The organism is Halomicrobium katesii DSM 19301 (assembly GCF_000379085.1).
GTDB lineage: Archaea > Halobacteriota > Halobacteria > Halobacteriales > Haloarculaceae > Halomicrobium > Halomicrobium katesii.
In genome coordinates, this window is record NZ_KB905378.1 from 57672 (window position 1) to 173014 (window position 115343).

Here is a 115343-nt window from a genome sequence, read left to right on the forward strand (position 1 = left end):
GTTCCCGCGTGGCGGCCCACGCGCCCAGCGCCGCCGGGAACGCGAAGCCGATCGATCCCAGATAGCCCGACATCAGCACGCGCTGGTCCGCCGACTCGAAGTAGCGACCGAACGCGTAGGTGTTGTTGCCCACGTCGACCGGGACGATGGCGTCGTCGGGGACGATCCGGGTCATTGCCTCGAACGCGGTGGCGTAGTTGACGCCCCGCTCCGGCGACGAAGCTCGACGGGTCGCCTTCTCATCGCGCCACATTTCCCAGCGCTCGGCCAGTTCCTCGCGCTGGCTCCGGGCCGTCAGTCCCTCGGCGTCGGGGAGTCGATCGAGCATCTCGGCGACGGTGACGCCGACTTCGCCCCACACTGGTACGTCGACACTGTGGAACTTCCCGAGCGCCATCTGGTCGAAGTCGACCTGCACGATGTCCTTGTAGGATGCGATGCCGGTGTGGTTCGAGAAGCTGGCACCGAACACCGCCAGCAGGTCCGACTCGTTCATGAAGTGACTCGCGATGGGGGTCCCGCTCCGGCCGAGGACGCCGCCGGCCAGGGGATGCGAGTCCGGTATCTGGCCCTTGGCTTTGAACGTCGTGAGGACAGGACAGTCCAGGCGCTCGGCCAGTTCGACGATCCGATCCATCTCGAAGCGCGCGCCGTGGCCGACGACGATGACCGGGCGCTCGGCCGACTCGATCAGGTCGACGGCCTCTCGAAGTTTCTCCTCGGGCGGCGAGATGTCCCGCGGCGTGCGCCGCCCCTCGGGCGTACCGGGGTCGACTCCCTCGGCGTCCATCGTCTGGATCTCGTCGGGGAAGATCAGGTGGGAGACGCCCCGTTCCAGCACGGCGGTCTTGGCCGCTCGCGTCGCGAGTTCGGCGTGCTGGCTGTCGGGCAGGACCGTCGCCTCGAACTCGGCGACGTCGCCGTAGGCGGCTTCGAGATCGACTTCCTGGAAGTTCCCTGTCCCAAGCACCTGTGATTCGACCTGGCCCGTCAGCGCGATCGTCGGCGAGCGATCGACGTTGGCGTCCCACAGTCCAGTGAGCATGTTCGTCGCGCCCGGCCCGGCGATCGAGAAACACGCCGCCGGCCGGCCCGTGAGCTTTCCGTAGGCAGACGCCGCGAACGCCCCCGCACCCTCGTGACGGACGCCGTAGTACGAGAGACTGCCGACTTCTGCCTCGGTCCGGAGCGCCTCCGCGAGACCGAGGTTCGAGTGGCCGACGATCCCCCAGACCTGTCGGACGCCCCAGTTGACCAGCGTCTCGACGATCACGTCCGAGACGGTGCGATCACGCTCTTGTTCGACCGGGAAGCCGACGTAGATCCCCTCCTCGCGCTCTTCGACGGGATACGTCGTCACGCAGTCGTCGAACTCGCCGGGGGTCTCTCCCGAGTCGGGATAGAAGTCCCACCCGTGCCAGGGACACCGGAGGAGACCGTCCTCGATCGACCCCTCTCCGAGCGGGCCGGCCTGGTGGGGACACTCGTTGTCCATCGCGTGGTAACTCTGCTCGTGATGAGTTATCGCCACTGTCGTCCCGTCGCACGTGACTGGTTTGACTCTGCCTTCTGGGAGTTCGTCGTGGTCGAGCGCCCTGTGCCAGTGGATTTCCGCTCCGTCGACATCGGAATCGGATGACATAGCCGTGTCCAGCCACTCATAGAAAGTAAGAGTACAGTAACACTGGCGTTACTGTGGCCCCGGAGCGATCCGGTAAGGATCTGCAATAATCTGTCTCAGCCACGATACTCACAGTGAAATCCCGCGACCTGCTGGTAGAACGTCGGTACGACCTCCGTCCGCAGATCGGCGTCCGGCCGGTCCGCGAACTCGTCGGCGGTGACCGCTCGCGCGTCGTCGATCGCGGCCTCGACGTGGTCAGGGACGCCCGCCTCGTCGACGCTCCCGAGATAGGCCCAGAGGAACGCGGACTCCAGCGAGTCGTAGAAGGCAGCTGTCGGTTCGAACGTCTCTCGACCGCCACTGATCAGTCGGTAGTACGTGCTGTGGATCAGTGCTGCGCCGTCGTCGATTCCGTGGTTCCCGAACGATCCCGTCGTCGTACACTCTGTAGCATCTCCATGCGTGTCAGTATCTCTCATATTCGTAGTTAGTTAGATTACGTTTAGTAACTAGCCCCGCTGTGTGGCTCGTCCACACAGCCGTGTCGGGTCACGAGAACACCTATATGCACTGGCGTGTCAACCGACGTGACGTGCCAGCGATCACCCTCGACAATCGGACGGGCGGTCTCGCCCTCGTCGTCGGCTACGTCATACTTATCGCCGCCCTGTTCAGAGACCCCACGAACGGCCTGGCGACGGCCACTGCGACCGTTCAGGGGATCGTCTTCTTCGTTGCGCTCCCGGTCCTCGGAGTGGCCAGCGGCGTGTACGCCTACGTCGACGGGCCCCTCCAGACCCTCGTCACGCTCCTCACGGGAACGTACCTGGCGACGGTCGGCATCGCCCTGACGCTGTTCCTGTCGGGGGGGCCACTCCTTACTGTGGTCGGTCTGGTCCTGTTCGGGCTCGCCGCCGTAGCTATTCTCGGCGCTCTGATGAGCGCCCTGTCGTCGCTGGGATTGAACGAATCGCTGTTGTAATATACTCGTATCAGCACACGCGCTGTCGACTGCTGAATATCGCGCCGATACTACGTCTCATACGGAACGTTGTCGTTGCTTACCGGTGAGCGTCGCCACTGGGTAGACGCTCGCCGGTAAATTGCTACAGCCGCCCGTATCAGTTACAATCGAGTTCACAGTCGTAACTACGGCTGTACACCCAGTGTCCGTCCTCGCCGTCGAAGGCAAACTCCGCGTACTCCAGTGAGAGCTGCGGATCGCCGTCGCGGTCGAGAGACTCGACAAACTGCCAGTCACCGTCGGGATTCGCAACTGTGGGTTGGTACTGCCAGACGTGGATCTGTTCGTCGGCTACCGCGACCGCGTAGCTCTCTGGGACGGCATCTGTACGAGGTGGCTCCACAGCGGGGCTGTCGTTGCTGGCCATGGAAACGAACACGGTTCTACAGTATTTAATCGAGATTGAACTGCGTGTGACCAGGTAACCCGACGGTGACCTATGGTCACTCTCTCGTGGTCCCGCAGACGACCAAGCTCGCACGTATCGGGTGGCAAACCGCCGGATCAGTCACAGGTCTCTGCTCGACGGAATCGCAGAACGAGCGCCTGAATTATTCAGGACTGGGTCCGTTCCATCTCGTAGCTAAGCCGGTGGGGCATCAGCGCCAGCGCCCGGACGATGGCCGCGAGCGCGATGAAGATGCCCAGCAGGATGTGCGCGACGCCACCGAGTTTCAGCCACAAAAGCGTCGAAGGCCACTTGTGGAGGGCAGCGAGGTCGGAGTTGAGCGCCGCCCCGCGCGTTCCGCCGCTCCCGCCGGCGATGCTCGTATCGGGGTACGTCGAGACGAAGCTCTCCAGCATGGGATGGAACTCCGTCAACTCGAAGAACAGCGCGCTCCCGGCGAGGAGATAGCCGAGGACGGCGAACACCGCGCCGACCTTGAGCATTTTCTTGATACTGGCGACGGTCGCTTCCATTTCTTCGGCCGAGCGTCGTTCGAGTTCGGCCGCGGAATCCGATTCTGACATTGCTACACTATCCAGTCAATAGTGATCCATAAATACGCGATTGAGGGATGTGTGACAGCGTAACTCGAAGGTAACTTGCGAAATTCGACATATCCACTCGTTGTGAGTTACTGGCATCGGTCGGCGGGGCGCTGTGCCGGCGGGTCTCATCGGACGGAGTCTCGTCGCGATCCACCGGCGGTTGTCCCGAGACAGGCCGTATCATACGGTTTATTGTAGTTGCGTACCGGTGATCGTCGCCACGGGGTAGACGATCACCGATAAATCGCTACGATAATCCGTATCAGCGTTCTTCGATCGGAGTGAACGACTGCGATTCGGGACCGGTATACCGACTCCGTGGTCGGATGAGCCGGTTGTCTTCGAGGTACTCGTCGACGTGGACCACCCAGCCGGCGACTCGGCTCATCGCGAAAATAGGTGTATAGAGATCAACGGGGATGCCGAGCTGATAGTAGACACTGCCCGAGTAGAAGTCTACGTTCGGGGCGATCCCATTCTGGACGAGTCCTTCCTCCTCGGTGAGGTCCGTCTCGATGGCGCGCGTGTACTCGCACCACTTCGACTCGCCGGTCGACTGTGCGAGTGCGTCACTGCGGGCTTCGAGGATCGCTGCGCGCGGATCTTTGACGCTGTACACACGATGTCCCCAGCCAGGAATTTTACGCCCCTCCTCCAGTACCGACTCCGTCCACTCGACCGGGTCGTCCCCGCTTTCGTCGAGTTCGAGCAGTGTCTCTATCACATCTTGATTCGCGCCACCGTGGAGTGGTCCCGAGAGTGCCCCGACACCGGCCGTGACTGCGCTATAGAGATCCGCGTGTGTGCTTGCGACCGTCATCGCGGTGAACGTCGAGGCGTTGAGACCGTGATCCGCATGGCCGAGGTCGTCGTCGGGTTCGATCGGTTCTTCGCCCTGTCGCAACCGCTCGTACGCGGCGATCACCGTGGGGATCTTGGCCGTGAGTCGACGACCGGTCCGTCGAATTATCTCTGAATCGGTCGGGACCAGCCCTCGTTCGGGATCGGCGGCCAAAAGCACCGAGATGCCGGTTCGGAGTGCAGCCATCGGCTGTTCGTCTTGCTGGGCGAGACGCTCCAGTGTCGTGAGGACTGCCTCGTCGATGCTTCGGTGCTCGCGTAGCTGTCCGGTGAACGTATCTAGCTCGGACTGGGTCGGAAGCGCCCCGTTCCAGAGGAGAGACAACGCTTCCTCAAACGTGGCCCGGCCAGCGAGGTCCTCGATCGGATACCCTCGATACGAGAGGTTTCCCGTGTCGCCGTTGATGACTGAGAGTTCTGATTCGGCCACGATCACTCCTTCGAGACCACGTTTGATCTGGTCCGACGTACTAACCCTCTGTCGGCACGCCGCAATAAGTCACGAGTGAGAGCAGCGTAAGACGGCTTCCTGTAGGTTACCCGTACGGATGATTAACCGGCAGTGCAGGCTGCTGGGTGGAGGTCACCGCGCTTTTGATAGAGTAACAGTCGAACAGTCGGCCTTGTTTAGACGCAGTACAAATCGGCTCTTGCAGCGTATGCTCCGCGAACAGATCGACACGATGAGGCACTCAGGACAGGTTTTAGATCAACCGCAACGGCCCGTGACTCGCCGGTTGAGGAGCGTCTAAACACGGCCGAACAGTCAGAACGTGATGATCTCGTAGTTGTCGGCGACGAGCGACCGGATGCTCGGGTGGCCGTCGTGATCGTCGAGTGTGACGATACCGGCGTCGGCGACTGCGTCTTCGACGCCGAAGGCGCCGGCACAGAAGTCACGGACGGACGTACTGGCACGGACTGCCTGATACAGCTCGTGGTAGTCGCTATTTTCGTCTTCGAGCCTCGGAATCCACTGTGTCCCGGCCCCATCGAAAATGACTCTCACTTCGTCGCCTTCGGTCTCGACGAACCCCTGTTCGTCCGTTTCGACGGCCGTCGCAGCAAGGTTCGGCGTATCCGCCTTCGAAACGCGGCCTGCGGCGACGAGGAGTTCGTCGCCGGTCACTGTCACAGGGTCCGCACCGTCCACGAGTCCGGGGTCGTCGCCATACTCGTACGGGATCGCTTCGACCGTGATCTCGCCGTCCTGCTGGCTGACCGCTGTGGCGGCGTGGCCGGTGTGGACCGTGAAACGGTCGGCATATCGGTCGATAAATGCCTGTCCGACTTCGTCGTCGGCCTCGGGCGGGAGCGTCGGTCGTCGTCCGATGATCGACACGTCGCTCCCGAACGTCCCGAAGAAGTGCGCGAGCTCGGCTGCGATGTACCCGCTGCCGACGATCACGAGATGATCCGGTGGCGTCTCCAGCTGGAGTGCCTCGGTGCTGGTCAGATACGACACGTTGTCGAGACCGTCGATCGTACACCACGGCGCTCCAGCAGATCGGGCATCACGTCACGACGATCGGCCGGCCGTCCACAATATCGTTGACTATCTCGTGATAGCTGAGGATACGGACCGGGTACGCGCGAGTGATCCCAGCGCGCTCGACGACTATAGTAACAATTGAAACGATTTACACACCGATCACACTGCAGTCGTGCGATCGGGTGTGCATTGATTTTCAATGGCTACTATATCACGTCGTCGTCCGGGTCACCAAAATACGACGGGCCGAACACCGGGTCGTCGATGCTCGGGATCGCATCCCGCGGGAGGACGTTCTGGACGTGCATATCGTGTGTTGGGTCGCTAGCTACATCCCGTTTGTTTCGTCCATCGACTCGCCGCGTGTCATGATGAGGCCGCTAACGTGCATGAGCAGGGCCAGCGCGACCATGCCGGCGTCCCATCCCATACCAGCCGTTATCACGCTTCCACCCATGCCGTCGCTCATTCCCATACCGTCCCCCACCCTCTTCGAACCGCCGTTCAGCATTCCCGTCCCGAGGAGCGCCTGGTTGAGGACATGAGCAGAGCGTACACGAGCATCAGAACACGACTGCTGACGGGGCTGATACAACCCCCATCGATGTCTGACAGCGGTGTGTGTCGCGCTCGCACAGCCACGTAACCGTTAGTGCGCCAGCCAGCATTTCTCCGAGTGATGGCGTCACTCTCACGCCGGCAGTTCCTCGTTGCCACGGCACTGTCGTCACTCAGTGGCTGTGTCAGCCTCAGTTCGGGTGGCGATTCTCCCGAGGAGTCCGGCACAAACCTATCGACGGAGGGACCACCGAGTACCCACATCGTTCCGACGGCCGACGAGCGTCTCCCGTTGCCGATGGCGCCGAACGAACTCCGCCAGCACGCTCGTTCGGGCGGGCCACCGAAGGACGGCATTCCGTCGATCGACAATCCTGCGTTCGTTGCTGCCGACGACGTGGATTACCTTGCCCTTGGCGATCCGGTATTTGGTGTTGCTCGCGACGAAACGGTGAAGGCGTATCCCCAAAAGATCCTCGCACACCACGAGATCGTCAACGACGAACTGTCCGGGGCGAACGTCGCGGTCACGTACTGTCCGCTGACAGGGACTGTTCAAGGTTTCGAGCGTGGGGAAACGACTTTAGGCGTCTCGGGGCGGCTGATCAACGCTAATCTCGTGATGTACGACCGGGCGACCGAAGCGTGGTGGCCCCAGATCCTCGCGACCGCGATTCCCGGATCATGGAACGAGAACCCAGCAGTTCGAACGCTGCGTGAGTTCCGCCTCGTCTGGACGACGTGGGAGCGATGGAGTTCCCAGTATCCAGACACGCGAGTACTATCGACCGAGACCGGCTTTGCGCGAAACTATCAGAACGATCCCTACGGAGCGTACAATCCGGTCGGCGGATACTACGACGGCGACTCGCTCCTGTTCCCGGCGTTGAACGAGAGCGACCGATTCCAGAAGAAGACCGTCGTGATGGGCGCCCGAACGCCGAATGGTGCCGTTGCGTTCCGCAAAGAGAGCCTCCGATCACAGCGAGTGATGACTGGCACTATTGGAGACAGTCCGGTCCTCGCTGTTTACGATCCTAACCTCGACACGGGCTACGTGTACCGGAACCCGAATCAGGAAACCTACGAGTCGAATCGGCACGATATTGTCGGACCAAACGGGGACATCCACGCGCCAGATGCGCTCCCGTTGGCGCGGATCCACACGTTCGACGCGATGTGGTTCGCGTGGGCAGGGTACTACCCTCACACGAACGTCTATGCCTGAACAGCCATTCACCCACCGATCGGCGACTCTGCTCGCAAAAACGAGAACAGCCACGGCACTGACGATCCGGCGGCGCGACTCTCGACTGGTCGCTGGGACGGTGACCGTCGTGTACCTGTTAGTCTACCTGTGGGCGCTCGGTCACCTCGCTCCGGGGCTGGGTGGTTACAGCGTCTCGGTCGTTGACGCGCCGCTGGCGAACCTGCTCCGTTCCGCCCTCGGGCCGTTCTCGTTTACGCCCATCGCGACCGTCCAAATCGGGCCCGCAACGTACCTGTTCTCACTCAATTCGATTCTCGGGCTGGGACTGGCCGCGCTCGTTGGACTGAACCTCGGCCTGACCTACCTCGCGTGGATCCAGCCGAAGGCATGTGGCCTCGGACGTTCGTCAACCGGCGTGGTCGCGAGCATCCCCGCGGTCCTCTCTGGAACTGCCTGCTGTGGTCCGGTCGTCCTGATCGTGTTCGGGGTTCAGGCAACTGGGACCCTTTTGACGACGTTCCAGTTCCTGCTGCCGCTTTCTGCTCTTCTGCTTGTCGGGAGTCTCGTATTGGTCAGCCGGCAGCTCGATCCTCTCCAGATTGACGGTGTTCGCTAAGCTCGTCGTGCAGTCATACTGTCGGCTGTAAATCTGTGAACGATTTTGTAACCCCTGAGTTGCGAAGCTCTTCACGAAGTTACAGCCGACAGTATCAGTACCGTTCACGGGAGCGGATAGGAACCGATTGATCAGCAGTTTCGGGGACACAACAGCGTGAGAGCTGGGTAACCCGTGTTCCGGCGCACGTAGCTATTTACCCATTCAAACAGTCGGTCGCTGACATGAGTCAGGAGACAGAGATACAGGAGTACGAAGTCGTGGTCGTTGGCGGTGGCCCCGCCGGTATGACCGCAACCCTGTACAGTACGCGGCTCGGTCACCAGACAGCAGTCGTCAACCGCGGCGGCGGGCGCGCGGCGATGATGCAGGAGGCCCACAATCTGCTGGGGATCACAAAAGACACGAGCGGACCCGAGTTCCTCGGCGTCGGACAGGAGCAACTCTCGGAATACGGCTGTGACATCCATCGAGACATGGTCACGCCGTGTTCGCGATCGATGCCGGTGCGTTCTGCCTGTCCGGCAACAACGGCGAGTACGAGGCCGAGATGGTGGTCCTCGCGACCGGGTTCAACGACGTTCGACCGGAGCCACCGCTCCCGAGAACCGGTCGCGGACTCCACTACTGTCTGCAGCACATATTCGTCGACGAATCCGTCTACGTGATGGGCCATTCGGAGAGTGCGGCTCACGTCGCGGGGATCATCTCAATTTCACGGACGAGGTCGATCTGTTGACTCGGGGGACAACCCCGAGTGGAGCGACGAGACCGCCGGCATGCTCGACCGCCATCCGATCTCTGTCGTCGAAGCGGACGTGACCGGCGTCCAGAACGGCGAGGACGGCTAGTTGAAGGCCCTGGAGTTCGAGGACAGCGAGGGACAAAGTCCCTCGGGCAGCCGGACGGAGTCCGGCGACTGCACCCCAGGCCACAACCAGATTCCGGTCGCGCTCGGGCAGGGAGCCAAAGCAGGGATCGACGTTCACTTCCAGTTGCGTGACTTCCCGCGAGAATCGGAACGACTCGACGAACTCGGACCAGTTCGTTCCGAGGAGGTCCCAGGGATTCCCGACGAACTACTCGAACAGGCCGTCGACTTCCACACCTACGAGTGGTCAAAGTACACAGCGCCGGCGGACGCCCTTTCACGGCGGGTGCAGTTGGTAGTGTTCAGATAAGCCGCTGCATTTTCTGAGTTGGAGACACCGAAAGCCCTCGTACAGTTGCGGTCCCGCGACTCGCTGTGCGCGCTTCGCGTGCTTGCATCGTCGGGGTTCCCGCAACTGTACTCGCCCTTTCATCCGCCAGGGTTCAGACTGTGAGGCAGCCGAATCCTGGCGGATGAAAGGGCGAGGCGCGGTCCGGGGTTCTGCGGCGGCACTATCCGAACGGAGTGAGGATATCCGCCACAGAACCCCGGAGCGGGCCGAGGGCTTTCGGTGCTTCAGACTGCCTGCACTGATCTCTCATCTGAACACGACCGTGCAGTTCCCCCAAACACTCACAATGCTCACGGACCTCCATCCAGTCATGGCGACGACCATCGAAACGCCCGCGAACGACACTGTCTGTGCGTACTGTGAATCGCCGATCTTCGCTCACGACCCGATCTGTGTTCGGGACTGCACCGACGACTGTGGCGCTCCGGCGTACTTCTGTAACTACGCTTGCCTTTCGTCGTACATCGACGATGAGGATCTGACGGAAGGCGACGCCTGCGAGTGGTCGCCTGAGTGACCCATCGGACGATGGACACGGACACGTTTCAGACACCGGACGGACGACCGGTGACGGCCGTGACGGCCGCCGAGATGGCACGAGTCGACGAGGTCGCAATCGACGAGTTCGGCATCTCGCTGCTCCAGATGATGGAGCACGCCGGCCGGAACCTCGCCGCGAACGTCAGGGCGTACGATCCCGAATCCGTCCTGATTCTCGCCGGGAACGGCGGCAACGGCGGCGGTGGACTCTGCGGGGCCCGGCATCTCGCGAACCGCGACGTGCCGGTGACTGTCGTGCTCGATCGGCCGCCGGGACGGCTCGAGGGCGCTGCGCGAACGCAGTACGAGGCCCTCGCAGCGACGGGCGTCACAGTCGAGAGCGGCGTCGGAGCGATGGATCAGCAGGCCCCGACACTCGTGGTCGACGCGCTCGTGGGATACGGGCTCGACGGCCCACTTCGGGGGACTGCCGCCGAACTGGTCGAACGTGTGGCCGACACCGACGCGAGGACTGTCTCACTCGACGTTCCAACCGGAATGAACGCGACGACAGGGGACTGCGCCGGCCCGGCGGTCGATCCGGACAGGGTGGTGACGCTGGCTCTCCCCAAGACGGGGCTCTCGGCGCTCGAAACGACGCCCGTCCTCGCCGACATCGCAATCCCTGCGGGCGTCTACGAGGCGCTCGACCTCCCGTATGCCAATCCGTTCGACGACGAGTACTGGGTCGAACTTCGGTAGTAGCGATCGAGAGCCGGTTTCGTCGCCGTAACACGCGCTTTTTGTTCCGCGATCACGCTGTTGCACTGACTAAATGGTCGCTCGAAGATACCGCGTTCTCCTGATCGTCGGCGTCGCCGAGTTACTGGCGATGTCGCTGTGGTTCAGTGCGACAGCTGTCGGTCCTGAACTGGCTACACAGTGGGGACTGACTGACGCCGAGACGGCCTGGCTGACCACGGCGGTGCAACTGGGATTCGTTGTCGGGGCACTCGCGTCCTCGGTGTTCACCCTCTCTGACACTGTCCCGCCCCGATACCTGTTCGCTGGCTCGGCGGTTGCCGGCGCAGGGATCACGGCGATCATCGCGGGCGCTGTGACGAGCGGACTGTCGGCGATCGGGCTTCGGTTTCTGACGGGGATTGCACTCGCCGGCGTGTATCCGCCAGGGATGAAGATCCTCGCGGGCTGGTTCGAACGAGGGCGTGGCTTCGCCATCGGTGTCCTCGTCGGCGCGCTCACCGTCGGGTCGGCGCTCCCGCATCTGCTCCGTGTCGTCGGCGGCGTCGGACAGCCACGGCTCGTCCTGTTCGGCGCGGCGGCGTTCGCGGCCGTCGGTGGGCTCCTCGTCCTCCTGGTCAAGCCCGGTCCGTATCAGGCTCCGACTGCACCGTTCGATCCGCGCGTGATCGCGCGCATCCTGCGTGACCGGCCGACAATGCTCGCCAACGGCGGCTACTTCGGTCATATGTGGGAGCTGTACGCGGTCTGGACGTGGATCCCGGCGTATCTCGTGGCGAGCATGGCCGTGAACGGTACTCCCGACGCGGTTGAACTGGCAGCGCTGCTCGCGTTCGCGACGATCGCCGTCGGCGGTCTCGGGGCGATCGCCGCCGGTTCGGCGGCCGATCGGTTCGGCCGGACGACGGTCACGAGTGCGAGCATGGTCGTCAGCGGGATCGCGTGCCTCGGTGCCGGGTTCGTCTTCGGGCGTTCGCTGGTAGTCGTCGTCCCGTTTCTCCTGGTCTGGGGAGTGGCAATCGTCGCCGACTCCGCACAGTTCTCGGCGGCCGTCTCGGAGGTCGCGTCGGAGTCCTACGTCGGGACGGCCCTCACACTCCAGACGGCGATCGGCTTTCTCCTGACGACGGTCTCGATCCAGTTGGTTCCGATACTCGTCGATCTCGTCGGGTGGCAGTGGGCGTTCGCACCGCTGGCGCTCGGTCCCGCTGTCGGCACGATTTCGATGGTCAGGCTCGGACAGTCTCCGGCGGCGGCTCGGCTCGCCGGTGGTACCGGGTGATCGCGCTGGCTACCCGATCGGCAGAATCTCGTATCTGTCGTCGGCGAGCTGGGCGACGGCCGGCGCGTGATCGGTCCCGTCACTGATACGGAAAGTTGTAGGTCTTTACCAGATCGACCGCACGCCGTCGTGCGGTCGACTGGGTAAACGCATACAACCGTCCGTATGAGCAGGTCGACGGCCGGTCGATCCGGTCCCGCGTTCAACAGCAGTGCGTACTGTCCGTGTTGGGCGTTGTCTGCCGTCGAATCGCTCCCACCACCGAGGATCGTCTGAAATAGTCCCATACCATTTTCGCAACTCGACCGACGATATTCAATTTATGTCGACTGTGTATACTGGTCGGATTATCGAAGAGAACGCACAACCGACGAGACACGGCTGCAGGTTACCGATTCGTAACGCGATGAGCCGTGGATTCCCCACTTACTCTTATTTTACAGGGTATTGATACGTACTCCGCCGTTCGCTTCCGATATGTCCTCCGTGTACAGTCTCGACGACGGGGTAGTGGCACCGGACTTCGAACTGCCGAACGTGGGCGTTGGGCCGGACCCACTCTCGCTCGATCGCGTCATCGAGCGGGTCGATTTCGCCGTCCTACTGTTGCTCCGAGACTACCACTGCCCGAAGTGCAAGCAGCAAGTCCAGCAGATCGCCGAAGCGGCCAAGCAGTTCGCAGAACTGAACGCAGTCGTGCTCCCGATCCTGCCCGAACCTGTCGAGCGTGCGAGGAAGTGGCAGTCCCAGTTCGACCTCCCTTTCCCATTGCTTGCAGACCCGGACAAACAGATCGGTGAAGCGTACGACCAGCCCACCCGGTTCGGAAAGCTCGGAAGGGTCCACGACATGATCGGGCGGATGCCCGAGAGCGTGATTCTGGATACTCGCGGCGACGAGGCGGAGATCGTCTACACGTACGCGGGCGGGTCGCCGGGCGACCGCCCCGAGATCGAAACTCTCGTCGACGAGATCGACCAGCTACAGGAGACGTTCGTCTTCGACTGTTCGCTCGTCGATTGTTGAACGCTGCACGGACTCTCGTTCGATAGCTTCGGTCTCTGGTCCTCTCATAGTGAGTACTGTCGATCAGTTCCGGATCGCGCCGACGCCGGGATCGGCGTGTACCGATACATTGCCACAGTACACAGTATAGTAGCCATTGAAATGATTTACATACTGATCGCACTGCCGTCGTGCGATTGGATGTGCATTGATTTTCAATGGCTACTATATCAGGCGATTCCCAGCACCAGTTCGTCGAAGCGATCGACCACCTCAACCACAGTGATCTGATCGTCGTCGGTGGCGACTGGGGCGACAATCACGAGTTCTGTGGCCTCGAAAAACGCCAGACACACTCGGGGAACCGTGATGCCGGTTACCATCTCGCCAGTCAACGACGAGTCGACACACTGCTCGGTGAACCCGACGAGCTGAAGATCGTTCTCCGTCGCCCACTGCTCGAACTGTTCGACCCGACCCAGAAGGAACTGTCCAGTGTCGGTCTCCGCTGCGACCGTCGATGGACAGAGGCAGTCACCGGCGACGTACACATCCAGTGCCTCCAGCGTGCCCTCCGTCTCCAGATCTCGCAGACGCTCGATCACCGCTTCCTGCTGGGATCTAGCTATCTCCGGAGCGAGTGATCTGACGAACAGTTCGGCACGCAGATCGGCATCTGGACGTGCAGTCGGTGTCGTCACTGCCATCGGGCAGAGTCACCCATCCAGACCGTCGCCTGTCGCGTGTCCATACGCTGTCGGACCTGCCCACTATTAATAAAGAACGGGTAAAACTCGCGTAACAGGGTGACTGCACGGTGAGCAACCTCTTTATGTCAGTTTGTCCTGCGGAGTAGTACCAGGATCGAAACTCGGGACCCATGCCACAGACGCCACACGAGGTCCTCGTCGCGACAATCGAGGCCTACGAAGCCGAGCACGAACCGGTCTGTGAGCGGACGGTAGCGCGATCACTCGAAGCGACACCTGCCGAGGTCCAAAGAACACTGGAACGTCTCGATCGCGTGGAGTTTCTCGCCGCAACGGGCAACGGATATCGGCCCACCGTGACAGCCTGTGAGTTCCTCGAGTTAGATATCACACTCGACGACGTTGCGGCCGTCGATCTCGTCGACGGATAGTCGGAAATGACAATATAATCATACAGTACAGCTTTACGTTTCTCGGAGCGAGACTTCTGTACGAATGAGCAACGAGGATTCCGACACCGACCGAACTCGGCTGTCGGGGCCGAGCGACGAGCGCCAGCAGGTCGATCTCCGGGACTGCGAGTACGCGATCTATCGGTGCGTCGATTGCAACAACGTCGTTCTCACGATGCGGGACTGTGATGGTGGGATAACGTGCCACGGAGAAACGATGGAGCGCGTCACCGAATCGACGCTGGGTGTTCGCACACCGGACATCCGACAGGTGTTGCTCGACGCGTTCGGGCTTCCGAAAGCGGGACTGGACATCTGTCTCTGTGTCATCGGTGACGGCCCGCTCTCTCCGGGAGAGCTGGCCGAGCGCCTCGACTACGAGGAAGGAACGATCAGGAAGTATCTCAACGAGCTCGTCGAGTTCGGTCTCCTCCAGAAATCACAACTGAATCGTGAATCCGGTGGCTTCGTCAACGTGTATCACTCGATCGATCTCGAGGAGATGCGAGAGGAGACGCTCGTTGGATTTTACGTCTGGGCCGGGGAAGCGGCATCGCTCATTGAGGAGGCGAACTTGACGAAAGAGGACTACCGAGAGACCGATGCAAAAGACGGTCTAAACGAGGTGTTCTGGGAACAGTTCGCCGATGAGCGGCCGAACGATTGAATTAGATACATAAACCTGTCGGTGAACTGATTCTCACTCGCGCATCCGGGATGGATTAAGTACTGTTCCCCGTCTCGATTCCTCTATGAGTTCGGATGCACGAACCCTGTCCTGGAACGAGTCCGGCGCTGTCGATCAGCCGTACTTCGTTGATATCGACGACGTGTTCGAGAACGTCACTGATATCCTCGGACGTAAGTGGCATCTCCGGATCGTCTACTACCTGCTGGACGACGGGCCGATGGGGTTTAGCGCCCTGAAAGACCGCCTCGACGGCGTCTCGTCCAAGATGCTCTCCGAGAGTCTCTCGTCGCTCGAAGAGTACGACATCGTCGTCCGTGAGATCGTCAGTGATCAGCCTGTCCGGGTCGAGTACTCGCTGACCGAGAGGGGAGGGGCGCTCGCACCGCTCCTTGACGACATCGTCCAGTGGAACTCGAACTACGACCTGGAGTCGACGGAGGAGCGATGACGACCCACTACGCCGTACTCGTGATCGGCGGTGGCACCGGCAACAACGTCGCTGCAGCGGCGGCCGATGCCGGCCTGGAAACAGCACTCGTCGAACCGGGTCCGCTCGGTGGGACCTGCCTCAACCGGGGTTGCAACCCATCGAAGATGCTGATTCAGGCGGCGACCGCCGCCAACCACGTCCGCGACGCCGAGAAATTCTTCCTCGATGCGTCGCTTGCGGGCATCGATTTCGCTGCGATCGTCGACGACGTGGACGAGACGCTGTCACCGCTGGCCGAGGGGATGGAAGACAGTTACCGAGACAAAGAACAGCTGACGCTGTACAAACACGAGGCAACCTTCGTCGACGAGCGGACGGTGGAAGTCGATGACGAACGTGTGAGCGCGGATAAAGTGGTCGTCGCCGCTGGGAGTCGACCCCTGGTCCCACCGATCGACGGCCTCGATGAGGTGGACTACATGACGAGTCAGGACGCGCTCTACCGGCGCGAACAGCCCGATTCGCTGGTAGTCCTCGGTGGCGGCTACATCGCCGTCGAACTGGGCTACTTCTTCGAATCGCTCGGTACGGACGTGGCGATCGTCGAGATGATGGACTCGCTCGTTCCCCGCGAGGACCCCGATGTCGCCGAGACGTTCACAGAGATCGCCAGTCGTCGCCACGACGTGTACACCGGCCACCGTGCGACCGCTGTCGAGCAGGACGGCAGCGACGTGACTGTTCACGCCGAGACCGAGGACGGCGACGAGATCGCTGTCACCGCTGACGATATCCTCGTCGCGCTGGGTCGCCGCCCGAACACCGATACGTTGGACGTGAACGCAGCGGGGATCGAGACTGACGACAACGGCTTCGTGGTCACGAACGATCGCCTCGAAACGTCTGCTGAAGAGGTCTGGGCGCAGGGTGACATCGCCGACAACGCGATGTTCAAACACTCCGGTGACTACGAGACCGAGGTCACGATCGAGAACGTCGTCCGCGACGGCGGCCGCGAGGCCGATTTCACGGCTATGCCTCACGCCATCTTCACGGAGCCACAGATGGCGGGTGTCGGCAAGACCGAAGCGAAACTGCAGGACGAGGATCGTGAGTACGTTGTCGGACGCGAGGAACTGCCCAACACCCCGATGGGGCGCGCGAAGAAACTCGACGACGGCTTCGTGAAGGTACTGGCTGCGCCCGACGGTGAGATACTGGGCTGTCACGCGCTGGGTTACGAGGCCTCGACGATGATCCACGAGGTCGTCGTCGCGATGCGGGCTGGATCCGGGATGGTCTCGGACATCACCGACACCATCCACGCTCACCCGACGCTGAACAAGGTCGTCGAGTACGCGTTCGACGACGTGGTTCTTGACTAAACGACTGTCCTGAGACCGGACTGAACCGCCGGCCTACTGCTCTTGTGCGAGAAATTCTCTCGCCCGCTGCTCGCCCAGTTCTCGTAGTTCGTCGAGGAAGTCCAGATCCCGATCCACTTTCGTAGAGCAGTGGAACCGCTTGCCCATCTCGATGCGGCGGATCTCGGTGTGCTGGAACTCGTCAGCCGGGAGCTTACCAGTCTCGATCCAATCGTTGACCCGTTCGATGAACCCGAGTTCCTGATTCAGCGAGATGTTGCCCGACAGTTCGTTGCGCCGGTCGGCGATCACCTCACTGGTAGTCGGTTCGCCTTCGAACCGCTGTGGATTCACCTGAATCACCCACAGTTCCTCGGGCTTGCGCTCGGGTGGGAGATCCATCAGATCACCGACGGGGGGATTCTGTGAGAACAGTCCGTCCCAGTAGTAGTGACTGTTGATTTTCACGGCCTCGAAGAGGTTCGGCACCGCAGCGGAGGCCAGGACCGCTTCGACAGTCACCTCTTCGTTTCTGAACGTCTCGAAGATTCCTTCGTTGACGTTGACCGTCCCGACGACGAGTTCGGGTGCCTCGCGCCGACACAGCGCTGGGATCTCCTCGAAGTCGATGTACCGTTCGAGGACGGTCCTGATTCGTTGTTTGCCCAGCTCCGGCATCGGTATCTGCGACGGGCTGACTGACGGGATCGCGAAGCCTGCGCTCTCCATCCGGGAGAGCCCAGTCGCCAAGTTGTTGAGCCACCGGTCCTGCGGACCATCGACGGCCATGTCGTCCCAGATGCCGCCGAGGATCCGGCGCGCTTTTTCGGCGTCGCCTGTGAGCAGTCCGTACCACATCGCAAGGGCGTTGAACGCGCCGCCAGAGGAGCCACTGATCCCGACCAGCTCGTAGTTCTCGTCGTCCCAGTCTTCGAGGAGCCTTCGGAGGACGCCGCAGGTGAATGCAGTGTGGCTCCCGCCGCCCTGACAAGCGATGGCAACACGGGTCGGTTCGTCGTCGGACGACACGTCGCCCCCTTCCATGTCCTCACTCATACGTGTGGGTGTAGCCGCCGTCGAAGAGGAGATCTGCGCCGTTGAGATGCTTCGCGTGACTTGAGAAACCGAACGTGAACAGATTTGCGACCTCGGCTGGCGTCATCATCTCTTTCGTGCGAGCCTGGCCGAGCATCACATCCTCGATGACTTCCTGTTTCGAGATCCCCCGCTCTTCGGCCGTGTCTTCGATCTGGTTCACCATCAGCGGCGTGAGGACGTACCCGACGCTGACCGAGAACCCGCGCAGTGTTCCGTTCCCTTCCGCGGCGATCGCTCGCGTCAGTCCCGTGAGGCCGTGTTTGGCCGTGATGTAGGCTGGCTTGTCTTTCGTCGCGTAGTGGCCGTGGACTGATGACATGTTGCCGATCGCACCCACCCCGTCGTCGGTCGCTTCGATGTGGGGAATCGCTTCCTGTGCCATCTTGAACGGCGAGCGAAGCATGATGTCGGTCAACAGATCGTACTTTTCCATCGGGAACGCGGCGATGGAGGCGATGTGTTGCATCCCGGCGATATTGGCGACGTATCGGAGCGTCCCCTCCTCTGCCGCCGCGGCGACGACGGCTTCCACGTCCTCGTCGTCCGTGAGATCTGTCTCGACGCCGTGGTACTCCCCGGCCGCGTCGAACGATTCGACGCGATCACTGGTCTCTGCAAGTCCGTCGACATCAATGTCGGCACCGACCACTGTGAGGCCGTTGAGGGCGAGTGCGACGGCCGTCGCCTGTCCGATGCCGGACGCCGCACCAGTCACGATCGCGACGTTTTCGGACTCGAAGTACGGGTCGTCGAGACGGAGGAAGTCGTCGTCGCTCAGTTCTGGCGCGCTCAGCTCTGTTGAACCAGCCATAGTGTATTCATCGGAATGACACGTCGGGCTCATATAACCCCATCTCACGTTGGAGTAACATGGTCGTGTGGCGTTGGGACTGTCTCAATCGTGTTATTACATTACTTAGAAGTTATCAAGGTACTATACGTAATTAGATAATAGTTTGTAATGTCCGACGAGGCCACAACGTATGTCAACGAGAACGACCAGCGAACACGACAGATACCCGACTGACGGTCCGGACGGGGGCGATTACGATCGATACACGTACGTCGCGACTGGTGAGGACGTGATCCTCTACGACGAGGAGTGTGAGGATGCGTGGATCCAGACGGCGATGACCATCGATCTCGAAGCGTGGCGCTAAGTCGAGGAGGATACGCGATCTATTAGCCGGATTTCGCCCACTCGACTGCTTCAGAACGGTCCTCCGTTGTCAACGTCTCCAGCTCGCCGGTGTCGACCTTGCCGCGGAGTGAGATCGCCTTGATTCCGTCGGCGACGACTGCCCAGCGGTCGACACCGGCCTCTTCAGCACGGACCGCTGATCGCTCCCAGACCTCGAACACGTCTGGAGAGAACGGATCGTCGAGCTTGACGACAGTCACCATGGCGCTAATGTCGCCACGGTCGAGCAGTCGTTCGTACGTCTCGAATGCTTCTGTTCCGAACGTGTCGAGTTCCATCCCCGGAAGAAACTCCCAGACCATGACACTGTCATCGACTTCGACTGTCCAGCCGTCCCCGCTGTCGTGCGTGCCCATAGTAGTACTATCGATAGCTTGTATCATAACTAATTCTCACCGACCGGAAACGCAGTGAGGGGATGGTAACCACGACGTTGCGTGACTGGCCGTTTTGGAGTCTCACAGCGCAGCGTCATCACGAGGTTGATACGGAAAGCTGTCTATCTGTATCAGATCGACCGCATATCGTCGTGTGGTCGACTGAATAAACGCCGACAACCGAAGGGCGGCACCCAGATGTACGAACGGAGTGGTATTCTCGTTCGCTCATCTCGATAGATCGTAACATCAATTCTGCTGGCGACTCAGTAGCAGCCAACGATGGACGAGCAGTCAGCTCAAGTGTTCCTTCCACCGCGTGAGCGATGCTTCGAGCGTCTCCGTCTCGCCCGGTTCGGCGAGACGGTGACGTGTGTTCACTGCGAGAGTGACGCGGTTGTCGACCGAGGAACGACCGGTAAGGACGCTCAGCAGTACTGGTGCAAATCCTGCGAAACCTACTTCAACGACCTCACAAAGACGATCTTCGGCCAGCATCGCTTCGATCTCGAAGAGATGTTCTATATCGTCAAGGAGATGCGATCTGAGCCGACCGCTCAGATCGCTCGTGACCTTGATCGAGACTACGAGGCTGTTCTCAACTACGTTCACAAAGTGCAGGAAGTGAGTGATAATATCGACGAATTCGACCTCTACGACGTGTGCGAAGCTGACGAGGTCTACGTCACGGCTGGTGAGAGGGGACTCGAAGATGAGGATGGGAGTCCGCGCGAGCGCGGACTCTCAAAAAGGGGCGCGGAACCTTCGAATCAGACAAACCGCCAGTGTTGACACTCGTCCGTCGGAGCGACGGACGAGTGCGATTTCTCGTCTGTAAGGATCTGCAAGAGGCCGACGAGGACATCTCTGAGTACGGCGACGGAAGCGTCATCCTCTGTACCGACGGCTACACGATCTATGAGGATATCGAGGAGACGGAGGGGGTGGACGGCCATCTGGCCGTCACCCACTCCGACACCTACNTCATCGGTGACGCCCACACAAATACCTGCGAGAACCGCCACAGCTTCCTTCGCCAGTGGCTGGCGAAGTTCAGAGGCATCTCGAAGCATCATCTCCAAAAATACCTCGGATTTCTCGCACTGAAACTCAACTCACCGGACGACTGGTTCAAGAAACTGCTGTGTTACAATGTATCGGGATGAGCGAAAATGTATATGGGTAGTGGGCCGGCGCGAATTCGAATCGCGGTTACGGCCACCCGAAGGCCGAAGGATACCAAGCTACCCCACCGGCCCGTGACGTAGCATGTAGTAGAAAGACGAGGGACGGTTTAATCGTTGCGAAACGCTGGGCCTTCGCGACGGGTTGGCTCACCCGCTTGTCGCTTCGGTCTTTATAAGTGAACTCGTCCAAGACCAGCCAATCCAACCTTGGAGATTCTAGCCGCTAGTAGTCGATGAGAGAACACAATACGTTCCTAGAAACCGGAGGGACCGGACAATATGAGCGGGGACAACCCCTGGGAGCGCTGAGCAGTTGGATCCTGAGCGTCTGAGCGATCATGGCTCTTGGCACTGTCTAGTTCTGGACCACCTCTGCTGGCGTTCGTCCGTCGAGCGCTTGATTGGGGCGTTCGTGGTTGTAATGGTGTCTGAAGCGTCGCAACCACTGTCTGGCGCTCGATTGACTGCCCCGCCAGAACGTGTGGAAGCCTACGACTAGAGGCACACGCTGTCGTTTCTCGGCTTCGACGTCTGGTCGGCAAAGTGAGAGGCGTTCTTGCCACCCGACACCGTCGTCCAGATCTTCGGTCGGCTCGGACTCCGGAGTGTGAACGCCATCGAGCGCGAACGCCGCGCCAAGCACTTCGATCCTGACGCGTACACGATCCCCGAATGGGCTTGGTACGACGGGCCCGCCGAAGGCGTCGTCGTCCGGAATAAATGCGGCCAGCGAGCGAAGCTACTCCACCCCGACTTTCGGGAGGTCGACGAGACGATTCCGGTGGACGCCGACGCGGACGAACTGGCGAAGCGGTACGCAACGGAGCGTCGCTTCGAAAAGCTCGCTGGGAAAATCGAGGATCGCGACCAGCGCGTGACGTTCGATCGACTCTACGAGCGTGTGCTCGAAGATATCGTTCGCGAAGAGCACAAACGACTCTTCCACGGGAGCGATCCGGTCGATATGAGTGAATTTCGTTCCGAGGTCGCCGGGTTGGCGCGGGCGTTTCCGGGTGAATGACCAGTGGCGAGGTGGTCTACTTCTCTCTTCGGCAAGAGTTTTACCGAATCACTTCCCAGAAGGGAGTGTGAAAGCTGTCGTCCTCGCTGCCGGGAAGGGAACCCGACTCCGTCCCCTGACCGAAGACAAGCCCAAGGGAATGGTCGAAGTCGCTGGTAAGCCCATCCTCACACACTGTTTCGAGCAACTCATCGATCTCGGAGCCGAGGAATTGCTGGTCGTCGTCGGCTATAAGAAGCAGGTAATCATCAACCACTTCGAAGACGAGTTTGAGGGCGTCCCGATCACCTACGCCCACCAGCGCGAGCAAAAAGGTCTAGCCCACGCCCTGTTGACCGTCGAAGAGCACATCGACGACGATTTTATGCTGATGCTGGGCGACAATATCTTCGAGACGAACCTCCAAGACGTGATCAATCGGCAACAGGAGGCACGGGCCGACGCCGCGTTCCTCGTCGAGGAAGTCCCGTGGGAGGAGGCGTCGCGGTATGGTGTCTGTGATACCAACAAGTACGGCGAGATCATTGAGGTCGTTGAGAAGCCCGATGATCCGCCCTCGAACCTCGTGATGACCGGCTTCTACACGTTTACACCGGCGATCTTCCACGCCTGTCACCTCGTCCAGCCCTCGAACCGCGGCGAGTACGAGATCAGCGACGCGATCGACCTCCTGTTGCACTCCGGACGGACGATCGATGCGATTCGGATGGACGGCTGGCGCAACGACATCGGCTATCCCGAAGACCGCGACGAAGCCGAACGGCGTTTGCAGGGCGAAGTGGATACAGAACTGGCTGCTGATGTCATCACGGTTTCTGACAGCGAATGATTATACTCCTACGAGCGTCCAATTCTCCTTCTCGAACTGCTTCAGCCACGCCGAGCCGGAAACGTGGTTACACAGCTTCGCTCATGGCCCGCTACTCCAAACGTATCACGGCCCGCTTGACGCAGCAAACACACTTGTACCGTACTGATAATGTTTATAAGCAGACCCAGTAATGAACAGCTATGCTTGGCGCTGTGCTCTCCGACTCTTTCACTTTGAATCCAGTTACTCCTGCCGATTCCCATCACTTTTACGGGTATTATGACAAGTCACCGTGGAATGCCGACGACCAGCAGCTCCTGGCCCACAGTTCCCCGTTCGTTGACCGACGGCCGGACGTGGGTGACCGCGCTGGTATCTGTTTGTTCGATACTGAGACCGGCGAGCGGACAGTCCTCGGTCGAACTGACGCTTGGAACTTCCAGCAGGGGTCGATGTTACAGTGGCTCGGACCGGACTACAACGCTCGCGTCGCGTTCAACGACCGGCAAGACGGACAGTTCGTCACACGTATCCACGACTTGGAAACGGGGACCCGGCGTACAATCGACGCTCCGGTCTACACGGTCTCGCCAGATGGAACGACGGCGTTGACGCTTGACTTCGAGCGACTCGAACGAATGCGGCCCGGGTATGGATACGCCCTCCCGGATTCAGTGACTGATACTGAACTCCGGTCGATCCCCGAGAATGACGGTATTTACCGACTCGATCTCGAGTCGGGCGACCAGGAGCTTCTGGTTTCGTTTTCCGAACTCTGTTCGTTCCGCCACCTCGATTCGATGGCCGGCGGTGATCACTGGGTGAACCATCTCATGTTCGGACCGAATGGAGAGCGAGTTGCCTTCCTCCACCGGTGGACGGTCGAGCACGGCGGATTTCACACGCGGTTGCTGACGATCGATCCGGACAGCGGTGACGTCGAATGCGTGACGGACAGTGGGAGAGCCCCTCACTTCACGTGGCGGTCCCCGACCGAAATCCTCGCTTGGTCGCGACAACAGGACACTATCACGGACGCGAGCAAGAGTGGTGTCTTCGACAATCCGATCCTAAAACTGGCGTTGTCGGCCGTCCGGGCGATCGAAATCCCGTCCTGGATCCGCCAGAACGTCATCGGTGACCGGTTCTACTTGTTCGATCTAGACTCCGGTGAGATCACCGACGTCGCTCCCGGCACGATCGACCGTGACGGGCACCCGTCCGTGACTCGCAACGGACGCTGGGCGATCTTCGACACGTACCCGACTGACGACGGGGTCCGCGAACTGTTCCTCTACGATTTCGACACCGAGTCCCGAATCGATCTCGGAACGTTCGACTCGCCGACGGAGTTCGTTCGGACCGCCCGACGGTGTGACCTCCATCCGCGCTGGAACCGTGCGGGCACGTCGGTTTGCATCGACTCGATGCACGAGGGGACGCGACGCGTCTACGAGATCGACGTCGGTGACGTCGTAGACGACTGAATTTATATGGGGATGCCTGCAACACAGCGTACTGATGAGTGAAACCCGACTGTATATCGCGACGCGGGACCTCTCGGCCAAGGGTGGTGTTCCAGAGATGGCCCGTCTCGTGTATCGGATCGCAGCGGAGGGCGGGTACGATCCGTGTCTCGTCTACAACGTCCTCGATCGAGAGACCGACGTCATGTTCACTGATCTCCCGAGCCGGGGCTTCTCTCCGGAACTGGAACATACGGAGGTCGATGGGATGGAAGTGAAAGCCATCCCTCGCGTCCTCCCCCATCTGGAGTTCACGCAGTACGTGACCAACAGACAGCAGTGGCGAGCCGCGCTCGCCGACGCGGACGTTTGCTTCGCGATCGGTGGGCCGAATCAGTGTGGTTTTCCCTACGTACTCCAAAATAAACCGTTCGCGGGTTGGTTCGCCACTCTCCTCTGGGACGATCGCGCTGGTCGCATCCAGAGTGCGTCTCTCCCCCGAAAACTTCGTGATTACGTGTCACGACCAGCACTTGAATCCATTGAACGGCGTGTCTTCGAAGCAGCAAATTTCGTCTATGTTCTTAGTGATTACACGATGGATCGGATTACGACCGAGTATGAGATAGCAGAGTCAAAAATCACTGCGGTGCCACATCCGATCGACGTCGAAACCTTCTCCCCCGATGGCCCGACCGTCCCCAAAGACGACGATGAACTCCGGATCACGTTCGTCGGCCGGTTCAACGACGACCGGAAGAACATGCCGATGCTCATGTCCGCCTTCTCTCAGGTCGTCGAGGCGGTCCCGAACGCGACGTTGCAACTGATCGGTGCAGAGCCAGATTCGCACGTCACTCGGGCGGTTCGGGACAACGGTCTCGAAGACGTCGTCGAGTTCGTCGACTACGTCGCACACGACGAGCTCCCTGCCTACTACAGGACTGCGGATATCTTCGTGATCCCCTCCCTTCAAGAGGGACTATCGATTGCCGGGATGGAAGCGATGTCCTGTGGACTCCCGGTCGTGTCGACGAGATGCGGTGGTCCAGCGACGTACGTCGAGGACGGCGAGAACGGCCATCTCGTCCCCAATGACGACCCCGATGCGCTGTCGGACGCACTCGTTCACGTGTTGACTGATCACGATCATCGAGAGCAGCTGTCGGCTGCCGCTCGCGAGACAATCGTCTCCCGGTATTCCGAAGCACAACTGAGATCTATCTTCTTGGATGGGTTCGAGCGGTTAGCAGCAGAGGTGGACGGCTGATTACCGGATGACGAATGATTTATCTGCATTACAGGGGTGGTCTCGAACTATGAACTCGATCCTGCGATTTCTGTCGTCTCTCGTCGTGTGTCGAAGTGGTGGCCGCTTCGTATCGCCCTCCTCGTCGTCTGTACTGGCTGCGACGATCACTCCAACAGTGCCAGGATACGAATGAAGGTCAGTATCGCCGTTCCAGGCACGTTTCACGCGTTCGAGCTCGCGGAGCAACTCGCGAACAGATCTGTCCTGCACTGCATCTACACGACATATCCGCGATCGAAACTCGAGACGTCACTACCCAAGTCGGCAGTCAGGCCCATCAGGCATCCGGAGGCCCTCAATCAAGTGCTCTCTCGGCTGCCAGTCGTCGGGGATCGGGTACCAGTCGGTCGGTGGCGTCGGGAGCTGTTCGACGCGGCCGTTGCGCGGAACGTCGATCCCGCTGATACGCTCCACGTCTCATTTTCGGGCGTTGCACTCAAGTCAATTCAGCGCGCGAACGAACACGGCGTCACTACCATCGTCGAGCGATGTTCGTCACACGCGCGAACGCAGGCGAACATTCTCGAGGAAGAATACCGCCGCCACGGGTACGACTCCGGTCCGAGCGACGAGGCGTACGTCCGACGGGAGGAGGCAGAGTACGACGCGGCGGAGTACGTCATGGTCCCGTCTGAGTTCGTTTACGAGTCGTTCCTCGAACAGGGTGTCCCGGAGGAGAAGGTGCTCTGTGAACCGTATGCGGTCGATCCCAACCAGTACACGCCGACAAGTACTGAGAGCGACGGGCCGCTGACGTTCCTCTTCGCGGGGCGGGTCGAACTGCGAAAAGGAATTCCGTATCTCCTCGACGCGTGGGACCGACTCGATCTCCCCGGCGCACAACTCAAAATCGCCGGTGGCATCAAAGAGTCAGGGCAACAGTTCGCGGACGAATACGCCGATCGTGACGACATCGAGTTTCTGGGATGGGTCAGTGATATGGATCGACTGTACGAGGACGCCTCGGTATTTGTCCTTCCGACACTCGAGGAGGGAAGCGCGTACGTAACGTACGAGGCGATGGCGTCCGGGTTGCCCGTCGTCACAACGCCCCACGCCGGGTGGGTCGGGACGGATGGAGAGCACGGCATCGAGGTCCCGATTCGCGAGGTCGACGCGCTCGCGACAGCGATGAAAGGACTCGCAGACGACCCCGATCGCCGCTCCGAGATGGGTTCGAACGCCCGCGATCTCATCGAAACGTCGTATACCTGGGATGCGTACGGCGAACGGGTCTACGAGCGGTACAGGTCGCTCATCGACGACGGGGAAACGCGGCGCTAATCGACGTAGCCGAGTTCTTTGAGACGGTCTTTCGCGGCTTGACTGTCACGTTCTGTCTGCTTCGTCGCGGATCCCGCTTCGATCGTCCGCCGGTCTCCCTCTTCGTGGACGAGCCACGGGACTTCGAGCAGCGGTTCGATGTACGCTTTGCCCGGGTGGCCCCAGATATCCCATTCACCGAAGGCGTTCCCGTGATCCGAAGACACGACGACGCGCCCCTCGATGGCATCGAGCAATCGCTGTACGTGGGGCAGTGTCACCTCCAAATTCTCCTCGTAGATCTCCCAGACACGCTCCGGGTCCCGTGCACCGTCTCGAAGACGCATCCAGAGGTTGTCCTGGTTTTCCAGCGAGGTGTATCCGTATTCGTCGTGGAAGTCCCGGCCACGCTCGCCGATGAACGGATAGTGTGGCTGGAGATAGTGGACGAGGATCCGCTTGTTGGGATACTGTTCGTGCGCTTCGATCGCCGCTTCCGTTACCGTTTCCGGGGGCACAGTGTTCAACTCGCTGTCCCACTCGGAGTCCCACAGGAAGATCACATCGTGGAAACTTGCGTCGTACTGGCTCGGGCGAGGGTTCGCGGAGACGTACACGATATCGTCGAAGGATCCTCCACGAAAATTTTTCTCCATGAACTCGCCGGTGTGTGTCGACTGTGACGTGACTGCCCTCAGTTCTCCCGGGAGCGTGTTGATCGATTCGAACAGGTCGAACCGACAGCCATCGAGGATTATCAGCGTGTCCCAATCTGCTTCGACGACATCGACACCGTCGATACCGCCGCACAGATCGACGTATCGAGAGTACAGGTCGACGAGCGCCCGGCGAGGATATTTGACACCAACTGCTAACGTATGACCCATGCCCATGATGGCTGTCACGAGGGCATCCTCGTATAAATATTCAGTCGGAATCTCTCCGGGTGGACCGACCTGCTCACGAGCAATCTGGCGGTGACTGCGGACGCTGTCCGACGGCTATAGTAGCCATTGAAAATCAATGTACACCCGATCGCACGAAGGCAGTGCGATCGGTATGTAAATCGTTTCAATCGTTACTATAGCGGGACCGCCCGGCAGCCGAGCGTTCGCGGGTTGTGATCGAGTAAACCCCATCGAGGTCGATGCGAAACGACGTGGCTGTCCGGCCACCGTGGCCGTGAAATCGCTCGGGACGAATCCCCGCTGGGGCACCGATTCGATGAATCTACGATCGGGTGCAAACACCCGTCCTCGGCCTGAAAGATCCCAGAGTACTTATCAATGGTTCTCCTGATTTATACAACAATGCCCTCAAGCTGGCGGTATCGAATCCTCTCAGTTGGCGGGGCAACTGCGATCACCGCACTCGCTGTCTTCGTAGCGAACACGCCGTTGGCGCAATCACTTCTCACTGCACTGCCGATACTAAGCAACCTCCAGACACAGACCTATACCAGCGACGCGATCCTCGACGAGATTCTGGTGACACTCGTCATCATTCTCGCTGTCATCTGGCCACTGTTCAAACCCCAGCCACGCCGAATCCTCGACACGATTTCGCTCATTCACAAGCGCGTCTTCATCGGCACGACCGCGCTGGCCACCATCGGATACTTCGATTGGTCGACGCGGCTTCCCCGGACGACGCTCATCCTCACGAGTGGACTGCTCGTCGTCCTCCTGCCGATCTGGTTCGTTTCGATCCGACGACGGCCACGGACCTCGACCCGGGCAGTCATCGTCGGTGACGACTACGAGGCGATGAATCTGATACAGGAAGCGATCGACCTGCCGATCCTCGGGTACGTTTCTCCGCCGAGTATCGAACTGCAGGACGAGCGAGCGATGCGGAGACAGGCACCCGACGGTGGCAGAGAAGAGGTCGGCGCACTCCCGCGACTAGGTGGTCTCTCCCGGCTTGACGAGGTGCTCGTCGCTCACGACATCGACACCGTCTTACTCGGATTCAATCGGCCTGATCGAGAGGAGTTCTTCGGTACGCTCGTCGAGTGTCACGAACACGGCGTCCGTGCGAAGGTCCATCGGGACCACGCGGATAGCGTCCTCGTCTCGGATTCTGTCGGCGGCGAACTGGTGGACACGGACCTGGAGCCCTGGGACTGGCAGGACTACATGCTCAAACGGCTGTTCGACTTCTTCTTCGCCGCGACCGGACTGTTCGTGCTCTCGCCGGTCATTCTGGTCATCGCGATCGCCATCAAAATCGACTCACCGGGACCAGTCCTCTACAGTCAGCGCCGTACAGCGGAGTTTGGCGTGCGGTTCAATATCTACAAGTTCCGGAGTATGGTGACGAATGCCGAGGTGAACACGGGAGTGAAGCTCAGCGAGGAGGACGCTGGTGGCGTCGATCCACGCGTGACGCGGGTCGGACGAATCCTCCGGAAAACCCACCTCGACGAGATCCCCCAGCTCTGGCCCGTCCTCGTTGGCGATATGAGCGTCGTCGGACCACGGCCCGAACGACCGGAACTCGACAGTGACATCGAGACGACGGTCGACGAGTGGCGGAGTCGGTGGTTCGTCAAGCCCGGATTGACCGGTCTCGCACAGATCAACAACATCACTGGCTACGAGCCACAGAAGAAGATCCGGTACGACATCGAGTACATCCGCAAGCAGTCGTTCTGGTTCGACCTGAAGATCGTCACGAGGCAATTGTACCAGGTCGGCATTGACATGGTCAGGCTGCTGTTCGGTCGGTCGGACGACTGATTCGAACAGCCTGACCGAATCACAACAGTGGTTACCCGGTGAACTGTTACCTCTCAACGGGCACCGGTTTGTTCGACGTGATCGACTCCCGCAGTGCGAACGTCGTCTCCGACGTCGTGACGATTTCGTCGATCGGAATTGGGGACGGATCGCCGTCGGTGATCGCCCGGTTGAACGCCCGGAACTCCGCTTCGAACCCCTTGTCTTGGTTCAGGCCGAATCGACCGGTTTTGAAATTATCGATGGTCGCGGCAGCGCCACCGTTGAACACCTCGATCTGCTCTTTCGCGAGCGAGCGATCTCCCAGTGTAGTGTAGGTAATCGTCCCGGTCGAGCCGTCGTCGAACTCGACTGTCGCCTGCAGGTTCTGTCTCGTCGGGGCGTCGTCCGTGTTCGGGCCACAGGCGTACACTCTGGTCGGGGCCGTCTCGGTGAGATATTGCATGAGATCGACGAAGTGGCAGACCTCCCCGATGATCCGGCCCCCGCCGACGTCCGGGTCAAGCGTCCAGTGATCGTCCGGAATGGTATCGGCATTGACCCGGTACTGTACCATCGATGGCGTCGTCGCGGAAGCCATCTTCTGTTTGATGTCTCGCACTGGCTTCGAGAACCGACGGTTGTAGCCGACCATCAGGCGGCCGTCGGACTGCTGTTCGATGGATGCCAGTTCGCCGAGCGCTGCCCTCGTCAGGGCAGGCGGTTTCTCCACGTGAACGTCTTTCCCTTCCTCCAGTGCACGGCCTGCGATTTCTGCGTGGAGGTTGTGCCGCGTTGCGACGACCACGACGTCGATGTCGTCGTCCTGAATGATCTCTTCGTAATCTGTCGTCGCGTATCGGGCGTCGTACTTTTCCGCGACCGCAGCGGAACTCGTGCCCGTCGCGGAGGCGACTGCATCGATCGTGTAGCCATCGAGGTCGGAGATCACCGGTAAGAGGACTGTCGTGGCGAAGTTGCCCGCACCGACGATGCCAAGGGACAACGTCCCTGCCGCTGTCCGCTTCGAACGGGACCGATCGTAGCGTCGGGATCTCTCCGTGTCGGTCGAACGCTGATCGTATTCGAAAACGATGCCGGTGTAATCGCTTCCATTCAGAATGAGGTCGTATGCGTCGAGCGCTTCGTCGAATGGGAACGTGTGCGTGACGAGGTCATCGACCGCGGTATCCTCCTGTTCCAGAAGCCTCAAGAACTCCGCCATGTTCCGATTTTCGGTCCAGCGGACGTACTTGATCGGATAGTCGAGCCCGACCTCTTCGTAGGTCCGATCGTAGCGGCCCGGCCCGTACGATCGAGAGAGGCGGACGTCGAGTTCCTTCTCGTAATACTCGTCCCGCGGCACGTCCATCCCGACATCGCCGACGACCGAAATTCGACCCTGTTCCCTGGAGATCGCTCCGGCCAGCGTGATCGGTTGGTTGGAGTCTGTTGCTGCGGTGATGATAACGCCATCGACACCATCCGAAGCGCTGAATTCAGTCGCCATCTGCTTCACGTCGTCTCGATCGATCACTGCACCGGCGGTCAGTTCGTCGGCGTTCTCGACGGCGGTCTCGTCGATATCGATACCGAGTGTCGGGTGGCCGTACGCATCGAGTATCTTGGCCGTCAGCCTCCCGACGAGGCCGAGTCCGATGATCGCGATCCGTTCGCCCGGTGTCGGTTCGAGCCGCCGCACGCCCTGCATCGCGATGGCTCCGACAGTGGTGAACGCAGCGTCGAGAAGCGAGACCGTTTCCGGAACCGGTGTACAGAGATTCGCCGGGATCACGTTGATCTCGCTGTGCGTTGCGTATCCCGCCCCGCCACAGGCGACTTTCTCACCGACAGCGATGTCCGTCACGTCATCTCCCGTCGCGATCACTTCGCCAGCACAACTGTACCCCAGCGGTATCGGTTCCTCAAGGCGGCTCCGCACTGATCGATACGTCGAGCGGAGGCCGTCGTTTCGGGCTTTCGTCACTACCTCCTTTACCAGATCGGGCCGCTCTTTCGCTTTCCCGACGAGGCTCTTCTTCGCAAGGTTGATCATCGACTTCTCTGTCCCGGCACTGACAAGAGAGTAGCGAGTGTCGACTAAAACCATACCCGGCTGTACCTGGGGCTCGGGGATCTCGTTCAGTGTTAGTTTCCCGCTTTCGAAGCTCTGCTGCAGCTGTCGCATTGGCTGCTATTTATCGCTCTGTGGTTTTTGCTTTGCCATTTCTGGTACAAGCGTGTACCCCATCGTTCCACCGTGTGTCCGTGAGAAGGTGATCACGTCACGCGATCGCTCCCTGCCGTACTCGGGGAAGTAGGGCGCCGTCTCAACGGTGACCTCCTCGGCACCGACGGCGACGACCCGCAAGCAGTCTGTCCCCTCGTCATCACGGACTGTGACTTCTGTGCTGTCGACTGTGGCCTGATAGGCCGGGTGCAGGTGTAGCCGGCTCTGCCACGGCCGCTCGGTGGCCCCGATTTCGTCCTCGATACGCCACTCGTCGTCTGTTGCCGTGACCGATCTCGAATGTCGGTATCTGTGTCGGCCGATCCCTTTTACGGTGTAGGTCATGGTGAGGGTACTACCCGTCTCTGTCGTCGTGTAGTCGATCTCCGGGTCGATACGGCCACAGAAGTGAAAGGAGCTCCCGAACTGAGCAGGCTCCGATCCAGCGACCTGGACCGTATTGTGCGAGCGAACACTCCGCGCCTGATCGCGACGATGCCCGCTCGCGTATTCGTACACACCGGTGTCGGTCAGGACCCGTGTACCGCCGACCCACCCACAGATTTGTCCGGGGTGCGCGTGGGCGTGCCCGGGAACGCTCGGCACTGCGAGCTCACTTGCGACGACGAGCAGTTTGGTCTCGCCGCTACCGAGCCAGTAGAACCCGGACGCGTCACTCTGACACTGAGCTGGATCGGTATCGATACCGGTCCTGTCAGCGTACGTGAGAAACTCTTCTATCGGGAGCGCTTCGCCGAAGACTGAATCGTTCACCAGTGGTATCCGCCCGTCGGGTGGCCGTATCCGAGCTGCGAACTGGGCCCCGCTCCAGGCCGTCCGTCGGATCACCTCGTTCGGTTCGCCGTGGCGGCGAAGGATGTCGGCAGCACTCAGGTACCGTTGCGAGACGAGCAGGTGATACATCGGGCTCCGCTCGTAGTGTCCACCGTCCGCAAAGAACTGACGCTCCCCGCACCGTTCCAGGATCGTCGTTCCCTGTCGGCGCCACGTCGGAATGCCAGCGTACACGCCCGCCAGTAGGAGCGCGATCCCGTTCTCGACGAGATGGTTTCCGCCGACACCGTATTCGACATTGCTGGCCAGAAATGCGGCGTTCTTCGCTACGAACTGCTCGATTTCGTGCTCGAATGGATCGGACAACCGATCCTCCAGCCACGCGTGGTACCGGATCCAGTGACAGAGGCGGAGCGAGACTGCGTGTGGCATCCACTCCCGTCGTAGGTACCCCGCCGTGGCTCCGATCGGGTGACCGCTGTTCCATTCGGCGAGCCAGGACCGGTGGACCTCGAGTGCGGACTCCGGAACAGCAGTTGGGCTGTCGTACCCGAGCCACACCCATTTGAGGTGTTCGAATCCCCAGCATTTCAGCTTCCACAAGAGAGACTGCGACGCCGCCGCCTGCGCGGACCCAGTGACCTCTGCGCCCGTTCCGAACGACACCGTCTCATTAAGGAACGTCACCGTTCCCGTCTCCGCTTTCTCCGCTCTCGTTTTGAGAGCGTCGCGGCGCTGTGTGGTACTCTCGCGCAACTCCTCGAGGTTCGCGCGTATCGCGGCCGTCTCTCTCCGTACGTCTGGCCGATTCGCTTCGTATCGGGCTTCGAAATCGATCGGTAGTTTCGGTAGGACGTTCGACTTCGCTGTTCGTCGAGCGATCCCCAGCAGTTGTCTGGGTTGCTTGTTGACCGCTGTCCCGAACAGTGCCAGGTAGTTCGCCATGGCGATCCGATCAGAGCTGATACACGTCGAAGCCAGCCGTCTCCCAGTGGTCACTGTTGATCAGGCCGCGCGTGTCCAACACGACCTGCTCGCCCATCAGACGCTCGAAGCGTTCCGGTGAGAGGGCGCTGTACACCGGATGGTCAGTGACGATGACCGCTGCATCACTTCCCTTCACTGCGGTTTCTAACTCTTGAATGTCGAATTCACCGTCTGTGACGTGCGGATCTGTTAACCGTACGTCTTCGACTCCCTCTTCGACGAGCAGGTCGCGCAGTGCGAGTGACGGGCTCTGGCGCGTATCTGCGATACCCCCCTTGTAAGCGACGCCGAGCAGCGCGACGGACGCCTCCGAGAGATCGTCGAGCGCCGCAGAGAGCAAATTCAGAACGAACAGAGGCATATCGTCGTTGACCTGACGCGCCGTCTCGATCAACATCGGAATGTCGTTCCCGTGCCCCAGAAAGAGCGGATCGATGGGGATACAGTGGCCACCCACTCCGGGACCGGGGCTGAGAATGTCCACCCTCGGATGATTGTTCGCCAGTGAGATAGCGTCCCTGGCATCGATCTCGAACTCGTGTGCCAGCTTCGCGATCTCGTTGGCGAAGGCGATGTTGACGTCACGCGACGCGTTCTGGATTAGCTTGACGAACTCTGCCGTCGTGGCATCTGTCACTCGCACGTCGCCCGTGACGAACGACTTGTACAGGGACACGACCGGTGCTGGATCCGTGTCCCCGACGAATCCGACAATCCGGTCGTTGTTTCTCAGTTCGGCGAGGGTGTTCCCCGGGAGGATCGTTTCTGGACTGTACGCGAGCCTGACCTCTGACGGCACTGCGAACCTGTGCTCTTCGATCAGGTCCCGTAATCGATTCGCGGTCGTTCCCGGTGGCACCGTGGATTCCAGAACGACGGTATCTCCCTGGCGAAGGATCGGTCCGAGTGCCTCACCTGCCGCTTCGACGTACGAGAGGTTCGTCCGATCCAGTGCTTGATCGTACGGCGTCGGGACACAGATGAGATGGAAATCGGCGGCACGAGGTCCATCGGTCACTTCGAGTCCATCACGCAGAGCCCTGGAGACAAATTCCTCGACAGCCGCTTCGTCGAAGTCGATCTCGCCGTCGCGTAGTGCAGCGCGTTTCTCTGGGTCAGCGTCGTATCCGTAGACGGTGTACCCGCTGTTCGTGAGGATCGCTGCTGTCGGGAGGCCAACATATCCGAGCCCGTGGACACAGACCGTCGATTCGGCGGATTCCGTCATCGCGGGCGTACCTCCTCAACGATCTTCTCGGCCGCCGTTCCGTCTCCGAAGGGATTGTCCCAGTCTTCCTGGATATCGATCATCGCATCGGCGGCCGCAGCGATATCGTCCGGATCGACACCGGCCACTCGATTCGCCCCGACCGTCACCGTTTCCGGGCGTTCCGTGTTGTCCCGTAGGGTGACACAGGGCATCCCGAGAATACAGGCCTCCTCCTGCACGCCGCCCGAGTCAGTGAAGATCAGCGTCGCGTCGTCTTCGAGCACGAGAAAGTCGAGGAACGGCTGTGGTTCGATCAGCGTGATCACTTCCGGAACCTCCACGCCGGAGTCGGCGAGCTGGCTCTCCGCCCGCGGATGGATCGGATAGACGACCGTCAAATCGTGCTCTCGGGCGCTCCGTGCCACACCCTCCAGTAGCGATTTGAGCCGGTCTTCGTCGTCGACGTTTTTGGCACGGTGTGCCGTCAACAGTGCGTAGCGTTGGTCGAGATCGAGGGTCTCGTGGACTGAACTTTGCCGGTGAGCGAGCTCGACGTGTTGGGTCACGGCATCGACGATCGTGTTCCCGGTGACTGTAATCCGATCGTCGGGGATATTTTCCTCGCGCAGGTGCTCCCGAGCCGATTCTGTTGGTGGGAACAGATATTCTGCCGCGTGATCGGTGAGTCGTCTGTTGATCTCTTCTGGCATCTCGCGGTCGAAGCTCCGAAGGCCGGCCTCGATGTGGGCGAGATCGACCGCCGGCAATTTGCTCGTCGCGATTGCACCAGCGAGGACCGAATTCGTGTCGCCCTGGACCAGCACCGTCTCCGGTCGCGTTTCCGTGAGAACCGTCTCGATCTCGGCGATCATCTCTCCCGTCTGTTGTCCGTGTGATTGCGAGCCGACTTCAAGATTGTATTCCGGGATCGGCAGATTCAGCTGGTCGAAGAAGATACTGTCGAGGCTGTCGGAATAATGCTGGCCCGTGTGTATCTGGATATAAGAGATATCTCGGTTTTCACACGCCCGCAAGACCGGTGCGAGCTTGATAATTTCCGGCCGCGTTCCGAAAACAAATGCAATGGTCGGGTTCTGTTCCATACAGTATGCCCCATGCTTACGGGTGAGAGGATTTAGCTCTGATCGTTACGTTGCGACCTGTTCGATGTTCTCGCGGTACTCTCTCGCGATGGTATCCCACGAAAACTCTCGTTTGACGAACGAATAGCCGTTCTTCCCGAACTGTTCCCGTGCTTCCGGATCGTCCGCGAGCAGTCTCGTCGCTTCGACTAACTCGCCCGGATCTCCGGGCGATATCGGGAGTCCAGCGCCCGCTTCCGTTACGATACGGGCTGCCTCCCCCTCGACCCCCAGCACGATCGGTAGGCTCGCGGCCATCGATTCGAACATTTTGGACGGGATCACCGTCCGAAATAGTTCTCTGTCCTTGAGATGCACCAACGAAGCGTCGGAGAGCGCCTGCACTTTCGGAACGTCCTCCTTGGGGCGGCGACCGGTGAACACGACATTGTCGAGTCCGCGCCGCTTCGCTTGCTGCTGTAGTCGGTCCATTTCCGATCCGTACCCTACCAAGACGAATCGTATCCGCTCGTCGTCCACAAGTCGGTCTGCCGCATCGAGCACGACTTCGAGGCCGTGGGTCCGTCCGATCGTTCCGACGTAGGAGATGACGAACTCGGCATCGAACGCTGCACGCACCTCGTCGTCGAGAGAGTCTGTGGCCGAGTTGGTCTCGAAAAATTCGGTATCGACCCCGTTCGGGTGATACCAGAGCCGGTCGGAATCGACACCGGCCTCGGTGAGCGTCTCGTTGAACTCCCGCGACACCGTCACGACTCGATCCGCAGTGCGGTACACGAAGTTGACCGTTTTTTCGATTCCCCATAACGCGATCCCGTTGTCGAAATCGCCGACCGATTGGATCGTTTCCGGCCACAGATCCCGAACCTCGAAGATTACTGCTGCACCACGAAGACGGCCGACTGCCAGCGCGCTGACCCCGATCAGTGGTTGCGGGCTGGTAGCGATGACCGCATCGGGCGAGTCGTCGACCCAGATACCGGCACAGGTCGCCGCCAGCATGAACCAGACGAATTTGAGGATTCGTCGGAGCGTCTCCGCGTTCGATGCCGGGATGGTTTTCATCATCACGATGTCGACGCCGTCGCGCGACTCCGTCTGCACCCACGAGTTGTCGTAGCCCTCGAACAGTTCTCCCTCCGGATAGTCCGGCGCCGACGTGATGACTGTGATATCGTGCTCGGCATCGGCCCAGCGGCGGGTCAATTCGTTCACTCGGGTCGCTGGTGCACCCGTTTCAGGCGGATAGTACTGTGTAATATAAAATATGGAATTCGTAGATTTCGACGAAGTCATTCTCTGTCTGTACCCGTCCGCATGGTCATCGTTCTCTTGTAATCAATGGTTTCCGTCCATACTAGTACTGATCGGCTCCCAGTCGAAGTCCGCGAGCAAGCGCCGGAGTCGACCTGCCGTCTCGGAGAGGTTGTGGTAGTGCCGTAGCCGGTTCGTTCGCGGGAGCTGCTGATGGGGTTGGTGGGGGTCGAGTTCCCACGGGTGCAGGTAAAATACCACGTCCCGATCCCGCCCGATACGCCGCAGTCCACGCCGGAACAGCCGATACGGGATGAATCGGAAATAGCCGCCACCTCCCCAGGGGATCGACATCGGTCCGACCTCCAGGGTCGGGAGCTGGATTTCAGTGAGTCCGTTTTCAAGGGTCGTGAACGTCGTTTCCTCGGTCACAGAGACACTCCCGTACCGGTCGTGACGGGCAGCGTAGCGGCTGGAGTCGTACTCGAACCCGAGGTCGGCGAGGATGTCTGCCGCCCACGGGGTGATCGAAAACGACGGGGCTCGATAACCCGTGACGGACTGGTCGACGATCGATTCTAGTACGTTCTTCGAGCGGGCCAGATCACGCCGGACGGCTTCGGCGTTCTGTTCGTACAGCAGCTTGTGGTTATAGCCGTGGCTCTCGACGTCGTGTCCCGCCGCCTCGATCAACTCGACGACGGTCGGGTGGCGGTCGGCGACCCACCCCAGCACGAAAAACGTCGCTCGCGTATCGTACTCTGCCAGGAGATCGAGTAGCCGATTCACGTTCCGTTCCACCCGTGGCTCGTAGTCGTCCCACTGGTCAGGTTTGATCGCCGGCAAGACGTTGTGCGCGTGGAACCAATCCTCGACATCGAATGTCAGATAATACGTCATAACAGGTGATTTCCTCGCTTCTGAAACTCTCGACGCTCCTCGAGCGTCGGGAACGAGTAGTAGGTTCCGTCTCCGCCGATCGGTGTCAGGGAGGCAGTTCCCCGTTCGATCTCGTCGAGGACATCGGCCGCGAGCTTGCCACCCGTGCGTTTGCCTCTGATGATGACGTCGTCGAGTGAATCGTCCGGATGGATCGGACGCACGGACTCTTTCACTCGCTGGCCACGGTCGATCTTCGGCGTCATCGTGTGAACCGTCACACCGAATTCACTCTCATCTTTGAACAACGCCCAGAACGTCGGGAACATACCCCGGTAGTCCGGAAGTTTCCCGGCGTGGACATTGATGCATCCCCACGTCGGTGCCTCCAGCAGGGGCTCGTCGAATATCTGGGGTGCTGACACTGACAAGACGATGTCGATCTCCTCGTTTTCCACCCACTCGACGTAGGCCGGATCGTTCACACTCTCCCGGTGCTCGAACGGGATCCCGTGGTCGGCCGCGATCGATGTGACTGAGTACTGTCCGCGCCCGAGCGTGTCGAGTGCAGTTCGACTGACGTACTGCAGGCCGCGAACGACGAAATTCCGGGGTCCGTAGAGCCGGAGCATACGTGAAACGAGTGAATGAAGCGGCTCGTCGAAGGCGTCGAGTAACGTGACCTCTCGTATCGAGATATCTTTCGAGAGCGTAGAGAGGAACGAGCGGAAAAATTCCGGCATATAGAACGGGTCGTCCTGTGTGACTACTGCGACACGTGTCACCATCGTACCCGGTGCTATCAGGGATACAAACAAAAGGTTATCTATCAACTGACCGGTGGGGATCGCGCCACTGTGTGGCGGTCCGAAGCCATGATTCAGCGGCGTCGGAACCGACGTGGCGAGATCAGATCGAGAACGTCGTCCCATTCGCTGCTCGCGCCCTCCTTGCTCACTACGCTGGCTGGTTGCCCCTCGAATCCGCTACCCGGAAACCGTGATACGAGTGCCGTTTCTGATCGCTCGTTCCGGAACGACGACGCGGGTCGTCGAGTTGTCGGTCTGGATCACGTATTCACCGGGATACGCGACACCGACCGCGTAATTCCCGCGCAGTTGGCCCTGCTGGGCTTGATGCGCTCGCGTTACGCGCTCGTACCTGAAGGAGACGCCCGAGACGTTGTGTCGCGAGACCAGCGTGACCGTCGCGTTGTGGCGCGCTTCACCGGCGATAACCGCGCCTGGCACGAGCTGATAGACGACGTATCGCCCGGTGTCAGAGACATGGATCGCTCGATAGTGCCGGACCCCGCTGTTCCGTTCCGTTCGACTGCCGTACGCCTCTGTTAGCTGTCCGACGGTCCCGTTGTCTGGTGGTAGCACCTGTCGGTCGATGACGACGTATCCGACGCGTCCACGGAACTCTGCGTATGCATTACTCGGATTCTCTCCGCGGATAAATTTCGGATACGTATTCCGCGCGTAGTTGTATCCTTTCGACTGCCCGTTCACGTAATAATTGAACACTCGGTTCTGTGACCAGCGACTGAGGACGTAGTTTTCGGGGTATTGCTGACCGAGCGAGGACGAGTGGTTACTGATGACCGTCGCTGTCTCGTATCTCTCGTCGTCAATCCTGACCTGGTCGTGTTTGATCGCACTCTGGGCGAGACCGGGGCCACCGATTAGAGCGAACAGCACTACCAGCGACAGGATCGTCTGGCGGTTGTTCGGTATCGTGAGCGGGACGGCGTCTCCTTCGCTGAGTGAGACTGGCCGGATGATGTCGACCCAGTCTCCGAGCCAGCAGAAGCCAGCGCCGGTAAAGACTGAGAGGAATGCGGCGAGTTCACCGGCAAATCGGACTTGGATGATCGACAGAACGAGGAAGTAGAGAGTGTACACACTCATCATTTGCCACTTGACGTCCGTCCGGTGGGCGACCTGCAAGGAAACCAGGACCGGAAGCGCGATCAGGAGCGAGAACCCGAGCAGGAGGATCGAAGCCAACGACGAATTGCTGAAGAGACCGACGGTTTCCGCGATGTTCGCATCAATAAAGAGGAAGTCGATACCAGAAATAAGTCGATTCCAGAGTCCCGGCAACGCCGTTCTGAACGTGAGAACGACGGCCGCTGTGACAGTGACGAACGCGAGACCCAAATGACGACTTTCACCGGTCGTGCGGTGTATTGCTTCCGCGGTGAGCACGAGCGAGACGACGCCGGCCACGATAACAACCGGTGCAATCGCCACACGCAGTGATTGCCAGCCGAGTATCGAATGCGTGGCGACGACGACACCCGCTCCGAGCGCGAACCCTGCGAGGGCTGGGAGGGACGCTGGCAGTGGCGATCTATCGGCAGCGACGTCTAGAACTGCTTTGACGACGATCGCGACAGCGGTCGCACCGACGAGAAGTGGGCCGGCTTCCCACGCGAGCGTCTGTCCAGCGATACTCAGCCCCAGCACGACCGCGAGCGCCCAGTTATGGGACGACCAGTCGTCTCGATCTCCCACTGTCGCCAACTGCAGCATCACCAGTCCAGAGAGCGTCAGCCACAAATAATCGAACGCGTGGTGATCGGCGAATCCCAGTCCGGTGCGGAATGCGTGCGCCGGAAGCACTGCGAACATCACGACGCTGGCGAGACCGATCCGCCGATCGCCTGTCGTCTCTACTGCGAGTGAATAGACGAAAACGGCGGTGACACCTGCTACTCCGACCGGATACCAGGCCAAAACGTGCCCCACGCTCCGAACGGTCCCACCGGCCACGTCGGCGAACAGCCAAAGTGTCGCGACCAACAACGGCTCACCACGGAGAGCCCCGGACGATAAGGACGCCAACGATTGCAGACTCAACGGGGTCTGGCCGCTGAAAACCAACTGCTCGACGAGAAACCGATAGAAGTACGCGTCGTTTCCGGAGAGTACGATATTCGACCCTCGATAGACACCCTCGACCGGAATACTCCGGACGAGAACGACGAAAACGAGTGCCCCGAGTAACGCACGGCTGCTCGGTGCGAGGAAATCCGTCGATTGCGTCCAGTCGGAGAGCGACTGCCGGGGCTGACCGTCAACAGAACCGGGTGCCCGCGGCCCCTCCTCGACGGGCCCGCCGCCGAGTGTTCGGTCGACTGCCTCCGGATCCGCGAGACGATATTCGTCGCCGGCGGACTCGACGACCTCTCGAGAAATAAGTTCGCCAAATTTGCCAGAATCGACAGACACGTCATCGAACGACCAGGTGTCGTGGGTCGCATCGACTCGGGCAATCTCTCTGAGAGCGTCCCGTAGGTCCGGTCGCTCGTCGAGAAGGTCCTGAACCTCGCCCTCGTTGCTCATATCTCCAGTCTCGCTACTCCTCCGAATAAAAACACCGACTTGTGTAAATTCACAGGACAACTGGACTGTCGTCGCCACGATTCTTTTGCAGGAGTTTCGCTGCACCAGTCCGGAATCTCGGGTCGCTCCGTCGCCGCTCGCTGAGAGATCTGCGCTTCGAATAACGGACGAGCGGCTGTGCGATCCGTCATCGGAGTAGCGACCCGGCGGAGGAACAGCTAAATATCCCCGGGACGCTCCTCGAATATGGAGGTCTCCGAGAACACTGTGGGATCGTTGTACTCGTCCGCTAGCGACTCTGATATCGTTTGGGGCCTTCTCTCGGTTCTCTCGGGGTTGTTCCTGTTCGCAGTCATCTCGTTCGTCATTGTCGCAACCGACGCGTCGTTTCACTCGAACTTTCGATGGGTGATCCGCGTCGTCTTGCTCCCGTACGCACTCGGTGCGAGCGTACTCCTCCTCGCTCCGTTCTTCGCACTGTTCTCGCGGCTTTCCGCACGCTAGGGGTAGCGAACGTGATTCGAGCCGAGGCACGCCACTCGCGTGGGTCACTCGGATCCGACCTCCATCGGACTCCGACGACTCCGGGTCACGACGGTGCTGTCGCCGGCCCGGCGCGGCCGAACACGTTTGACAGAGATCGGGTGCGTCGTTTCGCCGCCCGACGGCGACTATCGACACCGTGGCAATCGGTCCACCATCGGAATCCGAGCCGAGACAGCCCCACTCGCCGGGCGATGACATCGTCGATACCGTGGTTCGCTTCACACGACGGCCCCTGAGTGCAGTGGATTTATTATCTTTGCCGCTCATATCACGGCGATGGATGAGCGCGGTGACGCTGTGCGAACCACAGATGACGGAACGAACGGTCACACGGCGCTCTGGGGAATCTCTCCGAGAACCGCTGTCGATTGGACTCGAAAATTCCTGCTGGGCCTGCTGATTCTGTTCCCACCCGCCATTCTGATCCTTCTGTTCTGGAAGATCCTCTTGGAGGGAATGCCAGGATTCTCGCTGCAGCGAATCTACCCCGCGATACTGCTACTGATCGGGATTTGTTTGCTTTATTTCAACCACAGAGACAGTCGTAGAAACGGCGTTCGGCGGGCGCTCTACGCCGAGCTGGACACCCTCGCGACGGCCGGTGACGGAGAGTCCGTCCCGACGACGGTATACGAGCGAAACGCCGACCAACTCGGTCTGCTCACCGATCAGGAGATCCGGGCGGTGACTGCGTTTTACGGTCCCGCCGTTGCGAACGACGACATCGACACGGAGCGACTTGCTCGAGCCCAGCGGTCGTTACGGGAACACTTGGACGGCGAAATCGATCACTGAAGATGTTCTTCGACCCACAGTGAGAGCACGACGATCGCCCAGAGACGGGACCAGTGGACGGTATCACGGGAAAACTCGGTCTGCAGTTGCCGAGCGGAACGATGATCTACCGGCGTATTGCGGAGCCGATCTTGATCCAGTGCGTCGTCGACGACGTCCGCCAGGTCCGATTCGAGCCACTCTCCGAAGGGGAACGTGAACCCCGTCTTCTCCCGATCGATGATGGTGTCGGGAAGTGTCTCCCGCAGGGCTTCTTTGAGCAGCGTTTTTCCCTGCCAGCACTCCGTCTGGGCTCCCATCACTCGTGAGACCAGCCGCGAATCGAGGAACGGCACCCGTGTTTCGAGAGAATGCGCCATGCTCATCATATCCGTGTCTTTGAGCAACTGATTGTGCAGATACCACCCGAGTTCAGCGTTGGCAACGCGGGCTTCGGGACTCGCGGTTTCCGGGCTTTCGAAGGGCCCTGTCGCCGGGGTGGGCATGCTATCGGTCGCAGACCCGAGTAACCGCTTTCGCCACCGGTGGGGCACGATCCCTCGCACCGCGAGATACGCCCCCTCGAAGGCGTCGTCCGATCGGAGGACTGTCGCGAGCGCACCAACTCGTTGGTCGTTCCTCCGGTCTGCGACGGCATCGAGCAGAGTAGCGACCGGCCGTCGTATCCAGGCTGGGAGGCTATTCGTCAGACGTCCGATGCGATACAGCGCCGGGACCTGCCGGAAGGTATCGTACCCACAGAACAACTCGTCGCCGCCGACGCCTGAGAGCGCGACCGAGACACCGTCCTCCGCAGCGATCTTTGACACGAAATACGTATTGATGCCGTCGATGGTCGGCTGGTCCATCGTTTCGATGATGTTCGGTATCTCCTCTTTGACATCGTCTGCACGTATCGTCCGGGCGGTGTGTTCGGTCCCGAGTCGCTCCGCGACCTGTTCGGCGTAACTCCCCTCAGAATACGCTGTCTCTTCGAAGTCGATCGAGTACGTCCTGAGATTCGCCGCAGTCTCTCCGCTGACGTCCCGCATCAAAGCGACCAGTGACGAGGAATCGAGTCCACCCGATAGAAACGCACCCACTGGGACGTCGCTTCGCAGACGGAGTTCTACACTCTCCCGTAGCGCCTCGAACACTTCGTCTGGTGTCGGTGCTTCCTTTCGAGTAGTCGATGGCGACCAGTACCGCTCGACCTCGCGGGATCCGGTCGCTGGATCGTAGACGAGTTTCGATCCGGCCGGGAGGGACTCGATGTCCGCGAGGATCGTTCGTGTGGCCGGAACTGACCCGAGTGCGAGGAACTGTTCGACTGCTCTGGGATCTAGTTCTGCCCTCGTCGTGTCTGCGGCCAGCAGCGATGTAACCTCGGAGGCGAACGTCAACCGCTGGCCGGTACAGTCGTAGTACAGCGGTTTGATACCGAGCCGATCCCGTGCCGCGAACAACGTGCCCGATTGCGGATCCCAGATCCCGAACGCGAACATGCCACGAAAGCGCTCGACGCAGTCGGTCCCGTACTCCTGATACGAACGGAGGAGCACCTCAGTGTCCGTGTCGGATCGAAACGAATAGCCCGCCGCCCTCAGCTCTTCACGGAGTTCCCGGTAATTGTAGATCTCACCGTTGTAGACGACGACGACACCATCTTCGGTCACGAAGGGCTGGTTGCCCGCAGCGGAGAGATCGAGGATACTCAACCGGCGGTTTCCGAGGGCAATCGGCACCTCACCATTGGGGAGGGCACTTTCCGTCGTGATCTTCCCGTCCCCCTCCAGATATATCCCCCAGTCGTCGGGGCCTCGATCCGTCAGACTACACAGCCCGTTCCACGCGTCTTCGGTGGCGACTGCCGTTGAGGTGCTTACAAACCCCCAGATACCACACATCGTCAGTTGTCGGTTACCTGGGCCGTTTGTTCGTCTCCATCACGCTGGTCCGCAAAATGTTCGACGGTCTTCCGAATCCCCGTCCCGAGGTCGACAGTCGGTTCCCAGTCGAGGATTTCCTTCGCCTTCGAAATATCCGGCTGTCGCAGGTCCGGATCGTCCTTCGGTCGTGACTCGTAGGTCAACGTCGACGACGAGTCGACGATGTCGACGACCGTCTCTCCTAACTCCTCGATGGTAATCTCGTTCGTGTGGCCCAGGTTCAGGACGTCACCCGCCATCGCGTCAGTCTCCGCGATCCGTCGAACCCCCTCGACGAGGTCGGAGACGTAACAAAAAGTCCGCGTCTGCTGTCCGTCGCCGTGGATTGTCAGGTCCTTCCCGGAGAGTGCCTGGTCGAGGAACGTCGGAATCACTCGCCCGTCGGACGGGCGCATTTGGGGGCCATACGTGTTGAAGATCCGTACCGTCCGAATGTCGATATCAGTTTGCTCGATGTAGGCCCGGGCCAGCGCTTCAGAAAATCGCTTCCCTTCATCGTACGGCGCTCGAATGCCGCGAATGTTCACGTTCCCGTTGTAAGACTCCGTCTGCGGATGTGTCTTTGGATTTCCGTAGACCTCACTGGTCGAAGCGAGCACGACCGTCGCATCGTATTCGAGTGCCCATTCGAATGCGTTCCGCGCACCGAGGCTGTTCGTCATCGCGATCTGGATCGAGTAGTCTTCGAAGTCAGTCGGGCTCGCTCGCGATGCAAAATGATAGAGTTGGTCGACAGCGTCGAAATCAGGAAACGGATCACGGACGTCGTGTGTGACCTGCTCTAACGACGGATCGTCGATATGTTTCAAGTTCTCTTGCCGGCCACTACTGTAGTTGTCGAGCGTCGTAACGCGAAATCCGTCGTCGAGTAGACGCTCCACGAGATGACTCCCGACGAATCCTGATCCGCCTGTCACGACGGCATGTGGCTGGTTTTGCCTTTCGGTTTCAGACATCGATCAGACCCCACGAAGACGAAAAACCGATCGTGCACTGCGACTCAAACCTGCGCTCTCTGTCGCCGATATCTATAACGCACATTTGGGCTTCGTTGGAAACCAATCGATAATACTGTTACGGATTCGAAGGTTCCCCGCCTTCTCTCAGATATTGGCCGACTCGTACCACTCGACGAATCGCTCGATTCCCGTTTCGATATCGATCGCTGGTTCCCAATCGAGTGCGTCTTTCGCTCGAGAGATATCTGAGATGTATACCTTCTGATCTCCTTCTCGCCACTCGTCGTACGTCACGTTCGCAGTTTTCCCCGACATCTCCTCGAGGAGCTCGAGGAATTCGACGAGTGATGTCGTATTGTTCACGCCGCCACCGATGTTGTAAACCCCGTTGTCTGCCGTCGGATCCGAAATGAACGCGTCGTAGGCCCGAACGAGATCTGTGACGTGGCAGAGGTCGCGAACTTGTTTTCCGTCCCCGAAGATCGTGATCGGCTTGTCGCGCAGGACGCTCAGCGCGAAATGAGCGACCCACCCTTGATCTTCGTTCCCGAACTGTCGTGGCCCATAGATACAGCTCATCCGGAATGCCGCGGCGTCGACCACACCCCGGGCCGCGTAGTCCTGGACGTAGAGGTCTGCTGCGAGTTTCGAGGTCCCGTACGGTGTGTGTTCGCAACCATCTATGGAGAACGCCTCCGGAATTCCTCTGTCGTACTCCGGATCGTCGTAGGCGTAGCGGGTCTCGTGTTCCTCGACTGAGATCTCGTTGACGTTATCTCCGTAGACTTTGTTCGTCGATGCGACGACAACTCTCGGATCTGTATCTGCGAGCCGTGCCGCTTCGAGAATATTGAACGTCCCTTCCGCGTTGACTTCGAAATCCGTTCGGGGATCTTCCAGCGATGCGGTCACCGCCACTTGCCCGGCCGTGTGAACGATCGCGTCGTGTCCCGCTACCACGTCGCACAGCGCGTCGAAATCACGGATATCCAGTTCACGGAGGTCGACATCTGGATACGTTTCGGTGATGTAATTCCAGTTGTGCAATGCCGTATCCTGTTCCTCGTCGGCATCGCTGAGCGTCTCGGCGCGACTCAAATTATCGATGGCAGTGACGTCAACATCTCTGTCCGCGTAGTACTCGACTGCATGACTTCCGACGAACCCAGCACCGCCTGTGACGAGAACAGAGTCCGGTAATGGCATAGATGAAGTGATTTGTAACGTACTGATAAGTATTGCTGTCTATTCCGTTCCGGAGAGCCCTTTCTCCTTGAGTTCGTTCTGCATTTCCTCGAACCGATCTTCCGTCTCTTGATCGCTCGCCCAGGCGACGGTTTCCGCCAATCCGTCGTAGAAATCGACCTGGGGCTCGAAGTCGAGTGTCTCTTTCGCGCGGGAGATATCTGCCGTGCAATGTCGGATATCGCCATGCCGGAATTCTTCACCGACCACGAGATCGAGCGACGACTTGCCGTGCAACTCGAGTAGCATCTCTGCGATCTCCAAGATCGTCGTCGCCGAGTCACTCCCGACGTTTATCGGGAGTCCGTCTGCCTCGTCTCGTTCCAGTGCGAGCTGGTTCGCACGAGCGACATCGCTGACGTGGACGAAGTCACGGGATTGCTTCCCGTCCTCGTAGACGATCGGCGGGTTGTCGTTCTGGATGCGATTCGAGAAAATCGAACAGACGCCAGTGTACGGATTGTCCAGCGATTGGCGACTGCCATACACGTTGAAGTACCGGAGGGCGACGACCGGGATATCGTATGTCTCACCGATCGACAGTGCCAGTTGCTCCTGGTCCTGTTTGGTGATCGCGTAGACACTGTTCGGTGATTGCTTCATCGTCTCTGGTGTGCCGATCGGTTCGATGACCGCTCCACAATCGGGACACCGTTGCTCCCAGTCTCTGGCTTCCATCTGTTCCGGAGAGCGACTGTCCGGCGAGACTGTGTCGTTGCAGTCCTGACACCGGTACAGCCCCTCTCCGTAGAGTGACATGGAGGAGGCGACGACGAACTTTTTCAGGTCAACGTCCTCATTGACGATCACGTCGAACAGCCGTGCAGTGGCCAGGGTATTCGTGTCGACGTACCGTTCGATCTCATACATCGACTGCGAGATACCCACTGCACTGGCTTGGTGCGAGACCATGTCTACCCGTCGGAGCAAGTCCGAAATCACGTCCCTCTCTCTGATGTCCCCCCGAACGTATTCCGCATCCGGGTTGAGGTAGTCCGGTTCGCCACTGTGGACTTGCTCAGAGAAATTGTCGAGGACGATTACCTCGTACCCCTGTTCGACCAGTCTATCGACGAGATGACTGCCGACAAAACCTGCACCACCGGTGACAAGGACGCTATCCATTGGACCTCATTTCCGTCTTAGAGCATAAAAATAGTACGATAGATTCCGCGGCGGGGATTCGACACGCTTTCTCGACACTCCGAGGGCGCCGCTCGTGTGACGGGAGATGCCCGCCTCTGTCAGCGAACCGCTGGCCGAGGATCCGAGACGACCGTCTCGATCGCTGGTCGCGTGTGGCCCGGGTGTGCACCCTTCAGTGTCTGAGGGTACTCGATGAGGATCTACTTGCTAGAATACGGCCCACAATTCCCTGCCCACGACCGCACGGACTCGTCTACTGACCGTCAGATAGAAAACTATTTTATCGAAGCTAGGGTACTCACGAACGGGTTATCGCGGTTGATGAACGTAGCCATTAACACGTTGTCGCATGTCGCCGGTGGAAGCATCACGTATCTAAAAAATGTCCTTCCACAGTTAGCGGACGATGGCAACGAATATCTGGTCTTCGTTCCGGACGACCGAGACGCGTTGACGGAACCCGATGCTGAGAACATCACTTTTGTCTCCGTGACGTTCCCGGTCGGCTCGCTCCTCCTTCGACTGTTTTACGAGCAGTTCGTCTTCCCCCTGGTACTCCTGACGAACGACATCGACGTGCTCTTCTCTCCGGCAGACATCACCACGCTTCTCTCGCCGTGTCCGGTCGTTCTGGCGATCAGGAATCCGAACCCCTATATCGATGTTCCCGGTATCGACAGGTCTCGATCCCAACGACTCAAGCTGTGGTTCCACCGACAACTCGCTCGACTATCTGCGAAACGAGCGACGGACGTGTTCTTCGTTTCAGAGTTCTCTCGGGACGTGATACTGCCGGAGATCGGTATCGATGAGTCGAAGTCACATGTGATCTATCACGGAATCGACGCCTCGTTGTTTACCGACTCGGCAGACATCTCAGATGCCGCTCTGGCGGCAGAGGTGTCCAGGCTTGAACCGTACATTCTGTGTATCTCGACGATCAACGAGCACAAGAACTACGAGCAATTACTCCGAGGCTACGCTCGACTTCCGACGTCAATCCGGGAGTCGTATCCGCTGGTGATCGCTGGACGAAACTCCGCACCGGCGTACTTCGAGACACTCCAGTCGATTATCCGCGAGGAGCAGATCGCCGACGACGTTCATTTTCTCGGGGAGGTCGAGTACGAAGCGATCCCTGCGCTCTACGACAGCGGGGCGGTGTACGTACTGCCATCGAAACTCGAGACGTTCGGGCACACGCTCGTTGAGGCGATGGCGTCGGGAACGCCGATCATCGCCGCCGATTCGACGTGCATCCCAGAGATTACCGACGGCGCGGCGATGCTGTTCGACCCGGACGACGCGTCGTCACTCGCCGATTCGATCGTCACGCTCCTTGGGGATGACGAGGCCCGGCGATCGCTGGTCGATGCCGGACGCGAACGGGTCGAAGACTTCTCATGGAACCGGACCGTTTCGCAGACGCGGGAACTGTTTTCGAATGCGAATTCCACCTCGTAATCCATGACAACGAAACCTAATATCGTACTGATTACGGTCGATTCACTTCGAGCCGACCACGTTAATAAAGGCAAGTCGCACACAGCGTCTATGAATTCGATCGCCGACGACGGTGTGCAGTTCGAGACGGCCATCGCACAGGGGCCGTTCACGACCTTCTCGATGCCGTCAATCTTCACGTCTCGATACCCGTCACAGCTCACGCGCTTCCAGCTCTCACGATGGGGAACTGGAGCTATGGTCGGCGATGCACCGACCTTGGGTGAACGATTGAATGCGGCAGGTTATCGGACGATGGGGGTCCATTCGAATCCGCTCTTGTCTCGAACCTTCGGTTTTCACCGCGGCTTCGATCAGTTCTACGATAGTCTCGGATCGGAACAACAGTTCGGGTCTCGCCGCTTCCGGCTGCTCGTAAGCAAGCTTCGACGGCTGCTCCGCTCCGAGGCGTACGTTCCGGCAGACGATCTTACCGATCTCGCGCTCGAGTGGCTCTCGGAGACCGACGAGGAACCCTATTTCCTCTGGGTTCATTACATGGACGCGCACGGACCCTACAAGGAACGTGACCTCCCACCAGGTATCCAGAAGTTCAAATCCGAATATCGGTGGCAAAAAGCCCTCCAGTCTCCGGATGAGATTTCCGATAGCAGTCACGAACGACTCCGTGACGCCTACGAGGACGAAGTCGCGTTCGTCGACGAGCAAGTCGGTCGCCTGGTGACTGCTCTCGAAGAACGAGGAGACTACGACGGTTCCGTGCTGCTCCTCTCTGCTGATCACGGCGAGGAGTTCCGAGAGCACGGCGACTATTCGCACGGGAACAAACTCTACGAAGAACTGTTGCGAGTTCCGTTGGTCGTCAAGACCGGAAGCGATACCGCTCCGGATCGGGTACAGGAGCCGGTCCCGCTGCTGGACATCGCACCGACGCTCGTCGCCGCTGGAGGCGGTGATACTGCGGGGTTCGAAGGCGAGAGCCTGTTGCCGGTCTGTGCTGGCGAGGCCGACCCGTCGAACGAACGCGTCATCTCCGAGGCTGACCTCGAACCGAATTACATCGCCTCGGTTCGTGACGACCGTTGGAAGTACATCCACGATTCGGCGGGACCGGAACTGTACAATCTCGACGCGGATCCAGATGAACGTGACAACGTCATCAGCAAGCAGCAGGATGTCGGCGAGGAACTGAGCGAAATACTGTCTACACACACCGAAAAAGAGGGGACTGAAGCCGATTTCTCACTCGACAGTGGCGAACTGAAACAGCGTCTGAAAACGCTCGGATACCTCTGAATCGGGAGCGAACCCAGTGGCGGAACCGAAGCGGTCGCACCTGATCGACGCCGGTTGTGGCTCGTCCCTGGAGGACAGCATGGCCGTCGATATTGTTACGACAGCAGGGATCGGCCCGTGATGTGGGCGATGTTGTCTCCACGTCGGTGATTCTGCGGACAGATCGCTTACTCCACCATTTTTAATCCCAGTGAGAATACGGTATCTCATGTGTGGTATTATCGGGGCAGTTGGTCGCGAGATCACTGTCGGCATCGAGGAGTGTCTCTCTCATCGGGGTCCGGACTCACAGGACCACTACGCGACTGACGTCGCCGGCGCCAGTATCTATCTCGGGAACACTCGACTGAGTATCATCGGTCTCGGAGAACAGGGGACCCAACCGATGCGCGACGGCGGGGTCAGTATCACGTACAACGGGGAAGTGTACAACTACCGCGAACTCCAAGCGGAGCTGCAGACTGCCGGCCACTCCTTCGAGAGCGACACGGATACGGAAGTGCTGCTCAAGGGATATCAGGAGTGGGGACTGGAGCCCCTGCTGGAGCGACTCCACGGGATGTTCGGGTTTGCACTGTTGGACGAGAACACGGGGAAGGTGCACGTCTGTCGGGACAGGATGGGCGTCAAGCCGGTTTACTACGTCGATAGCGCCGAGGGGTTCGTCTTCGCGTCCGAAATCAAGGCGATTCTGGAGGGGACCGACGTCGACGCCGTCCTCCGCCGTGACCGAGTCGCAGAATACCTGGCGAACCACTGGGTCTACGAACCAGACACGCTGTTCGAGGACATCTACAAGCTGTCCGCGGGCACGTACGTGACCGTCGATTGCGGGACCGGTGAGACGGCGTTTTCGCGGTACTGGGACCCCATCTCGGACGCGAAACCGCCTGACTCGCCTCGGGACGACCTCACCCCACTCCTCGAGACGACCATCGACGAGCAGATGCGGAGCGATGTCCCCGTCGGGATGTATCTGAGCGGGGGGATCGACTCCTCCCTCATCGCTCATTACGCGACACAGCGCAACCCGGAGATGACTGCGTTGCACCTCCGTGACGACGACCGTAACGAGGGTGGGGAGTTCAGGAACGTCCAGCGACTGGACGACGAATACGACTTCGAGCTCCACAGTTTCACGCCCCGGGAATCGATGATCGAGATCTACAAGGAGATGATCTACTACCTCGACGAGCCGGTTGCCGATCCGGCTATCATTCCGGCCTATCTACTCGCTCGCGAAGCCAGTGACAGGGACATCCGGGTGATGCTCTCGGGGATGGGTGGTGACGAGATATTCGCCGGCTACCGGCGGATGAAGATAGTGCGCTGGCAACAGTACCTGCGGTGGCTCTGGCCGGCTGCGGCGGCCTCAGCGGCTCTGGATCCCGACCGGAACGGCGGACGACGCCAGAATCTCGACCGGACCGCTCGATATCTCCGTTCACCGAGTCCAGCGAACTACTACACTCTCGCCTACTATTTCAGCCGCGAGGAGATCGGCCGACTGCTCGAACAACCTGCGTGGCACGACCGGTATGCGGACCGCATCGACGACCTGCTTGGCGATCGCGAACTCGACTCGGTCGCGGAACAACTCCAGTTTCTGGACCTCCGTGGGTATCTCGCCAGCCACAACTTCCTCTATGCTGACAAAGCCAGTATGGCCGCCGGTGTCGAAGTCAGGGTCCCGCTGGCCTCACATCGGATCGCCGAGGAGTACTTCCGACAGCCACTCCCCGAGAAGATGACAGACGGTTTGAAAACGCCGCTAAAGAGCACTGCACGCGATATCTTCGGCGATGAGTACGTCGACTACAAGAAAGAGGGGTTCGGTTTTCCGATCGAGATGATTCTCGAGACCGAGGACGTTCAGGCGGAGCTCTCGATGATGGTCGACGACGAGCGCATCGAGCGGTTGTTCGATATCGACTACCTTGAGTCCATGGTCAAGGACTACTACGAAGGACGAACCCCCAACGCAATGAAACTCTGGAACGTCTATACGCTCTGGCTATGGCTGGAGGAGTTCGACGTGGCCGTCCCGCAGGCGAGTGCCTGATCACATGCACGCGTCGTTCCCGTCTCATTCTGCGTCCTACGATAGCGATCGGTTGCGGAGGACGTGTACGCCAGATTCACGGTCCACCTCCGTGAACGGCGTGCCCGCCAGAGCGTCGTGTAAGAACCGTGTCTCGTCGTGCCATTCGATGATCATCAATTCGCAGTGCTGGGCGAGAACATCCTGCTCCAGCTTCATCATATCAGTTTCCGCTTCTTCGATGTCGCTGACGAGGACGAATCGATCGAGACCGAACATGTCGACTACGTCCGCGAGGCTCGCCGCATCGACCATCGTCGGTTCGCCGTGCTCAATGCGCGTGCTGCCGCCAGTCAGCGTCTGAGCCGGGAAAAACTCGACGCGGTCTCGATCGGGATCGTACGCCAGATTTCGGATTTCGAATCCCGAACCGTTCAGGTCTCTGTTGGTGGCGAGCAGCGGAATTGCATCCGGATTGGCCTCGAACACGTACTGCCGGGTCTCGGGCGGGAGTTCGCCGTCTATTATACACGAGACGTAGCCGATCCCCCCGCCCAGTTCGACGACCGGGGTCTGCTGGGGAAGATACTGCTGGACGAATCGCACTTCTGTCGATTCGTAGCCACGTAGCACCCGTCCCACCATGGAATTGTCCATGAGTGGATGGTCGATCGTGAGGCTGATCCCCCGTGAGTCGACTCGGTCGGTCGTCGCGCGCAGAAAACCGGCGACCACTTGGTCAACAAGCGAGTAGCCAATGACCGTTCCACAGATACTGAGAAGAAGGGCGATCGCCCCGTCGCGACGGTACTTTTCAATCGCCCGGATGCTTGATCACTACGCGGCTCAAGGGCGGTGTATCATATAATACTATATTTGTCACATGTTGACAAGAGCCCGTCTATCGATTCGCTCGAATGATTTCATCGAGTACTCGTGAACGGTCTCGTGAGGAGTGGCTCTCGCAATCTTGACGGATCGACTGTTCAGGTCTCGACGACCCTACAGTGGCCCAAGTGTGGCGACACGGACTGCGCTGTCGTCTCCACCCCGCGGCAACGCCGTTGTCGCTCCCAGAGAGGGCGATTTGATGGGGTCGCCGTGGTCTGACACGGTTACGGCCGCCGTAGTCCGTCCGCAGAAGGTGCCGCTCGAACAGATAGTTCATAATGGACCAGCCGAAAGACTGTATCAATCATGCGGTTGTCTGCGCTGTTCGATCGGCTTTCTTTCCTCTCTCTCGGTACGCTCGCCGCGCTCAGCGGATTCATCTGGCTCCCCGTGTTTCCGACGCCGATCCACGACTATCTTCACCTTCTCCTGGCGGTCTATTTCGTGAGCCGGTTTTGCTATCACATCGTCACGGGCCAGACGACGCTCGAGCTTTCGAAACCGTCACTCCTGATGCCGCTGTTACTGGTCGGATTTCTCCCGGGATTTCGATTCAGGCCGTCGCTGGGGGAGTTAGTCAACTTTCTCGGTGCGATCGTGTTCGGCTACGTCGTGCTCCTCCACTTTCAGACGACCAGATCGCCGAAGCGGGTGTTGAATCTGCTCATTGGCGGCTTTCTCGCCGCGCTGGTGATCAATTCGGCCTACGTGTTCTTGACGACGGCGGGTTTCGTCGCACCGGTACGACCTCCGACAGGTGTTCCCCATCCACAAATCACGCTCGAAAGGTGGGCTGTCGTGGGATTCTTCCGTGGGGTGGTTCACGCCTCGATGTTGCTCGGGATTGGTGCCACGATCAGTATCGCGTACGTCGCGAGTGCTCGGCGGCTGGTGATTCGAAGACTCGCAGGCGTGGCGGCGATCGTACTCACGGTCCACCTTTTTTATGTCTTTTTTACGTTCGGGCACGGCAGAACGGGATTTGTGTACCTGATCGTGCTCGTGCCGCTACTGCTCGTGTATCTGAACGGCTACCAGCAGTTCGGTCGCCTGTTTCTACTGGCTAGCGTACTCGTGCCTGCGATCGGGTACGGTGCGTCGTTCGTTTTCGTCCGTCTGTTCCCGTTCGAATCGATATTCGACCTCTACGTGGCTGTCGGTGAGTTCACGAGCGGACGACTGCTGCTGTACGACGCTTCGGTCAGTATCGTGCTGTCCCAACCGTTCGGACTCGGCTTCGGAGAGTTCCCTAGCGGCTATCAAACGCCGATCTGGTATCCCGGTTGGATGTTCAAAGAAATCCCGTCCGGTCCACACAGTTTCCTGCTCACGATTGCTACCGAAGCCGGTGTGATCGCCGCTGCGATCGTGTTGTACTGGTTCACGACCGTTTTCCGAGCCGTCGCCGATGCGATCGCTACCCCGACAGTAGTGGGAGAATTTCCGTCCGGGGTTGCCGTCACGACCATCGTCCTCGTGACGTACATCGGCGGGGTCGGCCCGTTCGTGATGTACGAAGGTTTGATTTGGTGGCTCTGCTTTACCGGCGCTCTCACCCTGGGACGACGCCGGGGATCGGCGGATCCCGCTTCCCGCCCGCGTCCCGGGGCGTCCGGGCACAATCGCCACGGCACTGCAGAGTAGTGTAAGTGGTTACATATATAATGCGGGATGGTCAAGCAGTAGCAAATGAGCTTCCTCGGCCAGTTTACGGATGTATGTGGGAAAATCTACAATAATTTCGACGAACCACTCTGGCTTCGAAACGCCGTCAGAAACCGGATCAACGGACCGTTCAATCTCGATGTCTACCCGACTCGGTCAAACGCCATCGACATGGCCGACGCGAACTGGGATACACTGATCGTCCTGGATGCCTGCCGCGCTGATCTGTTCGAGGAGCACTCGGACCTCGACCGTTTCGATACCTACGAGACGGTCGTCAGTCCGGGCAGTTCCACACTAGAGTGGACCGAGCAAACGTTTCCCGGAGAATACGGCGATATCGTGTACGTCAACGGGAATCCGAATGTGTCAGAAGTCGCCGGGGAGAACTTCCACAAGATCATCGATGTCTGGCGTGGCGGCTTCGATGCCGACCTCAACACCGTCCCCCCAGAGCCAGTGATGGACGCCGCGATCGACGCACACGAAGCGTTTTCCGACAAACGCATCGTGGTGCACTTCATGCAACCGCACCAGCCGTTCATCTCTGCGCCCGACCTCAAATTCGACGGCATGCGGGAGTTCTCGGACGAACCCCCGCACAACGTGTTCCACGCGCTCGAGATGGGACTTGTCGATCACGACGAGGTCTGGGACGCCTATGCGGACAATCTCGAAATCGTCCTGTCGTCGGTCGACGACCTCGTCCGTTCTATCGAGGGGAAAATTGTCGTCACAAGTGATCACGGCAATCTGTTCGGTGAACGGGGGTACCCCGTGCCGCTCCGTACGTACGGTCACCCGACCGGCATCCGAAACTCGCCCCTCGTGACGGTCCCCTGGGCGACAATCACGCGTAACGGACGCCGTGACATCACTGCCGGCCGCGTCAAGTCCATGTCTCGCCGAGATGACGGTATCGAGGAACTCGACAACCGTCTTCGAGCCCTTGGATACGCGTAGAACCCCTCTCCCTCATCGCTCTGGATGCCTTGCTATCGGGGTTTCTCGAAGACTCCCTCGTGGCTCACAGCGAACCGACGCAGCGGCGGCACGGACAGCAGCCAGGGTAGCTGCTTGACTAACCCGAACCGACCCGCCCCGGAGAACCCTCCCATCGGTGTAATATCGACCACGTCGAAGCCATAGTCCCGGAGCATCGTTTCGAGGGCCCCCTCGGTAAAGCCGCGAATATGGGTGTAATCGCCCCAGACGACGTGTTTCTTCGCCATCGGAACGGAGACGACGAGACGGTTACCTGGTTTCAGGACCCGGTATAGTTCCTGCACGATCGGGCTCGGTCTGACGAGGTGTTCGAGAACGTCCTTGGCGATGATCCCATCGAAGGTATCGTCGGCGAACGGCAACGATTCAGATTCGAGGTCTGAGAGGAGTGGCCGCTCGTGCCCTTTCGCCCGTTCCAGTGCACCCCGGTCGATATCCACACCCACGACCTCGACAGTATCCGGCAGGTGTCGACCGATGCTGCCAGTCCCACAGCCAACGTCGAGTACGCGGTCGACATCGCCGAGTCGCTCGTGATACAATTCGACGAGCGCCGGATCGATACCGAGTCCCTCGAAATACGCCTCCTTGTTTTGTGCTGGCATAGTACTTATCAGAGTTCCGGTGGCCGATTCCGAACAGAGTCTTTAATAGACGTACGAGGGACAAATCTACAAATGGTATTCAAGCTTGCTATCTTTTCTTCACATCCGATACAGTACAAGGCCCCACTGTACAAACGGCTCGCAGAAACCGGCGATATCGATGTCACAGTCTACTACGGTTCACGCCACGGCATCGAGGAGACCGAGATGGGCTTCGGGACGGCCCAGTCGTGGGATATTCCGCTGTTAGAGGGATACGAACATCACTTTTTAGACAACTATAGCTGGCGAGACCGGCCGTTCGGGATGTTCTCACTGATCAATCTGGACCTCGTTCGCGTCATCGACGACGACATCGACGCGTTCTGGATCCACTCTGGATATTATCGGTTCTCGTCGTTAATCGCGCTGGTCGCCAGTCGATTCAACGGCGTCCCGGTCATACTCCACGGAACCGGCCACAGGAGCCCGCTTCCGCCATCTCGAGAGATCGCGAAACGAATCTACCTGCGAGCCGTGTTCCAGGGTGTCGATGCAGTTCTGGCCGACTGTAACAAGAACAGAGCCCAGTACGAGTTTTACGGGGTGGACCCCGATTCCATCTACCTCGCTCCGTGCGCGGTCGACAACGACCGCTTCCAGACCGCCCGAGCAGAACTCACGGACGCGGACGTGGACGATCTCCGCTCGGAACTCGACATCCCCGATACCCATCTCGTCGTTCTCTTCGTGGGCAAACTCAACGATCGCAAGCGACCGATGGATCTCCTGGAGGCCTTTTCGCGGCTCCCAAGCAGTGTCGACGCGTCACTCGTCTTCGTCGGTGACGGCCCGAATCGAGAGGCGCTGGAAGCATTCTGTTATCGCGAGGATGTCGACGACGTTCGGTTCGCCGGGTTCCGAGGCCAGACTGAACTGCCTGCGTTCTACGAACTCGGTGATCTGTTCGTGCTCCCCTCGTCGTACGATCCGTCTCCGAAGGTGCTCAACGAGGCGATGAACTTCGAGTTACCGATCATGGCGAGTGAGGGCGTTGGCAGTGCCTACGACCTCGTCCAAGACAATGGACGACTGTTCGAGATCGGCGCAGTCGACGAGATATCCGAGGGGCTGGAGCACCTCCTGACGGACTGCGACCAGTTATCGATGATGGGTGAACGGTCACTGGAGATCGTCGAGCAGTGGGACTTCGACGCCGACGTCGAGGCGATCCGAACCGCGCTCGAAGCAGTCACCTAGAGCGCGACGTCGATGACCCGCTGCATCCGGTCCTCGTAGCTGTGGCCCTGGACCAGCTCTCGCCCTCTCCGGGCGATTTCTTCGCGCTCTGTCTCGTGGGAGAGGTAGTACTCCGCCTTCTCGCAGAAGTCCTCGGGATCGTCGAAACAGACGATTCCGTCCCCGTCGCCGAATACATCCACCTGACGCTCCGTCCGGGTCGTCAGCATCAGCGTTTCCGTGGCCGGAATCTCGAAGCTTCGCATGTTGAACGCCTCCAGATTGTGGTCTGCGACGATGTTGATTCCGATCGACGAGGAGCAGTATAACTCGGCGTACGCCTCTCCGAACACCGCATCACTCCGGTGGCTCCGCCGGAGGAACCAATCGAAACAGTTCCACTTCCAGCCGTTCCCGTAGATGGCGAGCTCGATGTCGGTGTCGCTCAGTGCGGACAGATATCGCTCTCGCTTTTCGGAGTACTGGCCGACGAAGACCATGTCTGCTCCTTTGTTCGGGTCCGGATCGACGGGCCGGTGGATCGTCCGATCGAACCCGAACGCCAGTTCGTGGACATCGTCGATCCCTTCCTGTTTGAAGTCGTCGAACAACTCGTCCGACCAGATGAATACTTCGTCGTAACCGGGTAGAGCGTCGAGAAATCGTTCGAGCCGGCGATCTCGTGCACGTGCCAGGAAGGGATTGTCGGGGTTCCAGTTGCAAAACACGCCGTCACAGTTGGTTTTGGCCGCCTCGATATCGCTTCGGGCAAAATACTGCCCTTTGATCACGAGCACGAGGTCCGGATCGACCGCGAGACAGCGCTCAATAAACCGAGACCGGAGGTCGTTGACGCCACGAGTCCATCCCACTATTGGTATCGTCGCCAGATGCGTATCGAAATACGACACCTCGTGGCCGAGCGATTCGAAGGCTCGTGCACACATCCGTCCCAGCGTACTTTCGTGGTCGTCGCCGTCTGCGACGAGGATAGTGAGTGACTCGGTGGGCAAGAGTACCCGACTGTATCTATCCGGTATACAAAACAACATCGGAACGGAGGCCGATACTCGTACCCGGGATCGTCGTCGAAAACCAGATGGCCGTGCTTATGTGGTTTTGTTAGGCACATCTGTGTATGGTCCTTGCTCGCCGAGCAGTTCGGGGTGTTCTCGGACTTGGATCCCTGAATATCCTCACGTATGCCGTGAGTCTGATCGTTCAGATCGGCCTCGCGAATCTTCTCACCCCGGAGGTGTTCGGTGTCGTCGCACTCTCGCTTGCGATCCTGAAATTCCTCACGATCCCGACCAACTGGGGTATTACCGAGGCGATTATACAAGAGATGGATCACGACGATTTCTTCGCGACGATCCTCTGGGTTCGGATCCTCTTTTCGACAGCGTTGTGTGTGCTCATCATTCTTTCCTCCCGACTCCTTATCCCGTTCTTTTCGGCGACTGTGCTCAACGTACTTGTGGTACTCACCCTCGGGCGGTGGATGAACATGATCTGTATCGTCTTCCGCGTGTTTCGGCAACGTGAGTTCGGTCTCACCCGTATCGGCCTGATAGATTTCCTCGCAGTAGTCGGTGCAGGTGGGATTGCGTTGTATTACGGCTCTCTCTATCAGACCGTCTGGGCACTGGTCGCTTACTACACTCTTCGATATATGTTCCAGTCGATCGGATATGTTGTTATTTCGCCGCTGTATCCTCGTCCAGCATTCAACTGGGTCACGATTCGGTGGCTCTACGATTTCTCGAAGTCGATGCTCTTCACGACGACACTTGAGGACGTTCAAGAGCGGGGAGACGATTTCGCAGTCGGGACGCTGGGATCTGCCGGTGCACTAGGTGCGTACAGTGTGGCGTGGCGCCTTGCACGTGCGTACACAGCCGTGATCCAACCAGCGATACGGGAAGGAATCACACCGACGTTTTCGAAATTGTATGGAACGTCTGAAAAGAGCAGGCGCGGGATGGAATTCATCTTTCGGATGCAACTTCATCTATCGGTCCCGGCATACGTTTTCGCATATTTCGCTGCACCGACGCTGATACCACTGTTGTTCGGAGAGCAATGGGATTCTGCGGTACCGATTTTCAGAGCCTTGACTGTCGCTGGCGCGTTGTTCCCGCTCCTCTCGACGGTCAAAAACTTCTATTATGCCCGAAGTGAGCCAACACTCGTCCTCCGCGCCCAAGTCGTCTACCTCCTCATAATGATCGTCGGTATGATCGCTTTGGTTCCGACCTTTGGTGGCACTGGTGCAGGGATCGCAGTCGACGCGATGCTTTTCGCCGGCATCGCCTTGCTCGGTCTGCAACTTCGACGTGACATCGGATTCGACTTACTCTCCATAGGGGCCCCGGCCACTGCTGGGTGTGTGGTTTCCGTTATCACCGGTATTGGCTACAGAAGTGCAGGTCTTTCGCCAGGTATACACCCGATCGTTGACCTCGTTCCTCTCGGAACCGTGATCACTATCGCCTACCTGGTACCAGTCGCTGCGCTTGATTACCAACAGATCCGTGACGATCTCCACGTTATCCATCGATCACTCTCGTGATCTACGGCGACTTCTGGTCCACCACATGCATTCATTTCGCGGTCGTATTTAGCGAATGGAGGTGCCTCAGGTAGGAAGTCGTTCAGAGCGATTCCAGGGGGAGAACTCCACGCTTCGGCGGTCGTAGCGATTAGGTGGAAAGAGCCTCTACAGCCGGCTGCCGACACAAGTGCTCCGTGTCAGGTCGCACTCGTTGAAACGGGAATTGCGGATATGTGGCTCCAAGATGTCGCCGTCTGGTAAAACTCGCGGCGCTAAACACCACGACTATCGGAGCGAAAGCTCTTTTAAAACGCCCAAACACTCCGAAGCGAATGCAAGTCCTCGACGACGAAGGGAACCTCTTCGGGTTCGTCAACGTTATCGACGCGCTCGTCGTCTTACTGGTTCTCGCTGTCGCGGTCGCCGGCGCTGCCCTCGTCCTCGGAGACGACGGAGATCAACTGGAGCCGGAACCCGACCTCGTGACGACGAACGTCACGCTCGATCTCGGCACACAACCAGACTACATCGCCGCCGAGATGAACGAAGGCGACACCTACAGCCCCGGCGGTGACTCGGAGCTCACGATCACGGATATCTATCTCTCACCACAGGATGGCAAAGCACACGTCACCGCACGGGTCGAACTCAGGAGTCAACCAAACGACAACGAGAACAGTGTCACCTACGCTGACGCCCCGCTGCGTTTCGGGCGCGCACTCGACATCGCCACGAGTCGATACAAGACGAGTGGTGAGATTCGAGCCATCGGCGACGGAAACTCGCTCGACAGAGAGACGACGACTGTCGTCCTGCAGGACACTGTCCCAACGGCCGACGCCCGGCAGATGACGGCCGGGGACGAAGTGCAGCTCGCGGGACGGACCATCGCCACGGTAACGGACGTAGCCGCGTACCCGACGAATAAATCGGCGCAACGAACCGTCTCCGTCGAAGCCGAACTCGAGACGTACGCCCAGCGGGGCGAGCGTCGCTTCGGGAACACGCAACTCCGTCGTGGTCAGACAGTCACCCTCCCGGCGAGCGAGTACACGATCGACGGTCGACTCGAACGAGTCGGGGGCGGTCTCGATCGCGAGGTGGCCGACGTGCTCGTCGAGAGCACCGTCGATGTCGAAACGGCAAACCGACTCGCCGAAGGAGACATCGCGACGATCGCCGGGCACGAAACCGCCGAAGTCCAGACAGTCACGACGTACGCGACGGGCGATCCCGACCGAAAGCGCGTGTTCGTCGGACTCTCACTCCAGACGCTGTCATACGGGCAGCACCAGCAGTTCGGTGACATGCGCGTCCAGCGGGGTAACAGTGTCGAGATTTCGACCGAAAGCTACGAGCTGTCGGGACCGATCCGTCGCGTCGGCACGCTCGAAGAGCGTGGCACGCTCGCCAACCGTACCGTCACGCTCCGGATGACCGAGGTCCGCGAGGACATGGCGGACGCGATCGATGCGGGCATGACCGAACGCTCGGGAGACACAACCGTCGCCCGCGTGACCGGCGTCGACGTCGAGCCAGCGGTCATCATCGCCACCGATGACAACGGTTCGGTGAACGTCGTCGACCACCCGTTCCTCCGTGATGTCACACTCACGACGGAACTGCAGGTCAGAGAGACGACCAGCGCCGTCCGGTTCAAGGGCGACACGATCAGACAGGACTCGACGGTCGTTCTCGATCTGGGGACGGTCACCGTCCGGGCCGAGGTCGTCAGTATCGGCGCGTGATCGCGTTCGAACACCGAAAGCCGAATACCATTCCAGTCGAACTGGTACCCACTCCGAATGGACGCTGAGGAACGCTCGACGACAGCGTATCTCGAGGCTGTGACCGACAAAGCAGACCGCGTACTGGGTGGCTCGCACATCGTCCAGACCGTCCGGTCACTCACCGCGTGGGCGGCCGACGCCACGCGGGACTCGTACCTCTATCGCTGGCTCACCAAAGAGCCCGATCCGGAGGTCATCGTCATCGACCTGCGGGAGACCTACACCGTCGGCCCGTTCATCCGATTGCTCGATCGACTTATCCCACACGTCGAGGGGGCCTGGAACGGATCAGTGCTCAAGCGCACGACTGCTCGCACGGCCGAGCTGGTACGCGATGTCCCGGTCAAGGTCGCGAGCGTGCTCTTCATCGCCGTGTTACTTGCTCAGACGATTCAGCTTCTCCCGTCTATTCAAAACGAACCCACGACGACCCTCGGGATACTTGCTGTCGCGTGGCTTCTCGGACTGGGTGGCCTCCGCGTCGACTGGACGCTTGAGGAACTCTCCGAGAGTCGCGTTGGCCGACTTACCCGAGCACTTCTCGAACCACCGGAACCGCCGGACGACGACTGAGTCCGCCAGGAGTCGGTGACTCTGTTCTCCACAGCGAGGACGACGTTGAAGGGCAGACGATCAAGCGGGGCAGCACGAGCACACCCGAGACGAGCGTTCCGAGGAAGACGAGCACGCCGAAAGCGACGCCGCGCCGATCGAGTTGACGAGCACGACGAGGATGTTGCGGGTGTAGTACTCGCGGGGAATCGTCATCGCCATTCGCGCACGTCACGAACGGCTTCGACAGCGTCGACCTCGACATCGACGGCCAATTCGTCGAGTACATCCTACGACTGTGCTGGCGACCCACCCAGTTATCCGGCTCGCGCTCCCAGACGTGTCCGTATGCACTACCGACGACTCGGTACCACTGGATTGCAGGTATCGCCGATCTGTCTCGGGACGTGGCGCTTCGGCAAGGAACACGAGGACAGCGGCGTCGTCGAGACGGACCGCGAGGACGCCCACGAGCTGCTCGACGCCTTCGCAGAGCGCGGCGGCAACTTCGTCGACACCGCCAACGGCTACGGCGGCGGCGACTCCGAGCGGTGGATCGGCGAGTGGCTCGAAGACCGGGACCGCGAGGACTACGTCATCGCCTCGAAGTGCTTCTGGTCGACGGTCTCGCGCTTTCAGGAGAACCTCTCGAAGAAGAACGTCCGCGCGGAGGTCGAGGGATCGCTCGACCGGCTGGGCACCGACTACCTCGATATTCTCTACCTGCATCGGTTCGACGACGACACGCCGATCGAGCAGACGCTGCGCGCCGTCGACGACCTCGTCAGCGAGGGGAAGGTCCACAACGTCGGCCTATCGACGGCCGACGCCTGGAAGCTCACAAAGGGACTGTGGAAGGCGGACGTGAACAACTACGAGGCCTTTACCGTCACGCAGCCCCTCTTTCACGCCGCCTACTACGAGGACGTGGCCGAGTACCTCGACGTGTGTGCCGACCAGAATCTCGCGGTCTGTCCGTACTCGCCACTGGCCGGTGGCTTCCTCACCGGCAAGTACGAGCGTGCGGGCGACGGGACCTACGAGCTGGACGCGCCCGAAGACACCCGCGCCCAGTTCGACGATCGCTTCCTCGATTTCTACGTCTCGGAACGGGGCTGGCACGTCCTCGACGCGGTCCGAGCCGTCGCCGAGGAGGTCGACGCCTCGCCGGCACAGGTCGCTCTGCGGTGGCTGATGGACCAGCCGGACTTCGACTGCGTCCCGATCGTCGGCGCGCGGACCGTCGACCAGCTCGACGAGAACCTCGGGGCGATCGACGTGACCATCTCCGACGATCAGTTCGACCGGATCTTCGAGGCCCGCTACGACGACGACGGCAGCCTGTACAGGACGAACGCCTAGGAAGACGCCTCATCGCCGCGAGCCCGTCGCCCGCGACCACATCGCTTTTAGGCCTCTCTGTCGGCAACGTAGCCAATGAACGACCTTCGCGTCCCGCTGTTGCCGTCGTGGCTCCGGTGGCTCGCCGTCGCCGTGGTCGGTGGTGTGATCTTCACGCTCTCGGTGGTCGTCGCGCCGCCGGGAGAGCCAATCGTCGCGGGTCCGCCGGATCTCCTCCCGCTGGACAAGTGGCGTCACTTCCTCGCGTACGCCGCCTTCGGTGGGACACTGGCGTACGCCACGAGCACCTGGCGGTGGTCGACCGGTCGGCTCGCGGTGTTCGTCCTCGGGATCACGGTGGCCTACGGCGTCGGCATCGAGATCTGGCAGTCGTTCCTGCCGAACCGCTACTTCGGGCTGGGAGACGCCTACGCCAACGCGCTCGGGGCGGTGCTGGCGAGTCCGTGGTTCCTCCTCCGCGATCGCCTCTCGTTCGTGTCGCTGTCGGAGTGGGCGTCCGCGATCGTCGACTGATACGGACGGTCGTCACGACCGTTCGAACGAGGCCCGAAAGTCGGCGGTGGCGTCGCGCCACGCGTCGATCAGCGCGTCGTCGGTCTCGCTGTCCCAGGGCTCGATCCGGCCCTCGGCGTCGAGTCGCTCGACGGTACGGCCAACCCCGTCCTCGAAGCTGACGGTGTACTCGAAGTCCAGGTCCCGTCTCGCCTTGCCGTTGTCGAAGACCGTCGAGAACTGGAAGTGATCGAGCAGCATCGCCGTGCGGTCCGGGGCGGCCTCGACGAGCGCGTCAGTGGGGATGTGGACCAGTTCTGGCTCGGGAGCGTCCAGCGCGTCGGCGACGGTCCGGTGGTACTGATTCCAGGTGATCACCTCCTCGCTAGTGACGTGGTAGCACTCGCCGTAGGCGTCTCCGTTGCCGACGGCGGCGACGAACGCCGCGGCCACGTCGTCGCGGTGGCACGGTCCCCACAGCGACTGGCCGTCGCCGTGGACGACGATCGGCTTGCCCTTCCGGATCCGGTCGACGTAGTAGGTGCCGACGCCGAGCGTGTGCAGCATCGGCCCGCCCTCGCCGTAGGTACTCCACGGGCGGAGCACGGTGGCGGCGAACGCGCCCTCGTCGTGGGCGGCCAGGAAGCGGTCCTCGCAGGCGGCCTTGTCCGCGCCGTACTCGCTGACGGCCGGCTCGCGGGCGGCGTCTTCCGTGACGGGGTTGGTCGCCAGCGGCCGGTGGTACACGTCGACCGTCGAGCAGAAGACGTACTGCTCGATCCCCGCGAAGATCTCGACGGCGGCCTCGGCCTGTGCCGGGTCGAAACAGACCATGTCGATCACGCAGTCGGGCTCGACCGCCTGGCGGGCGGCCCGAAGGTCGGCGTCGTCGTCGCGGTCGCCGTGGACGAACGACACCGCGTCCGGCAACTCGGCGTCGCTCTCCCCGCGAGTGAAACAGGTCACGTCGTGGCCGGCCTCGACGAGCTGACGCGAGACGGCCGTGCTGATCAGTCCGGTGCCGCCGATGACGAGTACGTCCATGCCGGTGGGTGCGACCGCAGAGAGATAAAGCACCGTCACGCGGCCGCGGCGTCCGAGCGGGCGCTGGGTCGCGTCCGGAGGCGATCCGCGGCGGTGGAGAGTAGTAGCCGGCGGCCGAACGGTCGCGCATGGAGATCATCGCAGTCGCGGCGGTCGGCGAAGACGGCGTCATCGGCAGCGGTGACGAACTGCCCTGGCACCTCCCCCACGAGTCCCGGCGCTACCGCGAGCGAGTCGCCGGCGACACCGTCGTGCTCGGCCGCAAGACCTTCGAGATGTTCGAGGAACTGCCCGGCGCGCGACAGCTCGTGTTGAGTCGGAGCGAGCGCTCCTTCGAGGCCGAGACGGCGACGCACGCGGCGAGCGTGGACGCGGCGATCGATCTCGCCCGCGAGCGCGGCGATCCGGTGCTGTACGTGCTGGGCGGTGCCGGAGTCTACGAGGCGTTCCTGCCACGGTACGACCGGATGTTGCTGAGCCGCGTCGACGGCGAGTACGAGGGCGACGCGACGTTCCCGGCGTTCGACCGCGAGGCGTGGACACTCGTCGACGAGACGCCGTACGACGGGTACACGCTCGAAACGTGGGAACCCGCGGCGTGAGCGCCACCGACACCCGACAGTATCTTAGGGCGGCCCCGCCACCGACCGGATATGGAAGTCGGACTCGTCATTCTGGACGGCTGGGGACTGAACCCCGACACGGACACCCGGGACGCGGTCGCCGCGGCCGACACGCCCAACGTCGACCGATACCGCGAGATCGGTGCCGACAGCACGCTCGAAACCCACGGGCGTCGCGTCGGTCTCCCCGAGGGCCAGATGGGCAACTCCGAGGTCGGCCACCTCAACATCGGGGCCGGCCGCGTCGTCACGCAGGACTCGGCCCGCGTCACCGACGGGATCGCCGACGGTACGTTCTTCGAGAACGACCGCCTGGAATCGGCCTTCGACTACGCCGAGGCCAACGACGGCGCGGTCCACTTCATGGGGCTGGTCTCCGACGGCGGCGTCCACTCCTACCAGAGGCACCTCCACGCGCTGATCGACCTCGCCGCCGACCGCGGGGTCGAGGCGGTCACCCACGCCTTCACCGACGGCCGGGACACCTCGCCGACCGGCGGCGAGGAGTATCTCGCCGACCTGGCAGCCCACGCCGAGGAGCGTGGCACGGGCCACGTCGCCACCGTCGCCGGGCGCTACTACGCGATGGACCGAGACCAGAACTGGGAGCGCACCCGCCGGGCCTACGACGCGATCGTCTCGCGCGAGGCCGACCACAGCGCCGACACGGCGGTCGAGGCGGTCACCGACTCATACGACCGCGGCGACACCGACGAGTTCGTCGAGCCGACGCTGGTCGAGGGCGATGCCCGACGGGCCCCGGAGAGCGAACGCCGGCGCGGTGAGCGGGACCGGCCGGCGCTCGACGACGGCGACGCCGCGATCTTCTTCAACTTCCGCTCGGACCGCGCGCGTCAGCTCACGCGCATGCTGGGCGACGTTCGCCCCGAGGACTGGGGCGGTGACACGGAACCGCCGGAGATCCGGCTGGTCACCATGACCCAGTACGACGCGACCTTCGATCTCCCGGTGGCCTACCCGCCCAACCAGCCCGAGGACGTGCTCGGAGAGGTGCTGGCCGAGACCGGCCACACGCAGCTTCGCCTGGCCGAGACCGAGAAGTACGCCCACGTCACCTACTTCCTCAACGGCGGCCGCGAGGTCGAGTTCGACGGCGAGATCCGCCGGATCGTCGAGAGCCCGGACGTGCCGACCTACGACCAGCAACCGGAGATGAGCGCACCCGAAGTCACCGACACCGCCATCGAAGTCATCGAGGACGACGATCCGGACGCGATGGTCTGTAACTACGCCAACGCCGACATGGTGGGCCACACCGGCGACTTCGAGGCCGCCACCGCGGCCGTCGAGGCCGTCGACGAGCAGCTCGGGCGCATGGTCGAGGCGATCACCGAGGCCGGCGGTCACGTCCTCGTCTGTGCCGACCACGGCAACGCCGACGACATGGGGACCGCCGAGGACCCACACACGGCCCACACGCTCAATCCCGTCCCGTTCGTCTACCTCGGCCCCGACGGGACGGCGGCGGGCCGAGAGGCCCGCGACGGCGGGACGCTCGCGGACCTCGCGCCGACGATGCTGTCGCTGCTGGGGACCGACCGACCTGACGCGATGACCGGCGAACCGCTGGTCGAGTGATACGGATTATTGTAGCGATTTACCGGAGATCGTCTACTCCGTGGCGACGATCACCGGTAAGCAACTACAATAAACCGTATGAGGGCACCGATCGGCCGTCCGAAGCCGTCGTCGATCGGCCCGGCGTTTCGTATCGGCGCACGATCGGTGGCCGTCGCCGCGCGTTTCCGCGCTGTTCGACAGAAATGCACACTATAAATGATTAATTTTTAGCCGGCGAAACACCACAGTACTGTCGCGGTCGGGCGTCCGCTACGGTCGCGGCCATCGGGGTGTCCGGATGTTGGGGGCACTGGCAGCTGCCCGATCGGTGTCGCCGTCGTACTGCCGTCCCGGCCGTCGAGGGATCACATATGCGACGACGGACGTACGTACGATCACTGTCGGCGCTCGTGGGGCTCACGGGCGTCGGCGCGGCATCGGCACAGCAAGAGTACCCGACGTGGGACGCGAGCGCGACCTACACGGAGGGCGACCGGGTCGTCTACGAGGGAACGATCTACGAGGCCCAGTGGTGGACACAGGGCGACGAACCCGGTAGCACCCAGTGGGGACCGTGGACCGTCGTCGACTCCTCGGACGGAGGGTCCGACGGGGGAAGCGACGGCGGCAGCGACGACGGGGGCGACGACGGCACGGACGGTGGCAGTGGGGAGACCGACTATCCGGCCTGGGACGCCGGCACCACGTACACCGGCGGCGATCGGGTCGTCTACGAGGGGACGATCTACGAGGCCCAGTGGTGGACTCGGGGAGACGAGCCCGACGCCGGTGGACCGTGGGACGAAGTCGGTCCCGTAGACGGTGGCGGTAGGGACGACGGCAGCGGTGACGACGACAGCGACGATTCAGACGGGGGCACGGGCACACCGGGCGCGATCCCGGAGAACGTCTTCGCCCCGTTCGTCGACGTGGCGCTGGACGACCAGCAGGCGCTCACCGACGCGGTCTCGAACGCCGGAACGAAGTACTTCACGCTCGCGTTCGTCAACTCCGCCGGGGGCGAGCCGGCGTGGGCCGGCGACTCGAACCTGATCGTCGGCGAGAGCGGCGCACGCCTCGACATGCAGGGCCAGATCGCCGATCTCAGGGCCGACCACGGCGGCGAGGTCGTCGTCTCCTTTGGCGGTCTCAGTGGCACGTACCTCGCGGAGGCGGTGACGAGCGCGAGCACGCTCAAAGAGAAGTACGCGACCGTCGTCGATCGGCTCGACGCGCAGTTCATCGACTTCGACGAGGAGCAACACATCCGGGACAGTCCGGAAGTCATCGAGCGCCGGAACGAGGCACTCGCGCTGCTCCAGGGGGAGTACCCGGAGCTGTCGATCTCGTACACGCTGCCGGTGATGCCAAGCGGGCTCCCCGAGCAATCGAGCAACGACGTGCTGTTCGTGCTCGAAGACGCGGCCCAGCGCGGCGTCGAACTCGATGCCGTGAACCTCATGACGATGAACTACGGCTCGGCGTTCGAACTGAACGGCGAGACCGTCGTCGACGCCGCCGAGAGCGTCCACGCACAGCTGGCCGACGTCTATCCGAACCGGTCGGCCACAGAGCGCTGGAACGCGATCGGCCTGACGCCGATGATCGGCCAGAACGATGTCGACTCGAACGTGTTCTACCCCGAGGACGCACAGACGGTGCTCGATTTCGCCCGGGAGAAGAACCTCCGGTGGCTGTCGTTCTGGGAGCTCGTCCGCGACAACGGCGAGGGGAGCGCGCTCTACGAGAGCAGCCAGATCGAGCAGGAACCCTACGAGTTCTCGTCGATCTTCGACGAGTTCACGAGCGACAGCTGACGTTCGCTCAGGCGTTCGCGACGGCGAACCTCACCTTCAGCGGCTCCAGCGTCTCGACGACGGCCGCGCGTTCGCGTTCGATCGCGTCGGGATCGCCGGGCGGGTACGCCCGTGCGAGTTCGAGTGCCCGGTCGTAGGCCTCGCGCGCGTCGACGAGGAGTTCGTAGGCCGACTCGTCGTTGTCGGCCGCCAGCTCCCAGTCGGCGGCGTCTGTACACGCCGCCGCGTGCTCTCGGTGGGCGGCGACGAGCCGCGCGAGCACGGTTTCGGCGTCTTCGCGGGCCGCCCGTTCGGCGTCGCTGACCGGCTCGTCCTCGTCGCCCAGCAGCGTGGCCGCGCGGCGGTACGCGTCGAGCGCCGCCTCCAGCTCTGTGGCGCTGTCGGCGGGCTCCGTGGCCTCGCGAGCGGATTCGTGGTGGGCGCTGGCCCGATCGAGGACGTGCTCGGCGAGCGTCGACTCCAGCACGTCGACGGCCTCGTCGACCGCTCGTGCCTTGCGCGCGGTGAACTCGAAGCGGTGGGTCCCCGTCTCGACGACGAGTGACTGTGTCAGGGTCTCCGTTCGTTTCTCGACGGTCTCGACGTCGTCGTAGGCGACCTCCGTACGGAAATCCGTCTCGTGGCCGGGCGGCACGCCCACGAGAAACAGGAGCCGACGGTCCGTGATCGCGGCGACGGCACCGTAGGCGGTGCCGGGTTCGATCACCGTCGTCTCGTCGTCGCCTCTCGTCAGACCGACGCGCCTATTGGTCAGGACGTGGTGGACCGTCTCCTCCGTGTCGCAGACGGCAGAGAGCGGCCGCTGGAGGAGATCGTCGTCGAGCGCGGCTGTCTCGTTGTTTTCCGACGCCATGTGTCCCTACTCGTCGTTGTCCCCAGCGTCCACTGTCTCGATCGAACTATCAGCGATACGTCGGATAAACGTAACGGTCCCCCCAACGTGTGTGGGTGATCGGTGCCTCCCCGTGGCGTCGTCAGCCCAGTCGGCTCCGCAGTGCTCGGTGTGGCGTCGATCTCACCCGGTCCGAAAGGACAGATCTAGCGTCGGCGCAGAGTGAGTGAGACTGCCCATCGAGAGTACATCGACGCCGGTCGCGGCGTAGTCGGGGACCGTCTCGACGGTGATCCCGCCGGAAGCCTCGGTGAGTGCGTCGGCGTCGCTGGCGGCGACGAGATCGACCGCTTCACGGGTCTGGGCGGGCGTCATGTTGTCCAGCAGAACGATGTCAGCGCCGGCCTCGGCGGCCCGCGGAGCGTCGGCCGGGTCCTCGACTTCCACGTCGAGTTGGGTGGCAAACGAGGCTCGCTCGCGGAAGTGCTCGATCGCGCCCTCCAGCCCCATCTCGGCGACGTGGTTGTCCTTGACCATCACCATATGAGAGAGGTCGAGCCGGTGGGTGTCGCCGCCTGCCGCGACGACAGCTCGCTTCTCGACGCCGCGGAGGCCGGGCGTGGTCTTGCGCGTCGCGGCGATCCGCACGTCCTCGTCGACTTCGCGGGCGGCGGCGACCGCGGCGTCGGTCTTCGTCGCGATGCCGGCGGCGTGGCCGGTGATGTTGACCGCCACGCGCTCGCCGCGTAGCACCGCTTGGGCCGGCCCTTCGACCCGGAGGACCACGTCGCCCGGCTCGATCAGTGTACCGTCCTCGATTCGCTCTCGCACGGTCACGCCGAGGTAGTCGAAGACGGCTTCGGCGGCGTCGAGCCCTGCGACGACGCCGGCCTCCGTGGCGACGAGTCGCCCGGTCGTCTCGCCCGGCACGTCGTTGGTCACGTCGTGGTGGCCCACGTCCTCGCGGAGCCACCGCTCGATGTCGCTGTCGGTCAGCATCAGTCGTCGACCGAGGGTTCGGGCTCTCCGGTCGGTTCGGCCTCGACGACGTGGTGGGTACCGACGCTCTCGTCGTTCTCCAGTGCGTGGCGGGTCACCAGCAGCGCCGTCACGCTGGCGTTGCGAAGCTCGTACAGCGACCGGGCGGTGCGCGTGCGGACGTAGGCGTCGACCTCGCCCTTGAGCCGCCGGAGGACGCCCAGCGCGCGGTTCAGGTCCGCGGGGTCGCGTTCGAGGCCGACGTACTCCTCGGTCACGCGGCGCAGGCGGTGGAACTTCTGGCGGGCGAAGTCCTCGGGCAGATCGGGGTCTCGCTCCAGCAGGTCCGGTGCCTCGATGACCTCGGCCTCGTTGCCGGCGGCGTCGGCACCGGCGCGAAGGCCCCAGACCAGCCCTTCGAGCAGGCTCGTCGAGGCCAGTCGGTTCGCACCGTGGACGCCGGTGCGGGCACACTCGCCGACGGCGTACAGCCGGTCGAGGCTCGTCTGTCCACGGTCGTCGACGGCGATGCCGCCACAGAGGAAGTGTTCGGCGGGTGCGACTGGGATACCCTCGGTCCAGTCGACACCGCGGTCCTCGCACTTCTCGACGAGGCCGGGGAACTCGCTCTCGAAGTCCAGCGGGCTCACGTCCAGCACGACGGTGCCAGTCGCCTCGCGCTCGGCGGCGACCGCACGCGCGACCACGTCGCGGGGCGCGAGTTCGGCGTCGGCGTGGTAGTCGGGCATGAAGCGCTCGCCACCGGGAGACTCCGTCTCCCGAGCCTCCGAGTTAGAATACTCGGAGACGTCGCCGTTCCGGAGGAGTGCGCCCTCGCCCCGGACCGCTTCGCTGAGGAGGAAGCCGTCTTCCCCGTCTTCTGCGGCATAGGCGGTCGGGTGGAACTGAACGAACTCCATGTCCTCGACGTCCGCGCCAGCAAGGGCCGCCATGGCGATGCCGTCGCCGGTCGAGCCGGTCGGATTCGTCGAGTGGGTGAACAGGTCACCAATACCGCCGGTGGCCAGCACGGTCGCGCCGGCGTAGACGGGCGAGTACTCGCCGTCGGATTCGAGCATCGCGCCGTGGACCCGCCCCTCGTGGCGGATCAGATCGAGCGCGGCCGTGTCGTCTCGCATCTCCACGTTCTCGTGATCGTCGAGATAGTTCAGGAACGGGATATGGATGTGCTTGCCCGTCGCGGCGTCGACGTGGAGAATGCGGTCCTCGCTGTGGGCGGCCTCGCGGGTGAAGTCGTACTCCTCGTCTCCGTCGCTGTCGTTCTCGCTCACGGGTCGTTCCTCCCCGTTCGCCCGTTCCGAGGACTCCCGCTGGTCGTCCTCGCCCTCGACATCAAATTCCACGTCCAACGTCTCGACGAGCACGTCTCGGACGGCCTCGTTGGCGTTCTCGACGAGCACGTCGACGGCGTCGGGGTCGGCCGTGCCGTCGGAGGCGGTGAGGATGTCCTGCTTGAACTGCTCGGGGTGGTCTCGGGAGACGGCGATACCGCCCTGAGCCCACCAGGAGGAGGCACCTTCGGGACGGGTCGCTTTCGTGGCGACGACGACCTCCTGGCCCTCGCGTGCGCCGGCGAGCGCGGCAGCGAGGCCGGCGATCCCCGACCCGACGACGAGTACGTCGACCGTCTCGTGGTCCGTCGTTGCGCTCATGGTTCAGATCTCCAGCATTCGGTCGAGCGCGACCTGCGCTAATTCCTTCTCCTGGGGCGCGACTTCGATGACGTTGCGCTCCCGGCCCGCCACCAGCTCTTCGAGCACCCACGCGAGGTAGTTCGGGTCGATCTGTCGCATGGCGTTGCAGTCCATGCAGGCGTCGCCACACAGCGGGACGACGTTTACCTCGGGGTGCCACCGCTGGAGGTGGTGGGTCAGGTGGATCTCGGTGCCGATCGCCCACGTGTCGCCGGGGTCGGCCTCCTCGACGACCTCGCAGATCCGGGCCGTGGAGCCGGCCTCGTCCGCCGCCTCGACGACCTCGCGGCGACACTCGGGGTGGACGATGACGTTGGCGTCGTCGTACTCCTCGCGCACTTGCTCGATGTGGGACTCGCGGAACCGCTCGTGGACCTGGCAGTAGCCGTCCCAGAGGATGATGTCGTTCTCGACGGCCTTGCTGGCGTCCTTGGAGTCGGGGTCCCACGGGTCCCACTCGACGATCTCGTCTTCGAGCCCCAGTCGGTGGGCCGTGTTCTCGCCCAGGTGCTTGTCGGGCAGGAAGAGGACCTTGTCGCCCTGCTCGAAGGCGTACTCGAAGGCCTCGTGGGCGTTGGAGGACGTACAGACCAGCCCGCCCTGCTCGGCACAGAAGGCCTTCAGGTCGGCGTAGCTGTTCATGTACGTGATCGGGACGACGTTGGCGTCGGTCTCGGCGGTCAACTCGGCCCACGCCGCGTCGACCTGGAGGGCCTCTGCCATGCCGGCCATCGGACAGGACGCCTCCATGCTCGGGAGGATCACGCTCTGGTCGTCGTCCGTGATGATGTCGGCGGACTCGGCCATGAACGTCACGCCGCCGAAGATCACGTAGTCGGCGTCGGCGTTGGCTGCCTCCTTGCTCAGCTGGTAGGAGTCGCCGATGAAGTCGGCGTGCTCGACGATCTCCCGGCGCTGGTAGTTGTGTCCGAGGATCACCACGTCGTCCCCGAGTGTGTCGAGCGCGCTCTCGATTCGCTCGGTCCGTTCGTCCTCCTCGAGATCTCGATACTCCGGCGGGAGCTGTTCGAGGTTGTCGTACTTGAAGAGACTGAGGTCAGTCTCGAACTCCGCGGATTCCATTGCTGGCATAGCTGGCTACCCCTGTTGTCTCTCCCTACGGAATCCCGTATTGAAAAGATTTTGCCTTCAATATACGATATCGGTGGCGTTCTGGGAGTCGATGTCCGCTGTTGTAGTATCGTGGTGTTTGTTAGCACACAATTGGCGCGGCCGCCGAGCCGACGGGCCGCGTGGAGGCCCGAAACCCTCGGTACGGTTGACTTACCGATCGTCGGTCGGCGGTCGGCTCCAAATAACAAACCGCCCCACGGAGAGAGACGAGGGGTATGGGAGACAATTCGGGCGGTAATCCCGGAGCGAACGGCGAGTCTGACGGGAGCACACGGCGGGCGTTTCTGGGGGTGACACTCGGGGGCGCGCTCGCGGGAACCGCTGGCGTCGCCGGCACCGCGACGGCACAGGTAAGCGACAGCCAGTTCGCGATCGGCTGTGACTACGTCGAGATTACCGACTCGACCGGCATCAACGCCGTCCGGGTCGCCTTCGAAGACGGCAGCTCCGTCCAGTCGAGCAACGGGGTCTCTCTCGACGACGGCGAACCGGTCCGCTACGGCTCGCCGGGACGGATCGTCGACTCGGTCACGGTCAACGGCACGCAGACGGTCGACAACCCGGACCCGTGCCAGCGTCGACACAGAGCCACGACGTTTACGGCCGCCAGCGTCCACGTCCCCGTCGGCGAGTTCGTCCTCTCTGGGGGCGTGCCGTCGGTGCTGACCTCGCGAGTCCGCTTGCACTTCGTCGACGGGACGACCGAGACGAAGCAGCGCTACAGCGAGGACGGAGTGGGTGACACCGACGACTTCCCGGAGCTGTCCGGCATCCGCGACACCGACGGCATGGACGCCGTCCCGAACGTCTACCGGGGGAGCGGCCAGCACGCGGGCAAGACGATCGAGGCCATCGAGATCGAAACTGACCAGGACTACCGTCGACACTACCTCCGCAGCGACGTGGCCGAGGCCGCCACGCTCGGCACGGAGACGCCCCAAGAGCGCTGCGTCGAGGTCGTCGGAGCGAGCCAGGGCGACGTGAGCTACGAGCTGACCGCGACCGGACCGATCCGGCCGACGACGATCAACGACCGGATCGGTGCCGGCGACAACGACGCCGTCAGCCGGAACGACGACGGCACGTGGACGGTCAGTGGCTTCACCGGGAACACCGGCTACGGCGACTCGTTCGTGGTCAACGGCGCGATCACGGAGATCAGACAGACCGGCGGCGACGGCGACTACGTCGTCCGCGAGATGGACCGGCGCGTCGTCGGCGGGAGCGCGGACGCCGTCGGCGGCTCCCCGGACGGCGATAGTGACGGCGGTGGAGAGGACGGCAGCGGCGACGAACCCACCACTCACGAGGTCGCCGTCGTCGCCACCGAACGGGGCGAGGTGCGCTACGAGTTCACCGTCGACGGATCGGTCGAGCGAGCGGCCGACGTGGCCGACGACCGCGTCGCCGAGGACAACGACGCGATCACCGACAGCGGCGACGGGACGGTCACCGTCTCGGGGTACACGGGCAACCCCGGCTACGGCGACACCTTCCTCGTGACCGGGGACCTGACCGCCTTCGAGCGCACCGGCGGTGACGCGGCCTTCCGGATCGAACTCGACGGCGCGTCCGTCACCGCCGACGAGCTGGTCGAACGCCTGTCCTGACGGATCAGAACTGTTAGGGGAGTCGCCCGCAAGCATCCGGTCATGACCGACGCCGAGGAGCTCGCAGCGCGCGTCCGCGAGGGGGAGCTTCGCCTCTACGAACTCGAAGAGCACGCCGACGCCGAGACCGCCGCGACGGCACGCCGACGGTTGCTGGCCGAAGAGACCGGCGTCGACCTCGAATCGGTCGGCGACTACACCTTCGAGGCCGCCGACGCCGAACCCAACGTCGAGAACATGATCGGCGCGGCCCAGCTGCCGATGGGCGTCGTCGGACCCCTTCCCGTCGACGGGAGCGCCGCCGACGGCGAGCACTACCTCCCGCTGGCGACGACTGAGGGCGCGCTCGTCGCCAGCGTCAACCGCGGCGTCAGCACGATCAGGCGCGCCGGGGGTGCGACCGCTCGCGTGCTCAAGTCGGGGATGACCCGCGCGCCGGTCTTCCGCGTCGAGGACGTGGCCGCGGCCGGCGAGGTGTCGGCCTGGGTGCGCGAACACGTCGAGGACCTCGCCGAGGCCGCCGAGGCGACCACCGGACACGGCGAACTCCAGGACGTGACCCCCTACGTCGTCGGCGACAACGTCTTCCTGCGGTTTTCCTACGACACCAAAGACGCCATGGGGATGAACATGGCGACGATCGCGACCGAAGCCGCCTGCGAGATCGTCGAGCGCGAGACGCCCGCCGAACTGGTCGCGCTGTCGGGCAACCTCTGTTCGGACAAGAAGCCCGCCGCGATCAACGCCGTCGAGGGACGGGGCCGCACCGTCGCCGCGGACGTGGTGATCCCCCACGAACAGGTCGAGGAGCGACTCGGGACGACCACCGAGGCCATCGCCGAGGCGAACACGCGCAAGAACCTCGTGGGCTCGGCCAAGGCCGGCGCGCTCGGCTTCAACGCCCACGCGGCAAACGTCGTCGCCGCGGCCTTCCTCGCGACCGGCCAGGACGCCGCACAGGTCGTCGAAGGCGCGAACGCGATCACGACCGTCGACGCCCGCGAGGACGGGCTGTACGCCTCCGTGACGCTGGCGTCGCTGGAGGTCGGCACCGTCGGCGGCGGCACGAGCCTCCCGACCCAGGCCGAGGGGCTGGACGTGCTGGGCTACGCCGGTGGCGGCGACCCCGCGGGCAGCAACGCCGACGCCCTCGCGGAAGTGATCGCCGCCGGGGCGCTGGCCGGCGAACTCTCCCTGTTGGCGGCACTCTCCTCGCGGCACCTCTCCAGTGCTCACGAGGACCTCGGCCGATAGCGGGATTCGGCCGGTCGATTTCGAGCGATATCGTCCAGACAACGCCGGTGTTCGGCCTGCTGTCTTGCGTGTCGCCATACGTTCGGCGTGGCTTCGACCTTAATCTTGCCGAGCGAATCCAGTACACTTATGCTGACAATATTTGACAGGTGTAGCTGTAGCCGTCGAACGATCACCGAGTCAACACCACCGTCATGTCTCAGTACAACCGTCGGTCACTGCTCCGTGCGGGTGTCGTCGCCGGAACGGTCGCTACTGCCGGCTGCCGCTCTCCCCGGCGTCCGGAGCGGACGATACGATCCGATCGACGACCTCCGGCGGGGACGTGGCCGTCACAGCACCGCGGCGTTCGAAACAGTCGCCACACTCCGACTGCTGTGCCGCCGAGACGGACACCCGAACGCGAGTGGCGCGTCGACCTCCGGGGAACGGTGTTTCGGATGGTCGCAACCGACGCGACAGTGTACTGTCTGACGCTGCGATCGGGTGGGTCGGGTGACGTGTACGCCGTTCGGACGGACGGTGTGATACAGTGGCACGAGGCGGATCTCGACGGTGTCGGGTCGCTCGATTACGTCGCTGGGCGGCTGTACCTCGGCGGACGGACGTTCCGGGCGCTGGAAGCGGACTCGGGCGGGGAGCTGTTCGAAACGAAGCTCCCGGACGGACGAGCGTACTCGGCCGTCGAGCACCGCGGCACGATCTACGTCGCGACGAACACTGACTCGTTCTACGGACTCGACGCGGACACGGGGGCGATCCAGTGGCACGCGTCGATCGGTGGCGACCACGGCGTCAGCATCTACCGGGGGCAGCCACTCGTCTCGTCGCCGTACCGAATCCGCTGCTACCGGTCCGACCGTTCGCCGTTGACGGCCCTCCTCGGTGAGCCACCGGCGATTCACACGTCCTGGCAGCCACCGCATCAGAGCGTCGCCGTCCTGTGGCCTGCCGTCGTCGATGGAACGCTGTACCGGGGAGCCGTCGGCACGGACCGATCGACCGTTCCGCTGATAGCGTACGATCTCGACGCCGGCAGACGGCGGTGGCACCGAGAACTGGCCAGTTACGTCTACACGCCGGCAGTCGATCCCGACGCCGGCCGCGTGTACACGTTCGCCCGTCCAGCGGGCGCTCGAACGTCCCACGGCACCGTGTACGCACTCGACAGTGCCAGCGGCGCGACAGCGTGGTCACAGCCCCTCGACTTTCGCGCGGGCTGTCCCGTGATCGCCAACGAGACGGTGTACCTTTCGGGACCGGACGACGACGGCGGGCGCGTCGTCGCCCTCGACAGCTCGACCGGAGCAGTGCGGTGGGAGGCCGGCGTCGGAGACAGCCAGGTCAGCCACGCGCTCCTCTCGGTCGGCGAGCGACTCTACGTCGGCGGCACTGGAGAGATGGTTGCACTGGCGTAGCCCGCTCCGAAGCTACCACGAAACACACGCTAGCGCGTGCCACGCTGTGGCTCGTCTGTGACGCGGTCCAGCGGTCGCGACTGTCTCGAAACAGCGAGAACGGGCCGTGGTCAGGATGCCCGTCGCTGGATCGTCACCAGCCACCCTGCGCCGCCGACGAGCGCCGCCACGCCGACCACGAGCAGCAGGTCGCTCCCGAGGGCGATCCCGCCGACGAAGCCGACCAGCGAGACGGCGAAGACCGCGTGTGCCGCCGCGAACAGCGCGTAGCCCTGCCGGTAGAACACGACCGCCCCGAGCGCGAGTCCCGCAGCGAGCACGATCGGAGCGGCCAGCGCCGGCTGGATCGGGACGCCGCCCACGTCGATCGGTCCCGTGATCGGCTGGGCGAGAAAGAGCAGTCCGGCGGCCCCGACCAGGACACCGACGGCGGTCCGGCCCGGCTCGACGGCGTAGCCGACCACTCTCATAGCAGGCGGTAGGTCCCGCTGCTCTCGGTCACCTCGCCGCGGCGACGGAGCTTCGCCAGTGCGTCGCGGACGTAGTCGGCCGGGACGCCGCGCTCGGTCGCGTAGTCGGTCACGTCTCCCTCGGTGGGCGCTTCGCACTCGCGCAGCGCCGACAGGACGATCTCCGTTCGGCTCTGTCCGCCGCCAGCGCCGCCTTCGGACCGCTCGGCGGCGGCCGCGACTTCCTCCGTGTCGACGCCGGCCGCTTCGAGCACCGCCTCGTCGCTCGGACCGGCGTCGTCGAGTCGCCCCTCCATCTCGGAAAACGAATCGAGTTCGGCGAACGCATCACCGTGGTCCTGCCGGTTGGCCAGCATCGACGACCGGACCTCGCGAGCGTGGTCCTCGTCGTCGGTCTCGACGAACTTGCGGCGCTTCTCGTGCTTTCTGGTCGTGCCACAGCGGGGACACTGCGTAGTCTCGGGGCGGCCCTCGACGATCCACAGCGCCGAACAGTCGCTACACCCCACGACGGCGTACATACTCACCGTTGGGACGGTCGCCGATTGAATCTGGCGGTCACACCGGCAGGGCGGCCAGCAGCGTCTCGGGAGCCGCCGCCATCTCGTCACCGTAGACGAGACCGATGTACAGGAACAGGACGAGCGTCGAGTTGTAGACGCCGTGGATCACCGCCGGAACGACGATGTTGTCCGTGTACTCGTAGCTCGTGCCAAACACCAGCGCCGGCCACAGCAACACGACCAGCACGAGCGCGTTCCCGACGGTCGACCCGCCGACCAGTGCGAACCCGTGCATCCCGGCGAAAGCGGCGCTGGCAAGGAGGATCGCGACCGCTGGACTGAGGACCTCTCGGAGGCGACCCTGGACGACGCCACGGAAGAGCAACTCCTCGCTGGGGCCGACGACGAACAGCATCACCGGGATCAGGTAGAGGACGATTCCGGGGTTCGCCATCGCGACCTCGCCGAGCTGGTTCTGTCCGGTCTCGACCTGTAGCTGTGAGAGGACGAGGAGGCCGACGAACACGCCCGCGAAGGCGGTACAGTACCCCCCGAAGATCACACCGAAATCGCGCAGGTCTGGCACGCCGTAACCGATGTCGAAGGGCGTCGATCCGGGTTCGAAACCCAGTCGCTCTCTGAGCTTCGGCCCGAGCGACGGTCTAGCGTTGACATACAGCATCGACACGCCGAAACAGCCGACGCCTTGAATGAAAAACAGCGAGAGGATCAGGAACTCGACGCTCGTCGGCTCGATGTCGAATCCGGCCAGAAGCAGCCCGAGTGCTGCGACGTTCGCCAGGAGGGCTCCCAGGAGCAAGCCGCCAGCGCCGAGTCCGAGCGCGGAGACCAGTGCGACGGCCGTTCGCTTCGATTGCTCGTTCATCTTGGTGGTACTCGATCCTTGGAGGCGACGGCATGAAAACTGTTCTCCAGTCCGCCGACGCGTCTCGGCTCGGATCTCCCCCACCGATCCCCCCGGTAGCCTTACCTGCCGCCCTCTACTCACTCCGACCATGCAGGTCTGTGACACCGCCGACAGCGAGTTCACCGAGGTCGTCGACGGCGTCCACATCGCGCCGCTGGCGGTCGGCGAGCGGATGAACGTCCAGCACTTCCACATCGAGCCGGGCGCGGTCGTCCCGAAGCACAGCCACCCCAACGAGCAGGTCGGTTTCGTCGCTCGCGGCACGTTCACGTTTCTCGTCGACGGCGAGGAACAGGTCGTCGGTGCCGGCGACTCCTACGTCGTCCCGGCCGAGGAGCCCCACGAGGCGGCCAATCGGACCGACGAGCCCGTTCGCGGGATCGACGTGTTCAGCCCGCCGCGCGACGAGCCAAACTGGGAGTGAGCGCAGCGTGACGCGGGACGCTGCCCGCGCCCGCTGGCCGGCTACTGCCAGTCGACCAGATCAGACTGGTAGTAGTTGACGTTCGCCTGCGCCCAGCGTGGGCCCTGTAGGGCCAGACGCTGGCTGAACGCGTCGAAGTCGCCGATATCTGACGACGACGACCAGCCCAGTTCCGCGATGGCCGCCAGCCGCGGGAACACCATGTACTCGATGTCGTCCTGGGTCTCGACGAACTCCGTCCACAGCGGTGCCTCGACGCCGGCGACAGAGGACTCGTCGACGCCGTCGATGTAGCTGCCCGGATCCCAGGTGTAGGCGTCCTCGACCGAGACCGGTCCCGCCCAGTCCTGGCCCACACCGTCCTGATAGTTGTAGTCTTGATCGAGGTACGAGAGGTGGGCAGGCGAGGCGATGACGTCGTTGCCCTCGCTGGCCCGGGCCGCGACCTCCGGGGCCTGTGCGTCGGTCCCCCAGTACTGGAGGAGCGCAGACGTAACGGGCTCCGTGCTGGCGATCTGGTGCCATCCGATGGGGGTCTTTCCGGCGTCCTCGATCATCGGGAGAACCGCGTCCATGAACTCCTCGTACTTGGCATCCGACAGCACGTCGGCTTCGTCGCCCCCGACGTGGAAGTACGGGCCGTCCGTCATCTCGGCGACCGCGCTGATGACCTCCGACGCGAACTGGAGGCTCGTCTCCTTGTGCTCGTCGTCCATGCACAGCGTGGTGTCGCCGACGTTGATGCCGGTGTCTTCCTCGCGTTTCGTGTCGTCGCAGTTCAGTTCCGCGTACGACTCCAGGGCCGCCCCGGTGTGGCCGGGCATGTCGATCTCTGGGACGACTGTCATGTGGCGGTCCTGCGCGTACTGGATGATCTCCTGGTAGTCGGCCTTCGTGAAGTAGCCGCCGGGCCCGCCGTCGACCTCCGAGTCCGCCCCTTCGTCGGTGAGGTTCGGCCAGTCGTCGATCTCGATACGCCAGCCCTGGTCGTCGGTCAGGTGCAGGTGCAGGTGGTTGATCTTGTAGGCCGCCACCTGGTCGATGAACTCCTTGACGACCGACTTGTCGAAGAAGTGCCGTGCCACGTCGAGCATCGCGCCGCGGTACTCGAAGCGCGGTGTGTCGGTGACCGAACCGCCGGGGACGACCCAGTCGACGGACTGCTCGGTGTCGGCCTCGACCGCTGCCGGGAGTACCTGGCGAAGCGACTGGACGCCGTAGAACAGCCCCGCGGCCTCGTTGGCTCGGATCGTGACGCCGTCGCTGTCGACGCTCAGCTCGTAGCCCTCGTCGCCGACCGACGAGGGAGCGCCGTTGAGCAACAGCGCGATGCTGTCCGCGGACGCGGACGAGCCACTCTCGACGGACAGATCGAAGCCGGTCGCCGGCCCCAGCAGGTCGGCGAGGGACTGTCCGACTTCGGTGCCGCTGCCCTCGGCGACGATCGTCGTCGAGGACGTGATCTCGAAGCCGTCGTCGTCGGTCGCGACGCTGTCGGGCTTCGGCACGAGATCGGCCAGCGTCTTCGTGACTGGCTCGGGCGGCCCACAGGCGGTGAGCTGCTTCCAGGGACTGCCATCGCTACTGGGCTCGTCGCCCTTGCTCCACCACTTGGCCTCCCAGAGCGTGCCGTCGTAGATGACCTGGTCGCCGCCGGTGTACGTCGCTCCGGAGTCCCACTCCGAGACGCCGCTACACTCGCCGCCGTCGCCGCCGACGCTGACTGTCGTCGCGTTGGTGTCGGTCGCACCGTCGTCGTCGGTGACGGTGAGTGTGATCGTGTACTCGCCCGACGAGTCGTACGTGTGGGTCGCGGTCTGACCGCTGGCAGTCGCGTCGTCGCCGAAGTCCCAGGCGTACGACGAGATCGACCCGTCGGCGTCCGAGGAGTCGGCGGCGTCGACGGTCACCGACTCGCCCGTCGTCGGCGAGGACGGCGAGACGGTGAACGACGCGTTCGGAGCCTCGTTGTCGCTCTCCGAGACGGACACCGTCGTCGATGCCGTTCCGCTCGCGCCGTCGTCGTCGGTGACGGTGAGTGTGACCGTGTAATCGCCTGCAGAGCCATAGATGTGACTCGCGGTCTCTCCGGTCGCCGTGTCGCCGTCGCCAAAGTCCCAGGCGTACGAACTGACGGAGCCGTCCGGATCTGACGAGCCCGACGCGTCGAAGGTGACGGACTCGCCGGGCGCGGGTGTACTGATGCTCGCCGTGAACGACGCGACCGGAGCCTCGTTCTCGGTGTCGCCACCGCAGTCGCCGATCTTCGTCCAGACCGAGTCGCTCTCTTCGGGTTCGTTGGCCTGGGTCCACCACTCGGCTTCCCAGAGACCGTCGTCGTAAACGACGCGGTCGCCGCCGTTGTAGGCGGTGCCGGATTGCCACTGCTGAACGTCGCTGCAATCTGCTGCCGATGCGGTCCCGCTGACGCCGATCGCCAGCGCAGACAGTGCCGATGCCTTCCGTAGGATGTTACGTCGTGTCTCTCTCATGTGTTCGAATGTCGCCTTCGGCAGTCGCCCGCTGGCCGGGTCGGGCCGACCGACAGTCTGCGCGACCGCTCGGTGTCCACATCCCCCAACCGGGCCGGCTGCGATCCGAAGCGTCTGTCGTTGATCGTCTCACTGTGCTCGAACTGACGGATCACACGCCAGCCAACCCTATCCACGAACCCTCCCGTATTAGTATATTTTTATTATATTTTTATATAAAGATCTATGGATGTGTACTGAACCGGGGCGGCGTCCGGCGAGGCCGTGCCAGTCGAGTGCGAAAGTGAACGGACGAGAGTGGATGTGTCCTGTCTGTAGGGACTGATGTAGACGCTCGCATCGATCCGAGACGAGAGAACAGTCGAACGGCGACGGCGTCGGTGGCGCGAGCGTCTCGCCGTTCACGCGGTGACACGTAGCGGGCGGAAGCCACCCGTTCACGGCTGGCAGGGTGTCAAGCCGCGCGAGTCAGGCGACTCGCTTACGCGAGCTTCTCGATGTCGTCAGAACGCAGGACGTTCTGACTGCCCGAAAAACTGGCCTTAGGCCAACTTTTCGATGTTTTCGACGATGGAGTCCGAGTACTCCTCGGTGCCGAGCTTCTCGGCGTCTTCGAGCTGGCGTTCGAGGTCGTAGGTGACCGTGCCCGAGGAGATCGTCTCCTCGACGGCGTCGCGAACGAGGTCGGCTGCGTCCTTCCAGCCCATGTAGTCGAACATCAGACGGCCCGAGAGGATCATCGCGGTCGGGTTGGCCATGTTCTGGCCGGCGCGCTTCGGGGCCGAGCCGTGGACGGGCTCTGCGAGCACGCGGGCGTCACCGAAGTTCGCACCGGGTGCGATGCCGAGGCCGCCGATCTGTGCGCCGGCGGCGTCCGAGAGGTAGTCGCCGTTGAGGTTCGGCATGGCGAGAACGCTGAACTCGTCGGTCCGGAGCTGCATCCACTGGAGCATCGCGTCGGCGAGTCGGGACTCGACCATGACGGCGTCCTCGGGGATGTCGATCTCGTCCTGGGTCTCCCAGAGGGAGTCGGGTGCCGCGAAGACCTCCTCGTCGGGGTACTCCTCGTCGGCGACTTCCATACCCCACTCGGTGAACTGGCCCTCGGTGAACTTCATGATGTTGCCCTTGCCGACGAGCGTGACCTTGTCGCGGTCGTGCTCGATGGCGTAGTCGATGGCCTTGCGGACCAGCCGCTTGGAACCGAACTCGGTGATCGGCTTGATGCCGATGCCGATCGGGCCGTCGTGCATCACGTCGTCGAAGCCCATGTCCTCCTCGACGAACTCTCGGACCTGCTCGACCTCTTCGGTGCCGGCCTCCCACTCGATGCCGGCGTAGACGTCTTCCGTGTTCTCACGGAAGGTGACCATGTCCATCTCCTCGGGCGCTTTCATCGGCGACGGGACGCCGTCGAGGTAGTAGGTCGGTCGGACGTTCGAGTAGAAGTCCAGCGTCTGGCGCAGCGCGACGTTGAGCGAGCGGAAGCCAGATCCGACGGGGGTCGTCAGCGGCCCCTTGATGGCGACGCGGTGCTCGTCGATCGCGTTGACGGTGTCGTCGGGCATGTTCTCGTCGTACTTCTCCCGTGCGGACTCACCGGCGAAGACGCGCATCCACGAAATCTCGCGGCCTGTGGCGTTCGCGGCGGCCTCCAGCACCTTCTGGGCGGCCGGTCCCACGTCCTTCCCGATGCCGTCCCCGTGGATGATGGGGACGATCGGATTCTCCGGAATGTCGAGCTCGTCGTTGTCCTCGTCGACGACCTCGATCTTCTCGCCTTCGGCAGGCACCTCGACCTTGTCGTAATCGTAGCTCATACCCGGCCAATCGAAAGTCGCGCCTAAAGGAGTGCCGCTTTCCGCGAGGGCGTGGTAACAGGGAACACAGGCCCTCTCCGCTTCGTTCGCCCGGTCGCTTTTGGCCGTGGCGGCGCTCGACTCCCATATGGATCTGATCGTCCACGGCGGCGCTGGATCGGCCCCCGACGAACCCACGGCCCGGCAGGCGGTCCTCGACGACGCCGCTCGTGCGGGTAGCGACGCCGCGTCGCCACTCGACGCGGTCCGGGACGCGGTCGCCGTCCTGGAGTCGAACCCCCGCTTCAACGCTGGCGTCGGAAGCACCGTCCAGAGCGACGGCGTCGTCCGGACGGACGCGAGCGTGATGACCGACGACGGTCTCGCCGGGGCCGCCTGCGCGATGCCCGGTGTCGAACACGCCGTCGACGTGGCGCGAGCGGTCGCGACGGAGACGCCCCACGTCTTGCTGGCCGGCGACCGCGCCGTCGAGTTCGCGGCGACGGTCGGCGTCGAGACGGACGGAGACCTGTGGACGGAGCGCACGCGAGAGCGCTGGCGGGCGGCCGATCCGCCGGGCGGAGACGCTGCCGAGCAACTGGCGTGGGTCCGCGAGCGGTTCGGTGCGAGCCACGACACGGTCGGTGCGGTCGCGACCGACGGTGATCGAGTGGCGGCCGCGACCTCGACGGGCGGCCGGTGGTTCGCGCTGGCCGGCCGCGTCGGCGACGTGCCACAGCTCGGGGCCGGTGTCTACGCCGACGAGCGAGGGGCCGCGAGCGCTACCGGCGAGGGAGAGGCGATCGCTCGGTTCGGACTCGCGAAAGAGGCCGTTCGGGCGCTCGATCGACACGGCCCGAGCCAGGCCGCTCAGACGGCCGTGGACGCCTTCGCGGACGCGACCGGCGGCCGAGCGGGCGTGATCGTCCTCGACCACGCCGGCCGCGTCGGTGCGGCCGAAAACACCGACGCGATGCAGACGGCCACGCGGTAGGGCGGGTCGCTACTCGTCCCAGGGGTCGAGCTTGTTGTCGTACTGCGGTTCGCTGTCGAAGCGCTCGACGACGGCGAGCAACCCGGTCACGACGGCCACGCCCGCGGCGGCGCTCGCGAAGACGACGACGCCCGACCAGAGATCGCGGGTCACGATGACAGCGGCCGTCGCCAGGAGCACGAGCCCCCACAGGAGCGTGCTGGCGTAGATCGGTCCCTCACGGTTGGTAGCCATTACACCCCTATTCACGTACAACGGCAAACCCTTTGCCCCACAGTTCCGAACCCACACCCATGACAGACGTGGACCTGGCCGCCGAGAAGTACGAGAAACACCGCGAGGCCGGAGAGATCCTGGCACAGGTACGCAACGAGGCCGCCGATCGACTCGAAGTGGGGACCGGCTACCTCGAAATTTCCGAGTGGGCCGAAGACCGGATCCGGGAACTGGGCGGCGAGCCCGCCTTCCCGGTCAACGTCAGCGTCGACCACGAGGCCGCCCACGGGGCCGCTGGACCGGACGACGACCGCACCGTCGGCGAGCAGATGGTGAAACTGGACATCGGCGTCCACATCGACGGGTGGCTGGCAGACACGGCCGTCACGGTCGATCTCTCGGGCAACGACGAGCTGAAGACCGCCGCCGACGAGGCGCTCGCCGCTGCACTGGAGACCATCGAGGCCGGCGTCGAGACCGGCGAAGTCGGGGCCGCCATCGAGGACGCTATCGACGGGTACGGCTACAATCCCGTCGTCAACCTCACGGGCCACGGGCTGGGCCACTGGGAGCAACACACCGAGCCGAACGTCCCCAACCGGTCGATTCCCGGCGGTGCGACCCTGGAGGCTGGACAGGTCGTCGCGATCGAGCCGTTCGCCACGACCGGGACGGGGAAGGTCAACGAAGGTGCGGCCGAAGAGATCTACTCGCTGGAACGGGAGGGGTCGGTCCGCAACCGCGAGGCCCGACAGGCGCTCGACCAGATCACCGAGGAGTTCAAAACCCTGCCGTTCGCGGCCCGGTGGCTCGACGTCTCCCGTCCGGGGATGGCGCTCCGTCGCCTGAAACAGCAGGATATCGTTCACGGCTACCCGGTCCTCCAGGAAGCCGAGGGCGAACTCGTCAGCCAGAGAGAACACACCATCATCGTCACCGAAGACGGCTGTGAAGTGACGACGCGGCTCGACTGACGCGCTCTCGGTGGACCGCAGTCGAGTGCGCTGGCGCTCGACGGTGAGCGCTCAAAAGGCGGCGCGGGTGGTGGGTGGTGCCGGGATGTCCGTTGCGTACGGATTCTCGTCGCCGTTTTCCCGGTCGACCGCACGTCGGCGTGCGATCGATCCGGTGCAGACCGACACTACTCCGTCAGGCGTTGTTCATTCGCGTCTCTGTCGTGGTGCCACAGACTCGACACTCACTGACGCGATACGGTTCCCGCGAGAACGCCGCGTTCTTCGATTTGGTGCTTTCGGTCAGTATCTGGACGGAGACGTCGTGTGGCGTCGTTCGTTCACACGTCGAGCACGGCTCCGACATGTGGGTGTCGGTGTCTGTGACTGCCATCCCGATTCGACTAACGGGAGAGATAGTCATAAAAACCTCCAACGGTTCGGGCCTGTTTAGACCGTTCGCTCTTGCTCAAGCTAGCGAAAAGACTCCGTTGTATGGAAAGCATCCCGTCTCCTGCTATCAGCTGTGACCAAACAACCAGCATTCGGCGGGATGCTTCAGCAACTTGTATCGCTTGGCGCTTTGGAGTTTCGGCCCGAGCCGCTCGACGCCATCGTCGAGCGGCGTCTCAAGACCATCTGGGAACAGGCACCCTGTCCTGATTGTGGCGCGACAACCATCCGAACCTACGACGATCTCGACCGTATCTGGTGCCGTGGCTGCGGCTTCATGAGTACCTACACGNTCGGTACACCGTTCTACGACGCGGAACTCGCCCCCGGCGAGTTCCTCGTCGCCTTCGTCCTCTACGCTGATTCGTTGCTCAGTATCAATCAAATTGCTTCCCTACTTGATCGGGCGTACAATACGATTCACTCGGCGATTCGTGACGTGGAAGCCGCGTTCCAGCGCGGCTTCCCCGTCGTCTGGGATCGCATCGATCACACTCTCGACGGGCCAACGCAGGTCGATGAAACCCAGCAGGTCTGCTCTGGGTACAAGGGACGCGACCCACCGCGGGACGGTCTGTCCCGCGGCGGGTCGCCAGAGGGCGGTCGCACACGCTGGAGCGGTGAGCAGGGTGATGAACTGACGCTCGTCGCGGCCTGCCGCGACGTGCTTCGCGTGGTTTCTGCTGAGGAAGGAACGAAGTTCAAGGACGAACTCAAGCCAGTGATCGAAGAAGCTGAAGACCTCTCCCAGCGACTGGGAGAGGTCTGGACGGATGAGTACCCGCCGTATCAACAGATGGAGCACGACCACAGAACGGTGGTTCACGACGAAGCATACGTCTCAGATGCGGGTGTTCACACCAACCAAGCTGAGTGTCTCTGGTCGTTGTTGCAACCGTGGATCGAGAAATTCCGCGGCCTGTCCAAGCAGGGCTTGGAACAGGCCGCTCGTACCTACGGCTTCCTGCGGTCATTGAATCTCGCTGGCGCACCAATCCACGGACTCGTTGACTGCTTCGCTGCCGATATTTTTCGCCAGTCTGCGTAAGAGCGAATTGGCAATTTGATTCGCTTGAGTCATAATGGCTGAAAAAGTCTTGAGTTTGGACCGAATCTGATTTTTCACCCGGCGAGAATTCGCCAGTTAAATCATTTGCTTTGAGTTTAAAGCCCGCATGCTCAGCGAGAGCATACGCTTCCTCAAAGTTTTGGTTAGCAACCGCCGTCTGGATTTGACTCCGAATATGCTTTTTATGTCTCCCACGACTCCCTTGTCCCGAGACAGTTGCGCTAATGAATGGTACTGATAGGGCGGTACCTGCGGTCTTTAGAATCGATCTTCGATCCATATTGCAGATTGCCATTCGTATAGACATGTATTAAATGTATGTAATTAGGATACAATTCCTATAGTATACCACAAAATATTTATGTATGTTGATAATTACTTTAGGTATGGATGAAATCAAAGGATACCTATCAATTATAACAATTCTCCTCGGAATTCAGACACTCAACGCGGTTTCTGATAACACGAGCAGTCTTTTTACTGAAGTTGGAGCAGCCCTCTCCATCTTAGTGATACTTCTTGTCCCAATTTTCCTCCTCGGAAAAGCAGTCTACTCGAAATTGCGATAATATAATCTTCTGATGAATTTAAGTATGTAGTAACAAAATGGCTCGTCGCGCGGCGATACCCCGACGAGCCGTTAGCCCCACAGGGGTACAGGGTCGTCGAGCGAGAGACCGAGCTCTCGTTCGGAAGTTAGCCGGTGAGCGTCTCGATCGTCAGCCGGTCGTAGCCCAGCCCCTCGTGGACAGCGAGCTCCAGGGCGTTGACGAGGTAGTGGGCGACAACGACCACGAGCAGGCTGTCGGTGAGGACGAACCCGGCCGCCAGCGCCAGTCCGAGTCCACCGGTGACGAGCATGCCGACCTTGCCCTGTGCGCCGTGGGCGGCACCGAAGACGACCGATGAGACGACTGCGAGCAGCCACGGCGAGACGGGGAAGCCCGTGGCCAGCACACCGATCGCGGCCCCCCGGAAGACGACCTCCTCGACGACGGCGACGGTCGGCAGCGCGACGCCGAGCAGCAGCACCCATCCACCCAGTGAGTCGGGGGCGAGCAGTTCGCGGACGGCCTCGTCGTAGCCCGCACCGGTCGCGTCGGCGACGGCACCCGCGGCTTCGTTGGCCAGCCAGAGGGCGACGCCGAAGCCGATCCCGACGGCGACGCCGGGGAGCCCACGGGCGAGCGCGGTCTCGGGGATCCCGAGCGCCCACGGCGGGATCGAGAAGTACAGCGCAGCCCCGACGACGACCGCGCCGAACAGCCCCTGGGTCACGACGACGTTGGCGAGCAAGGCTCCGGGCGACAGCCGCGCTCGCGGGTCCGCCACCGGCCGCTCGAAGCGCGGCACGACCGGGTCGGTCGGTCGCGGATCGCGTGGCGAGGGCTCCCTAAAGCGGACGGGGGCGTCCTCGCCACTCAGGGCCGACTGGGACGCTCTCGCGAGTGCGAGAAGCAAGAACAGAGAGACGGCGAGCAGGCCGGCGAAGGCGGCCCACCGCGCCACGGTTCTACTGCGGGCTGGGTGAGCCGCTGCCCTGGCCCACTTCGCGTTCGAGCGCTTTGCCGGTGATGGACTTGAGCCGGTCGACCAGCGAGTCCTTCTCGGGCTCGCCGGCCAGGGCCACTTCCAGCACCTCGGAGATGTGCGAGACCGGGACGATCTCGATCATCTCCTCGTACTCCTCTTCGATCATCACGTCCTGGGTGTTTGCCTCGGGGATGATGACCGTATCGAGCCCGGACTTGGCCGCGGCCTCGATCTTGTGGGTCACGCCGCCGACGGGCAACACGTCGCCCCGCACCGACAGCGAGCCGGTCATCGCGAGGTTCTGCTCGATCGGGACGTCCTCCAGCGCGGAGATGACCGCCGTCGCGACCGTGATCGAGGCGGAGTCGCCGTCGACACCGCCCTCGCCGGCCTGGACGAACTGGATGTGAACGTCCTTTTCGGAGATGTCCTCGTCCGAGAACTTCTTGATGATCGCCGAGACGTTCTGGACCGCCTCCTCGGCCATCTCCTTGAGCTGGCCGGTGGCGATCACCTGACCGGGACCCTGCGAGGGCGTGACCTCCGCCATGACCGGGAGGACGATCCCGCTGTCCTCGCCCATCACGGCCAGACCGTTGACGCGGCCGACCACGTCGCCCTCGTTGACGGTCAGTTCGTAGTCCTTGCGGCGTTCGATGTAGTCGTCTGCGAGCTGTTGCTCGATGGAGCGACTCCGGCCTTTCGCTTCGAGCACGTCTTCGCGCGTGGTCACGTCGGCGTCTTCCGCACGCGCGATGTCGCCAGCGACGCGGACGAGGCCGCCGAGTTCTCGCAGTTTGAGGGTGAGGTGATCCTTGCGGCCCGCACGACGCTGTGCCTCAAGGATGATCTCCTCGACGGCCTCGCGGTCGAAGTGCGGCAGTCGTCCGTCGTTTTCGACCTCCTGTGCGATAAATCGCGTGAGCTTGCGGCGCATCTCTGGGGTGTCCTCGATGGTGTCGTCCATGTACACCTCGTAGCCGTACCCCTTGATCCGCGAGCGCAGGGCGGGGTGCATGTTCTCCATCGCGTCGAGGTTCCCCGCCGCGATCATGATGAAGTCACAGGGGACCGGTTCGGTCTGGACCATCGCGCCCGAGGAGCGCTCGGACTGGCCCGTGATCGAGAACTCGCCCTCCTGAATCGCGGTCATCAGCTTCTGCTGGCTGCGGATGTCCAGCGTGTTCATCTCGTCGATGTAGAGGACGCCCTTGTTGGCCTTGTGGATCGCGCCGGCCTCGACGCGGTCGTGGCTGGGCGTCTCCATCCCACCGGACTGGAACGGGTCGTGGCGAACGTCGCCCAGCAGCGCACCGGCGTGGGCACCGGTCGCGTCCTCGAAGGGCGCGGTGGTCTGGTTCGCGCGGTTGACCAGCAGGTTCGGGATCATCGAGTCGTTGCCACGCGAGCCATAGCGGAAGGCCAGGTAGATGACACCGGCCGCGAGGATCCCCAGCAGGACCGACCCCTGGATGATCAGCGCGTAGCCGATGATGATGGCGATGATGATCCACATCAGGAAGGTCCGCATCTGGTTGCGCTTGCGGGCCTCCTCCTTGTGGGCGTCGACGATCTGCTCGCCCTTCCCGGCGGGGACGGTCCGAACCTTCGGCTCGTTTCCGTCGTCCGGGTTGTGGTAGACCAGAACGTCCTGTAGTTCCTCTTTCGGGAGCAGTTGGCTCATCGCTTTGGCCAGCATCGACTTGCCCGTCCCGGGCGAGCCGATCATCATCACGTGACGGCGCTGTTTGGCTGCCTTTTTGATGACGTCACGGGCGTGGTCCTGCCCGATGACCTGATCGACGAGTCGGTCGGGGACTTCGATGTCGCTGGTCGACTCGATGCCGAGCCCACCGAGGAGCCCGTCTTCGTCGTCGAGGGACGCGCCGCTCTCGACTTCGACCTCACTGCCGAGGTTGTCGAGGCCGCCACTTTCGGCCCCGCCACCCTCTTCAGTGTCACCAGCGTCGTCGGCTGCGCTGGGGTCGTCGTCTTCGGGCGGCGTCCCGGTCACCTCCCGCTCGTCGTCGGGAGTGTCGTCGATCTCGGTATTGTCGCTCATACAAACGTTGCTAACACCAGATTGGAGGGACTGTCTACTGATATACTTTCTCCCCGCGACCGTGCTTGCCACACGAGTGGAACCGCAAGAGGGGAGCCGATTGTTGAGCAGAGAGACCACTCGTCGGGTTTATCATTTCCGACACCCAGAGATGGGGTATGCGGGGTTTCTACATCGGGCGATTCCAGCCGTACCACAACGGCCACCACACGGTCGTCGAGGAGATCGCGACCGAGGTCGACGAGCTCGTCCTGGGAATCGGAAGCGCGGGCGATTCGCATACGGACCACGATCCGTTCACTGCCGGCGAGCGAATCATGATGATCACGCGCGCGGTCCGCGAGTTCGAGCGCGCGAACGACCTGGTCACGTACGTGGTCCCCATCGAGGACCTGAACCGCAACTCGGTGTGGGTGAGCCACGTCCAGAGCATGTCGCCGACATTCGACGTGGCCTACTCCAACAACCCGCTGGTGATCCAGCTGTTCGAGGAGGCGGGCATCGAGGTCCGACAGTCGAAGATGTTCGACCGAGAACGGCTGGAAGGCAGCGACATCCGGGAGGCGATGATCGAGGGGGACGCGTGGCGCGAACGCGTCCCCGACGCCGTCGTCGAGACGATCGAAGAGGTACACGGCGTCCAGCGGATCCGGACCGTCGCCAAAGACGACGTGGTCGAACGCTGGGAAGTCGGTGACGGGGAGTGATGATCACGCTCAGTAGCGACTTCGGTTCGCCGTACCCCGCGGCGATGAAGGGCGTCATCCTCCGGGACAGCGACGCGCGCATCGTCGACGTGAGCCACGAGTTCCCGCGACAGGACGTGCCCGGCGCGGCGTTCTGGCTCCGGGAGGTGCTGCCGTACTTCCCGCCGGCAGTCCACTGTGTCGTGGTCGATCCCGGCGTCGGGACAGACCGGGCGGCGATCGTCGTTCGGGTCGGCGACCACGCGATCGTCGCGCCGGACAACGGCGTCGCGCTCCCGGCCGCCAGGGCGATCGCGGACGACGGCGACGTGATCGAGGTCTTCGAAATCGAGACCGACGAGCCGGCGAGTGCGACCTTCCACGGCCGAGACGTGTTCGCGCCGATGGCGGCCGCCGTCCACGAGATCGGTGTCGACTCCCTCCACGAGGTCGCGGATCTCGTCCGGGCCGACGGCTACGAAGAGCTCGCTTTCCCGGAGCCGACCGTGAGTCAGACCGGTGCCAGCGGCGCGGTGCTCGTCGTCGACGGTTTCGGGAACGCGATCACGAACGTCCCCGGCGACGCGATCGATGACCGATTCGGCCAGCAGGTCCGGATCAACGGCGAGCCCGCACCGGTCAGACGGACGTACGCGACGGTGGACCCGGGCCAGCGACTCGTCACCGTCGGCAGCCACGGCAACGTCGAGCTCGCGGTGAATCGCGGGCGCGGAGACGAGGCCTTCCGCGTCGGCGCTGGCGATCGGGTGGAGCTGTCGTACTAGTTTTAGGCGCTCCGAAAAACCGACAGGCTTATTACTTTTAGGCTGTCCTAAACAAATGCGTGGGTCGCCGACGGTCGTGATCGTTCCCTGGTTCCGGGAACACACTCCGTGGAGGCCGTCGAGCCCCACCGTGTCAGGTCCCAGTTGCATCGTCGGCCACCGTGGCCATACCCTGGCGGCTGTGGGCATCGCTGCCGCCACCGTCTGTCCCTCTATCCACCACCCTCAGTTTTTAGGCTCGCCAAAAATTCGACGGTCTTATGTACTTTAGGCGTGCCAAAACTACGTATGCAACACAGAAGAGACGTGCTCGCGAGTCTCGGCGTCGCACTGTCGACTGCACTTGCCGGCTGTTCGGAAGACACCGACGGCGAGACCGTCAACGAGAGCAGCGACGAAGCGACCGAGACGGACCGGACACAGTCGAGTGGCCCCGAACTCGCGGCTTCGGCCCAGCTCAACGTCTACCGCGCCCGGCTCTTCGACGCCGTCGCGCTCGGTCGTGCCGGCCAGACTGCCGCGGGAGCGTCCGTCGCCCAGTCGATCTTCCAGCGGTTCGAGAACGCGACCGGGGAGTACGGCGCTCACGAGACGCTGGAACGGACCAGCGAGTCGGCCTACGAGGGATTCGAGAGCGCGCTCGGGGAGCTCCGGTCGACGCTCGAAGACGGCGACACCGACGCCGCCGCCGAGGCGGCGACGACGGCCAGCGACCAGCTTCAGATCGCCCAGCAGGCCCTGATCGGCGACGACGCCACGCGCGCCCTCGACGCGCTCCTCCTCGGGAGCCGCGCCGCCAACGCCCGCGTACTGGGGGAGGCTGGTCACTTCGAGGCGGCGGCGACCGTGGCCACCGAAACGACCGAGCGGTTCGAAGACACGCTGGTCTACGGCGCACTCGAAAGCGCCGACGAGAGTGCCTACGAGGACTTCGAGTCCGGGCTGGCGTCGATCCGGCACGCCGCCGGCGAGGGGGACGCCGAGGGCGTGACCGACGCCGTCGCCGCGGCCCAGTCGGCGGCGGTGGCGGGTGCCTACGCGCTGGGAACCGAGTCGGTTGCCGGGACCGGTCACCTCGCAGCGATGCAGTCAGTGGGGTACGACGCCGCGGCACTCGCCGGTCTCGGCGGCCCGAGCGAGGCGCTGGCCCACGCGACGACGCTGACCACCTACCGGGCGCGGATCCGGGACGCGGCGTGGCTGGCCGACGCCGACGAGGGGGCGACGGCGGGCACGGTCGTCGGGAACGTCTTCGCGGACTTCGAGGGCGCGCGTGCCCACGAGGCGCTGGAAGAGGCCGACCACGAGGCCTACGAGGGGTTCGAGAGCGGCCTGGAGTCGCTCCAGTCGGCCGTCGAGAACGGCGAAGGCGTCGACGACGCCCTCGCCACGGTGGACGAACACCTCCGGACCGGCGTCGCGACGCTGGCCGGCGACCACGCCCCGGTCCTGCAGGCCGGCTTCTTCCGGGCGCGTCTCGCCGACGCACGCGAACGCTACGAGCGAGGTGCGCCCTCGGTCGCCGCGTCGATCACCCGGGAGCTGTTCGAGCGGTTCGAGGCCGACGAGCTCGGGTTCCACGAGACGCTCGAAGAGGCCAGCGAGGAGCTCTACCACCGCTTCGAGGAGGAGCACCTGGCCGGCCTGATCGAGGCCTACGAGAGCGACGACAGCGAGGCGGTCACCACCCACCACGAGGGCGCGCTCGACGCGCTCCTGGAGTTCGAGGCCACCACCGGGGACAGCGCCGCGAGCGCGGCCGAGACCGCGTACTTCGTCGCTCGCGGATTCGACAGCGCTACCGTCGCCACGCTGGGCGACAGCGAGCGCGCGGCGACGATTCCACGGGCCGCCTTCGAGCACTTCGAGAGCGGTGCAGCGGGCTACCACGAGGCACTGGAACACGCCGACCACGAGACCTACGAGACGTTCGAGTCCGATCTGGGCGCGATCCGGTCGACCGCGGAGTCGGGCGGCGACGTGCGCAGTGCCGTCCAGACGTTCGTGAGCACCGCGATCGACGGCGTCTACGCCATCGTCGGCGCTGCCGGCGGCTCGAACGGCGCGGCCGCTGCCGCCATCGTACAGGACGTGTACGCCACCTTCGAGGAGGCCCGCGTCCACGAGGCGCTGGAAGAAGCCGACCACGAGGCCTACGAAGGATTCGAGGCGGCGCTGGAAGCGTACGCGGACGGACTGGACGGCGAGGGCGACGTGCCCGTCGGTCGCCTCGCAGACGCGACGCTGCGCGCTCAGTTCGCCGTCGCGGGTGCGCTCGACGACGCTCCCGTCGGCCAGGACGGCGAGGGGAGCGCCGAGACGGAAGAGACCGAATCGTCGCTGGAAGGGGGCCCGAACGTCGTCGACGGCGTCCCGGACGACGCCGACCACGTCGTCTCGATGCAAGCAGTGGCCTTCGAGCCGGCCGAGTTGACCGTCTCGGTCGGCGATACGGTCGCCTTCGAGCACGTCGCCGGTGAAGCCCACAACGTGGTGGCCCGAGAGGAAGCGCTCCCGGCGGACGCGAGCTACTGGGCCTCCGGCGACTTCGACTCCGAGACGGCCGCAGTCGAGGGATGGGATAACGGACAGGGTGCCGTCCAGTCGGGTCAGTCCTACGTCCACACCTTCGAGACGGCCGGCGAACACCCCTACTACTGTGTCCCACACGAGATGGCGGGCATGGAAGGCACGATCGTCGTCGAAGAGTAACGCCGCACCCTGTTTTTAGCTGAATTGAGGCGCTAAGCCCCCTTCCTCAGCGAGCGCCGACCGAACAGGAGGCGCAAGCAGGGAGGGGATACAGCGCCGCACAGTTCTCATACACAATTCGCCACACGGCGACGGTGCGGTCTGTGTGGCGGGCGGCTCGATTCGTGGGACAGCCGTCGCTACTCCGGCAGTCGAAAAAAGTCGAAGGTGGTCGTCGACGGGCGTCGTTACGCGTCCGAGGAGATGACGTCGTCGATCCGGGCGATCATCGTCGCGGCCTCGGTCGCGCTCTCGACGGCCTCGCGCTTGACCGCGGCGGGGTCGATGACGCCGTAGTCGATCGGGTCGTCGATGACGCCGGTCTGGCCCTCGCTGATGATGCCCGCGATGCCCTCACTCTCGTGTTCGGCGCGCAGGTCGACCAGCGCGTCGATCGGGTCCATGCCCGTGTTCTCCGCGAGCGTGCGCGGGATCACGTCGACGGCGTCGGCGAAGGACTCGACGGCGAGTTGCTTGCGGCCCTCGATGGACGCGGCCTCGCTCCGGATGTGGTCCGCGATGGCGATCTCGGTCGCACCGGCACCGGGGACGACGCCGCCCTTGTCGAGTGCGGCGACGACCACGTCGAGCGCGTCGTTGAGCGCGCGTTCGAGTTCGTCCGTGACGTGGTCGGTCCCGCCGCGGGCGAAGATCGTCACCGTCTCGGAGCTGGCACCGCCCTGCACGAAGGCCAGTTCCTCGTCGCCGTACTTCTGGACGCTCACGTCCTTGGCCTCGCCGAGGTCGTCGGCCTCCAGCGTGTCGACGGAGCCGACGCGGCTCGCGCCGGTGGTGTGGGTCACGTCCTGGAGTTCGTCGCTGTCGACGCCGTCGAAGGCGACGATCCCCTCTTTGGAGAGCTGTGCGCCGACGCGGTCGTCGACGTCACCGGAGACGAACACGACGTCTGCGCCGACCGCTGCGATGGCCTCGGCGTAGCTCGACAGCTCTTCCTCTTCGGCCTCGATGGCGGCGTTGAGCTGGTCGACGCTGGAGACGTTGTACTCGGCGTCGATGTTGCTCTCCTGGACTTCGAGGTCGGCGTCGATCACGGCGATGGTCGCGTCGGCGACCGAGCTCGGCATGTTGCCGTGGACCGGCTCCTCCTCGATGATGATCCCCTCGACGAGCTCCGTCGCAGAGGAGGACGCGCCGGCCTGGCTCCGAATCGCGATCTGGTCACGCGTCGAGCCGGGGCCGTCGGTCGCCTGTCGGACGGCGGCGACGACGGTCTCGGCGAGTGCGCCGGCCTCCACGTCGCCGGTGCCCTTCCCCGTCATGGAGGACTCGGCGACGCTGGTCAGCGTCTCGTCGTCGATGTCGACGTCCAGCACTTCGGCGTCGATGGCTGCCTGGGCGAGCTGTGCCGCCTCGTGGTAGCCTTCGACGATCGTCGTCGGGTGGACGTCGTCTTCGAGCAGGTCCTCGGCCTGTGTCAGGAGCTGACCGGCCAGGACGGAGGCCGTCGTGGTGCCGTCACCGACCTCCTCTTCCTGGGTCTCGGCGACTTCGACGATCATCTGGGCCGCGGGATGCTCGATGTCCATCTCGTCGAGAATCGTCGCACCGTCGTTGGTGATGACGACATCGCCCGAGTCCGAGACGAGCATCTTGTCCATGCCACGGGGGCCGAGTGTCGTCCGTACGGACTCGGTGACTGCCTTCCCGGCGGCGATATTCGAACTCTGTGCGTCGTCTCCTTGCGTACGCTGGGCGTCCTCGTCGAGAATGAAGAGAGGCTGGCCACCCATGCGTCGCTGGCCGGACTGTGACATTGTTGTATACCTCACTTATGTGTCGTTAGCGGTTCTATATAAAACCATCGGTAAGAAGAGAGCCTCCGGGGACGCTCGCCGCCGCCCGATCGGCCGGACCGTCAACGCTTTACTACCCGAACCCGCCACGTTAGTGCAATGCTGGAGCTGGAGCACGGGTTCCGGGTCGTCGACGTACACGCGCGATTGGAGCCCGAGGCGTCGCGCCGTCCGCGGGAGGGGATGGGCGAGCCCGAACGGCTGGAACGCGAGATGCACCAGGCCGGTGTCGTCCGTGCCGTCGCGTACTCCGACTACCGCGAGCGCGGATATCTGAAGGCGAACAACGCCGTGGCCCGGATGACCGTCGGCCGTCCGATGGTCGCGTTCGCACGCGTCGACGGCGCTCGCGATCCCGGCGACGGGGCCGGCTCCCGGCTCAGGAACATCACGGCCTCGCGCGAGGAGTACCACACCTCGCCCGAAGACATCGAGCAGTACGCCTACGACGACCGATTCGTCGGGTTCAAGCTCCACCCCGCCAGAGACGGCCTCCCCGACGAGGCCGTCCTCGAAGCACTCGCCGCCGTCGACAAGCCGATCCTGGTGCACGGCGGCGAGGCGTTCCCGCCGAGCGCCGTCGAAGAGCACTTCCTGCAGTACGATCTGCCGGTGATCGTCGGCCACTTCGGCGCACACCCGCTGCGGCGCGATCTGATGCACGAGTCGATCGACCTCCTCGAAGCGTACGACCAGTGCTACCTCGAAACGAGCGCGGTCCGGTACCGAGACCCCCTGGAGCGAGCGATCATGGAACACCCGGATCGAGTCTGCTTCGGCAGCGGTGCGCCCAACGTCCACCCGAACGTCGCCGTCATGGAGATTCTGACCCTCGACGTGCCCGAAGACGCGATGAAGAAAGTCTTCTCGAACAACCCCGTTCGCGTCATCGAAGAACTCGCACCGTAGCGCCGGGAGCCGCCGGCCGATGTCGGTTAGGCCGTCGGGCCGTCGTCGCGGTCGTCGTACACCTCGACGGCGCGGTCTCTGCGTGCGGACCGACCGTTCGGATTGCGCCGCGGCGGGGCGTCGTGACGACGGGCCGTGACGCCGTCTTTCCCTCCGAGGGCGGTCCCGCGAAGGACGCGCCGGCCGGTCCCGAGCCACTGTGAGGGGTCGGTCTCCCCGCTGATCACGTCCAGCAGCGAGTCGACGGCGTCGCGACCGGCGTGGGCGACGACGCGCCGCGCGACGGTCGGGCGGACGCCGTAGTTTTTCACCAGCCGATAGGTCAGCGACCGGTACTTGGCGTGCCAGTCTTTCTGTCGGATCCCGCCGTCGGCCTCGAACTCGCTGCGGACGCACATCGCGCTCTCCCAGGTCACCTCGTGGTCGCTCTCTGCCAGTCGGTGGGCCAGATCGCGGCTCCCGCCGATGTCGAGGTACTCGTCGAAGCCGTCCAGTTCGTCCAGCACGCGGCTGGCGAACGCGACATTGCCGGGGTTGAAGTAGGTCACGTCACGCCCCGCGATCGTCCGCTCTTCGGGGGCCTCCGTCGTCATCCCGGCCGGGAGCTTGCGGTGTGTGGGTCCGGTGACGACGGCGGCGTCGGCCAGCGCGTCGGTCACCGCGTCGAGCCACCCGTCCTCGACCGAGAACGAACGGTCGAGCAGCGCAACGGCGTCTCCGGTCGCACGGTCGATACCCGCGTTACGCGCCGTGTTGATCGTCCGGTCGGCGATCTCGACGAGCACCTCGACGTCGTCGCGCGCTCGGACCATCCCCGTGGTTCCGTCGGCCGACGGCCCGTTGACCACGATGGTCTCGACGTCGGGGACGTGAGCCGTCAGGGTGTCGAGACACCGTGACAGCTCTTCCCGACCGTTGAGTGTCGGGACGACCACGGAGAGATTCATGGGCCAACCACGACGCTCGAAGGTCTTAAAGATCACCGAAATACGGCCGGTATTTCGGAATATCCGTCCGAAAAGGGACGGAATTAAACTCGCGTGTCCCAGTAGGAGACCGACGCGACCTTGTCGCCGACGGGACTCGCGCCGACGACCTCGTCGATCGAGCGGAAGCCGGACGCGAGGTCGTTCGGGATCTTCCGGTAGAAGCCGTAGGGGAGGACGAAGTCGTGTGCTTCGCCGGCCAGTTCGAGTCCCGCACCGTCGAGGAGGCGGTCGACTTCCCACCGAGAGTAGAGGCGCGATCCCATCGGGAGCGCCCAGTTGTACAGCGATCGCAGCGAGAAGCGATTGAACGTGTCGAAAAAGACCTGGTGCTTGGAGACCCGGCGCATCTCCGCGAGGAAGGAGGCCGGCGTGTCCGCCAGGTGGAAAAAGCGCATTGCGACGACGGTGTCGAAGTGGTCGTCGGGGAAGGGCAGTCGAGCGGCGTCGCCACGCATGAACTCCACGTGGTCGTCGACGCCGGCCGATTTCGCCTTCTCGCGGCCCTGTGAGAGCATCGGACCGGAGATGTCCAGGCCGACGATGTCGGCACCGCGATCGGCAAGCATCGCGGTGAAGCGCCCGGTTCCACAGGCTACTTCGAGCACGGACTTGTCGTCGACCGGACCGATGGCGTCGAGGACCGCTTCCTTCTCGCGACGGTCGATGAGTTGTCCGCCACGAGAGAAGCGCTTCGAGTCGTACTCCTCGGCGACATCGTCGGTCTGGTACCACTCCTGCCCTTTCACGGTATCGGGTGATGGCTACCCGGGGATAAAACGGTGCTGTTTCACTGTAGTACACCATCGGACGGACGGATCGGCCACAGACAGCGGGCAGTTCTGGCGGCGGCCAGCGTGGCACGCGTCAAAAAATATAAGGAGTCATTATACACACTGTAGACTTCCTATTGTATGGTCATACATATAGCCAAGTTTTACGAGTACCCTCGGGGGAGTAGCGTGTATGAGCACGATTCAGGAGGAGACGAAGCCTGCGGCGTTCACCCAGACGGAGTTTCGCGAGCAGCTCCGCGAACTCCCGCCGAGCGCGAAGCTCGTCGCGAAGGTCCTGGAGACCGACGCGCCGCTGTCCCAGGGGCAACTGGCCGAGGCGTCGCTGTTGCCCGACCGGACGGTCCGCTACGCGTTGAACCGACTCGAAGAGTGTGATCTGGTCGACTCCCGGTACAGCTTCAACGACGCTCGCAAGCAGGTCTACTTCCTCACCAACTGATTTCGTACGGTTTCTTGTAGTTCAGGGTGTCATAGAACGGCTGGCATGCCGATCTTCTAACCACCCGAATCGTTCAGTGCAGCGGATAGACTGAACGCTCAGTACAGGCTTCGAAAGCGCCAGCCAGAACGAGCGACGAGTCCGATCCCAAGGAGAAAGAGCAGCGCTCTGACGATAGCGAGTCCCCCATCTGCTGTCCAGTGGTCCCCTATTCCCTCGTATCCCATGCGCTGATAGTAATGTCCGTCCTGTTCGATAACCTCGTACCGTTCGAATGCCGCGATCCGCTCGCCGTAGACAGTAATCGACCCTGTTTCGATCGCCTCTCGGACCGCTGTCGGCCGTTCATCTGCAGGAATTGCGAGCTGTGCAATTGCTTCCATTGCGCTCGCTTCGGTAAGTGTGAGGATAGTCGTGCCATTTCTGACGTTCTGTTCCGGGAGATAGGTACCGTTTGCCGTTTGGACAACGGAGTACCACCGTGGGCCATCATCACGTACCGAAACAGGCGATTCTATGGCCCCGTCTTCGAGAATCCGACTCTCTAACGCACAGAGACGATCACCCGGGCAATCCAAGACTCTCTCCGAGAGGCCGAGCGCCTGCTGTGCTACGGTTTCGTTTTCTATCTCGGATATGCTATGCGTTACCTTCGGCTCTCCCCCACCGCCCGGATAGAAATAAAATGGGTTAAATATCAATCCGATCCCGAGAACGCCAATAGCTAAAGCGGCCCCAAACTGACAATAGGATGGTGTATCCATTTGGATTATAGTATCGAGAACAACCTATAGTTCCGTTGATGTTCAATATGCACACTGACTGAGCAGGCAATTCATTCTGTACAGTCTGAAATCAGCTACCTTGTGAACTGTTTTTATGATATCCTGATAGGCCAGCAAAAAATTCTCCCGCCTCACGTTTCACGCTTAACTAAACACAACCTTGTCAGCTCTGATTGAACGAACAGCCAATTGTTAGGATGGCTAGACACCGAAAGACTCGCTTCGCTCGTCTTCTAAAAGCGTATCCCTGGGTGAGGACTTTCGCTGCTCCACTATACCCTCCCTCAAGTTCACATCTGAATAAAGACTTGCTCACCAAAAAACATATATAATTGTCACTCAGTAGCAAAGTTGTGTCTCAGAACAATAATTACAAACAGGATCCTGGTTTGGCGATAGGTATTACGATAGGAGTTGCTTCAGCCCTGCTCGGGGGTTTAATTTCTATAATTTTAGTATCCTCCTTTTTTGACTCTGGAGGATATCTAGTCAACTTCTTTGTGACGGCATTGTGTATGCTATCTGCCACAGGGTTCGGCTTGAAATTTGTTGGATATAATATGGATAATTAATATAGTACTCTATAAAGGCGATGTGTAGATTATAATTTTAAGATTTTACAACTATATAGTTGCTTTGGTATTCAATTATAAGAGGTTATTAATTCCCCACCAGATAATCTCTTGCTCAGTTTGTATTGGATCTCCAAACAGTGCCTGACTGACTTCAGGATAGTTATCCATGTGAGCAGGGTAATATCCTAGGGTAGCAGCATGATTTGTACGGTCATCATAACGGCCACTACCCATCAGCTCTGATCCAGGGAGACAGGCGGAATCATTGCAGAAATCCCTATCTAATGTAGAGAAGGTTAGACATCTTGAATCCTTATATTTATCCCACAGTATGGAAGCAACCGCACCAACAACACTCCCTGATAGTTCACCAATAAGGCCGAGCGGGAGCGAACCAGCACCACCTGATGAGACAGCACTAGCAGCGATCCTTGCAGCCGCACCTAGTACTCCACCGACAATAGTCCCAAACACTACCTTACCAACCAAATCATGTACTAGATCTGTCTATTCGATTGTCACTCCGAAGTTGTACTGTTTGTTGACATTCCAAATATCTGAATTGCAACTATCTTCTTCCTGAAGAGTTGATGCGTGGCTTTCTCCTTGCTACTACCACGACATCTGCGAGATTCGTCCAGTTGAGCGGGAGCTTCAGAATACGGTTGTCTGGCTGAGTTGTGGGTTCGATCGACCGCCGTCGAGAGACGCGGTCGATCGTTTTCTCACTGACCTCGAACACGCCGTTGACGATGTCTTCGGCTCGTCGTCGCAATCACCAACTACGAACGCGGAGACAATCCGGGAAGCCGATCATCACGGTGTGAGAACAGTTCTATGACACCCTCGTAGTTGCTTACCGGTGATCGTCTACTCCGTGGCGACGATCACCGGTAAATCGCTACAATAATCCGTATCCGTATCCGTCGCTCCTCCCTGGGGTGGGTATGGAGCGGATCAGCGTCCCCGTCGCGACGCGCGCGCCGAGCGGACAGACGAACGCGTACGTCCTCGGCTGCGACCGCGCGGCCGTGATCGACCCGTGTGCTCGCCACGAACGCGTAGACGACGCGCTGGCGTCGCGCTCGCTTGCTCACGTTCTCGTCACGCACCACCACCCGGACCACGTCGGCGGCGTCGCCGACTACGCGGCCGAACACGACGCCACGGTGTGGGCGCGTCGGGGCCGTGAGGCGGCCTTCGAGGCCGCGACCGGCGTCACACCGAACCGAACGTTCTCTGAGGGGACGGAAATTCCCGTCGACGACGGCCAGTTGCGAGTCGTCGAGACGCCGGGCCACGCGCCCGAACACGTCGCCTTCGCGACCGACGACGGGCTCGTCTGTGGCGATCTGGCCGCGGCCACCGGCAGCGTCGCCGTCGGGGCACCGGAGGGAGAGATGCGAGCCTACTGTTGCTCGCTGCAGCGCATGATCGCTCGCGCTCCCGACCAGCTGTTTCCCGGTCACGGCCCCGTCGTCGACGACGCGAGCGAGACCTGCCGCCGCCTCCTCGCACACCGGCTCGATCGCGAACGCCGGGTCGAAGCGGCCGTCGTCGGGGGCGGCGAGACGCTGCCGGCGATCACCGACGCGGCCTACGACAAGGACGTCGAGAACGTGCGAGATCTCGCCGAGGCGACCGTCGCCGCCCACCTCGAAAAGCTCGCCGTCGAGGGGCGAGTCGCGTGGGACGGCGAGCGCGCACGGCCACCGTCGGCGTGACGCGGTCCTTTTGTCCGACCGGCCCGAACGGCGCGTGTGACGCTTGCATCGGACCTCGAACGGGCGCGAGAGCTCGACGTGGGCGAGCTGGCCGACGCGATCGAGTCGATCGGCTTCGAGTGTACTCGCTGCGGAGAGTGCTGTACGGCGACGGAGCCCGCGGTCGACCCCGCCGACGAGGCAGACGCCGCCGAGAGCGCGGAGAACGAACCTCACACGGCGACGATCTTTCCCGACGAGATCCGCCAGCTACGAGACGACGGCAGAGACTTTCGCGACATCGCTCGACCGATGCCCTACGGGCTCTCGGAGACCGCAGACGGCGTCGAGGGCGAGACCTTCGAGTGGGCGCTCCAGACCGACAGCTGTGGCGACTGCACGTTCTACGCCGAAGAAGACGGCGTCGGGGCCTGTACGGTCCACGAGGACCGGCCGCTGATCTGCCAGACGTACCCGTTCTCGGTGGCGCTCGACAACACCGTCCAGCCGATGGGCGAGGCCGTCGACGAGGCGGGACTCGTCCGCGCCCACGAGTGTGAAGGGCTCGGCCGCGACATCGAGCGCGAAGACGCCGAGGAACTGGCCGCGACGCTCAAAGAGCGGGCGATCCGCGAACTGGAAGAGGCGATCGCAGTGAGAGACAGCTACGAGCCGGTCGAGCGCGCGGACGGCGAGGTGGTCGTCTACGACTCAGAAGGAGCGAAACGGCCCGACGGCACGCCCCGCTAGACGGTCTCGTCGATGATCTCGCCGACGGCGAAGTTCGACTTGACTTCGCTGACTTCGACCTTGACGCGCTCGCCGATCTCAGCGCCGGGGACGATGATCACGTAGCCGCGTTCGACGCGGGCGATACCGTCGCCTTGCTTGCCGATGTCTTCGATCTCCACGTAGCGGATCTCGCCCGGTTCGACCGGGGGCTGGGGCTCCGAAGACGGCGTCTGGGACGGCTGTGGCGACGGAGAGTCGCTCTCCTCGCTCGCTTCGTCGGCCCGGATCAGCGCGACGCGATACGTCTCACCCGGATCGACGGATCCGGTGTCGACCTCCCGCTGTGGGACCTCCACGGTGTAGCGGTCGCCCTCGTCAGTGATCTCCGCACTAAACAGACACAGTAGTTTCTCCGAGATTTCCAAGGCTGTAGACCTCCGCTTTTCGTATGTACATCCATTAATAAAGTATTTGCCGTCGGTCTCGGGAGAGACGCCCCTCGCTCGCACCGCACGTCGGGGCGTCGGGAGGAACTATTACATACGATGGCTCGGTAACTACAGCTGTAATACCCATGTCTCGCATCACGAAGGCGGTCTCGCTGCTCGGGACGCTCGTCGCGATCGCGACCGTGTTTACGCCCGCGGTGTACGCGGTCAGTCACACACAGGCGCTGGCGAACGTGTTGCTGGGCCAGTTCGCCGCGATGACGATCGGCTACACGGCGTACCGCATCGCGTCCGGAAAGCGGCCGACGCTCCGACCGGCGCTGATCGGCCTGCTCTGCGGGCTCGGAATCGCGATCTCGCCCGTGGTGCTCGTCCCGGTCACCGGTTTCACGACGGTGACGATGTTCGGTGGCGGCTTCGTCGCCGCGATCGGTCTCTACGGCGTCGTCGCGAGCCAGCTCGGCGAAGACGAGGAGCGGATTCCGGACCTGTCGGCAGAGCGCGGTCCCGACGAGAGCCCGAAAGCGGCCTGATACCGTCCCCGCCCCCGGAACGACTCCTCTGGACGCAGTGACGGCCGGCGGTGTCAGGCGTCCCGAAGCGCGTCGAGATCGACGCCGTACCGTGCGAACCGCCGACTCAACGGCGGATGTGTCGCGGTGACCCGTGCGACCAGCCCGCGCCCCTCGCCGGTCGCGGGAGCCGCGAGCGTCCCGTCCGCTCCCGAAACCTCGGTGCGGGCGGTCGTGACGCCCAGGAGCCCCCGGCAGAACGCGTTCGCGCCGACGATCGCGACCGCACGGTCGTCGGCCTGTCGCTCTTCGAGACGCCGTCCCAGCGCGATCAGGGCGAGCGGGACCAGTACCACGCCGAGACTCCCAGCGAGGTAGTACAGCTGTGGGAGTGCGCTACGTCGGAAGACACCAGTCCCGACGTAGACGGCGAGTCCGACGAGCGACAGCGCGGGACCGAGGTGCTGCCCGGCCACGACCCAAAACACCGCGGCTCCGACGACGTGTGCGACCGGGTCTCGGCTGTCGAGCCAGTCGATGTGGCCGCCGTCGAGGTGCGCGAGTTCGTGCCCGATCACACCCCGGAGCGCCTCCCGGTCGAGGTCGTCGACGATCCGTTCCGAGAGGAGCAAGACCGGCCCGTCCGCACCCTGGAGGACGGTGACGCCGGGCTCGGGCGACGACTCGACGACGACGCGAGGCGTCGAAACGTCCACTCGATCGGCCACGTCGGTCACCAGCTCGCGGAGGCGTCGGTCGGCGGGTCGTCCCGTCTGCGCTGCGGTGTCGAGGATCCTGCGACGGGTGAGCCTGCCGACGGCGCGCTCCAGCCCGACGCTGCCAGCGACCAGCGCCGCGACGGCGACCGGCTGGAGACCAGTGAGCCAGCAGGCCGTCACGGCGGCGAGGAGACACGCGACCAGCGCGCCGTCGACGAGACGGCCGGCAGTCTCGGTTCCGAGGGCATCGGTCAGGATCCTCTGGACCATCGAACGCCGGAGCGTAGGGCTCCCGCGAGCAAATACGTGCGGGTCGAGATCACTCGTATCGGAGGGCGTCGATCGGATCGACGCGGGCGGCCCGCCACGCGGGATACAGCCCCGCGGCGACGCCGACCAGCACGCCGACCAGCACGGCCAGCGCCGACCAGACGGGTGCGAACGCGAAGCCCACCTCGGCGTAGCGGGTCGCGCCCCAGGCGACCGCGAGCCCAAGCGGGAGTCCGAGCAACGCGCCGCCGGCACCCAGCAGCGTCGCCTCCAGCAAGAACAGCTCCATCACGTCGCGGTTGCGCGCGCCGACGGCCTTCATGATCCCGATCTCGCGGGTGCGCTCGGTGACGCTGACCAGCATGATATTGGCGATACCGATCGCGCCCACCACCAGCGCGATAACCGCGATCCCCGTGACGAAGCGCGTGATCTGGTCGATCACGTCGCTGATCTGCTCGGCGAAGTCGCCGCTGGTCCGGGCGACCAGTTCGACGCCGTCGGGCGCGAGCTGGCGGGCGTCGGACCGCTCCTGTAAGTACGTCTCGACCGCGTCGGTGACGGCCAGCGTCGAAGCCGGATCGGAGATCACGGTCGCCTGCGGGTACGCGCGCAGCCGAGCGTTCGCGTTCGGACTCTCGACGACGCTCTCGTAGAAGGGATCGGCGGGGACGTAGAGCCCCGGCTGCGGGCCGAAGTTGCCCACCGGCAACTCACCGGCGGTCCCGTTGACGATGCCGACGACCGTCAGCGTCCACGTCTCGTCGGCGCGGTCGACCGTGATCTCGTCGCCGACGGTGACGTTCTCCTCGAAGGTGGCCTCGGCCGCGGCGCGGTTGAGCACCGTCTCGTTCGCACCGCGCTCGAAGCTCCGCCCGGCGACCAGCGTCTCGTCGGTGACGGCCTCGGGCGTCGTCGCCGTCGCCTGCTGGAGCGCCACCGTGTCCCCGCGGTGGGTCACCGCGTTGATCGGGATCGTCCCGCGGGGAACGACGGCCTCGACGCCGTCGATCTCGGCGAGCCGGTCGAGGTCGTACTCGGTGAACACCGGCTGGAGCGCCTGCTGGAACCCCTCCTCGTCGGCGGGCTGGCCGAGCACGTAGACGTTGTTCGCGCCCGAGTCGGCGATCCCGCCGACGACCTCGGCCTGGACGCTCGCGCCGAAAGTCGCGAAGGTGACGACCGAGGCGATACCGATGACGACGCCGATCACCGTCAGCGTCGAGCGCAGCTTGTGCGAGCGGATCGAGCGGGCCGCGATCGTGAACGACTCGCGCGGGTCCATCAGTCGCTCAGCTCCTCGATCCGTTCGATCGCGCCGTCTCTGACGTGGACGATGCGCTCGGCGTGGGCCGCGATGCGGCGCTCGTGTGTCACCAGCAGGACCGTGTTGCCGGCCGCGTGGAGGTCGTCGAGCAGGCTCATGATCCGCTCGCCCGTCTCGGTGTCGACGTTGCCGGTCGGTTCGTCGGCCAGGATCAGCTCCGGGTCCGGTGCCAGCGCGCGGGCGATCGCGACCCGCTGGCGCTGGCCGCCGCTGAGCTCGGTCGGCCGGTGGTCCAGTCGCTCGCCCAGTCCCACGTCGGCAAGCAGGTCGCGGGCGCGCTCGCGGCGTTCGGTGCGTCCCCAGCCGTCGAACACGAGCGGCATGGCGACGTTCTCGACGGCGGTCAGCCGGGGCATCAGATTGAACGTCTGGAAGACGAACCCGACGCGACTGCCCCGGATGGCAGCCCGCTCGCCCTCCGTGGCGGCCGAGAGGTCCCGCCCGCCGACGGTGACCGTTCCCTCGGTGGCGGTGTCCAGCCCGCCGACGAGATTCAACAGGGTACTCTTGCCCGAGCCGCTCGGCCCCATCACGGCGGTGTAAGAGCCACGAGGCAGCGAGAGGGAGACGCCGGCGAGCGCCTCCACGACGCCGCCCAGATCGTACGTCTTGCGCACCTCGGACAGCGTGACCACGTCGTCCGCGTCAGCCTGAGCCATTCGTCCTCGCTAGGGCCGGGAGACCTATCAGCGTTGTCCGAACCTCTCGGATATCGGACAGCAGGAACACACTTTACAGTCCAGCCCTAACCCCGAGCAATGAGTCCCAGACTGAACGGTCGCCGCGGTCTCGTCCTCCTCGTGGTCGCCGCCGTCGCCGTCGCGGGGTCGGCCGCCGTCACTGGCGCGTTCGCCACGTTCCAGCAGCCGACGGGCGACGAGGTGCTCGACGAGGTCGAGCAGCGATACGAGAGCGCCGACTCGATCACGAGCACGGCCACCGTGACCGTCGAAAACGAGAGCGCGTCGACGACGGCCACCGTCGAACTGGCCGCAGCCGACGAGAATCGGACCCGGATGGTCGTCGAGCGAAACGGCGAGACGGTGCAGGCGGGCTCGAACGGCTCCGTCGCGTGGTACGACGGTACGAACCGATCGGCCGCCTGGCCGGTCGACTCGCTGGAAGGCGAGGCCGGCGAGCAGTGGACCGGAGCCGAGGGCGAGTACGGCGAGACGAGCGAGCGCCTCGCACCCGACGGGACGCCCGCACTGAACGCCTCGAACGCCTCGGCGACGGTCGTCGGGACGCCGACGGTCGACGGCACCAGCACCTACGAGGTCGAGCTCACGCACCCAGAGGCCGAGGGATCGACGACGCTGTGGGTCGCCCAGGACGACTATCGCGTCGTCCGGGCGGTCGCCACCGACGGCACGAACCGCACCGTCGTGGCCGTCGAGTCGACGGTTTTCGACGTGCCGCTCGCCGACAGCAACTTCGACCCGCCGACGGACCGCGTCCCGCTGACGACCGTCGATCGCTACGATAGCTTCGACGCCGCGCAGTCGGCGACGGACCTGTCGCTGCCGACCCTCGACGCGAGCTTCACCGAGGCGACGGTGACGGTCCGCCAGGGCGAGACCGTCGTCGGCCAGCGCTACGTCGACGACGGGGCGAACGTGACCCTCCTCTCGACGACCGCCGACGATCGCCTCGATCGACTGACCGAGAACGCCACCGAGCGAACGGTCGACGGCCGGACGGTCCACGTGACCACGGCAGAGGACCGCGCCATCGCAGTCTGGCAGGACGACGGCGTGACGACCGCGGTCGTCGTGGAGGGATCGAGCGACAGAGCGGTCGAAGTTGCGGGCGAATTGTAGTCCGGAGCGGCAACGCTTACGGCCCCCGACCTGTTTTCCCGATGCATGACAGACGAGGCGACGGCGTTCGTGCCCGGTCACGTGACGGGCTTTTTCACGACCGATCCGGCCGACGATCCGACGAAGGCGGGATCGCGCGGGGGCGGGCTCGCGTTGGCCGACGGCGTGACCGTCACCGTCGAGCGCAGCGACGAGCGATCGGTGACGCTCGACGGCGTCGACATCGAGATCGAGGCCGTCGAGCGCGTGCTGGACGCGCTGCGAGCGACCGTCGCGGTGCGAGCGGAGACGCCGCTGCCGCTGGGCTCGGGCTTTGGCGTCTCGGGGGCGACCGCGCTGGGGGCGGCGCTGGGGACCAACGCCGTGCTGGAGCGGGGGCTCTCCGAGAACGAACTGGTGACGATCGCCCACGGCGCGGAGGTCCAGGCCGGGACCGGGCTGGGCGACGTGGTCGCGCAGGCTCGCGGCGGCGTCCCGCTGCGGCTCGAACCGGGCGGGCCACAGGACAACTACATCGACGCCATCCCGGCACGCGGCCGCGTCGAGTACCACGTCATCGACGAGCTCTCGACCGAGACCGTCCTCGACGGCGACACCGCGGAACTGACCCGTGCCGGCGAGAAAGCGCTCTCGCGCGTGGTCAAGGAACCGACGACGGAGTCGTTTCTCCGGGCCTCGCGCCAGTTCGCCCGCGAGGCGGGGCTGCTGACCGACGACGTGCGGTCGGTGCTGGAAGACGTGGCAGCGGCCGACGGCGACGGCGCGATGGCGATGCTCGGCGAGACGGTCTTTACCGTCGGCTCGGGGCTGACCGACGCGGGCTACGACGCGGCGGTCACAGAGATCCAGCCCGGCGGTGCGACGGTGCTCGACTCGTCTGACTGATACGGGACCGCTCGACGAGGGGCCGTACGACCGCGCCTATTCGTCGGAGTCGCCGACGGCGGCCGCGGGCGTCGACGAGACGTTGTTCCGGAGGTCCGCCTCGATCGCTTCCAGGGACCGCCCCTTCGTCTCGGGCACGAGGCGGTAGGTGAACACGAGCGCGACCAGGCTACAGAGTCCGAACAGCCAGAACGTCGAGGGCTGTCCGACGCTGGCGGTCAGGACGGGGAAGGCCAGCGAGACCGCGAGGTTCGCGCCCCAGTTGGCGACGGTGACGAGCCCCATCGCGCTGCCACGGGTCGCCAGCGGGTAGATCTCGGAGATGAGCAGCCAGAAGACCGGGCCGAGCCCGATCGCGAAGAAGGCGACGAACAGCATCAGGCTGCCCGTCGCGATCCAGCCCAGCGCGCCGCCGAAGCCGGGCAGGTAGAAGACGACACCGAGGACGCCCAGCGTGACGACCATTCCGCCGACACCGACCAACAGGAGGACGCGTCGGCCGACCCGGTCGATCAGTGCGATGGCGACGACCGTCATGACGACGTTGATGACGCCGATCCCGACCGTCGCGAGGATCGACGTGACGCTGCCGAAGCCGGTCGACTCCAGGATCGTCGGGGCGTAGTAGATGACCGCGTTGATCCCGGTGATCTGCTGGAAGACGGCCAGCCCGAGGCCGACGAGCAGCGCGGGGCGCATCCACGGCTGGAGCAGGTCGCGCAGGCCGGTGCCGGACTGTTTCTCGACGGTCGAGCGAATCTCCGCCAGCTCCTCCTCGACGCCCTCCTCGCGGGTGCGTGCGAGGACGGCGCGAGCCTCGTCCACGCGGCCGTTTTCGAGGAGCCAGCGAGGGCTCTCTGGCATCTTGACCATCCCGATCGCGAGGACGACCGCCGGCACCATTCCGGCACCGAGCATCCACCGCCACGCCCCCGCGTCGGCGAAGGCGTAGTTGACGAAGTACGAGACGAGGATACCGACGGTGACCATCAGCTGGTTCAGCGAGGTCAACGCACCGCGGATCTTCGGCGGCGAGATCTCGGAGATGTACAGCGGGCCGACGATCGAGGCGAACCCGATCGCGACGCCGTCGATGAGCCGTCCGGCGACGAGGACCGGCACCGACGGGGCGACGGCCATGGTGAGCGAGCCGACGAAGAACACTCCGGCACCGAGCAAGATGAGCCGGCGGCGACCGATCCGGTCCGCGAGTCGTCCCCCGACGGCCGCGCCGAAGGCGGCCCCCGCCATCGCACCGCTGACGACGATCCCCTCGACGAGCGGGGACATCGTGAACGTGTCTTGGATGTAGAGGAACGCTCCGGAGATAATTCCAGTGTCGAACCCGAACAGGAGGCCGTTGAGCGCGGCGAGGGCGGCCGAGAGGTAGATGAACCGCCCCCCGTCGCCGTCCAGAACGTCCCGGAGTTGTGCTGTCGACATGTGTGAATTCCACACGAGGGTTTACAACATCTATAAAGAAGGCTTGCGATTTATCATCAAGATACGATCATGAAATAGTATAGATGACAGTGTAGTACTTCAGTAAAGCGATTACCGGCTAAAAAGAGATGGTAAGAGATGTGTAACGATGGAGCGATGGACTTTCGACGCTCGACGGCGACGTGCCCCCATGAGCGAGATCGACGTTCCGGAGTCTCACCCTCGATACGAGTCGCTGCTGACCCGCCACCGGATCGAGGACGGGGTCGAGACGGGCATCACCTCGAAACAGGGACTCATCGCACAGGGCCGCGGCGAGGCGTTCGACTATCTGCTCGGCGAGCGGACGACCGACACCGCCGCCGCCGCCGAGCGGGCCGCCGCGGCCCACCTCCTGCAGGCCGACCACGCCGTGCTCTCGATCAACGGCAACGTCGCCGCGCTGGTTCCCGGGGAGATGGTCACGCTGGCCGAAGCGACCGGTGCCGACCTGGAGGTGAACCTCTTCAACCGGACGGCGGCGCGGATGGAGCGGATCGCCGACCACCTGCGCGAACACGGGGCCGAGGACGTGCTCGGACTCACCGCCGACGGCCGGATCCCCGACCTCGACCACGAGCGCGCGAAGGTCGACGCCGACGGTATCGGCGACGCCGACGTGGTGCTGGTCCCGCTAGAGGACGGCGATCGCGCCGAGGCGCTGGCCGACATGGGCAAGACCGAACTCGTCGTCGATCTCAACCCCCTGTCCCGGTCGGCCCAGACCGCCGCCGTGCCGATCGTCGACAACATCATCCGGGCCGTCCCGGCGATGACCGAGCACGCCCGAGAGCTGGCCGGCGACGAGGCGGCCCAGCGCGAGGCGATCGAGTCCTTCGACGCCGCGGAGGCGCTGTCCGCGGCCGAGCGGGCGATCCGCGACGGCGAACTCTGAAGGGCGTCCTGTCGCACAGTCGACCGGAAGGCGTTTTTGCGACCGCTCGTCAGACAGTGATATGTGTCGGGTTAGACGGGTGAATGAGGCGTGACGATACCGGAACGGATCGAGATCGACCAGCCCCTTCTCGACGGCCGGTCCGTCGCGGCGGGGTTCCGGTCGAACGAACAGACGTGGTGTGACGGCCACGACCAGCTCCAGGGCCTTCTCAGGGTGTTGTACCCGGCCTATCGCGTCGAGTACACATACGCCGTCGAGGGGCGGTTCCCGTGGTCGAGTCCGGACCACGAACGCGAGTACGCGCTGCTCGACGGCCTCTGGGAGGACAACGACGCGGGACTGGCGATGCATCGCCACGCCGCGACGGAGACGACGACGATCGATCCGCGGGCGCGCTACGGCGACGCGTCGGTGCCGACGGTCGCGCTCGGCTTCCACGGCGACGAAGCGCGAGCAGCGTCCGTGTTGCCGACCCAGCTCGAACACGAGCGCGAACGGATCGACCGGCAGATCGAGCGGTGGCACGAACAGGCCGACACGGAGGCCGCGGTGGGCAACCACACGAAGGCCCGGCGCTTCCGCGAGCAGGCCGACGCCTACGAGGGCGGCGATCCGCTTCGCGATCTCCGTGAGATCTACGGCTTGCCAGACGATGTCGACGCCGACTCCTTCGAGGGCGTCGAGTCGATCGATCGGGTGTCTCTCCCCTTCTGGATCGCCGAGTTCGGTGCCGAGGCCCAGTCCGAACTGTGCTACGTCGCCGTCCGCCCGACCGACGAGGGCTGGGCGCGAGACACCATCACCTCCGTGGGCTGGCTCGAACAGTTCGTGGCGAGCCACCAGTCGGTGCTCGAATCGGACGGCCACTGGCTGGGTGCCGAGGACGTGGCCGTCGAGGGCACGCAAGACCGGATCGACCGTCGGCGCGAGGAGTCGGACGACCGGCCGGCTCGCAGGCAGGACGACGAGGTCGTCGATCCGCCGGAGACGGAACTGCTCGACGCCCAGCGACTCGTCGATCCCAGTCCCGACCGGAGCTTCTCGGACGTGGGCGGGATGACGGCGCTGAAAGAGACGCTGGAGGGAAAGGTGCTGAAGCCCCTCGAACACCCCGAGCGCTACCGGGAATACGGGCTCAGTACAGTCGACGGCGTCCTGTTGCACGGGCCGCCGGGCTGTGGGAAGACCTACATCACGGGCGCGCTGGCGGGCGAACTCGGCCAGTCGTTCGTCCGCGTCTCGCCGGCCGATCTCTCCAGTAAGTACATGGGCGAACCCGCACAGAAGGTCCAGGAGCTGTTCGCCATCGCCAGGGCGAACCAGCCCTGCCTGGTCTTTCTCGACGAACTGGACGCGGTCACGGTCGCGCGGGACAACGACGACTCGAACCAGAGCGAGCAGGGGATGGTCAACCAGCTCCTGACGGAGCTGGAAGGCGTCCGCGACGAGGACGTGGTCGTCGTCGGCGCGACCAACCACGTCGACGACATCGACAGCGCGATCCGGCGCTCTGGCCGCT

104 protein-coding genes, 1 tRNA gene and 4 pseudogenes (2 of these 109 cut by a window edge) are annotated in these 115343 nt (G+C 62.8%); 57 read left to right on the top strand and 52 right to left on the bottom strand.

Annotated features, from left to right (window positions below; translation table 11 throughout):
• Together HALKA_RS0100295 and HALKA_RS0100300 are read right to left on the bottom strand one after the other, a co-directional pair.
• Positions 1-1642: the 5' portion of a thiamine pyrophosphate-binding protein gene (locus HALKA_RS0100295; protein WP_044956449.1), read on the bottom strand. Its footprint begins 347 nt before the window's first position; the window shows 1642 of its 1989 coding nt (coding positions 1-1642); the start codon lies at positions 1640-1642; its stop codon lies beyond the left edge, outside the window.
• A 95-nt stretch (positions 1643-1737) separates the two neighbouring features.
• On the bottom strand, positions 1738-2103 hold the full coding sequence (locus HALKA_RS0100300) for a hypothetical protein (RefSeq protein ID WP_018256113.1): 366 nt from the start codon (positions 2101-2103) through the stop codon (positions 1738-1740).
• Positions 2104-2216: 113 nt separating this feature from the next.
• On the opposite strand from HALKA_RS0100300, the gene HALKA_RS0100305 reads away from it, so the two are divergent.
• Positions 2217-2606, top strand: a complete 390-nt coding sequence (locus HALKA_RS0100305; protein ID WP_155119337.1) for a hypothetical protein — start codon at positions 2217-2219, stop codon at positions 2604-2606.
• Between the two features lie 139 nt (positions 2607-2745).
• Here the strand turns inward: HALKA_RS0100305 and HALKA_RS0100310 are convergent, their stop codons facing one another.
• The 5 genes and pseudogenes from HALKA_RS0100310 to HALKA_RS22425 form a co-directional block, all read right to left on the bottom strand.
• A complete protein-coding gene (locus HALKA_RS0100310; protein WP_018256115.1) occupies positions 2746-3015 on the bottom strand; it encodes a hypothetical protein in 270 nt (89 codons plus the stop codon).
• Positions 3016-3203: 188 nt separating this feature from the next.
• Positions 3204-3620 (bottom strand): hypothetical protein, encoded by a 417-nt coding sequence (locus HALKA_RS0100315; protein WP_018256116.1) that lies wholly within the window; start codon positions 3618-3620, stop codon positions 3204-3206.
• Positions 3621-3903: 283 nt separating this feature from the next.
• Positions 3904-4998: a citrate/2-methylcitrate synthase gene (locus HALKA_RS0100320; RefSeq protein ID WP_044956450.1), complete on the bottom strand. Its 1095-nt coding sequence runs from the start codon at positions 4996-4998 to the stop codon at positions 3904-3906.
• A 270-nt stretch (positions 4999-5268) separates the two neighbouring features.
• Positions 5269-5967 carry an FAD-dependent oxidoreductase gene (locus HALKA_RS18825; protein ID WP_018256118.1) on the bottom strand — a complete coding sequence of 233 codons (699 nt, stop codon included), beginning with the start codon at positions 5965-5967 and terminating at the stop codon, positions 5269-5271.
• Positions 5968-6019: 52 nt separating this feature from the next.
• Positions 6020-6302: pseudogene (locus tag HALKA_RS22425) on the bottom strand (DUF3179 domain-containing (seleno)protein); the annotation flags it as partial.
• A 548-nt stretch (positions 6303-6850) separates the two neighbouring features.
• On the opposite strand from HALKA_RS22425, the gene HALKA_RS0100340 reads away from it, so the two are divergent.
• From HALKA_RS0100340 to HALKA_RS0100380, 7 genes and pseudogenes are all read left to right on the top strand, one after another.
• Positions 6851-7780 (top strand): DUF3179 domain-containing protein, encoded by a 930-nt coding sequence (locus tag HALKA_RS0100340; protein WP_245545302.1) that lies wholly within the window; start codon positions 6851-6853, stop codon positions 7778-7780.
• Positions 7781-7880: 100 nt separating this feature from the next.
• Positions 7881-8378, top strand: a complete 498-nt coding sequence (locus HALKA_RS0100345; RefSeq protein WP_245545303.1) for a hypothetical protein — start codon at positions 7881-7883, stop codon at positions 8376-8378.
• 224 nt (positions 8379-8602) lie between these two features.
• Positions 8603-9559: pseudogene (locus HALKA_RS22300) on the top strand (NAD(P)/FAD-dependent oxidoreductase).
• Positions 9560-9911: 352 nt separating this feature from the next.
• The gene (locus HALKA_RS0100365; RefSeq protein ID WP_026190092.1) at positions 9912-10118 is read left to right on the top strand and encodes a hypothetical protein; all 207 of its coding nucleotides are present in this window, start codon (positions 9912-9914) and stop codon (positions 10116-10118) included.
• A gap of 11 nt (positions 10119-10129) precedes the next feature.
• Positions 10130-10843 (top strand): NAD(P)H-hydrate epimerase, encoded by a 714-nt coding sequence (locus tag HALKA_RS0100370; RefSeq protein WP_026190093.1) that lies wholly within the window; start codon positions 10130-10132, stop codon positions 10841-10843.
• Between the two features lie 73 nt (positions 10844-10916).
• A complete protein-coding gene (locus HALKA_RS0100375) occupies positions 10917-12125 on the top strand; it encodes an MFS transporter (RefSeq protein WP_018256126.1) in 1209 nt (402 codons plus the stop codon).
• A gap of 477 nt (positions 12126-12602) precedes the next feature.
• Complete coding sequence (locus HALKA_RS0100380) at positions 12603-13151, top strand: peroxiredoxin family protein (RefSeq protein WP_018256127.1); 549 nt, start codon at positions 12603-12605, stop codon at positions 13149-13151.
• Positions 13152-13360: 209 nt separating this feature from the next.
• Here the strand turns inward: HALKA_RS0100380 and HALKA_RS0100385 are convergent, their stop codons facing one another.
• On the bottom strand, positions 13361-13837 hold the full coding sequence (locus tag HALKA_RS0100385; protein ID WP_080505774.1) for an HTH domain-containing protein: 477 nt from the start codon (positions 13835-13837) through the stop codon (positions 13361-13363).
• A gap of 173 nt (positions 13838-14010) precedes the next feature.
• On the opposite strand from HALKA_RS0100385, the gene HALKA_RS0100390 reads away from it, so the two are divergent.
• The 4 genes from HALKA_RS0100390 (at position 14011) to HALKA_RS0100405 (ending at position 16798) form a co-directional block, all read left to right on the top strand.
• A complete protein-coding gene (locus HALKA_RS0100390; RefSeq protein ID WP_018256129.1) occupies positions 14011-14271 on the top strand; it encodes a hypothetical protein in 261 nt (86 codons plus the stop codon).
• A 64-nt stretch (positions 14272-14335) separates the two neighbouring features.
• Positions 14336-14959: a transcriptional regulator gene (locus HALKA_RS0100395; protein ID WP_018256130.1), complete on the top strand. Its 624-nt coding sequence runs from the start codon at positions 14336-14338 to the stop codon at positions 14957-14959.
• An 85-nt stretch (positions 14960-15044) separates the two neighbouring features.
• Complete coding sequence (locus tag HALKA_RS0100400; RefSeq protein ID WP_018256131.1) at positions 15045-15431, top strand: winged helix-turn-helix transcriptional regulator; 387 nt, start codon at positions 15045-15047, stop codon at positions 15429-15431.
• Entirely contained in the window at positions 15428-16798 is a 1371-nt protein-coding gene (locus HALKA_RS0100405) for a dihydrolipoyl dehydrogenase (protein WP_018256132.1), read from the top strand. Before HALKA_RS0100400 ends, HALKA_RS0100405 begins: the two co-directional genes overlap by 4 nt.
• Positions 16799-16831: 33 nt before the next feature.
• Here the strand turns inward: HALKA_RS0100405 and HALKA_RS0100410 are convergent, their stop codons facing one another.
• Positions 16832-17833 carry a patatin-like phospholipase family protein gene (locus HALKA_RS0100410; RefSeq protein ID WP_018256133.1) on the bottom strand — a complete coding sequence of 334 codons (1002 nt, stop codon included), beginning with the start codon at positions 17831-17833 and terminating at the stop codon, positions 16832-16834.
• The gene (locus HALKA_RS0100415) at positions 17826-18686 is read right to left on the bottom strand and encodes an SDR family oxidoreductase (RefSeq protein ID WP_018256134.1); all 861 of its coding nucleotides are present in this window, start codon (positions 18684-18686) and stop codon (positions 17826-17828) included. The genes HALKA_RS0100410 and HALKA_RS0100415 overlap by 8 nt, the downstream gene beginning before the upstream one ends.
• 172 nt (positions 18687-18858) lie before the next feature.
• Here HALKA_RS0100415 and HALKA_RS21230 point away from each other — a divergent pair, with 172 nt between their 5' ends.
• Positions 18859-19035, top strand: a complete 177-nt coding sequence (locus HALKA_RS21230; protein ID WP_018256135.1) for a DUF7331 family protein — start codon at positions 18859-18861, stop codon at positions 19033-19035.
• Between the two features lie 22 nt (positions 19036-19057).
• Here HALKA_RS21230 and HALKA_RS0100425 read toward each other — a convergent pair whose 3' ends face one another.
• Complete coding sequence (locus HALKA_RS0100425; protein WP_018256136.1) at positions 19058-19432, bottom strand: hypothetical protein; 375 nt, start codon at positions 19430-19432, stop codon at positions 19058-19060.
• 303 nt (positions 19433-19735) lie between these two features.
• Here HALKA_RS0100425 and HALKA_RS20085 point away from each other — a divergent pair.
• Positions 19736-20619 (top strand): IS1595 family transposase gene (locus HALKA_RS20085; protein WP_155119338.1). Its coding sequence is split into 2 segments (ribosomal slippage): positions 19736-20198 and positions 20198-20619, totalling 885 coding nucleotides; the frame shifts between segments, so codons are not numbered across the junction.
• Between the two features lie 20 nt (positions 20620-20639).
• Here the strand turns inward: HALKA_RS20085 and HALKA_RS0100440 are convergent.
• A tRNA-Pro gene (locus HALKA_RS0100440) sits at positions 20640-20712 on the bottom strand.
• 283 nt (positions 20713-20995) lie between these two features.
• Positions 20996-21127: pseudogene (locus HALKA_RS20645) on the bottom strand (integrase core domain-containing protein); the annotation flags it as partial.
• Between the two features lie 69 nt (positions 21128-21196).
• On the opposite strand from HALKA_RS20645, the gene HALKA_RS18840 reads away from it, so the two are divergent.
• The 5 genes from HALKA_RS18840 to HALKA_RS0100465 all read left to right on the top strand — a co-directional run bounded on the left by HALKA_RS18840 (position 21197) and on the right by HALKA_RS0100465 (position 26534).
• On the top strand, positions 21197-21661 hold the full coding sequence (locus HALKA_RS18840) for a hypothetical protein (protein ID WP_018256139.1): 465 nt from the start codon (positions 21197-21199) through the stop codon (positions 21659-21661).
• 67 nt (positions 21662-21728) lie between these two features.
• Complete coding sequence (aglF, locus tag HALKA_RS0100450; RefSeq protein ID WP_018256140.1) at positions 21729-22490, top strand: UTP--glucose-1-phosphate uridylyltransferase AglF; 762 nt, start codon at positions 21729-21731, stop codon at positions 22488-22490.
• A 362-nt stretch (positions 22491-22852) separates the two neighbouring features.
• Complete coding sequence (locus HALKA_RS18845; RefSeq protein ID WP_155119339.1) at positions 22853-23959, top strand: TolB-like translocation protein; 1107 nt, start codon at positions 22853-22855, stop codon at positions 23957-23959.
• Positions 23960-24143: 184 nt separating this feature from the next.
• Complete coding sequence (locus tag HALKA_RS18850; protein WP_169333095.1) at positions 24144-25208, top strand: glycosyltransferase family 4 protein; 1065 nt, start codon at positions 24144-24146, stop codon at positions 25206-25208.
• A gap of 345 nt (positions 25209-25553) precedes the next feature.
• Positions 25554-26534 (top strand): glycosyltransferase family 4 protein, encoded by a 981-nt coding sequence (locus HALKA_RS0100465; RefSeq protein ID WP_211206008.1) that lies wholly within the window; start codon positions 25554-25556, stop codon positions 26532-26534.
• Here HALKA_RS0100465 and HALKA_RS0100470 read toward each other — a convergent pair.
• The gene (locus tag HALKA_RS0100470; protein ID WP_018256144.1) at positions 26531-27406 is read right to left on the bottom strand and encodes an alkaline phosphatase family protein; all 876 of its coding nucleotides are present in this window, start codon (positions 27404-27406) and stop codon (positions 26531-26533) included. The genes HALKA_RS0100465 and HALKA_RS0100470 overlap by 4 nt on opposite strands.
• Before the next feature lie 417 nt (positions 27407-27823).
• On the opposite strand from HALKA_RS0100470, the gene HALKA_RS0100475 reads away from it, so the two are divergent.
• Positions 27824-29254 (top strand): exopolysaccharide biosynthesis polyprenyl glycosylphosphotransferase, encoded by a 1431-nt coding sequence (locus tag HALKA_RS0100475; RefSeq protein WP_026190094.1) that lies wholly within the window; start codon positions 27824-27826, stop codon positions 29252-29254.
• A gap of 46 nt (positions 29255-29300) precedes the next feature.
• On the opposite strand, the gene HALKA_RS0100480 is transcribed toward HALKA_RS0100475, so the two are convergent.
• The 8 genes from HALKA_RS0100480 to HALKA_RS0100515 form a co-directional block, all read right to left on the bottom strand.
• Positions 29301-31289: a bi-domain-containing oxidoreductase gene (locus tag HALKA_RS0100480; protein WP_211206009.1), complete on the bottom strand. Its 1989-nt coding sequence runs from the start codon at positions 31287-31289 to the stop codon at positions 29301-29303.
• Between the two features lie 138 nt (positions 31290-31427).
• Positions 31428-33014, bottom strand: a complete 1587-nt coding sequence (locus HALKA_RS18855; protein WP_169333096.1) for an alginate lyase family protein — start codon at positions 33012-33014, stop codon at positions 31428-31430.
• Between the two features lie 199 nt (positions 33015-33213).
• Complete coding sequence (locus tag HALKA_RS0100490) at positions 33214-34473, bottom strand: nucleotide sugar dehydrogenase (RefSeq protein WP_018256148.1); 1260 nt, start codon at positions 34471-34473, stop codon at positions 33214-33216.
• Entirely contained in the window at positions 34470-35558 is a 1089-nt protein-coding gene (gene wecB / locus HALKA_RS0100495) for a non-hydrolyzing UDP-N-acetylglucosamine 2-epimerase (RefSeq protein WP_018256149.1), read from the bottom strand. The genes HALKA_RS0100490 and wecB overlap by 4 nt, the downstream gene beginning before the upstream one ends.
• 45 nt (positions 35559-35603) lie before the next feature.
• Entirely contained in the window at positions 35604-36854 is a 1251-nt protein-coding gene (locus HALKA_RS0100500) for a glycosyltransferase family 4 protein (protein WP_044956453.1), read from the bottom strand.
• Positions 36855-36896: 42 nt separating this feature from the next.
• Positions 36897-37712, bottom strand: a complete 816-nt coding sequence (locus tag HALKA_RS0100505; RefSeq protein WP_018256151.1) for an XrtA system polysaccharide deacetylase — start codon at positions 37710-37712, stop codon at positions 36897-36899.
• On the bottom strand, positions 37709-38524 hold the full coding sequence (locus tag HALKA_RS21550; protein ID WP_211206010.1) for a formyltransferase family protein: 816 nt from the start codon (positions 38522-38524) through the stop codon (positions 37709-37711). Before HALKA_RS21550 ends, HALKA_RS0100505 begins: the two co-directional genes overlap by 4 nt.
• A gap of 153 nt (positions 38525-38677) precedes the next feature.
• A complete protein-coding gene (locus HALKA_RS0100515) occupies positions 38678-41044 on the bottom strand; it encodes a hypothetical protein (RefSeq protein ID WP_018256153.1) in 2367 nt (788 codons plus the stop codon).
• A gap of 246 nt (positions 41045-41290) precedes the next feature.
• Here HALKA_RS0100515 and HALKA_RS18860 point away from each other — a divergent pair, with 246 nt between their 5' ends.
• Positions 41291-41548: a hypothetical protein gene (locus tag HALKA_RS18860; protein WP_018256154.1), complete on the top strand. Its 258-nt coding sequence runs from the start codon at positions 41291-41293 to the stop codon at positions 41546-41548.
• A 318-nt stretch (positions 41549-41866) separates the two neighbouring features.
• Entirely contained in the window at positions 41867-42385 is a 519-nt protein-coding gene (locus tag HALKA_RS0100525) for a hypothetical protein (RefSeq protein WP_018256155.1), read from the top strand.
• On the opposite strand, the gene asnB (HALKA_RS18865) is transcribed toward HALKA_RS0100525, so the two are convergent.
• From asnB (HALKA_RS18865) to HALKA_RS0100545, 4 genes are all read right to left on the bottom strand, one after another.
• Complete coding sequence (asnB, locus tag HALKA_RS18865; RefSeq protein ID WP_080505776.1) at positions 42379-44271, bottom strand: asparagine synthase (glutamine-hydrolyzing); 1893 nt, start codon at positions 44269-44271, stop codon at positions 42379-42381. The two genes, HALKA_RS0100525 and asnB (HALKA_RS18865), sit on opposite strands and share 7 nt — an antisense overlap.
• 2 nt (positions 44272-44273) lie before the next feature.
• Positions 44274-45269 carry an NAD-dependent epimerase/dehydratase family protein gene (locus tag HALKA_RS18870; RefSeq protein ID WP_044956454.1) on the bottom strand — a complete coding sequence of 332 codons (996 nt, stop codon included), beginning with the start codon at positions 45267-45269 and terminating at the stop codon, positions 44274-44276.
• A 147-nt stretch (positions 45270-45416) separates the two neighbouring features.
• A complete protein-coding gene (locus HALKA_RS0100540) occupies positions 45417-46478 on the bottom strand; it encodes an NAD-dependent epimerase/dehydratase family protein (RefSeq protein WP_026190095.1) in 1062 nt (353 codons plus the stop codon).
• 39 nt (positions 46479-46517) lie between these two features.
• Complete coding sequence (locus HALKA_RS0100545; protein ID WP_026190096.1) at positions 46518-47642, bottom strand: NAD-dependent epimerase/dehydratase family protein; 1125 nt, start codon at positions 47640-47642, stop codon at positions 46518-46520.
• Positions 47643-47855: 213 nt separating this feature from the next.
• On the opposite strand from HALKA_RS0100545, the gene HALKA_RS0100550 reads away from it, so the two are divergent.
• The 3 genes from HALKA_RS0100550 to asnB (HALKA_RS0100560) all read left to right on the top strand — a co-directional run bounded on the left by HALKA_RS0100550 (position 47856) and on the right by asnB (HALKA_RS0100560) (position 52485).
• Entirely contained in the window at positions 47856-49127 is a 1272-nt protein-coding gene (locus HALKA_RS0100550; RefSeq protein ID WP_080505777.1) for a glycosyltransferase family 4 protein, read from the top strand.
• Between the two features lie 3 nt (positions 49128-49130).
• Positions 49131-50423: a sulfatase family protein gene (locus HALKA_RS0100555; RefSeq protein ID WP_080505778.1), complete on the top strand. Its 1293-nt coding sequence runs from the start codon at positions 49131-49133 to the stop codon at positions 50421-50423.
• A gap of 208 nt (positions 50424-50631) precedes the next feature.
• Entirely contained in the window at positions 50632-52485 is a 1854-nt protein-coding gene (gene asnB / locus HALKA_RS0100560) for an asparagine synthase (glutamine-hydrolyzing) (protein ID WP_018256164.1), read from the top strand.
• A gap of 36 nt (positions 52486-52521) precedes the next feature.
• Here the strand turns inward: asnB (HALKA_RS0100560) and HALKA_RS0100565 are convergent, their stop codons facing one another.
• Complete coding sequence (locus tag HALKA_RS0100565; protein WP_155119341.1) at positions 52522-53121, bottom strand: FkbM family methyltransferase; 600 nt, start codon at positions 53119-53121, stop codon at positions 52522-52524.
• A 540-nt stretch (positions 53122-53661) separates the two neighbouring features.
• Between HALKA_RS0100565 and HALKA_RS0100570 the strand changes: the two genes are divergently transcribed.
• Positions 53662-54999 carry an O-antigen ligase family protein gene (locus HALKA_RS0100570; RefSeq protein WP_018256166.1) on the top strand — a complete coding sequence of 446 codons (1338 nt, stop codon included), beginning with the start codon at positions 53662-53664 and terminating at the stop codon, positions 54997-54999.
• A 45-nt stretch (positions 55000-55044) separates the two neighbouring features.
• Complete coding sequence (locus tag HALKA_RS0100575; RefSeq protein ID WP_018256167.1) at positions 55045-55983, top strand: alkaline phosphatase family protein; 939 nt, start codon at positions 55045-55047, stop codon at positions 55981-55983.
• Between the two features lie 32 nt (positions 55984-56015).
• Here HALKA_RS0100575 and HALKA_RS18875 read toward each other — a convergent pair whose 3' ends face one another.
• Positions 56016-56630 (bottom strand): class I SAM-dependent methyltransferase, encoded by a 615-nt coding sequence (locus tag HALKA_RS18875; protein ID WP_018256168.1) that lies wholly within the window; start codon positions 56628-56630, stop codon positions 56016-56018.
• Between the two features lie 72 nt (positions 56631-56702).
• On the opposite strand from HALKA_RS18875, the gene HALKA_RS0100585 reads away from it, so the two are divergent.
• On the top strand, positions 56703-57869 hold the full coding sequence (locus tag HALKA_RS0100585) for a glycosyltransferase family 4 protein (protein WP_018256169.1): 1167 nt from the start codon (positions 56703-56705) through the stop codon (positions 57867-57869).
• Here HALKA_RS0100585 and HALKA_RS0100590 read toward each other — a convergent pair.
• Positions 57866-58720, bottom strand: a complete 855-nt coding sequence (locus HALKA_RS0100590; protein ID WP_169333098.1) for a CgeB family protein — start codon at positions 58718-58720, stop codon at positions 57866-57868. The genes HALKA_RS0100585 and HALKA_RS0100590 overlap by 4 nt on opposite strands.
• A gap of 266 nt (positions 58721-58986) precedes the next feature.
• Here HALKA_RS0100590 and HALKA_RS0100595 point away from each other — a divergent pair, with 266 nt between their 5' ends.
• The 5 genes from HALKA_RS0100595 to HALKA_RS0100615 all read left to right on the top strand — a co-directional run bounded on the left by HALKA_RS0100595 (position 58987) and on the right by HALKA_RS0100615 (position 64619).
• Positions 58987-60420 (top strand): oligosaccharide flippase family protein, encoded by a 1434-nt coding sequence (locus HALKA_RS0100595; protein WP_018256171.1) that lies wholly within the window; start codon positions 58987-58989, stop codon positions 60418-60420.
• 314 nt (positions 60421-60734) lie between these two features.
• Complete coding sequence (locus HALKA_RS0100600; RefSeq protein WP_018256172.1) at positions 60735-62150, top strand: DUF4330 domain-containing protein; 1416 nt, start codon at positions 60735-60737, stop codon at positions 62148-62150.
• Between the two features lie 57 nt (positions 62151-62207).
• A complete protein-coding gene (locus tag HALKA_RS0100605; RefSeq protein WP_018256173.1) occupies positions 62208-62765 on the top strand; it encodes a hypothetical protein in 558 nt (185 codons plus the stop codon).
• 327 nt (positions 62766-63092) lie between these two features.
• Complete coding sequence (locus HALKA_RS0100610) at positions 63093-64106, top strand: aldo/keto reductase (protein ID WP_018256174.1); 1014 nt, start codon at positions 63093-63095, stop codon at positions 64104-64106.
• Positions 64107-64181: 75 nt separating this feature from the next.
• Entirely contained in the window at positions 64182-64619 is a 438-nt protein-coding gene (locus HALKA_RS0100615; RefSeq protein WP_018256175.1) for a VanZ family protein, read from the top strand.
• A 12-nt stretch (positions 64620-64631) separates the two neighbouring features.
• Here HALKA_RS0100615 and HALKA_RS0100620 read toward each other — a convergent pair whose 3' ends face one another.
• A complete protein-coding gene (locus HALKA_RS0100620) occupies positions 64632-65642 on the bottom strand; it encodes an NAD-dependent epimerase/dehydratase family protein (protein ID WP_018256176.1) in 1011 nt (336 codons plus the stop codon).
• A 128-nt stretch (positions 65643-65770) separates the two neighbouring features.
• Here HALKA_RS0100620 and HALKA_RS0100625 point away from each other — a divergent pair, with 128 nt between their 5' ends.
• The 3 genes from HALKA_RS0100625 (at position 65771) to HALKA_RS0100635 (ending at position 69663) form a co-directional block, all read left to right on the top strand.
• The gene (locus HALKA_RS0100625) at positions 65771-66244 is read left to right on the top strand and encodes a dihydrofolate reductase (protein WP_018256177.1); all 474 of its coding nucleotides are present in this window, start codon (positions 65771-65773) and stop codon (positions 66242-66244) included.
• 51 nt (positions 66245-66295) lie between these two features.
• The gene (gpmI, locus tag HALKA_RS0100630) at positions 66296-67864 is read left to right on the top strand and encodes a 2,3-bisphosphoglycerate-independent phosphoglycerate mutase (RefSeq protein WP_018256178.1); all 1569 of its coding nucleotides are present in this window, start codon (positions 66296-66298) and stop codon (positions 67862-67864) included.
• 353 nt (positions 67865-68217) lie between these two features.
• The gene (locus tag HALKA_RS0100635) at positions 68218-69663 is read left to right on the top strand and encodes a carbohydrate-binding protein (protein ID WP_018256179.1); all 1446 of its coding nucleotides are present in this window, start codon (positions 68218-68220) and stop codon (positions 69661-69663) included.
• Positions 69664-69670: 7 nt separating this feature from the next.
• Here HALKA_RS0100635 and HALKA_RS0100640 read toward each other — a convergent pair whose 3' ends face one another.
• The 4 genes from HALKA_RS0100640 to nadA all read right to left on the bottom strand — a co-directional run bounded on the left by HALKA_RS0100640 (position 69671) and on the right by nadA (position 74280).
• On the bottom strand, positions 69671-70516 hold the full coding sequence (locus tag HALKA_RS0100640; RefSeq protein WP_018256180.1) for a hypothetical protein: 846 nt from the start codon (positions 70514-70516) through the stop codon (positions 69671-69673).
• Positions 70517-70678: 162 nt separating this feature from the next.
• Positions 70679-71494 (bottom strand): carboxylating nicotinate-nucleotide diphosphorylase, encoded by an 816-nt coding sequence (gene nadC, locus HALKA_RS0100645; protein WP_018256181.1) that lies wholly within the window; start codon positions 71492-71494, stop codon positions 70679-70681.
• Positions 71494-73146 carry an L-aspartate oxidase gene (locus HALKA_RS0100650; protein ID WP_018256182.1) on the bottom strand — a complete coding sequence of 551 codons (1653 nt, stop codon included), beginning with the start codon at positions 73144-73146 and terminating at the stop codon, positions 71494-71496. The genes nadC and HALKA_RS0100650 overlap by 1 nt, the downstream gene beginning before the upstream one ends.
• Positions 73147-73149: 3 nt before the next feature.
• Positions 73150-74280, bottom strand: coding sequence for a quinolinate synthase NadA (nadA, locus tag HALKA_RS0100655; RefSeq protein WP_026190098.1), 1131 nt, complete (start codon positions 74278-74280; stop codon positions 73150-73152).
• Positions 74281-74537: 257 nt separating this feature from the next.
• Between nadA and HALKA_RS0100660 the strand changes: the two genes are divergently transcribed.
• From HALKA_RS0100660 to HALKA_RS0100670, 3 genes are all read left to right on the top strand, one after another.
• Positions 74538-75932 (top strand): hypothetical protein, encoded by a 1395-nt coding sequence (locus HALKA_RS0100660; RefSeq protein ID WP_080505780.1) that lies wholly within the window; start codon positions 74538-74540, stop codon positions 75930-75932.
• Between the two features lie 42 nt (positions 75933-75974).
• Positions 75975-77186, top strand: a complete 1212-nt coding sequence (hmgA, locus tag HALKA_RS0100665) for a hydroxymethylglutaryl-CoA reductase (NADPH) (RefSeq protein WP_018256185.1) — start codon at positions 75975-75977, stop codon at positions 77184-77186.
• Between the two features lie 377 nt (positions 77187-77563).
• Entirely contained in the window at positions 77564-78604 is a 1041-nt protein-coding gene (locus HALKA_RS0100670; protein WP_018256186.1) for a BamB-related PQQ repeat family beta-propellar protein, read from the top strand.
• Between the two features lie 110 nt (positions 78605-78714).
• Here HALKA_RS0100670 and HALKA_RS0100675 read toward each other — a convergent pair whose 3' ends face one another.
• The 3 genes from HALKA_RS0100675 to HALKA_RS0100685 are packed head-to-tail and all read right to left on the bottom strand — an operon-like array spanning position 78715 to position 80463.
• Complete coding sequence (locus HALKA_RS0100675; protein ID WP_044956455.1) at positions 78715-79074, bottom strand: hypothetical protein; 360 nt, start codon at positions 79072-79074, stop codon at positions 78715-78717.
• The gene (locus HALKA_RS0100680) at positions 79071-79595 is read right to left on the bottom strand and encodes a DUF5817 domain-containing protein (protein WP_018256188.1); all 525 of its coding nucleotides are present in this window, start codon (positions 79593-79595) and stop codon (positions 79071-79073) included. Before HALKA_RS0100680 ends, HALKA_RS0100675 begins: the two co-directional genes overlap by 4 nt.
• Positions 79596-79632: 37 nt before the next feature.
• On the bottom strand, positions 79633-80463 hold the full coding sequence (locus HALKA_RS0100685) for a CPBP family intramembrane glutamic endopeptidase (RefSeq protein WP_015762463.1): 831 nt from the start codon (positions 80461-80463) through the stop codon (positions 79633-79635).
• A gap of 130 nt (positions 80464-80593) precedes the next feature.
• On the opposite strand from HALKA_RS0100685, the gene HALKA_RS0100690 reads away from it, so the two are divergent.
• Positions 80594-80929, top strand: a complete 336-nt coding sequence (locus tag HALKA_RS0100690) for a cupin domain-containing protein (protein WP_018256189.1) — start codon at positions 80594-80596, stop codon at positions 80927-80929.
• Between the two features lie 41 nt (positions 80930-80970).
• On the opposite strand, the gene HALKA_RS20655 is transcribed toward HALKA_RS0100690, so the two are convergent.
• Positions 80971-83421, bottom strand: a complete 2451-nt coding sequence (locus tag HALKA_RS20655; protein WP_155119342.1) for a family 20 glycosylhydrolase — start codon at positions 83419-83421, stop codon at positions 80971-80973.
• 542 nt (positions 83422-83963) lie between these two features.
• Entirely contained in the window at positions 83964-85241 is a 1278-nt protein-coding gene (gene icd / locus HALKA_RS0100715) for an NADP-dependent isocitrate dehydrogenase (RefSeq protein WP_018256190.1), read from the bottom strand.
• 127 nt (positions 85242-85368) lie between these two features.
• On the opposite strand from icd, the gene HALKA_RS0100720 reads away from it, so the two are divergent.
• Positions 85369-86214: an isoaspartyl peptidase/L-asparaginase gene (locus HALKA_RS0100720; protein ID WP_018256191.1), complete on the top strand. Its 846-nt coding sequence runs from the start codon at positions 85369-85371 to the stop codon at positions 86212-86214.
• A gap of 9 nt (positions 86215-86223) precedes the next feature.
• Here the strand turns inward: HALKA_RS0100720 and HALKA_RS0100725 are convergent, their stop codons facing one another.
• On the bottom strand, positions 86224-86448 hold the full coding sequence (locus HALKA_RS0100725; RefSeq protein WP_018256192.1) for a hypothetical protein: 225 nt from the start codon (positions 86446-86448) through the stop codon (positions 86224-86226).
• A 59-nt stretch (positions 86449-86507) separates the two neighbouring features.
• On the opposite strand from HALKA_RS0100725, the gene map reads away from it, so the two are divergent.
• Positions 86508-87404: a type II methionyl aminopeptidase gene (gene map / locus HALKA_RS0100730; protein ID WP_018256193.1), complete on the top strand. Its 897-nt coding sequence runs from the start codon at positions 86508-86510 to the stop codon at positions 87402-87404.
• A 175-nt stretch (positions 87405-87579) separates the two neighbouring features.
• Here map and HALKA_RS0100735 read toward each other — a convergent pair whose 3' ends face one another.
• Positions 87580-87777, bottom strand: a complete 198-nt coding sequence (locus HALKA_RS0100735) for a DUF7835 family putative zinc beta-ribbon protein (protein ID WP_018256194.1) — start codon at positions 87775-87777, stop codon at positions 87580-87582.
• Positions 87778-87936: 159 nt separating this feature from the next.
• Here HALKA_RS0100735 and HALKA_RS0100740 point away from each other — a divergent pair, with 159 nt between their 5' ends.
• Together HALKA_RS0100740 and HALKA_RS20660 are read left to right on the top strand one after the other, a co-directional pair.
• Positions 87937-88884: an IS1595 family transposase gene (locus tag HALKA_RS0100740; RefSeq protein ID WP_018256195.1), complete on the top strand. Its 948-nt coding sequence runs from the start codon at positions 87937-87939 to the stop codon at positions 88882-88884.
• Positions 88885-89291: 407 nt separating this feature from the next.
• Positions 89292-89474, top strand: coding sequence for a hypothetical protein (locus HALKA_RS20660; protein WP_155119343.1), 183 nt, complete (start codon positions 89292-89294; stop codon positions 89472-89474).
• Positions 89475-89601: 127 nt separating this feature from the next.
• Here the strand turns inward: HALKA_RS20660 and HALKA_RS0100745 are convergent, their stop codons facing one another.
• The gene (locus tag HALKA_RS0100745; RefSeq protein WP_018256196.1) at positions 89602-90414 is read right to left on the bottom strand and encodes a CPBP family intramembrane glutamic endopeptidase; all 813 of its coding nucleotides are present in this window, start codon (positions 90412-90414) and stop codon (positions 89602-89604) included.
• A 4-nt stretch (positions 90415-90418) separates the two neighbouring features.
• Positions 90419-92500, bottom strand: a complete 2082-nt coding sequence (gene lonB, locus HALKA_RS0100750) for an ATP-dependent protease LonB (protein ID WP_018256197.1) — start codon at positions 92498-92500, stop codon at positions 90419-90421.
• Between the two features lie 158 nt (positions 92501-92658).
• On the opposite strand from lonB, the gene HALKA_RS0100755 reads away from it, so the two are divergent.
• The 3 genes from HALKA_RS0100755 (at position 92659) to HALKA_RS0100765 (ending at position 96683) form a co-directional block, all read left to right on the top strand.
• Positions 92659-93207, top strand: coding sequence for a nicotinamide-nucleotide adenylyltransferase (locus tag HALKA_RS0100755; RefSeq protein ID WP_018256198.1), 549 nt, complete (start codon positions 92659-92661; stop codon positions 93205-93207).
• On the top strand, positions 93207-93971 hold the full coding sequence (locus HALKA_RS0100760; RefSeq protein ID WP_018256199.1) for an SAM hydrolase/SAM-dependent halogenase family protein: 765 nt from the start codon (positions 93207-93209) through the stop codon (positions 93969-93971). The genes HALKA_RS0100755 and HALKA_RS0100760 overlap by 1 nt, the downstream gene beginning before the upstream one ends.
• A 288-nt stretch (positions 93972-94259) precedes the next feature.
• Positions 94260-96683, top strand: coding sequence for a DUF5059 domain-containing protein (locus HALKA_RS0100765; protein ID WP_018256200.1), 2424 nt, complete (start codon positions 94260-94262; stop codon positions 96681-96683).
• Positions 96684-96910: 227 nt separating this feature from the next.
• On the opposite strand, the gene thsA is transcribed toward HALKA_RS0100765, so the two are convergent.
• On the bottom strand, positions 96911-98473 hold the full coding sequence (thsA, locus tag HALKA_RS0100770) for a thermosome subunit alpha (RefSeq protein ID WP_018256201.1): 1563 nt from the start codon (positions 98471-98473) through the stop codon (positions 96911-96913).
• A gap of 162 nt (positions 98474-98635) precedes the next feature.
• Here thsA and HALKA_RS0100775 point away from each other — a divergent pair, with 162 nt between their 5' ends.
• Positions 98636-99445: an amidohydrolase family protein gene (locus HALKA_RS0100775; RefSeq protein WP_018256202.1), complete on the top strand. Its 810-nt coding sequence runs from the start codon at positions 98636-98638 to the stop codon at positions 99443-99445.
• Positions 99446-99471: 26 nt separating this feature from the next.
• Here the strand turns inward: HALKA_RS0100775 and HALKA_RS0100780 are convergent, their stop codons facing one another.
• Both HALKA_RS0100780 and HALKA_RS0100785 read right to left on the bottom strand, forming a co-directional pair.
• Positions 99472-100392, bottom strand: a complete 921-nt coding sequence (locus HALKA_RS0100780; protein ID WP_018256203.1) for a glycosyltransferase family 2 protein — start codon at positions 100390-100392, stop codon at positions 99472-99474.
• Positions 100393-100475: 83 nt separating this feature from the next.
• A complete protein-coding gene (locus tag HALKA_RS0100785) occupies positions 100476-101180 on the bottom strand; it encodes a class I SAM-dependent methyltransferase (protein WP_018256204.1) in 705 nt (234 codons plus the stop codon).
• Between the two features lie 217 nt (positions 101181-101397).
• Between HALKA_RS0100785 and HALKA_RS0100790 the strand changes: the two genes are divergently transcribed.
• Positions 101398-101667 carry a helix-turn-helix domain-containing protein gene (locus HALKA_RS0100790; protein WP_018256205.1) on the top strand — a complete coding sequence of 90 codons (270 nt, stop codon included), beginning with the start codon at positions 101398-101400 and terminating at the stop codon, positions 101665-101667.
• Positions 101668-101765: 98 nt separating this feature from the next.
• On the opposite strand, the gene HALKA_RS0100795 is transcribed toward HALKA_RS0100790, so the two are convergent.
• Positions 101766-102431: a hypothetical protein gene (locus tag HALKA_RS0100795; RefSeq protein ID WP_044956458.1), complete on the bottom strand. Its 666-nt coding sequence runs from the start codon at positions 102429-102431 to the stop codon at positions 101766-101768.
• Positions 102432-103605: 1174 nt separating this feature from the next.
• Here HALKA_RS0100795 and HALKA_RS20665 point away from each other — a divergent pair.
• The 3 genes and pseudogenes from HALKA_RS20665 to HALKA_RS0100805 all read left to right on the top strand — a co-directional run.
• A pseudogene (locus HALKA_RS20665) lies at positions 103606-103787 on the top strand (hypothetical protein); the annotation flags it as partial.
• A 181-nt stretch (positions 103788-103968) separates the two neighbouring features.
• The gene (locus tag HALKA_RS0100800; protein ID WP_026190101.1) at positions 103969-104751 is read left to right on the top strand and encodes an MBL fold metallo-hydrolase; all 783 of its coding nucleotides are present in this window, start codon (positions 103969-103971) and stop codon (positions 104749-104751) included.
• 36 nt (positions 104752-104787) lie between these two features.
• Positions 104788-105480: a YkgJ family cysteine cluster protein gene (locus HALKA_RS0100805; protein WP_018256208.1), complete on the top strand. Its 693-nt coding sequence runs from the start codon at positions 104788-104790 to the stop codon at positions 105478-105480.
• Here HALKA_RS0100805 and HALKA_RS0100810 read toward each other — a convergent pair.
• Positions 105477-105887 (bottom strand): TRAM domain-containing protein, encoded by a 411-nt coding sequence (locus HALKA_RS0100810; RefSeq protein WP_018256209.1) that lies wholly within the window; start codon positions 105885-105887, stop codon positions 105477-105479. The genes HALKA_RS0100805 and HALKA_RS0100810 overlap by 4 nt on opposite strands.
• Before the next feature lie 149 nt (positions 105888-106036).
• On the opposite strand from HALKA_RS0100810, the gene HALKA_RS0100815 reads away from it, so the two are divergent.
• Complete coding sequence (locus HALKA_RS0100815; RefSeq protein WP_018256210.1) at positions 106037-106444, top strand: hypothetical protein; 408 nt, start codon at positions 106037-106039, stop codon at positions 106442-106444.
• Between the two features lie 53 nt (positions 106445-106497).
• On the opposite strand, the gene HALKA_RS0100820 is transcribed toward HALKA_RS0100815, so the two are convergent.
• The 3 genes from HALKA_RS0100820 to HALKA_RS0100830 are packed head-to-tail and all read right to left on the bottom strand — an operon-like array spanning position 106498 to position 109398.
• Positions 106498-107412: a M48 family metallopeptidase gene (locus HALKA_RS0100820; RefSeq protein WP_018256211.1), complete on the bottom strand. Its 915-nt coding sequence runs from the start codon at positions 107410-107412 to the stop codon at positions 106498-106500.
• A gap of 49 nt (positions 107413-107461) precedes the next feature.
• Positions 107462-108697, bottom strand: a complete 1236-nt coding sequence (locus tag HALKA_RS0100825) for an ABC transporter permease (protein WP_018256212.1) — start codon at positions 108695-108697, stop codon at positions 107462-107464.
• Complete coding sequence (locus HALKA_RS0100830; RefSeq protein ID WP_018256213.1) at positions 108697-109398, bottom strand: ABC transporter ATP-binding protein; 702 nt, start codon at positions 109396-109398, stop codon at positions 108697-108699. The genes HALKA_RS0100825 and HALKA_RS0100830 overlap by 1 nt, the downstream gene beginning before the upstream one ends.
• Positions 109399-109497: 99 nt before the next feature.
• Between HALKA_RS0100830 and HALKA_RS0100835 the strand changes: the two genes are divergently transcribed.
• Together HALKA_RS0100835 and HALKA_RS0100840 are read left to right on the top strand one after the other, a co-directional pair.
• Positions 109498-110559: a LolA family protein gene (locus HALKA_RS0100835; RefSeq protein WP_018256214.1), complete on the top strand. Its 1062-nt coding sequence runs from the start codon at positions 109498-109500 to the stop codon at positions 110557-110559.
• 45 nt (positions 110560-110604) lie between these two features.
• Positions 110605-111444, top strand: a complete 840-nt coding sequence (locus tag HALKA_RS0100840) for a pantoate kinase (protein ID WP_018256215.1) — start codon at positions 110605-110607, stop codon at positions 111442-111444.
• A 36-nt stretch (positions 111445-111480) separates the two neighbouring features.
• Here HALKA_RS0100840 and HALKA_RS0100845 read toward each other — a convergent pair whose 3' ends face one another.
• A complete protein-coding gene (locus HALKA_RS0100845; protein WP_018256216.1) occupies positions 111481-112887 on the bottom strand; it encodes a sugar porter family MFS transporter in 1407 nt (468 codons plus the stop codon).
• A 190-nt stretch (positions 112888-113077) separates the two neighbouring features.
• Here HALKA_RS0100845 and HALKA_RS0100850 point away from each other — a divergent pair, with 190 nt between their 5' ends.
• On the top strand, positions 113078-113821 hold the full coding sequence (locus tag HALKA_RS0100850) for a 4-phosphopantoate--beta-alanine ligase (protein WP_018256217.1): 744 nt from the start codon (positions 113078-113080) through the stop codon (positions 113819-113821).
• Positions 113822-113911: 90 nt separating this feature from the next.
• Positions 113912-115343, top strand: the 5' portion of a protein-coding gene (locus HALKA_RS18890) for an AAA family ATPase (RefSeq protein WP_049919908.1). The gene runs 1169 nt beyond the window's last position; the window shows 1432 of its 2601 coding nt (coding positions 1-1432); the start codon lies at positions 113912-113914; the stop codon falls past the right edge of the window.

Coding starts and splice junctions, on each gene's coding strand:
- HALKA_RS0100640 (WP_018256180.1), bottom strand. CDS start 70,516: ATGGCGTCGGAAAACAACGAGACAGCCGCGCTCGACGACGATCTCCTC.
- HALKA_RS0100650 (WP_018256182.1), bottom strand. CDS start 73,146: ATGAGCGCAACGACGGACCACGAGACGGTCGACGTACTCGTCGTCGGG.
- HALKA_RS0100500 (WP_044956453.1), bottom strand. CDS start 36,854: ATGACTTCGTCGAAATCTACGAATTCCATATTTTATATTACACAGTAC.
- HALKA_RS0100400 (WP_018256131.1), top strand. CDS start 15,045: ATGAGTTCGGATGCACGAACCCTGTCCTGGAACGAGTCCGGCGCTGTC.
- HALKA_RS0100620 (WP_018256176.1), bottom strand. CDS start 65,642: ATGGACGTACTCGTCATCGGCGGCACCGGACTGATCAGCACGGCCGTC.
- HALKA_RS0100795 (WP_044956458.1), bottom strand. CDS start 102,431: ATGGATACACCATCCTATTGTCAGTTTGGGGCCGCTTTAGCTATTGGC.
- HALKA_RS0100825 (WP_018256212.1), bottom strand. CDS start 108,697: ATGGACCCGCGCGAGTCGTTCACGATCGCGGCCCGCTCGATCCGCTCG.
- HALKA_RS0100515 (WP_018256153.1), bottom strand. CDS start 41,044: ATGAGCAACGAGGGCGAGGTTCAGGACCTTCTCGACGAGCGACCGGAC.
- HALKA_RS0100595 (WP_018256171.1), top strand. CDS start 58,987: ATGGTCCTTGCTCGCCGAGCAGTTCGGGGTGTTCTCGGACTTGGATCC.
- HALKA_RS0100540 (WP_026190095.1), bottom strand. CDS start 46,478: ATGCCATTACCGGACTCTGTTCTCGTCACAGGCGGTGCTGGGTTCGTC.
- HALKA_RS0100680 (WP_018256188.1), bottom strand. CDS start 79,595: ATGTACGCCGTCGTGGGGTGTAGCGACTGTTCGGCGCTGTGGATCGTC.
- HALKA_RS0100300 (WP_018256113.1), bottom strand. CDS start 2,103: ATGAGAGATACTGACACGCATGGAGATGCTACAGAGTGTACGACGACG.
- HALKA_RS0100475 (WP_026190094.1), top strand. CDS start 27,824: ATGCCCTCAAGCTGGCGGTATCGAATCCTCTCAGTTGGCGGGGCAACT.
- lonB (WP_018256197.1), bottom strand. CDS start 92,500: ATGAGCGACAATACCGAGATCGACGACACTCCCGACGACGAGCGGGAG.
- HALKA_RS0100480 (WP_211206009.1), bottom strand. CDS start 31,289: ATGATCAACCTTGCGAAGAAGAGCCTCGTCGGGAAAGCGAAAGAGCGG.
- HALKA_RS0100385 (WP_080505774.1), bottom strand. CDS start 13,837: ATGGCAGTGACGACACCGACTGCACGTCCAGATGCCGATCTGCGTGCC.
- HALKA_RS0100365 (WP_026190092.1), top strand. CDS start 9,912: ATGGCGACGACCATCGAAACGCCCGCGAACGACACTGTCTGTGCGTAC.
- map (WP_018256193.1), top strand. CDS start 86,508: ATGACAGACGTGGACCTGGCCGCCGAGAAGTACGAGAAACACCGCGAG.
- HALKA_RS0100585 (WP_018256169.1), top strand. CDS start 56,703: ATGGTATTCAAGCTTGCTATCTTTTCTTCACATCCGATACAGTACAAG.
- HALKA_RS0100415 (WP_018256134.1), bottom strand. CDS start 18,686: ATGGCTGGTTCAACAGAGCTGAGCGCGCCAGAACTGAGCGACGACGAC.
- HALKA_RS0100755 (WP_018256198.1), top strand. CDS start 92,659: ATGCGGGGTTTCTACATCGGGCGATTCCAGCCGTACCACAACGGCCAC.
- HALKA_RS0100600 (WP_018256172.1), top strand. CDS start 60,735: ATGCAAGTCCTCGACGACGAAGGGAACCTCTTCGGGTTCGTCAACGTT.
- asnB (WP_018256164.1), top strand. CDS start 50,632: ATGTGTGGTATTATCGGGGCAGTTGGTCGCGAGATCACTGTCGGCATC.
- HALKA_RS0100775 (WP_018256202.1), top strand. CDS start 98,636: ATGCTGGAGCTGGAGCACGGGTTCCGGGTCGTCGACGTACACGCGCGA.
- HALKA_RS0100815 (WP_018256210.1), top strand. CDS start 106,037: ATGTCTCGCATCACGAAGGCGGTCTCGCTGCTCGGGACGCTCGTCGCG.
- HALKA_RS0100840 (WP_018256215.1), top strand. CDS start 110,605: ATGACAGACGAGGCGACGGCGTTCGTGCCCGGTCACGTGACGGGCTTT.
- gpmI (WP_018256178.1), top strand. CDS start 66,296: ATGGAAGTCGGACTCGTCATTCTGGACGGCTGGGGACTGAACCCCGAC.
- HALKA_RS0100525 (WP_018256155.1), top strand. CDS start 41,867: ATGGATGAGCGCGGTGACGCTGTGCGAACCACAGATGACGGAACGAAC.
- HALKA_RS0100425 (WP_018256136.1), bottom strand. CDS start 19,432: ATGGGCACGCACGACAGCGGGGACGGCTGGACAGTCGAAGTCGATGAC.
- HALKA_RS0100555 (WP_080505778.1), top strand. CDS start 49,131: ATGACAACGAAACCTAATATCGTACTGATTACGGTCGATTCACTTCGA.
- HALKA_RS18860 (WP_018256154.1), top strand. CDS start 41,291: ATGGAGGTCTCCGAGAACACTGTGGGATCGTTGTACTCGTCCGCTAGC.
- HALKA_RS18870 (WP_044956454.1), bottom strand. CDS start 45,269: ATGTCTGAAACCGAAAGGCAAAACCAGCCACATGCCGTCGTGACAGGC.
- HALKA_RS0100545 (WP_026190096.1), bottom strand. CDS start 47,642: ATGGATAGCGTCCTTGTCACCGGTGGTGCAGGTTTTGTCGGCAGTCAT.
- HALKA_RS21230 (WP_018256135.1), top strand. CDS start 18,859: ATGTCAACGAGAACGACCAGCGAACACGACAGATACCCGACTGACGGT.
- HALKA_RS18875 (WP_018256168.1), bottom strand. CDS start 56,630: ATGCCAGCACAAAACAAGGAGGCGTATTTCGAGGGACTCGGTATCGAT.
- HALKA_RS0100490 (WP_018256148.1), bottom strand. CDS start 34,473: ATGACGGAATCCGCCGAATCGACGGTCTGTGTCCACGGGCTCGGATAT.
- HALKA_RS0100690 (WP_018256189.1), top strand. CDS start 80,594: ATGCAGGTCTGTGACACCGCCGACAGCGAGTTCACCGAGGTCGTCGAC.
- HALKA_RS0100315 (WP_018256116.1), bottom strand. CDS start 3,620: ATGTCAGAATCGGATTCCGCGGCCGAACTCGAACGACGCTCGGCCGAA.
- HALKA_RS0100635 (WP_018256179.1), top strand. CDS start 68,218: ATGCGACGACGGACGTACGTACGATCACTGTCGGCGCTCGTGGGGCTC.
- HALKA_RS0100725 (WP_018256192.1), bottom strand. CDS start 86,448: ATGGCTACCAACCGTGAGGGACCGATCTACGCCAGCACGCTCCTGTGG.
- HALKA_RS0100310 (WP_018256115.1), bottom strand. CDS start 3,015: ATGGCCAGCAACGACAGCCCCGCTGTGGAGCCACCTCGTACAGATGCC.
- wecB (WP_018256149.1), bottom strand. CDS start 35,558: ATGGAACAGAACCCGACCATTGCATTTGTTTTCGGAACGCGGCCGGAA.
- nadA (WP_026190098.1), bottom strand. CDS start 74,280: ATGCCAGCAATGGAATCCGCGGAGTTCGAGACTGACCTCAGTCTCTTC.
- HALKA_RS0100340 (WP_245545302.1), top strand. CDS start 6,851: ATGGCGCCGAACGAACTCCGCCAGCACGCTCGTTCGGGCGGGCCACCG.
- HALKA_RS0100760 (WP_018256199.1), top strand. CDS start 93,207: ATGATCACGCTCAGTAGCGACTTCGGTTCGCCGTACCCCGCGGCGATG.
- HALKA_RS0100410 (WP_018256133.1), bottom strand. CDS start 17,833: ATGAGTGAGGACATGGAAGGGGGCGACGTGTCGTCCGACGACGAACCG.
- HALKA_RS0100835 (WP_018256214.1), top strand. CDS start 109,498: ATGAGTCCCAGACTGAACGGTCGCCGCGGTCTCGTCCTCCTCGTGGTC.
- HALKA_RS0100505 (WP_018256151.1), bottom strand. CDS start 37,712: ATGACGTATTATCTGACATTCGATGTCGAGGATTGGTTCCACGCGCAC.
- HALKA_RS0100845 (WP_018256216.1), bottom strand. CDS start 112,887: ATGTCGACAGCACAACTCCGGGACGTTCTGGACGGCGACGGGGGGCGG.
- HALKA_RS0100380 (WP_018256127.1), top strand. CDS start 12,603: ATGTCCTCCGTGTACAGTCTCGACGACGGGGTAGTGGCACCGGACTTC.
- HALKA_RS0100790 (WP_018256205.1), top strand. CDS start 101,398: ATGAGCACGATTCAGGAGGAGACGAAGCCTGCGGCGTTCACCCAGACG.
- icd (WP_018256190.1), bottom strand. CDS start 85,241: ATGAGCTACGATTACGACAAGGTCGAGGTGCCTGCCGAAGGCGAGAAG.
- HALKA_RS0100405 (WP_018256132.1), top strand. CDS start 15,428: ATGACGACCCACTACGCCGTACTCGTGATCGGCGGTGGCACCGGCAAC.
- hmgA (WP_018256185.1), top strand. CDS start 75,975: ATGACCGACGCCGAGGAGCTCGCAGCGCGCGTCCGCGAGGGGGAGCTT.
- HALKA_RS0100765 (WP_018256200.1), top strand. CDS start 94,260: ATGCAACACAGAAGAGACGTGCTCGCGAGTCTCGGCGTCGCACTGTCG.
- HALKA_RS0100470 (WP_018256144.1), bottom strand. CDS start 27,406: ATGGGCATGGGTCATACGTTAGCAGTTGGTGTCAAATATCCTCGCCGG.
- HALKA_RS0100720 (WP_018256191.1), top strand. CDS start 85,369: ATGGATCTGATCGTCCACGGCGGCGCTGGATCGGCCCCCGACGAACCC.
- HALKA_RS0100370 (WP_026190093.1), top strand. CDS start 10,130: ATGGACACGGACACGTTTCAGACACCGGACGGACGACCGGTGACGGCC.
- thsA (WP_018256201.1), bottom strand. CDS start 98,473: ATGGGTGGCCAGCCTCTCTTCATTCTCGACGAGGACGCCCAGCGTACG.
- HALKA_RS0100390 (WP_018256129.1), top strand. CDS start 14,011: ATGCCACAGACGCCACACGAGGTCCTCGTCGCGACAATCGAGGCCTAC.
- HALKA_RS0100830 (WP_018256213.1), bottom strand. CDS start 109,398: ATGGCTCAGGCTGACGCGGACGACGTGGTCACGCTGTCCGAGGTGCGC.
- HALKA_RS0100570 (WP_018256166.1), top strand. CDS start 53,662: ATGCGGTTGTCTGCGCTGTTCGATCGGCTTTCTTTCCTCTCTCTCGGT.
- HALKA_RS20660 (WP_155119343.1), top strand. CDS start 89,292: ATGGATGAAATCAAAGGATACCTATCAATTATAACAATTCTCCTCGGA.
- HALKA_RS0100375 (WP_018256126.1), top strand. CDS start 10,917: ATGGTCGCTCGAAGATACCGCGTTCTCCTGATCGTCGGCGTCGCCGAG.
- HALKA_RS0100605 (WP_018256173.1), top strand. CDS start 62,208: ATGGACGCTGAGGAACGCTCGACGACAGCGTATCTCGAGGCTGTGACC.
- HALKA_RS20655 (WP_155119342.1), bottom strand. CDS start 83,421: ATGAGAGAGACACGACGTAACATCCTACGGAAGGCATCGGCACTGTCT.
- HALKA_RS0100625 (WP_018256177.1), top strand. CDS start 65,771: ATGGAGATCATCGCAGTCGCGGCGGTCGGCGAAGACGGCGTCATCGGC.
- HALKA_RS0100395 (WP_018256130.1), top strand. CDS start 14,336: ATGAGCAACGAGGATTCCGACACCGACCGAACTCGGCTGTCGGGGCCG.
- HALKA_RS0100675 (WP_044956455.1), bottom strand. CDS start 79,074: ATGAGAGTGGTCGGCTACGCCGTCGAGCCGGGCCGGACCGCCGTCGGT.
- HALKA_RS0100615 (WP_018256175.1), top strand. CDS start 64,182: ATGAACGACCTTCGCGTCCCGCTGTTGCCGTCGTGGCTCCGGTGGCTC.
- asnB (WP_080505776.1), bottom strand. CDS start 44,271: ATGTGTGGTATCTGGGGGTTTGTAAGCACCTCAACGGCAGTCGCCACC.
- HALKA_RS0100565 (WP_155119341.1), bottom strand. CDS start 53,121: ATGGACAATTCCATGGTGGGACGGGTGCTACGTGGCTACGAATCGACA.
- HALKA_RS0100820 (WP_018256211.1), bottom strand. CDS start 107,412: ATGGTCCAGAGGATCCTGACCGATGCCCTCGGAACCGAGACTGCCGGC.
- HALKA_RS0100685 (WP_015762463.1), bottom strand. CDS start 80,463: ATGAACGAGCAATCGAAGCGAACGGCCGTCGCACTGGTCTCCGCGCTC.
- HALKA_RS18850 (WP_169333095.1), top strand. CDS start 24,144: ATGTTCACTGATCTCCCGAGCCGGGGCTTCTCTCCGGAACTGGAACAT.
- nadC (WP_018256181.1), bottom strand. CDS start 71,494: ATGCTGACCGACAGCGACATCGAGCGGTGGCTCCGCGAGGACGTGGGC.
- HALKA_RS0100660 (WP_080505780.1), top strand. CDS start 74,538: ATGGGAGACAATTCGGGCGGTAATCCCGGAGCGAACGGCGAGTCTGAC.
- HALKA_RS0100575 (WP_018256167.1), top strand. CDS start 55,045: ATGAGCTTCCTCGGCCAGTTTACGGATGTATGTGGGAAAATCTACAAT.
- HALKA_RS0100850 (WP_018256217.1), top strand. CDS start 113,078: ATGAGCGAGATCGACGTTCCGGAGTCTCACCCTCGATACGAGTCGCTG.
- HALKA_RS0100610 (WP_018256174.1), top strand. CDS start 63,093: ATGCACTACCGACGACTCGGTACCACTGGATTGCAGGTATCGCCGATC.
- HALKA_RS0100735 (WP_018256194.1), bottom strand. CDS start 87,777: ATGGCAGTCACAGACACCGACACCCACATGTCGGAGCCGTGCTCGACG.
- HALKA_RS0100780 (WP_018256203.1), bottom strand. CDS start 100,392: ATGAATCTCTCCGTGGTCGTCCCGACACTCAACGGTCGGGAAGAGCTG.
- HALKA_RS0100550 (WP_080505777.1), top strand. CDS start 47,856: ATGAGGATCTACTTGCTAGAATACGGCCCACAATTCCCTGCCCACGAC.